At 63.3% G+C, this 113,032-nt stretch carries 102 protein-coding genes and 1 tRNA gene (1 of these 103 only partly in view); 60 read left to right on the top strand and 43 right to left on the bottom strand.

Annotated elements, in window-relative coordinates:
* Positions 1 to 48: 48 nt before the first annotated feature.
* The 6 genes from hemC to NKH90_RS03615 all read left to right on the top strand — a co-directional run bounded on the left by hemC (position 49) and on the right by NKH90_RS03615 (position 6,369).
* Positions 49 to 975: a hydroxymethylbilane synthase gene (gene hemC, locus NKH90_RS03590; protein ID WP_352817356.1), complete on the top strand. Its 927-nt coding sequence runs from the start codon at positions 49 to 51 to the stop codon at positions 973 to 975.
* Between the two features lies 1 nt (position 976).
* Positions 977 to 1,684 (top strand): uroporphyrinogen-III synthase, encoded by a 708-nt coding sequence (locus NKH90_RS03595; RefSeq protein ID WP_352817359.1) that lies wholly within the window; start codon positions 977 to 979, stop codon positions 1,682 to 1,684.
* 324 nt (positions 1,685 to 2,008) lie between these two features.
* A complete protein-coding gene (locus NKH90_RS03600) occupies positions 2,009 to 3,499 on the top strand; it encodes a COG4223 family protein (protein WP_352817362.1) in 1,491 nt (496 codons plus the stop codon).
* 8 nt (positions 3,500 to 3,507) lie between these two features.
* Complete coding sequence (locus tag NKH90_RS03605) at positions 3,508 to 5,115, top strand: heme biosynthesis protein HemY (protein ID WP_352817366.1); 1,608 nt, start codon at positions 3,508 to 3,510, stop codon at positions 5,113 to 5,115.
* Positions 5,116 to 5,154: 39 nt separating this feature from the next.
* Complete coding sequence (locus tag NKH90_RS03610; protein WP_352470762.1) at positions 5,155 to 5,634, top strand: tellurite resistance TerB family protein; 480 nt, start codon at positions 5,155 to 5,157, stop codon at positions 5,632 to 5,634.
* 18 nt (positions 5,635 to 5,652) lie between these two features.
* The gene (locus tag NKH90_RS03615) at positions 5,653 to 6,369 is read left to right on the top strand and encodes a glutamine amidotransferase (protein WP_292657163.1); all 717 of its coding nucleotides are present in this window, start codon (positions 5,653 to 5,655) and stop codon (positions 6,367 to 6,369) included.
* On the opposite strand, the gene NKH90_RS03620 is transcribed toward NKH90_RS03615, so the two are convergent.
* The 6 genes from NKH90_RS03620 to NKH90_RS03645 all read right to left on the bottom strand — a co-directional run bounded on the left by NKH90_RS03620 (position 6,370) and on the right by NKH90_RS03645 (position 14,352).
* Positions 6,370 to 7,611: an MFS transporter gene (locus NKH90_RS03620; RefSeq protein ID WP_352683747.1), complete on the bottom strand. Its 1,242-nt coding sequence runs from the start codon at positions 7,609 to 7,611 to the stop codon at positions 6,370 to 6,372.
* Between the two features lie 457 nt (positions 7,612 to 8,068).
* On the bottom strand, positions 8,069 to 8,536 hold the full coding sequence (locus tag NKH90_RS03625) for a Ros/MucR family transcriptional regulator (protein WP_352470759.1): 468 nt from the start codon (positions 8,534 to 8,536) through the stop codon (positions 8,069 to 8,071).
* Positions 8,537 to 8,700: 164 nt separating this feature from the next.
* Complete coding sequence (locus NKH90_RS03630) at positions 8,701 to 9,405, bottom strand: ROK family protein (RefSeq protein WP_352470758.1); 705 nt, start codon at positions 9,403 to 9,405, stop codon at positions 8,701 to 8,703.
* A gap of 19 nt (positions 9,406 to 9,424) precedes the next feature.
* A complete protein-coding gene (zwf, locus tag NKH90_RS03635; RefSeq protein ID WP_352470757.1) occupies positions 9,425 to 10,801 on the bottom strand; it encodes a glucose-6-phosphate dehydrogenase in 1,377 nt (458 codons plus the stop codon).
* Between the two features lie 22 nt (positions 10,802 to 10,823).
* Complete coding sequence (gnd, locus tag NKH90_RS03640) at positions 10,824 to 11,840, bottom strand: phosphogluconate dehydrogenase (NAD(+)-dependent, decarboxylating) (RefSeq protein WP_352817372.1); 1,017 nt, start codon at positions 11,838 to 11,840, stop codon at positions 10,824 to 10,826.
* 100 nt (positions 11,841 to 11,940) lie between these two features.
* Entirely contained in the window at positions 11,941 to 14,352 is a 2,412-nt protein-coding gene (locus NKH90_RS03645; protein ID WP_352817375.1) for a glucan 1,4-alpha-glucosidase, read from the bottom strand.
* Positions 14,353 to 14,570: 218 nt separating this feature from the next.
* On the opposite strand from NKH90_RS03645, the gene NKH90_RS03650 reads away from it, so the two are divergent.
* From NKH90_RS03650 to NKH90_RS03670, 5 genes are all read left to right on the top strand, one after another.
* The gene (locus NKH90_RS03650) at positions 14,571 to 15,584 is read left to right on the top strand and encodes an ABC transporter substrate-binding protein (protein WP_352817377.1); all 1,014 of its coding nucleotides are present in this window, start codon (positions 14,571 to 14,573) and stop codon (positions 15,582 to 15,584) included.
* A 74-nt stretch (positions 15,585 to 15,658) separates the two neighbouring features.
* Entirely contained in the window at positions 15,659 to 17,152 is a 1,494-nt protein-coding gene (locus NKH90_RS03655; protein WP_352470908.1) for a sugar ABC transporter ATP-binding protein, read from the top strand.
* 1 nt (position 17,153) lies between these two features.
* Positions 17,154 to 18,128: an ABC transporter permease gene (locus NKH90_RS03660; RefSeq protein WP_023678190.1), complete on the top strand. Its 975-nt coding sequence runs from the start codon at positions 17,154 to 17,156 to the stop codon at positions 18,126 to 18,128.
* 2 nt (positions 18,129 to 18,130) lie between these two features.
* Positions 18,131 to 19,078: an ABC transporter permease gene (locus tag NKH90_RS03665; protein ID WP_352817379.1), complete on the top strand. Its 948-nt coding sequence runs from the start codon at positions 18,131 to 18,133 to the stop codon at positions 19,076 to 19,078.
* 121 nt (positions 19,079 to 19,199) lie between these two features.
* Entirely contained in the window at positions 19,200 to 21,269 is a 2,070-nt protein-coding gene (locus NKH90_RS03670; protein WP_352817381.1) for a 3-hydroxyacyl-CoA dehydrogenase NAD-binding domain-containing protein, read from the top strand.
* 8 nt (positions 21,270 to 21,277) lie between these two features.
* Here the strand turns inward: NKH90_RS03670 and NKH90_RS03675 are convergent, their stop codons facing one another.
* A complete protein-coding gene (locus NKH90_RS03675; protein ID WP_352470752.1) occupies positions 21,278 to 22,090 on the bottom strand; it encodes a response regulator transcription factor in 813 nt (270 codons plus the stop codon).
* Positions 22,091 to 22,213: 123 nt separating this feature from the next.
* Here NKH90_RS03675 and NKH90_RS03680 point away from each other — a divergent pair, with 123 nt between their 5' ends.
* The 10 genes from NKH90_RS03680 to NKH90_RS03725 all read left to right on the top strand — a co-directional run bounded on the left by NKH90_RS03680 (position 22,214) and on the right by NKH90_RS03725 (position 33,299).
* Positions 22,214 to 23,335: an ABC transporter ATP-binding protein gene (locus NKH90_RS03680; protein ID WP_352817783.1), complete on the top strand. Its 1,122-nt coding sequence runs from the start codon at positions 22,214 to 22,216 to the stop codon at positions 23,333 to 23,335.
* Positions 23,316 to 24,479 carry an ABC transporter substrate-binding protein gene (locus tag NKH90_RS03685; RefSeq protein ID WP_352817383.1) on the top strand — a complete coding sequence of 388 codons (1,164 nt, stop codon included), beginning with the start codon at positions 23,316 to 23,318 and terminating at the stop codon, positions 24,477 to 24,479. Before NKH90_RS03680 ends, NKH90_RS03685 begins: the two co-directional genes overlap by 20 nt.
* Before the next feature lie 76 nt (positions 24,480 to 24,555).
* Positions 24,556 to 25,419, top strand: a complete 864-nt coding sequence (locus NKH90_RS03690) for an ABC transporter permease (protein ID WP_352817386.1) — start codon at positions 24,556 to 24,558, stop codon at positions 25,417 to 25,419.
* Positions 25,419 to 26,231 (top strand): ABC transporter permease, encoded by an 813-nt coding sequence (locus tag NKH90_RS03695; RefSeq protein ID WP_352594120.1) that lies wholly within the window; start codon positions 25,419 to 25,421, stop codon positions 26,229 to 26,231. The genes NKH90_RS03690 and NKH90_RS03695 overlap by 1 nt, the downstream gene beginning before the upstream one ends.
* 11 nt (positions 26,232 to 26,242) lie before the next feature.
* Complete coding sequence (locus NKH90_RS03700; protein WP_352817389.1) at positions 26,243 to 27,004, top strand: SDR family NAD(P)-dependent oxidoreductase; 762 nt, start codon at positions 26,243 to 26,245, stop codon at positions 27,002 to 27,004.
* Positions 27,005 to 27,146: 142 nt separating this feature from the next.
* On the top strand, positions 27,147 to 28,352 hold the full coding sequence (gene pcaF, locus NKH90_RS03705) for a 3-oxoadipyl-CoA thiolase (protein WP_352817392.1): 1,206 nt from the start codon (positions 27,147 to 27,149) through the stop codon (positions 28,350 to 28,352).
* A gap of 152 nt (positions 28,353 to 28,504) precedes the next feature.
* A complete protein-coding gene (locus tag NKH90_RS03710; RefSeq protein WP_352817394.1) occupies positions 28,505 to 29,536 on the top strand; it encodes a BMP family protein in 1,032 nt (343 codons plus the stop codon).
* A gap of 276 nt (positions 29,537 to 29,812) precedes the next feature.
* On the top strand, positions 29,813 to 31,303 hold the full coding sequence (locus tag NKH90_RS03715; protein WP_502898802.1) for an ABC transporter ATP-binding protein: 1,491 nt from the start codon (positions 29,813 to 29,815) through the stop codon (positions 31,301 to 31,303).
* The gene (locus tag NKH90_RS03720; protein WP_352470745.1) at positions 31,303 to 32,358 is read left to right on the top strand and encodes an ABC transporter permease; all 1,056 of its coding nucleotides are present in this window, start codon (positions 31,303 to 31,305) and stop codon (positions 32,356 to 32,358) included. The genes NKH90_RS03715 and NKH90_RS03720 overlap by 1 nt, the downstream gene beginning before the upstream one ends.
* Positions 32,355 to 33,299: an ABC transporter permease gene (locus tag NKH90_RS03725; protein ID WP_352817396.1), complete on the top strand. Its 945-nt coding sequence runs from the start codon at positions 32,355 to 32,357 to the stop codon at positions 33,297 to 33,299. The genes NKH90_RS03720 and NKH90_RS03725 overlap by 4 nt, the downstream gene beginning before the upstream one ends.
* A gap of 14 nt (positions 33,300 to 33,313) precedes the next feature.
* Here NKH90_RS03725 and NKH90_RS03730 read toward each other — a convergent pair whose 3' ends face one another.
* Positions 33,314 to 34,081 carry an SDR family NAD(P)-dependent oxidoreductase gene (locus NKH90_RS03730; protein ID WP_352470743.1) on the bottom strand — a complete coding sequence of 256 codons (768 nt, stop codon included), beginning with the start codon at positions 34,079 to 34,081 and terminating at the stop codon, positions 33,314 to 33,316.
* A gap of 264 nt (positions 34,082 to 34,345) precedes the next feature.
* Here NKH90_RS03730 and NKH90_RS03735 point away from each other — a divergent pair, with 264 nt between their 5' ends.
* Together NKH90_RS03735 and NKH90_RS03740 are read left to right on the top strand one after the other, a co-directional pair.
* Entirely contained in the window at positions 34,346 to 34,501 is a 156-nt protein-coding gene (locus NKH90_RS03735; RefSeq protein WP_352817399.1) for a hypothetical protein, read from the top strand.
* A 130-nt stretch (positions 34,502 to 34,631) separates the two neighbouring features.
* Entirely contained in the window at positions 34,632 to 35,579 is a 948-nt protein-coding gene (locus NKH90_RS03740) for an LLM class flavin-dependent oxidoreductase (RefSeq protein WP_352817401.1), read from the top strand.
* 28 nt (positions 35,580 to 35,607) lie between these two features.
* Here the strand turns inward: NKH90_RS03740 and NKH90_RS03745 are convergent, their stop codons facing one another.
* Together NKH90_RS03745 and NKH90_RS03750 are read right to left on the bottom strand one after the other, a co-directional pair.
* On the bottom strand, positions 35,608 to 36,486 hold the full coding sequence (locus tag NKH90_RS03745) for a dihydrodipicolinate synthase family protein (RefSeq protein WP_352817786.1): 879 nt from the start codon (positions 36,484 to 36,486) through the stop codon (positions 35,608 to 35,610).
* Complete coding sequence (locus tag NKH90_RS03750) at positions 36,486 to 37,376, bottom strand: Gfo/Idh/MocA family protein (RefSeq protein WP_352817789.1); 891 nt, start codon at positions 37,374 to 37,376, stop codon at positions 36,486 to 36,488. Before NKH90_RS03750 ends, NKH90_RS03745 begins: the two co-directional genes overlap by 1 nt.
* On the opposite strand from NKH90_RS03750, the gene NKH90_RS03755 reads away from it, so the two are divergent.
* Positions 37,281 to 37,559: a hypothetical protein gene (locus tag NKH90_RS03755; protein ID WP_352817404.1), complete on the top strand. Its 279-nt coding sequence runs from the start codon at positions 37,281 to 37,283 to the stop codon at positions 37,557 to 37,559. The genes NKH90_RS03750 and NKH90_RS03755 overlap by 96 nt on opposite strands.
* Here NKH90_RS03755 and NKH90_RS03760 read toward each other — a convergent pair.
* The gene (locus NKH90_RS03760; RefSeq protein ID WP_352767453.1) at positions 37,541 to 38,512 is read right to left on the bottom strand and encodes a Gfo/Idh/MocA family protein; all 972 of its coding nucleotides are present in this window, start codon (positions 38,510 to 38,512) and stop codon (positions 37,541 to 37,543) included. The two genes, NKH90_RS03755 and NKH90_RS03760, sit on opposite strands and share 19 nt — an antisense overlap.
* A 97-nt stretch (positions 38,513 to 38,609) precedes the next feature.
* On the opposite strand from NKH90_RS03760, the gene NKH90_RS03765 reads away from it, so the two are divergent.
* From NKH90_RS03765 to NKH90_RS03795, 7 genes are all read left to right on the top strand, one after another.
* Positions 38,610 to 39,323, top strand: coding sequence for a FadR/GntR family transcriptional regulator (locus tag NKH90_RS03765; protein WP_352767455.1), 714 nt, complete (start codon positions 38,610 to 38,612; stop codon positions 39,321 to 39,323).
* A gap of 32 nt (positions 39,324 to 39,355) precedes the next feature.
* Entirely contained in the window at positions 39,356 to 40,936 is a 1,581-nt protein-coding gene (locus NKH90_RS03770) for an ABC transporter substrate-binding protein (protein ID WP_352817406.1), read from the top strand.
* A gap of 66 nt (positions 40,937 to 41,002) precedes the next feature.
* Complete coding sequence (locus NKH90_RS03775; protein WP_023678169.1) at positions 41,003 to 41,962, top strand: ABC transporter permease; 960 nt, start codon at positions 41,003 to 41,005, stop codon at positions 41,960 to 41,962.
* The gene (locus tag NKH90_RS03780; protein ID WP_502898799.1) at positions 41,959 to 42,864 is read left to right on the top strand and encodes an ABC transporter permease; all 906 of its coding nucleotides are present in this window, start codon (positions 41,959 to 41,961) and stop codon (positions 42,862 to 42,864) included. The genes NKH90_RS03775 and NKH90_RS03780 overlap by 4 nt, the downstream gene beginning before the upstream one ends.
* An 18-nt stretch (positions 42,865 to 42,882) precedes the next feature.
* A complete protein-coding gene (locus NKH90_RS03785) occupies positions 42,883 to 43,800 on the top strand; it encodes a dihydrodipicolinate synthase family protein (protein WP_352817410.1) in 918 nt (305 codons plus the stop codon).
* Positions 43,797 to 44,807 (top strand): ABC transporter ATP-binding protein, encoded by a 1,011-nt coding sequence (locus NKH90_RS03790; RefSeq protein ID WP_352817792.1) that lies wholly within the window; start codon positions 43,797 to 43,799, stop codon positions 44,805 to 44,807. Before NKH90_RS03785 ends, NKH90_RS03790 begins: the two co-directional genes overlap by 4 nt.
* On the top strand, positions 44,807 to 45,775 hold the full coding sequence (locus NKH90_RS03795) for an ABC transporter ATP-binding protein (protein WP_352817413.1): 969 nt from the start codon (positions 44,807 to 44,809) through the stop codon (positions 45,773 to 45,775). Before NKH90_RS03790 ends, NKH90_RS03795 begins: the two co-directional genes overlap by 1 nt.
* Positions 45,776 to 45,791: 16 nt before the next feature.
* Here NKH90_RS03795 and NKH90_RS03800 read toward each other — a convergent pair whose 3' ends face one another.
* The 3 genes from NKH90_RS03800 to NKH90_RS03810 form a co-directional block, all read right to left on the bottom strand.
* Complete coding sequence (locus NKH90_RS03800) at positions 45,792 to 46,505, bottom strand: haloacid dehalogenase type II (RefSeq protein WP_352817416.1); 714 nt, start codon at positions 46,503 to 46,505, stop codon at positions 45,792 to 45,794.
* Positions 46,506 to 46,677: 172 nt separating this feature from the next.
* A complete protein-coding gene (locus NKH90_RS03805; protein WP_352470731.1) occupies positions 46,678 to 46,998 on the bottom strand; it encodes a DUF167 family protein in 321 nt (106 codons plus the stop codon).
* Between the two features lie 13 nt (positions 46,999 to 47,011).
* The gene (locus NKH90_RS03810; protein ID WP_023678162.1) at positions 47,012 to 47,302 is read right to left on the bottom strand and encodes a YggT family protein; all 291 of its coding nucleotides are present in this window, start codon (positions 47,300 to 47,302) and stop codon (positions 47,012 to 47,014) included.
* 165 nt (positions 47,303 to 47,467) lie between these two features.
* Here NKH90_RS03810 and NKH90_RS03815 point away from each other — a divergent pair.
* The 4 genes from NKH90_RS03815 (at position 47,468) to NKH90_RS03830 (ending at position 53,154) form a co-directional block, all read left to right on the top strand.
* Positions 47,468 to 47,543: transfer RNA gene (locus NKH90_RS03815), tRNA-Ala, on the top strand.
* A 242-nt stretch (positions 47,544 to 47,785) separates the two neighbouring features.
* Positions 47,786 to 48,244 (top strand): hypothetical protein, encoded by a 459-nt coding sequence (locus NKH90_RS03820; RefSeq protein WP_352817419.1) that lies wholly within the window; start codon positions 47,786 to 47,788, stop codon positions 48,242 to 48,244.
* A gap of 120 nt (positions 48,245 to 48,364) precedes the next feature.
* Complete coding sequence (locus tag NKH90_RS03825; RefSeq protein ID WP_352817422.1) at positions 48,365 to 51,592, top strand: AfsR/SARP family transcriptional regulator; 3,228 nt, start codon at positions 48,365 to 48,367, stop codon at positions 51,590 to 51,592.
* 224 nt (positions 51,593 to 51,816) lie between these two features.
* Complete coding sequence (locus NKH90_RS03830; protein WP_352817425.1) at positions 51,817 to 53,154, top strand: LGFP repeat-containing protein; 1,338 nt, start codon at positions 51,817 to 51,819, stop codon at positions 53,152 to 53,154.
* A 380-nt stretch (positions 53,155 to 53,534) separates the two neighbouring features.
* On the opposite strand, the gene NKH90_RS03835 is transcribed toward NKH90_RS03830, so the two are convergent.
* The 5 genes from NKH90_RS03835 to NKH90_RS03855 form a co-directional block, all read right to left on the bottom strand.
* Positions 53,535 to 55,589: a M3 family metallopeptidase gene (locus NKH90_RS03835; RefSeq protein ID WP_352817795.1), complete on the bottom strand. Its 2,055-nt coding sequence runs from the start codon at positions 55,587 to 55,589 to the stop codon at positions 53,535 to 53,537.
* A gap of 171 nt (positions 55,590 to 55,760) precedes the next feature.
* Complete coding sequence (locus tag NKH90_RS03840; RefSeq protein ID WP_352817428.1) at positions 55,761 to 56,270, bottom strand: hypothetical protein; 510 nt, start codon at positions 56,268 to 56,270, stop codon at positions 55,761 to 55,763.
* Positions 56,271 to 56,468: 198 nt separating this feature from the next.
* Positions 56,469 to 56,879 (bottom strand): nuclear transport factor 2 family protein, encoded by a 411-nt coding sequence (locus NKH90_RS03845; protein ID WP_352470724.1) that lies wholly within the window; start codon positions 56,877 to 56,879, stop codon positions 56,469 to 56,471.
* Positions 56,880 to 56,889: 10 nt separating this feature from the next.
* Positions 56,890 to 57,534, bottom strand: coding sequence for a carbonic anhydrase (locus NKH90_RS03850; protein WP_023678156.1), 645 nt, complete (start codon positions 57,532 to 57,534; stop codon positions 56,890 to 56,892).
* Between the two features lie 194 nt (positions 57,535 to 57,728).
* The gene (locus tag NKH90_RS03855; protein WP_352470723.1) at positions 57,729 to 58,265 is read right to left on the bottom strand and encodes a TetR/AcrR family transcriptional regulator; all 537 of its coding nucleotides are present in this window, start codon (positions 58,263 to 58,265) and stop codon (positions 57,729 to 57,731) included.
* Between the two features lie 149 nt (positions 58,266 to 58,414).
* On the opposite strand from NKH90_RS03855, the gene NKH90_RS03860 reads away from it, so the two are divergent.
* Positions 58,415 to 59,692: an efflux RND transporter periplasmic adaptor subunit gene (locus NKH90_RS03860; RefSeq protein WP_502898800.1), complete on the top strand. Its 1,278-nt coding sequence runs from the start codon at positions 58,415 to 58,417 to the stop codon at positions 59,690 to 59,692.
* Positions 59,689 to 62,775: an efflux RND transporter permease subunit gene (locus NKH90_RS03865; RefSeq protein WP_352817433.1), complete on the top strand. Its 3,087-nt coding sequence runs from the start codon at positions 59,689 to 59,691 to the stop codon at positions 62,773 to 62,775. The genes NKH90_RS03860 and NKH90_RS03865 overlap by 4 nt, the downstream gene beginning before the upstream one ends.
* Before the next feature lie 68 nt (positions 62,776 to 62,843).
* On the opposite strand, the gene NKH90_RS03870 is transcribed toward NKH90_RS03865, so the two are convergent.
* The 3 genes from NKH90_RS03870 to NKH90_RS03880 form a co-directional block, all read right to left on the bottom strand.
* The gene (locus NKH90_RS03870; RefSeq protein ID WP_352817436.1) at positions 62,844 to 63,443 is read right to left on the bottom strand and encodes a hypothetical protein; all 600 of its coding nucleotides are present in this window, start codon (positions 63,441 to 63,443) and stop codon (positions 62,844 to 62,846) included.
* Positions 63,443 to 64,525 (bottom strand): J domain-containing protein, encoded by a 1,083-nt coding sequence (locus NKH90_RS03875; protein WP_352817439.1) that lies wholly within the window; start codon positions 64,523 to 64,525, stop codon positions 63,443 to 63,445. Before NKH90_RS03875 ends, NKH90_RS03870 begins: the two co-directional genes overlap by 1 nt.
* Before the next feature lie 838 nt (positions 64,526 to 65,363).
* A complete protein-coding gene (locus NKH90_RS03880; RefSeq protein ID WP_352817442.1) occupies positions 65,364 to 65,828 on the bottom strand; it encodes a L,D-transpeptidase in 465 nt (154 codons plus the stop codon).
* Positions 65,829 to 66,451: 623 nt separating this feature from the next.
* Here NKH90_RS03880 and NKH90_RS03885 point away from each other — a divergent pair.
* Complete coding sequence (locus NKH90_RS03885; RefSeq protein WP_352817445.1) at positions 66,452 to 66,595, top strand: hypothetical protein; 144 nt, start codon at positions 66,452 to 66,454, stop codon at positions 66,593 to 66,595.
* Positions 66,596 to 66,671: 76 nt separating this feature from the next.
* Here NKH90_RS03885 and NKH90_RS03890 read toward each other — a convergent pair whose 3' ends face one another.
* Positions 66,672 to 67,358 (bottom strand): winged helix-turn-helix domain-containing protein, encoded by a 687-nt coding sequence (locus NKH90_RS03890; protein ID WP_352817447.1) that lies wholly within the window; start codon positions 67,356 to 67,358, stop codon positions 66,672 to 66,674.
* 46 nt (positions 67,359 to 67,404) lie between these two features.
* On the opposite strand from NKH90_RS03890, the gene NKH90_RS03895 reads away from it, so the two are divergent.
* Positions 67,405 to 68,184, top strand: a complete 780-nt coding sequence (locus tag NKH90_RS03895) for a response regulator (RefSeq protein ID WP_352492215.1) — start codon at positions 67,405 to 67,407, stop codon at positions 68,182 to 68,184.
* 39 nt (positions 68,185 to 68,223) lie between these two features.
* Positions 68,224 to 70,311, top strand: a complete 2,088-nt coding sequence (locus NKH90_RS03900; RefSeq protein ID WP_352817450.1) for a PAS domain S-box protein — start codon at positions 68,224 to 68,226, stop codon at positions 70,309 to 70,311.
* A gap of 88 nt (positions 70,312 to 70,399) precedes the next feature.
* Here the strand turns inward: NKH90_RS03900 and NKH90_RS03905 are convergent, their stop codons facing one another.
* Positions 70,400 to 70,804 (bottom strand): hypothetical protein, encoded by a 405-nt coding sequence (locus NKH90_RS03905; RefSeq protein WP_352817453.1) that lies wholly within the window; start codon positions 70,802 to 70,804, stop codon positions 70,400 to 70,402.
* Positions 70,805 to 71,223: 419 nt separating this feature from the next.
* Here NKH90_RS03905 and NKH90_RS03910 point away from each other — a divergent pair, with 419 nt between their 5' ends.
* Positions 71,224 to 72,426 carry an aromatic ring-hydroxylating oxygenase subunit alpha gene (locus NKH90_RS03910; RefSeq protein ID WP_352470716.1) on the top strand — a complete coding sequence of 401 codons (1,203 nt, stop codon included), beginning with the start codon at positions 71,224 to 71,226 and terminating at the stop codon, positions 72,424 to 72,426.
* Between the two features lie 11 nt (positions 72,427 to 72,437).
* Here the strand turns inward: NKH90_RS03910 and NKH90_RS03915 are convergent, their stop codons facing one another.
* The 3 genes from NKH90_RS03915 to NKH90_RS03925 all read right to left on the bottom strand — a co-directional run bounded on the left by NKH90_RS03915 (position 72,438) and on the right by NKH90_RS03925 (position 74,428).
* Positions 72,438 to 73,205, bottom strand: coding sequence for a DUF429 domain-containing protein (locus NKH90_RS03915; RefSeq protein ID WP_352817803.1), 768 nt, complete (start codon positions 73,203 to 73,205; stop codon positions 72,438 to 72,440).
* A 77-nt stretch (positions 73,206 to 73,282) separates the two neighbouring features.
* Positions 73,283 to 74,167, bottom strand: a complete 885-nt coding sequence (pdxY, locus tag NKH90_RS03920; protein WP_352470715.1) for a pyridoxal kinase PdxY — start codon at positions 74,165 to 74,167, stop codon at positions 73,283 to 73,285.
* Positions 74,168 to 74,176: 9 nt separating this feature from the next.
* On the bottom strand, positions 74,177 to 74,428 hold the full coding sequence (locus NKH90_RS03925) for a hypothetical protein (RefSeq protein ID WP_352817457.1): 252 nt from the start codon (positions 74,426 to 74,428) through the stop codon (positions 74,177 to 74,179).
* A 161-nt stretch (positions 74,429 to 74,589) separates the two neighbouring features.
* On the opposite strand from NKH90_RS03925, the gene NKH90_RS03930 reads away from it, so the two are divergent.
* From NKH90_RS03930 to ppa, 6 genes are all read left to right on the top strand, one after another.
* Positions 74,590 to 75,234 carry a LemA family protein gene (locus tag NKH90_RS03930; protein ID WP_352470713.1) on the top strand — a complete coding sequence of 215 codons (645 nt, stop codon included), beginning with the start codon at positions 74,590 to 74,592 and terminating at the stop codon, positions 75,232 to 75,234.
* Between the two features lie 217 nt (positions 75,235 to 75,451).
* On the top strand, positions 75,452 to 76,255 hold the full coding sequence (locus tag NKH90_RS03935; RefSeq protein WP_352701426.1) for a TPM domain-containing protein: 804 nt from the start codon (positions 75,452 to 75,454) through the stop codon (positions 76,253 to 76,255).
* A 4-nt stretch (positions 76,256 to 76,259) separates the two neighbouring features.
* Positions 76,260 to 77,150: a TPM domain-containing protein gene (locus tag NKH90_RS03940; protein ID WP_502898801.1), complete on the top strand. Its 891-nt coding sequence runs from the start codon at positions 76,260 to 76,262 to the stop codon at positions 77,148 to 77,150.
* 10 nt (positions 77,151 to 77,160) lie between these two features.
* On the top strand, positions 77,161 to 77,799 hold the full coding sequence (locus NKH90_RS03945) for a TPM domain-containing protein (protein WP_352701297.1): 639 nt from the start codon (positions 77,161 to 77,163) through the stop codon (positions 77,797 to 77,799).
* 117 nt (positions 77,800 to 77,916) lie between these two features.
* Positions 77,917 to 78,423, top strand: coding sequence for a GNAT family N-acetyltransferase (locus tag NKH90_RS03950; protein ID WP_023678138.1), 507 nt, complete (start codon positions 77,917 to 77,919; stop codon positions 78,421 to 78,423).
* Positions 78,424 to 78,539: 116 nt separating this feature from the next.
* Positions 78,540 to 79,070: an inorganic diphosphatase gene (ppa, locus tag NKH90_RS03955; protein ID WP_352451245.1), complete on the top strand. Its 531-nt coding sequence runs from the start codon at positions 78,540 to 78,542 to the stop codon at positions 79,068 to 79,070.
* Between the two features lie 17 nt (positions 79,071 to 79,087).
* On the opposite strand, the gene NKH90_RS03960 is transcribed toward ppa, so the two are convergent.
* Both NKH90_RS03960 and NKH90_RS03965 read right to left on the bottom strand, forming a co-directional pair.
* Complete coding sequence (locus NKH90_RS03960) at positions 79,088 to 79,678, bottom strand: hypothetical protein (RefSeq protein ID WP_352767490.1); 591 nt, start codon at positions 79,676 to 79,678, stop codon at positions 79,088 to 79,090.
* 98 nt (positions 79,679 to 79,776) lie between these two features.
* Positions 79,777 to 80,382 (bottom strand): TetR/AcrR family transcriptional regulator, encoded by a 606-nt coding sequence (locus NKH90_RS03965; RefSeq protein WP_352540898.1) that lies wholly within the window; start codon positions 80,380 to 80,382, stop codon positions 79,777 to 79,779.
* A gap of 82 nt (positions 80,383 to 80,464) precedes the next feature.
* Between NKH90_RS03965 and NKH90_RS03970 the strand changes: the two genes are divergently transcribed.
* Together NKH90_RS03970 and NKH90_RS03975 are read left to right on the top strand one after the other, a co-directional pair.
* Positions 80,465 to 81,748, top strand: coding sequence for an MFS transporter (locus NKH90_RS03970; RefSeq protein WP_352817462.1), 1,284 nt, complete (start codon positions 80,465 to 80,467; stop codon positions 81,746 to 81,748).
* A 279-nt stretch (positions 81,749 to 82,027) separates the two neighbouring features.
* Positions 82,028 to 83,602, top strand: coding sequence for an alkaline phosphatase D family protein (locus NKH90_RS03975; RefSeq protein WP_352817465.1), 1,575 nt, complete (start codon positions 82,028 to 82,030; stop codon positions 83,600 to 83,602).
* Positions 83,603 to 83,649: 47 nt separating this feature from the next.
* Here NKH90_RS03975 and NKH90_RS03980 read toward each other — a convergent pair whose 3' ends face one another.
* Positions 83,650 to 83,931: a hypothetical protein gene (locus NKH90_RS03980; RefSeq protein WP_352451242.1), complete on the bottom strand. Its 282-nt coding sequence runs from the start codon at positions 83,929 to 83,931 to the stop codon at positions 83,650 to 83,652.
* Positions 83,932 to 84,129: 198 nt separating this feature from the next.
* Here NKH90_RS03980 and typA point away from each other — a divergent pair, with 198 nt between their 5' ends.
* On the top strand, positions 84,130 to 85,959 hold the full coding sequence (gene typA, locus NKH90_RS03985) for a translational GTPase TypA (protein ID WP_352451241.1): 1,830 nt from the start codon (positions 84,130 to 84,132) through the stop codon (positions 85,957 to 85,959).
* Between the two features lie 16 nt (positions 85,960 to 85,975).
* Positions 85,976 to 86,185: a hypothetical protein gene (locus NKH90_RS03990; protein ID WP_352451240.1), complete on the top strand. Its 210-nt coding sequence runs from the start codon at positions 85,976 to 85,978 to the stop codon at positions 86,183 to 86,185.
* A gap of 46 nt (positions 86,186 to 86,231) precedes the next feature.
* On the opposite strand, the gene NKH90_RS03995 is transcribed toward NKH90_RS03990, so the two are convergent.
* Positions 86,232 to 86,858 (bottom strand): DUF1062 domain-containing protein, encoded by a 627-nt coding sequence (locus NKH90_RS03995; RefSeq protein ID WP_352817469.1) that lies wholly within the window; start codon positions 86,856 to 86,858, stop codon positions 86,232 to 86,234.
* Positions 86,859 to 87,250: 392 nt separating this feature from the next.
* Here NKH90_RS03995 and NKH90_RS04000 point away from each other — a divergent pair, with 392 nt between their 5' ends.
* Positions 87,251 to 87,865, top strand: coding sequence for a LysE family translocator (locus NKH90_RS04000; protein WP_352817473.1), 615 nt, complete (start codon positions 87,251 to 87,253; stop codon positions 87,863 to 87,865).
* A 7-nt stretch (positions 87,866 to 87,872) separates the two neighbouring features.
* Here the strand turns inward: NKH90_RS04000 and NKH90_RS04005 are convergent, their stop codons facing one another.
* Positions 87,873 to 88,196, bottom strand: coding sequence for a YciI family protein (locus NKH90_RS04005; protein WP_023678126.1), 324 nt, complete (start codon positions 88,194 to 88,196; stop codon positions 87,873 to 87,875).
* A gap of 137 nt (positions 88,197 to 88,333) precedes the next feature.
* Positions 88,334 to 88,897: a peroxidase-related enzyme gene (locus NKH90_RS04010; protein ID WP_352683681.1), complete on the bottom strand. Its 564-nt coding sequence runs from the start codon at positions 88,895 to 88,897 to the stop codon at positions 88,334 to 88,336.
* A gap of 130 nt (positions 88,898 to 89,027) precedes the next feature.
* Here NKH90_RS04010 and NKH90_RS04015 point away from each other — a divergent pair, with 130 nt between their 5' ends.
* Positions 89,028 to 93,848 carry an NAD-glutamate dehydrogenase gene (locus NKH90_RS04015; RefSeq protein ID WP_352817477.1) on the top strand — a complete coding sequence of 1,607 codons (4,821 nt, stop codon included), beginning with the start codon at positions 89,028 to 89,030 and terminating at the stop codon, positions 93,846 to 93,848.
* A 189-nt stretch (positions 93,849 to 94,037) separates the two neighbouring features.
* On the top strand, positions 94,038 to 95,417 hold the full coding sequence (locus tag NKH90_RS04020) for an MFS transporter (RefSeq protein WP_352817480.1): 1,380 nt from the start codon (positions 94,038 to 94,040) through the stop codon (positions 95,415 to 95,417).
* A 37-nt stretch (positions 95,418 to 95,454) separates the two neighbouring features.
* On the opposite strand, the gene purH is transcribed toward NKH90_RS04020, so the two are convergent.
* The 5 genes from purH to htpX all read right to left on the bottom strand — a co-directional run bounded on the left by purH (position 95,455) and on the right by htpX (position 101,733).
* Positions 95,455 to 97,071 (bottom strand): bifunctional phosphoribosylaminoimidazolecarboxamide formyltransferase/IMP cyclohydrolase, encoded by a 1,617-nt coding sequence (gene purH / locus NKH90_RS04025; protein WP_352540907.1) that lies wholly within the window; start codon positions 97,069 to 97,071, stop codon positions 95,455 to 95,457.
* A gap of 84 nt (positions 97,072 to 97,155) precedes the next feature.
* Positions 97,156 to 98,904: a heparinase II/III family protein gene (locus NKH90_RS04030; RefSeq protein ID WP_352817483.1), complete on the bottom strand. Its 1,749-nt coding sequence runs from the start codon at positions 98,902 to 98,904 to the stop codon at positions 97,156 to 97,158.
* A 146-nt stretch (positions 98,905 to 99,050) separates the two neighbouring features.
* On the bottom strand, positions 99,051 to 100,397 hold the full coding sequence (locus NKH90_RS04035; RefSeq protein WP_352817486.1) for an RsmB/NOP family class I SAM-dependent RNA methyltransferase: 1,347 nt from the start codon (positions 100,395 to 100,397) through the stop codon (positions 99,051 to 99,053).
* A complete protein-coding gene (locus NKH90_RS04040) occupies positions 100,394 to 100,720 on the bottom strand; it encodes a hypothetical protein (RefSeq protein WP_352451231.1) in 327 nt (108 codons plus the stop codon). Before NKH90_RS04040 ends, NKH90_RS04035 begins: the two co-directional genes overlap by 4 nt.
* Positions 100,717 to 101,733 (bottom strand): zinc metalloprotease HtpX, encoded by a 1,017-nt coding sequence (gene htpX, locus NKH90_RS04045; protein ID WP_352817489.1) that lies wholly within the window; start codon positions 101,731 to 101,733, stop codon positions 100,717 to 100,719. Before htpX ends, NKH90_RS04040 begins: the two co-directional genes overlap by 4 nt.
* A gap of 115 nt (positions 101,734 to 101,848) precedes the next feature.
* Here htpX and NKH90_RS04050 point away from each other — a divergent pair, with 115 nt between their 5' ends.
* Positions 101,849 to 102,061, top strand: coding sequence for a DUF1674 domain-containing protein (locus tag NKH90_RS04050; protein ID WP_352451229.1), 213 nt, complete (start codon positions 101,849 to 101,851; stop codon positions 102,059 to 102,061).
* Between the two features lie 17 nt (positions 102,062 to 102,078).
* Here the strand turns inward: NKH90_RS04050 and NKH90_RS04055 are convergent, their stop codons facing one another.
* Positions 102,079 to 102,750 carry an HAD-IA family hydrolase gene (locus tag NKH90_RS04055; protein ID WP_352817493.1) on the bottom strand — a complete coding sequence of 224 codons (672 nt, stop codon included), beginning with the start codon at positions 102,748 to 102,750 and terminating at the stop codon, positions 102,079 to 102,081.
* Positions 102,751 to 102,928: 178 nt separating this feature from the next.
* Here NKH90_RS04055 and NKH90_RS04060 point away from each other — a divergent pair, with 178 nt between their 5' ends.
* The 3 genes from NKH90_RS04060 (at position 102,929) to NKH90_RS04070 (ending at position 107,144) form a co-directional block, all read left to right on the top strand.
* Entirely contained in the window at positions 102,929 to 103,798 is an 870-nt protein-coding gene (locus NKH90_RS04060; RefSeq protein ID WP_352814792.1) for a transglutaminase-like domain-containing protein, read from the top strand.
* A 328-nt stretch (positions 103,799 to 104,126) separates the two neighbouring features.
* Positions 104,127 to 105,488, top strand: coding sequence for a pilus assembly protein TadG-related protein (locus tag NKH90_RS04065; protein ID WP_352817497.1), 1,362 nt, complete (start codon positions 104,127 to 104,129; stop codon positions 105,486 to 105,488).
* Positions 105,489 to 105,875: 387 nt separating this feature from the next.
* A complete protein-coding gene (locus NKH90_RS04070; protein ID WP_352817501.1) occupies positions 105,876 to 107,144 on the top strand; it encodes a class I SAM-dependent methyltransferase in 1,269 nt (422 codons plus the stop codon).
* Here NKH90_RS04070 and NKH90_RS04075 read toward each other — a convergent pair whose 3' ends face one another.
* Together NKH90_RS04075 and acs are read right to left on the bottom strand one after the other, a co-directional pair.
* Positions 107,145 to 107,888 (bottom strand): MOSC domain-containing protein, encoded by a 744-nt coding sequence (locus NKH90_RS04075; protein ID WP_352817503.1) that lies wholly within the window; start codon positions 107,886 to 107,888, stop codon positions 107,145 to 107,147.
* Entirely contained in the window at positions 107,888 to 109,843 is a 1,956-nt protein-coding gene (gene acs / locus NKH90_RS04080; RefSeq protein ID WP_352817506.1) for an acetate--CoA ligase, read from the bottom strand. Before acs ends, NKH90_RS04075 begins: the two co-directional genes overlap by 1 nt.
* Positions 109,844 to 110,149: 306 nt before the next feature.
* Here acs and NKH90_RS04085 point away from each other — a divergent pair, with 306 nt between their 5' ends.
* The gene (locus NKH90_RS04085) at positions 110,150 to 110,422 is read left to right on the top strand and encodes an usg protein (protein WP_352540915.1); all 273 of its coding nucleotides are present in this window, start codon (positions 110,150 to 110,152) and stop codon (positions 110,420 to 110,422) included.
* Positions 110,423 to 110,467: 45 nt separating this feature from the next.
* Here the strand turns inward: NKH90_RS04085 and NKH90_RS04090 are convergent, their stop codons facing one another.
* Together NKH90_RS04090 and NKH90_RS04095 are read right to left on the bottom strand one after the other, a co-directional pair.
* On the bottom strand, positions 110,468 to 111,502 hold the full coding sequence (locus NKH90_RS04090; RefSeq protein ID WP_352817511.1) for an aldo/keto reductase: 1,035 nt from the start codon (positions 111,500 to 111,502) through the stop codon (positions 110,468 to 110,470).
* 55 nt (positions 111,503 to 111,557) lie between these two features.
* Positions 111,558 to 112,739, bottom strand: a complete 1,182-nt coding sequence (locus tag NKH90_RS04095; RefSeq protein ID WP_352817513.1) for an MFS transporter — start codon at positions 112,737 to 112,739, stop codon at positions 111,558 to 111,560.
* Positions 112,740 to 112,876: 137 nt separating this feature from the next.
* Between NKH90_RS04095 and NKH90_RS04100 the strand changes: the two genes are divergently transcribed.
* Positions 112,877 to 113,032, top strand: the start of a protein-coding gene (locus NKH90_RS04100; RefSeq protein WP_352817516.1) for a LysR family transcriptional regulator. It continues 753 nt past the right edge of the window; only the first 156 of its 909 coding nucleotides appear in the window; it begins with the start codon at positions 112,877 to 112,879; the stop codon falls past the right edge of the window.

Consider the following 113,032-nt stretch of genomic DNA (forward strand, 5'->3'; position numbering starts at 1 on the left):
TAGGAGAAAGCCCGAAAACCTGCCGGGGGTTATCACGGACGACGCGTCATGCAAACAACCTTGAGAATCGGAACACGCGGCAGCCCGCTGGCGCTGGCGCAGGCGCATGAAACGCAGGCGCGGCTGATGGCGGCGCACGGCATGCCGGCGGAAGCTTTCGAGGTGGTTGTCATCTCGACCACCGGCGACCGCATCCAGGACCGGCCGCTGTCGGAAGCCGGCGGCAAGGGCCTGTTCACCAAGGAGATCGAGGAGGCGCTGCTGGCGCGCCGCATCGACATCGCCGTGCATTCGTCGAAGGACATGCCGACGCTGTTGCCCGAGGGGCTCGAACTGTCCGCGTTCCTGCCGCGCGAGGACGCGCGCGATGCCTTCATCGGCAAGGCGGCGCGAACGATTGCCGGCCTGCCGCAAGGCGCCAGGGTCGGTTCGTCGTCGCTGCGGCGCCAGGCGCTGATCCGGCGGATGCGGCCGGACGTCGAAGTGGTGATGTTTCGCGGCAATGTGCAGACGCGGCTGCGCAAGCTCGACGACGGCATCGCCGACGGCACCATCCTCGCCTATGCCGGGCTGAAGCGGCTCGGGCTCGAAGACGTCGTCACCGACCTGATGCCGCTCGAGGTCTTTCCGCCGGCGCCGGGGCAAGGCGCGATCTGCATCGAAAGCCGCATCGGAGACCGCGACGTGGAACAGATGCTGGCAGCGATCCACGACGGGCCGACCGGCGAGGCGCTGGCCTGCGAGCGCGCCTTCCTGGCGGCGCTCGACGGGTCCTGCCGCACGCCGATCGCCGGACATGCGACGATATCGGGCGGAACGGTTTCCTTTGCCGGGCTGATCATCTCGCCCGATGGCACGCAGTCGCATGAAGTCAGGCTGCAAGGGCCGGCGCAGGAGGCGGCGCGCATTGGCGCGGAAGCCGCGGCGACCGTTCGGGCCAAGGCCGGCGAAACATTCTTCGATGGCTGGACCTGACATGCTCCGCGTCCTGGTGACGAGGCCCGAACCGGGCGCGTCGCGCACGGGGCGCCGGCTTGCGGATGCCGGCTTTCAGCCGATCCTGCTGCCATTGACCGGAACCGTGACGCTGCCGGTCGATGCCGGCGCGCTCGCTGACGCCGCGGCGGTCGCGGTCACCAGCGCCAATGCCGTTCGCCATGCGCCGAAAGAGGTCATCGCGGCGCTCGCCGGCTTGCCGTGCCACGCCGTCGGCAGGAAGACGGCGGAAGCCGCCCGCGCTGCCGGGTTTCTGTCGGTCAGCGAAGGCCCGGGCAATGCCGAGGCGCTGGCCGATGCGCTTGCTGGCGCTTACGCGGGGCAGACGATCGTCTATCTCTGCGGGCGGGTAAGATTTCCCGGCTTCGAGGAAGGGCTGTTGGCGTCGGGCGTTCAGATCCGCGCCGTCGAGACCTACGACACCGTTGTCCTGGATTACTCCGACGAGGCCGTTCTTGCGCGCCTGTCCGCCCGGCCGGTCGAGGCGGTGCTGCTCTACTCGGCCAAGGCGGCCACCGCTATGCAGGCCCTGGCTAGCCGGCCGGTGCTGCGCGGTGTTTTTGAAAAAACGCGCTTTTTCGGATTATCGGGGCGCATCGCCGCGGCCTTGGGCGATGTAGCCGAGATCCGGATTGCGCCTGAGCCCAGCGAGGACGCGCTGCTGGGACTTTTGCAGGCGCCGCGCTGATGGCATTAGCGGCGGCTCTGTGCCGTCCTCGAGGGGCGGCGCCAAACTCAGGCGATTGTTCTCGGGCACATTTTGTTCTTGCTTTGTGCCGGCAGCTATGCTACTAATTTGGCTATGGTGCCAATTGGCTCCAACGACCCGCCCGCCGAGGCGGGTTTTTTGTGTGCCGAGCATGGGCCTTGGCTTGAAACGTGGATTCGGCCCTGCGGCGTTTTGCCAAAACTGAACTCCAAGCCGTGGCGTCATCACGCCGCCCCTTTTCACCGCTTGGTGATGTGCTAGACCCTTTCAACCATCCCGAAGCGAATTTTGCGGAGCCCGAGCATGGTCAAGACGCCGAAGATGCGGCATTCCAAGAGCCGCCGTGAGCCGGTGACCATCGAGATTGAGCCTGGCGCCGTCTCGCGAGTCGCCGACAAACAGGATGCCGTGACCTCGCAGACCGACGAGGCGCGGGCCGAGGAAGCGGCGAACGCCTCGCAGCCCGAGCCACCTGAAGAGCCGGTGCATGCGGACCAGACCGATCTCGAGCCATGGGAACATGCCGACGCAGCCGCGCCGGCCGGCACGCAAGAGCCGGCGGACGCCGGCGACGATTCTGCCAGGGAAGCGGAAACCCCTTATCCCGCCGGTTCGGATGCGCCGGCCGGGCGCTCCGCGGTTTCCGATTACAGCTTCGAAGATGCATCCAGCGGAACCGGGGCCAACGAACCGAGGATCCCAGGTTCCGGCGAGAAGACAGCTGAGACGAGGGACGACCATATGGCAGCGCAGCCGAAGCGAAGCGGCATCAACGGCATCGCCGCCGGTATTATCGGCGGCGTCATCGCCCTCGCCGCGGCCGGCGGGCTGCAATTTGCCGGCCTGCTCGGTGCGCCGGGGACGGGCGGCGTGTCGCTCGACGCGATCAATGGTGAGATCGTTTCGCTGAAACGCGAGGTCGCGGACCTCAGACAGGCCGGCGCCAACAATGACGCATCGGCCAAGGTGGACGGGCTGTCGTCGGCGCTGGATCAGGTCAGGGCGGACGTCGCGACGTTGAAGTCGGCGGTCGAGCAAGGCGGTGCCGGCGACAATGCCGGCCTGGCGGCACTTGGCGACAAGGTAAGGCAGATCGAGACGGCGGTTGCGGCCCTCGGCAAAGCCGGCGGTACGGCGCCGGTCGATCTCGGCCCGCTCAACGACAGGCTGGCCGCGCTCGATGCGCTGGTGAAATCGGCCGGCGAGACGACAAAGGCGCAGGACAGCCGGCTTGCGGCCCTGGAACAGTCGGTTTCACAGATCTCGAGCAAGGTCGATGCACAGGCTTCGCAGCCGAAGATCGCACTGGCCATTGCCGCTTCGGCGCTCAAGGCAGCGCTCGACCGTGGTGCACCGTTCGCCGCCGAGCTCGAAACCTTTGCCGCGATCTCACCCGATGCACCCGAGATCGCGACGTTGCGCACCTATGCCGAAAAGGGCGTCCCGATGCGCTCCGAGATCGCCGCCGAAGCGGACGCCGCCGCCAACGCGATGGTCGCTGCCGCGACGCCCATCGACCAGAATGCCGGCATCCTGCAGAAGCTGCTGTCCAGCGCCGAATCGCTGGTCAAGGTCAGGCCGATCGGCGCCGTCGAAGGCACCGGCGTTCCGGAAACCGTCGCGCGCATGGAGGTCGCGGTCAACCAGGGCGACTACGCCAAGGCGCTCAGCGAATACGAAACCCTGCCTGAGGCGGCCAAGGCCGCCGGCGCCGACTTTGCCGGCAAGCTGAAAGCGCGGATGGAGGTCGAGACGCAGATCGATTCGCTCATCGCCGGCGCAATGAAGGCGTGAGGAACCCAATGATCCGCATCCTCGCCTTCCTTGCCGTCGTCTTTGCGCTCGGGCTCGGCTTCGCCTGGCTGGCCGACCGGCCGGGCGAAATGCTCGTCACCTTCAACGGCTATCAATACCAGGTCAGCCTGATGGTCGCGGCGGTGGCGGTCGTTGCCGTGGTTGCCGCGGTGATGATCGTCTGGTGGGTGATCAAGGCGCTGTGGAACAGCCCCTATACGATCTCGCGCTATTTCCGCGTGCGTCGCCGCGACCGCGGCTACCAGGCGCTGTCGACCGGGATGATCGCCGCCGGGGCCGGTGACGGCGCGCTCGCCCGCAAGAAGACCAAGGAAGCGGCAAAGCTGATCCGCTCCGATCAGGAGCCACTGATCCAGCTGCTCGACGCGCAGGCCTCGCTGCTCGAAGGCGACCATGAAGGCGCCCGCGAAAAGTTCGAGACCATGCTCGATGATCCCGAAATGCGGCTGCTCGGCCTGCGCGGGCTTTATCTCGAGGCCGAGCGGCTCGGCGACCGCAACGCAGCCCGCCACTATGCCGGCCGTGCCGCGGCGGTGGCGCCGCAACTGGCCTGGGCGGCCGAATCGACGCTGGAAGACCTGACTGGACGCGGCGACTGGGATGGCGCGCTGAAACTGGTCGACGCCCAGAAGTCGACCCGGCAGATCGAGCGTGACGCCGCCAACCGCCGCCGCGCCGTGCTGCTGACCGCCAAGGCGCAGGCGCTGATCGACAGCGATGCCAATGCCGCAAGGGCGGCGGCGCTCGAAGCCAACCGGCTGCGGCCGGATTTTGCACCGGCGGCGGTCGTCGCGGCGAAATTGCTGTTTAGACAGAACGACGTGCGCAAAGGCTCGAAAATCCTCGAGGCGGGGTGGAAGGCCGAGCCGCATCCCGAGATCGCCGAGCTCTACACCCATGCCAGGCCGGGCGATGCCGTGCTCGACCGGCTGAACCGGGCAAAGAAGCTGCAGGAGCTGAAGAAGAACCATGCCGAGTCCTCGCTTGCCGTGGCGCGCGCCGCGCTGGATGCGCAGGATTTTTCAACCGCCCGCCGCGAGGCGGAAGCCGCGATCCGCATGGATCGCCGCGAAGGCGCCTATCTGCTGCTGGCCGATATCGAGGAGGCCGAGACCGGCGACCAGGGCAAGGTGCGGCAGTTGCTGTCGAAGGCGGTGAGAGCGCCGCGCGACCCGGCCTGGGTTGCCGATGGTGTCGTCTCCGAACGCTGGGCTCCGGTATCGCCGATCACCGGCAGGCTCGATGCATTCGAATGGCGGGCGCCGATGGAGCGGCTCGGGCAGTTGATCGACGGTCATGAGGATACGCCGGAGGCGCCGGTGCCGGCCATCGCGGCTCCAGCCGGGCCGGTACAGGAAAGAGCCGGGACGATCGAGCACACGGCGGAGACACCGGGCACAGCGACCGAGGAAAAGACGGACGACCGTGCCGGCGAGGATCATGTGACACCAATCACCGCGGCGGCGTTTGCCCAAGTGCCGGAAGATGCCGAGGCCGTCGAGCCGGCGCAGGAGCTGACGCGGCTGCCCGACGACCCCGGCGTCGATCCAGACGACGCGGCGGATAAATCGACGCGCCGGTTTCGTTTGTTCTGATCAGGGTCGAGTGGACCCGGGCTTATTGGGAATGATTTGATGTTCGAACGCGTTTTGTCGTTTCTAAGGGATCTGCCGTCCGGTGGTGGCGCCAGCCCCAGCGCCGACGATCCGCGCATTGCCGCGTCCGCCCTGCTTTTCCACGTGATGAACGCCGACGGGGTGCGCCAGGATAGCGAATGGGAACGGTTCAAGAAGGTGCTGGCGGAAAGCTACTCGATCAGCGGTGACGAACTCGACGCGTTGGCGGCTGCCGGCGAGCGGGCCGACAATGAGGCGATCGACCTCTACGCCTTCACCAGCGTGCTCAAGCGCCATCTCGACGCCGAGGCGCGAAAGGCCTTCATCGGCCTGATGTGGGAGATCGTCTATGCCGATGGCGAGCTGCACGAGCTCGAGGACAATACCGTGTGGCGGGTCGCCGAGCTGATCGGCGTCGAACGTCGCGACCGTGTCGAGGCGCGCCTCAAGGCGGCCGCCGCGGCTCCTGGTGCTGCCGGAACCTCAAGCGACGAATAGACAGGATCCCGCCTTCCAATGCCGCCCAAGCCAAGTCCGAGACCAAAGATCCTGATCGTGCTGCATCAGGAGCATTCGAGCCCCGGACGGGTCGGCCATATGCTTATCGAGGAAGGCTTCGACCTCGACATCCGCCGACCGCCGCTCGGCGAGGCCTTGCCGCAGACGCTGGATGGCCATGCCGGCGCCGTGGTGTTCGGCGGGCCGATGAGCGCCAATGACGGCGACGAGTTCGTCCGCCGCGAGACCGACTGGCTCAAAATTCCGCTCAACGAGAACCGGCCGCTGCTTGGCATCTGCCTCGGCGCGCAAATGCTGGTCAAGCATCTTGGCGGCAGGGTCGAGGGCCACGGCGAAGGCCTCGTCGAAATCGGCTGGTATCCGCTGAAGGCGACCGAAGCGGGCAGCAGGCTGATGCATTGGCCGGAGATGGTCTATCAGTTCCATCGCGAAGGGTTTTCGCTGCCGAAGGACGCGACGCTATTAGCGACGGCCGAAACCTATCCCAACCAGGCCTTCCGCTATGGCGACAATGCCTGGGGCATCCAGTTCCATGGCGAATTGACCCGGGCGATGATGCAGCGCTGGGTGGTGCGCGGCGCGCACCGCTTCGAACTGCCCGGCGCGCAGCCCGGCCGCGACCATCTCGGCGGCCGGCTGATCTGGGACATGCACCTCAAGCGCTGGCTCGGCGAGTTCCTGCCGATGATTTTCGGCAAGCCGGCGCTGCGGTAATCAGTTTCGCCCCCTGAGATGACGCACCTTGCGCAGCTGCGGGAACAGCACCGCCCATAGGCCGGCAACGGCGATCGCCCCGACACCCCCGACCACCACGGCCGGAACCGTGCCGATCAACGCCGCCATCGTACCGGCGCGGAATTCGCCGAGCTCATTGGAAGCGCCGACAAACACCTGGTTGACAGCGTTGACGCGGCCGCGAACGTCGTCCGGCGTCCACAGCTGGATCAGCGTCTCGCGGATATAGACGCTGAACATGTCGGTGGCGCCGAGCAGCGCAAGGGCCGCAATCGACAGCCAGGTGATGGTCGAGAGGCCGAACAGAACCGTGAATGCGCCGAACAGCGCGACGAAGGCGAGCATGACAAGGCCGGCATGGTTGCGGATCGGGTGTCCGGCCAGCCAGATGGCGACGCAGATGGCGCCGACGCCGGGCGCCGAGCGCAACAGGCCGAGCCCCCATGGGCCGAGTTCGAGGATATCGCGCGCGTAGACCGGCAGCAGCGCCGAGGCGCCGGACAGGAGCACCGCAAACAGATCGAGCGAAATCGCGCCGAGCACGATCTTTTCGCTCCAGATATAGCCGAAGCCGGCGAACAGGGTCTGTACCGTCGGCCTGTCGGTCCGGCTGCGCTGGGCAGGCTTCGGGATGGTGAAGATCAGCACGGCGGCAACCAGCATCAGCACGGCGGCGGTGGTGTAGGCGGCTTCGGCTGAAAGCCCGTAGAGCAGGCCGCCGGCGACCGGCCCGACGATGGTTGCCGTCTGCCAGGCGGACGAGTTCCAGGCGATGGCGTTGGCGAAATCCTCGGGCGGCACCAGATTGGCGAACAGCGATGAGGAGGCCGGCCCGAAGAAGGCGCGCGCGATGCCGAACATGGCGAGCACGATGAAGACCGGCATCGGCCCGGAGAGGCCGCGTAGCGTCAGCAGCAGCAGGGCCAAGGCGCAGCCCGCCTCGACCAGCACCGCCAGCGCCATGATCAGACGGCGCCCGAAACGATCGGCAACGTCGCCGGTGACCAGCACCAGCAGCAGCGAAGGCAGGAACTGGACGATGCCGACAAGGCCGAGGTCGAACGGGTCGCGGGTCAGATCGTAGATCTGCCAGCCGACGGCGACCGACACGATCTGGGTGGAGAATGTCGAAAGGAAGCGCGCCGCCCAGTAGCTCAGGAACGGCCGATGGCGAAAGGCGGCATAGCGCTGGTCGGATGGTACTTGGGATTCTGTGGTCATGGAATAAGGCCCCGTGGCGGCTATGTCGGCCGGCGGGGCACTTCCTCGATGGGCGCTGGTCCGGCCAAAAAAGCCTTTAGCGCAGTTCGGCGCAGGGCGCGCGCAAAAATCCGGCGTGGCTCCAGCTTTTTTCAGGCTGCCATACCAATTGCAGGCGGCAACCACGCTCGGCGGAGATGGAGAGGGTTATTTGGCGCGCAGGTCGAGTTCCTTCGCGCCCCCCTCTGTCCTGCCGGACATCTCCCCCTCAAGGGGGGAGATTGGACGTCGCGACGTCCTTCGCCAGTCTCCGGCTTCGAAGGCAATTTGTACGTTCAAAGATTTGTACGTTTAAAGCGTAGCGCCATCGGCGAGGCAGCTGATCTCCCCCCTTGAGGGGGAGATGTCCGGCAGGACAGAGGGGGGCGCTGTCCCGCCAATCTTCGAGGCTTGCGTTTGCAGGGCTTCGAACGATGCTTTAGGCCGTCGCCTTGGCCTTCCTGCCCCTACCCTTGACGGGCGTGGGCGCGGGCGGGGCTTTGCGGCCGAGGCCGATCGCCTTGGCAAGCTGCGAACGCGAGGCCGCGTAGTTGGGGGCGACCATCGGGTAGTCCGACGGCAGGCCCCATTTGGCGCGATAGGCGTCGGGCGTCAGCCCGAAATGAACGCCGATATGGCGCTTCAAGGATTTGAACTTCTTGCCGTCCTCGAGACAGATGATGTAGTCCGGCGTCACCGATTTCTTGGGATTGACGGCAGGCGTCAGCGGCGCGGCGACCGGCACAGCCGGTTGCCCGAGGCCGCCTATGGCAGCGCTGACGCTGGCGATGAGATCGCCGAGGCCGGAAGCCGGCAAGCGGTTCTTCTCGACATAGGCGGACACGATATGGGCGGTCAGCTCGAGCAGGTCGATATTTTTGCGAGCGTTGTTGTTGTCGTCGGTCAATCTATCTCTCCGTCCATGGGGGTCGCAGAAATTCCTAGTCGGCAAATCTGCGCAATGCAATGACGCCGCACCACGTCACACATTATTTTGAATAATAATACTAACGGCAGCGCGGGATTAACAACCCTGAGCCGGTGCTCGATAATATCAGACAATCAGCAATATCAAATAATCAGGGATTTGTCGCGCCATAGTCGAAATCCGCCCTCGAAGGCGCGTGTGTTGTCGCCGCGTCTGCAATCGGCGGGCAAGTCGGTGAGTTCGTCGACATTGCCGCCGCCGATGACCACGTAGTCCGGCTGCATGGCGGCGCGAAGCCGGTCGACCATGTCGAAGACGTGTTTGCGCCATTTCTTCTTGCCGCGCTTTTGCAGGCCGCGTTCGCCGACATAGTCTTCGAAACTGCCGCGCTTCTTGTAGGGAAGATGGGCAAGCTCCATCGGCTGGGCAACGTTATCGACGATCATCGCGGCCCCAAGGCCGGTGCCGAGGCCAAGGAACAGCATGCGGCCGCCCTCATAACTGCCGATGGCCTGCATGAGCGCATCGTTAACGACCTTGACCGGTTTGCCGAACTCGGCGGCGAAATCGCAGCCGACCCAGCCCTTGCCGAGATTGGCGGGTTCGGTCAGCGGCAGGTTGTGGTGCACCGGGCCCGGATAGCCCATCGAGACAACATCGTAGTGCAGCCCTTCGGCGAGCGTCTTCACCGCCGCGACCATCTGCTGCGGCGTAAGCTCCGGTCCGGAAGCGGTCTTGCGCTCGTCGCCGCCGGCACTGGTGCGGATCTTGACGTGCGAGCCGCCGATATCGATCGCAAGCACGATCTTTTCTTCCTCCGATGCCGGGTGCCTCACCGCCTTGGCCATCGCCTTCGCCTCCCAGAAATCATTTCGCCGGATTGATCCAGCCGTTCGGCGGCCCGAATCCAGCCATGGCTTCGGCCGGCCCCCATGTCTTTGGCGCGTAGACAGGGGGCGGCGTGGTGTCGCCGAGCACCGGGCCGACGATGCGCCAGGCGAGCTCGCTGGCGTCCTGGCGGGTGAACAGCTGGCCGTTGCCGTTCATGGCGTCGCCGATCAACCGCTCGTAAGGCGGCATGTCGCCCTTCGAATCGTCCAGCGCGGTGAGCTCGACCTGCTCACCGACCATGTCATCGCCGGGCGCCTTGCGCCGGGCTCCGATCGAGATCGCCACCTGAGGATCGATGCGGAAGCGCACGTGATTGCAGTCGCCGGGCTTGATCGGATCGAAGACGTCGAGCGGCGGCCGCTTCAGTTGCACGATGACCTCGGTGGCGTGCACCGGCAGGGATTTGCCGGCGCGAATGAAGAACGGCACATCCTGCCAGCGCCAGGTATCGACGAAAAAGCGCACCGCCGCGAAGGTCTCGACCGGCGAGTTCGGCGCCACGCCCGGCTCGCTGAGATAGCCGTCGAACTGGCCGCGCACCACATCGTCCCTGGTCAGCGTCCGGATCGCCCGCAGGACCTGCACCTTCTCGTCGATGAGATCGTCGGCCGAGCGGCCGACCGGCGGTTCCATGGCGAGCAGCAAGAGGATATTGAGCAGATGGTTTTCGATGACGTCGCGAATGCAGCCGACCTCGTCATAGAAGCGGCCGCGGCCCTCGACGCCGAAATCCTCGGCCATGGTGATCTGCACGCTCTCGACGTAATTGCGGTTCCAGATCGGCTCGAGGAAGGAATTGGCGAAACGGAAATAGAGCAGGTTCTGGATCGCCTCCTTGCCGAGATAATGGTCGATGCGGAAGATCGACTTTTCGTCGAAAACCAGATGCAGCACCCGGTTAAGCCAGCGCGCCGATTGCAGATCGTGGCCGAACGGCTTTTCCACCATCAGGCGCGCGCCCTGGGCGGCGCCCGACTGCTCCAGCCCCTGGACGACCACCTCGAACATCGCCGGCGGCACCGCCAGATAGTGCAGCGGCCGCTCAGCGCCGCCGAGCGCGGTCTTCAGCTTCTCGAAGGTCGCAGGCGCCCGATAGTCGCCACTGACATAGCGCAGCAACGATGCAAGCCTGGCAAAGATCTTGTCGTCGATGCTGCCCAAGGCGTTGACGATGCCGTCGCGGGCGCGCGCCTGCAGCTTGGCGAGGTCCCACGGATCGAAGGCGACGCCGATCACCGGCTCGTTCAGCGTCCCTTTGGCCACCATGGCGTAAAGGGCGGGGAAGATCTTCTTGTGGGCGAGATCGCCGGTGGCGCCGAAAAGCACCAGCGTGTCCGATCGTTCCTGGCTCATGGGCGTGCCTCCCTGTCGCCCGTCACGAGCCGGCCTTGGGTTTTTCGACATGGCCGCCAAAGGCATAGCGCATGGCGGACAGAAGCTTGTCGGCGAATTCGGATTCGCCTTGCGAGGAGAACCTGTCGAACAGCGCCGAGGACAGCACCGGCGCCGGCACGCCGGTGTCGATCGCCGCCTTCAGCGTCCAGCGGCCTTCGCCGGAATCCGAGACCCGCCCGCCGAACTGCGTCAACGACGAATCGGCCTTCAGTACGCCGGCCGTCAGGTCGAGCAGCCACGAGCCGATGACGCTGCCGTGCCGCCAGACCTCGGCCACTTCAGCGATGTCGATGTCGAACTGGTAATATTGCGGGTTTTCCAGCGGGCTGGTTTCGGCATCGGCGGTGCGCTGCCGTTTGCCGGCATTCGCCGACTTCAGGATGTTCATGCCTTCGGCATAGGCGGCCATAACGCCATATTCGATACCGTTATGGACCATCTTGACGAAATGGCCGGCGCCGCTTGGTCCGCAGTGAAGATAGCCGAAGGGCGAGGTTCCGGCATCCTTGGCAGGAGCGGGCGAAGCGGCGTCGGCGCCCGGCGCCAGCGTTGCGAAGACCGGATCGAGATGCTGCACCGCGCTGTCGGGGCCGCCGATCATCAGGCAGTAGCCGCGCTCGAGGCCCCAGACGCCGCCGCTGGTGCCGACATCGACATAGCTCAAGCCTTTCAAGGCGAGGCGCGCGGCGTGGTCGACGGCCTCGTGATAATAGGAATTGCCGCCGTCTATGATGATGTCGCCCGGCTCCATCAGGGCAGCCACCTGGTCGACGATCTTGCCGGTGATCGCCGCAGGCAGCATCAGCCAGGCGCTGCGCGGCTTCGCCAGCTTGCCGACGAACTCCTCCATCGAGGCGGCTCCGACCGCGCCGGCGCTCACAAGCGCGGCGACGCTCGCCGGGTTAATATCGTAGACGACGCATTCGTGGCCATCGCGCAGCAGGCGCCGAACCATGTTGGCGCCCATCCGGCCCAGTCCCATCATTCCTATCTGCATGGTCTCGTCCTGCCTTACTTGAGGGATCGATGATCTAGTGGCGCCGTGATTGAAGCATGATCTTGTCCGAAAACCGGTCTCCACTTTGCGGGGTCATGCTCTATCCTGTATCGCCGATGCCGACAGAAAAGTCAGCATTCTCCCAATGGCCGCTATCGGGCCAGAAGAAAGTGAAGACAATGCTATTGCCCGGGCTATTGCCTGGAGCAATCTCGGCAACCTGCAATTCCGCAAGATGGATGCCGAAAGCATTCGCGGTGGTCTCGGTGTCATGGACGGTTGCCCAATTGTCGCTGCTCCAATGAACCACCGCCCGGGCCAGAAGTTCGATGCGCAGCGCCTTGCCTGCCGGGATGGTACGGATCTTGTGGTTGAAGCGCCATGCCCTGAAGCGCGACACCGTCCTGCCCTCGATATAGCGCTTGACGCCTTGCGGCGGCATGTCGAACACCGTGCCGTCGCGCAGCGACCGCAGCAGCTTGATGTGCTCGGAATGCGCCCAGACCAGCGGCTTGGCGCTGCCGGAGGGCCCGCCATGCCGCAATTCGCGCTCCGGCATGTCGGGACCGTCCCAGACCTGCTCCGGCAGCAGGCCGCCCGGTCCGGCAGAGTTCTCGAACGTCCTGAGCAGGCTTGCCGCACTATCCCTGCGGCCTGCCGCCAGCTCGTAATGAGCACGCTCGCCGACCAGCAGCGGCCAGGGCCGGCCCCGGCCGGTTCCATCGAAGGGCGCGCCGTCGGCATGCTCGCCATAGCCATCGCCATTGTAGCGGTACCAGAGCGGGCCCTGCGGCAGTTCGCAGCGCAATTGCGCGTCGATGACCTTGACCGTGTCGAGGATGCGCGGATCGTCGGCCGCCCTGAGGCCGAAGCGGACCAGCGCCAGCGCATCCGGGCTGACGATCGCCTTGGCCGGCCGGTCCGTATCGGCCGGCGGGCGGTTCTTGATCGGGACGTAGCCGTCTTTCGGCGATGCCGCGCCGGCTTTGTCGGGCGGCGCGATGCGGACATAGTAGCCTTCGACGCTGGCTTGCTCGCATGCGGCGGTGCCGGCCACGTAGGTCCAGCGCTCGATCTGATCGTTCCAGACATCGGCGGTTTCGCGCAGATAGTTTGCCGGCTCTGTTTTGCCGGCGGCATCGAAGATGTCCGCAGCCGCAAGCAATGCGGCGATCTCGACCGCAAGTGTGAACGGGCTGTAGCCGGCGTCTTCTTCCCAGCGGTCCTCGCCGGTGACCGGGCCGTTGCGCACGACATAGGCGGCAGCGCGCTCGATCATCGGCATGAAGGAGGAGAGTGCGGCAGGCGGCAAATGGCCGGCGCGGCGCAGTGCGTCGGCAAGCAGCAGCGGGAAGGCGCATTCGTCCATCTGGATGCCCGGCCAATAGGCCGATCCGTCGAGCCAGGCGTTCTGCGGCCAATGGCCGTCCGGCTGCTGGATCGAGCGCAGATAGCCAAGGATGCGCAAGGCTTCCGCCGGGTCGCCGGCAGCGAGGAAGCCGCCGGCGGTTTCGACCAGATCGCGCGGCCAGACCAGGTGATAGCCGCCGAGATCGTCGTCGCCCTTGTTGAAGCCCCACGGGATCGACAGGCTGGCAACGGCTGCTCCGGCGGACGACCGGTGTGTCGCCAGCACCGCCGTGCTGAGGCGGTAGCTGTTGAGGCCGGACGCCGCATGCCGGTCCAGCGGCAGCAATCCGGCCTGCCATTTGCGCCATTTGTCGACGTAGGATCCGGCTGCGGGCTCAAAACCTTGCCTCAGGCTGGCGAAAGCGGTTTCCGCCGCCTGTTGCGGCGTCGTGCCGAAGCCGAGCGCCAGCAATATTTTTGGGTTTGCGGCCGAAAAGGCGATCTCGCCGGTCAGCGCGACATTGCCGTCCTCGGCCCTGCGGCAGGCCGGATCGAGCCGGCCGCCTTGACGAAGCTGCTGCCAGCCGTCGGAGACGCCGACATAGCCGGCCGAGCACGCCTTCCACGGCAGCGACGAGGCGAGCGCCAGGCAGGTGCCGCGTCCCGATGCAAACAGGACAGGCTGTCCTTCATGGTCGTCGATCCAGGCGGTGTTGCCAATGCCGGCGTTGACGAGGTGCGGTGCCAGCAGCGCGTAGACGCGGTAGTCGGCGGCCGCGCCTTTGAGCGGCGTGAACATGATCTCCTGCAGCAAGACGGGACGTTCCGGATCCGTCAGGATGCGCTTTTCGATCCTGTAGGTTCCATCGCTTGCGGTGTTGACCAGCCGGTAGGCAGGCACCCCGTCCGCCAGGGGTTCGATACTGTGTTCGGCGTCGCGTTTTTCTTCCGAGAAATAGCCGTCGGGTCCGGTGACGATCAGCCCCAGATCGCGGGTGCATGCGCTATCGAGGCGCGGGTAGTAGATCTCGTTGAGGATACCGTGGCTGATGGTGAACCAGATCGGGCAGGCCGGCGAGAGCGCGGTGCCGACGCCGCTCTTGGCGCTCGAGGTCCAGCGTGCCGGAATGCCGGGTGCACCCGGGGCAAGGTTCGTCGCCATTCAATCGGTCTCCAGTGCCATCCCTAGACCAGGAGTCGAACCGGTTTCAATGATTGCACCGCAAGTTGATCGCCGGCCATGGTTTGATGTTGACAGCTTGCCGCCTATCTGCATTTGTCTGATAATAGATAAAAAACAAGATTGTGAGCGTATCAGCCAATACCCACCAGCCAGCCATTAACCACCAGTAAGACAGCAACTCACGGGAGGAGTATGACATGAGGAAAATATTCGCTTTGGGGGCTCTTGCGGCGATGCTCGCCGCAGGTACCGCGCTTGCCGACACCAGCGGCAAGAAAATCGCCTTCTCCAACAATTACGCCGGCAATTCCTGGCGGCAGGCGATGCTGGACAGCTACGCCATCGTTACCAAGAAGGCGGTTGCCGACAAGGTGGTCGGCGCCGCGGACGTCTTCACGACGGCCGACAAGGAAGTGCCGACGCAGGCAGCCCAGGTGCAGAACCTGATCCTGCAGGGCTATGACGCGATCGTCATCAACGCGGCGTCTCCGGATGCGCTCAACGGCGCCATCAAGCAGGCCTGCGACGCCGGCATCGTCGTCGTTTCCTTCGACGGTATCGTCACCGAACCCTGCGCCTACCGCGTCGTCGTCGACTTCAAGGACATGGGCAAGCAGGAAGTCGAGCAGATGGCCAAGTTCCAGCCCAAGGGCGGCAACCTGCTGGAAATCCGCGGCCTCGCCGGCACTTCGATCGACGATGCCATCCATGCCGGCATCCTCGAAGGCGTCGCTGCCCATCCCGAGTTCAAGATCGTCGGCTCGGTGACCGGCGACTGGGACCAGACCACGGCACAGAAAGCCGTAGCGACGATCCTGCCTTCGCTGCCGGATGTTATCGGGGTCGTCGACCAGGGCGGTGACGGCTACGGCGCGGCGCAGGCTTTCGCCGCCGCCGGCAAGCCACGCCCGACCATCATCATGGGCAATCGCCAGGACGAGTTGCAGTGGTGGAAGGAGCAGAAGGAAAAGGACGGTTACCAGACCTGGTCGGCATCGATCGCACCGGGCGTATCGACGCTTGCCTTCTGGGTGGCGCAGCAGGTGCTCGACGGCCGCACCGACGTGCCGCACGACCTGCTGGTGCCCTATCTTGCCTTCACCCAGGACGATTTCGAGGCCGCGCTGCCGAAGATTCCGAAGGGCGGCGTCGCCAGCCACGAATACACGCAGGAAGACGCCATCGCGGCGATCAAGGCCAACATCAAGTGAGCATGGCACTATTGTTGCCGCCACGGATAACCGGGTATCGTTGAGGGATGCCCGAGGCCAATGCAGACATCATCATGCCGGACGGCGCCGAAAAGCTTTTCGGCGCCGTCAGTTTGGACATCATAAGACTGGACGGAGCCGAAAAACATTTCGGCGCCGTCCGGGCGCTCGCCGGTGTCGATTTCAGCGTTCGTGCCGGAGAATGCGTCGGCCTCGTCGGCCATAACGGCGCCGGAAAATCGACGCTCATGCATATGGTGGCGGGCACGCTTGCCCCCGACAGCGGGCAGATCGCGGTCCGCGGCGGTGTCGAGGCAAGTTATTCGGTGCCGCGCGCGCAGCAGCTCGGCATACGCTGTGTGTTCCAGGAGCTGTCGCTCTGCCCGAACCTCAGCGTCGCCGAGAACACGCGGATCAACCACGCGTCGCTGCATGGCTTCGGCTGGCGGCGCAAGGCGGCCGATTTGATCGCCGCCAAGCTCGACGAGATCTTCCCCGGCCACAGCATCTCGGCATCCGACATCGTCGGTGATCTTTCCATCACCAGCCGGCAGATGGTGGAGGTGGCGCGCGCCTTCACGGTCACGCAGGAGCCGCTTGAGCTGGTTATCCTCGACGAGCCGACATCCTCGCTCGACGCGCATACCGCCGGCCAGCTGCTGGCGTTCGTGCGCCGCTTCATCGCCGCCGGCAAGAGCTGCATCCTGATCTCGCATGTGTTGGGCGAAGTGCTCGGAAATGCCGACCGGATCGTGGTGATGCGCGACGGCAAGGTGGTCGCCGCCGGGCAGGCCGACGCCTTCGACCGCGACAGGCTGGTGACGGCGATGGGCGGAGCGGAGGCGCGCGAGAAGACCGCCGCAGAGATTGCGAGCGGCAAGCCGGAGCCCGGTCCGCTGCGGGTCCGGGCGCGCCCGGCGCGACAGCAGGACGGCAACGAGCTCGTCGCCCGTGCCGGTGAGATCATCGGCCTTGCCGGACTTGCCGGGCATGGGCAGACCGATCTTTTGCTGGCTATCTTTGCTGCGGCTTCCCGTGCCAAGACCGGCATCGAGGTCACCGCGCCGGTGGCGCTGGTGGCCGGCGACCGCCAGTCGGACGGGATTTTTCCGCAATGGTCGATCGCCGAGAACATCGGCATCCGTTCGCTGGCGCGATTGCGCAACGGCCTCTTGATCTCGCCGCAGCGCGAAGCCGAGCTCGCCGAGTTGTGGCAGCGGAAAATCGGCATCCGTACGCCCGACATGAACAACAACATCTTCTCGCTGTCCGGCGGCAACCAGCAGAAGGCGCTGTTCGCGCGGGCGCTCGGCTCCGACGCCAAGATCGTGCTGATGGACGATCCGATGCGCGGCGTCGACATTGGCACCAAGCTCGAAGTCTACGACCTGGTGCGCGAGGAGGCTCGCCATGGCCGCACTTTCCTATGGTACACCACCGAAACCGAAGAGCTCGACAATTGCGACCACATCTATGTGTTCAAGAACGGCCGGATCGTCGCCAACCTTCGTCGCGACGAACTGACGGAGGAAAAGATCATCCAGTCGTCGTTCGGCGATGCGGCCTGAGATGACAGCGGTATCCGTCGAGAATGGGCTAAAATCTTCGGCTCGCGCCACCAGGCGGGCGCGGATGCTGCGCAGCCTGCTGCCGGCACTGTCGCTGGCGCTGGTGCTCATCGCCATCGCCTGGCTCAACCCGCGCGCCATCAGCTATTTCGGTTTCAGCCTGATGCTCAATCTGGCGATCCCGATCGCTCTGGCGACGATCGCGCAGATGTTCGTCATCGCCGGCAACGAGCTCGATCTGTCGATCGGCACCTTTGTCGGCTTCGTCGGCTGCGTGACGGCGACATGGCTGAAGGACGCGCCGCTGCTCGGCGTCGTGATCCTGCTCGGGTCGATCGGCGTCTACGCGCTGCTCGGCGCGCTGATCCATCTGCGCAACCTGCCCTCTATCGTGGTGACGCTCGGCATGAGTTTTGTCTGGCAGGGCATGGCCATCCTGATCCTGCCCAAGCCCGGCGGCAAGGCGCCGGACTGGCTGCTGGCGCTGATGGCCTTCAAGCCACCCTTCATTCCGTTCCCGATCATCGCGGCATTGCTGATCGCAGCCGTCGTCCATTTTGGCCTGATGCGCACCTCCTACGGCGTCATCCTGCGTGGATCGGGCGGCAATTCAGCCGCACTCAAGCGCGCCGGCTGGTCGCTCCTGCGCACCAAAATCGCGCTGTTTGCGCTGACCGGCCTGTTCGGCGTTTTGTCCGGCATGGCGCTGATCGGCATCACCACCTCGGCCGATGCCAATATCGGCAATGGCTACACGCTGCTTTCGATCGCCGGCGTCATCCTCGGCGGCGGCGAGTTCGTCGGCGGCCGGGTGTCGCCGATCGGCGCCGTCATCGGCGCGCTGACGCTGGCGCTGGCGGCATCGCCCCTCTTGACGTTCATGCACATTCCGCCCGACTGGCAGGTCGCCGCCAACGGCGCCATCCTGATCATCGTGCTGGCGGCGCGGGTGCTGATCAGCCGCAGGGAGAGGTGAGCATGGCATCGCTGCGGGCACTGCTCGCCAGACCCTGGATCTGGTCGTTCTTCGGGGCGCTGCTGGTGTGGCTGGCAACCATCGCCTTCACCGGCGGCTATGGCGGCGGCGGCATGATCACGGCGGCGCTGTCGCTCGCCGTCTTCACCGTCATCGTCGGCGTCGGGCAGATGTTCGTCATCACGCTCGGGCCGGGCAATGTCGACCTGTCGCTGCCGGCCAATATCGGCCTTGCCAGCGCCGTCGCCATGAAGGTCATGGACGGCAATGATGCGATGATCGCGGTCGGCCTGCTGGCAGCGCTTGCCTGCGGCATGGCGATCGGCGCCGTCAACTATCTGCTGATCTGGGCGCTGCGCATTCCGCCGATCATCGCGACGCTGTCGGCCAGCTTCGTCATCCAGTCGGTCGATATCAGCTATGGGCGGGGCCTGCAGATCAAGCCGCCGCCGGGCTTTGCCGACTTCACCAACTGGCAGGTGATCGGCATCCCGGTGCTGGCGATCCTCACCGTTCTGTTCACCATCGGCGCCGGCATCGTTTTGCAGCGCATGATCTACGGCCGCTCGGTGCTGGCGATCGGCCAGAACATCCGCGCTGCCTGGCTGGCCGGCGTCAATGTCGGCCGCACCCGTTTCCTCACCTACACGCTGTCGGGCGCGCTCGGCGGCCTCGACGGCGCACTGCTCGCCGGCTATTTCCGCGGCGCCAATGTCGATATCGGCAATGAGTATCTGCTGGCCTCGATCGCCGTCGTCGTCATCGGCGGCACGTCGGTGGCGGGCGGCAAGGCCAATGTGCCGGGGGTCTGGGGCGCGGCGCTGTTCCTGGTGCTGCTGTTGACCATGCTCAACACGTTCGGCGTCAGCGTCGGCGTCCGCCTGGTGCTGACAGGGCTGATCATCGTCGGCGTCATCACCGCCGCGGGCGGGCAGAAGGCGCTGCGCTAAAGCAAGGCCACCCGGCGGCGAAGGGATATCGATCCGGCCTGCAAAACACGTGGTTCCCATCCGCATGCCAGCGCTGTAAATCCCGTCGCGCTATTGGCCAACATCATTGCGTGAGGTTTGCGTGTCCGATTTCGTCAGCACTACAAGGCACGGCAACGTCGCGGTGGTGAGCATCGACAATCCGCCGGTCAACGCGCTGAGCTTCCATGTACGCGAGCCGCTGATGCAGGCGCTCGTTTCCCTGCGCGACGAGCCGTCGGTCGGAGCAATCGTGATAGCATGCGCCGGGCGGACCTTCGTCGCCGGCGCCGACATCACCGAATTCGGCAAGCCGGCGCGGCAACCGGACCTGGGCGCCCTAGTCGCGATGCTGGAAACCATCGCCAAGCCGACGGTCGCGGCCATTCACGGCACTGCGCTCGGCGGCGGCCTGGAACTGGCGCTCGGCTGCCATTTCCGTGTTGCCGACCGAACGGCAAGGCTCGGCCTGCCGGAAGTCAAGCTCGGCCTGCTGCCGGGCGGCGGCGGCACGGTTCGCCTGCCGCGCCTGGTTGGTCCGCTGAAGGCACTCAGCATGATCGTTTCGGGAACGCCGATCGGTGCGGCCGAGGCGCTCGCCGCCGGCCTGGTGGATGCCGTCTTCGATGGCGACCTGACCGCGCAAGCGGTGAGTTTCGCCAACGAAACGGCCGCGAAAGGCGGTCCGTTCACGCCAGTGCGCGACCGCAATGATCGCCTCGACCAGGCCGACTTGCCGGCGTTCGACAAGGAAGCGGCAGTGCTTGCCGGCAAAGCACGCGGCCTCGAGGCGCCGATCGCCTGTGCGCAGTCGGTCCGCAACGCCCTGACGCTGCCCTGCGACGAAGCGCTGGCGGCGGAGCGCGACCTGTTCGTCAAGCTTGTCGCCGGGGGCCAATCACGCGCGCAGCGGCATTTGTTCTTCGCTGAACGTGAGGCGGCAAAGATTGCCGGCAAGGACGTCGTCAGGCGCAAGATCGCCCGGGTCGGCGTCATCGGCGCCGGCACGATGGGCGGCGGCATCGCCATGGCGTTCGCCAACGGCGGCGTCCCCGTGACCTTGCTGGAAGCGACACACGAGGCCTTGCAGCGCGGGCTGGCGACGATCAACAAGAATTATGCCGTTTCCGTCATCCGCGGCTCGCTGAGCGAAGACGCCAAGCGCCAACGGCTTGGGTTGTTCAAGGGTTCCACCGACTATGCCGATCTTGCCGATTGCGACCTGATCGTCGAGGCCGTGTTCGAGGAGATGGCGGTCAAGAAGGATGTTTTCGGCAGGCTCGATGCCGTGGCCAAGCCGGGCACGATCCTCGCCACCAACACCTCCTATCTCGACGTCAACGAAATCGCCGCGTCGACGTCGCGGCCGCAAGATCTCCTCGGCATGCATTTCTTTTCGCCGGCTAACGTCATGAAGCTTTTGGAAATCGTCCGCGCCGAAAAGACTTCGCCCGACGTGCTGGCGACCATCGTCGATCTGGCACGGCGGATCGGCAAGGTGCCGGTCGTCGTCGGCGTCTGCCACGGCTTCGTCGGCAACCGCATGCTGGCGGCGCGCGGTGCGGAACTGGAGACGCTTCTGCTGGAAGGCGCAATGCCGCGCCAGGTCGACCAGGTGTTCACCGATTTCGGCTGGCCGATGGGGCCGTTCGAGATGAGCGATCTCGCCGGCCTCGACATAGGCTGGCGCAACCGCAAGGCGCGTGGCCAGACGGCCGTGATCGCCGATGCGTTGTGCGAACAGGGACATTTCGGCCAGAAGACCGGCAGTGGCTTCTATCGCTACGAAGGCGGTTCGCGCACGCCGCTGCCCGATCCCGATGTCGAGGCGCTGATCCGCAACAAGGCTGCCGAGCGCGGTGTTGCACCGCGCGCGATCGGCGCCGAGGAGATCATCGAGCGGACGCTCTATCCGATGATCAACGAGGGCGCCAAAATCCTCAAGGAAAAGATTGCCGCCCGCGCCTCCGATATCGACGTCGTCTGGGTCAACGGCTACGGCTTCCCGGTCGGCAAGGGCGGGCCGATGTTCTGGGCGAGCCTCGAAGGCGTGGACAAGATCATCCGGCGGCTGGATCACTGGCACCAGCAGACCGGCAAGGATGTCTTTCGAGTGGCACCCCGGCTCAGGCAAATGGCCGAAACCGGTTCCTGGGACGGCGCTGCCGGCTGAACTTGGGACTACCGAATCCGTGCGTCCATGATCTCGACAAAACGCGCGAACAGACCCGCCTGCGACTTTATCTTGAGCTTGCGGTAAATGTTGCGGCGATGAACTTTTACGGTTCCCGGCACGATGCGCATCGCCCTGGCAATCGATTCCGTGGAATGGCCCTGAAGCACCAGATCGACGACATGCTGTTCGCGCGGCGTGAGCGAAAGGCTCTTCCAGATGTGAGCACGTTCGAACTCACTGACCGGAGTAATCGCCTCGTCTTGCTTCGTCCCAACCGGTCCGTCAGCCGGAAGGGTAGGCCAGCGTAGCCTGACGAGGCTGATCACCGCAGGCGCCATGTCGCGCAGCAACCTGGCATCGGCGGTTCCGAACGGCCCCGAAGCGCGCAATCGCATTAGCGAGACCACCAGCGCGTCCTTTCCCGGCAGCGGCACGAAAAAGCCGACCTCCTCCGCAAGCCTGGTCTGGCTGTAATAGGAGCGGTAATATTCGCTGGCATAGAAGCGATCCGGCGCCAATTCGCGCATGCGCCAAAAGCCTTCCTTGCGCTCGACTGCCGCATGGTGGAACGGATCGAGCAGATAAGGCCCTTCCTGATAGAGCGCGACGAAGACGTGGCTTTCGGCCGGCGAGAATGTCTCGAACAGCAGCGGCGGGCGTGAGGCGCCGCGATAGCCGAAGATCACGCAATGATCGAAGCTGACATGCTGGCGGAGCCAGGCGACCATCGCCTTGCCGAAAAGCTCGCCGCTCGTCTCCCGCGTCGCTGCGATGAGCGCAGCGAGCCGGCTGTATTCATCGCTGCGTGAAACGCCCAATTCATACCCCTCCAGACGAGAAAATAGACGAAATATACCACCTGGGAGGTATATACTAGCCGCCATTGGCTCTGATAGCGTTTCGAGACCAACTAGCCGCTGGAGGCCGCAGCTTTGACCGCAATGCCCGACATCGAGTTTCGCGGGGTCACCAAACGCTACGGCAGCGTGATCGCGGTCAGCGGCATCGATCTTGCCATCCCGCCGTCTGCCTTTGTCGCGTTGCTCGGGCCGTCCGGCTGCGGCAAGACAACCTGTTTGCGCATGATCGGCGGTTTCGAACAGCCAAGCGAAGGTGTGGTATTCATCCGTGGCCGCGACATGGCCGGCACGCCGCCCTATCGGCGGCCGGTCAACATGGTGTTCCAGCAATATGCGTTGTTTCCGCATCTGGATGTGGCGGACAACGTCGCCTATGGCCTACGCCAGGCGCGGCCGCGCCTGTCGTCGCGGGAGATCAGCCTGAAGGCAGGCGAGGCGCTCGCCATGGTTCGGCTTGCCGGCTATGGACGCCGCAAGATCCATGAGCTTTCCGGCGGCCAGCAACAGCGTGTCGCCCTGGCGCGGGCGCTGGTCAACAAGCCGGCGGTGCTGCTGCTCGACGAGCCCCTGGCGGCCCTCGACAAGAAGCTGCGCACCGACATGCAGATAGAGCTGCAGAACCTGCAGCGCGAGATCGGCATCACCTTCGTCCTGGTCACCCACGATCAGGAAGAGGCACTGTCGATGAGCGATTTCGTCTGCGTCATGAATGGCGGGCGCATCGTCCAGCTTGGGCAGCCGAGCGAAATCTACGACGAACCCGCCGACCTCTTCGTCGCCGATTTCGTCGGCAAGACCAATCTCTTGAGCGGCAAGGTCGTCGGGCTCTCGGGCAAGCTCGTCGAGATAGCGCTTGCCGACGGCACCGTCATCGCCGCGCGCAAGCGCACTTCGCTAGCCCAGGGCGAAGCCGTCTCGGTCAGCCTGCGTCCTGAATCCTTAAGTCTCGGCGCGCCCGGAAGCGGCCGGCTGAACGGGCTTGTCCGCAACCGGATCTTTCTCGGTTCCACCGCGGAATATGCAATCGAGGTCCAAGGCATCGGGACACTGCTCGCCAAGGCCGATCATCTGGTTGGCGGTGGAAATCTCTTCAAGCCGGGTGAACCCGTCGCCGTCGGCTTTACAGCCGGAACGCCGCTGGCGTTTCCGGAGAATAACGGGACCAACCAGAGGGAAAACAAAAATGTCGAAATCGTATCGTGACGGACTGCCGATAAGCCCTGAAAAATTCGTCGACCAGTTGATGCGCCTCAAGCGCGGTTCCATCGGCCGCCGCGAGTTCCTTGGCCTCACCGGCCTAGGCATCGCAACGGCAGTAATGGCCCGCGAACTCGGCATCATGCCGTCGCCAGCCTTCGCCCAGGAGGGGCTTGGCGACCGCATGTCGATTGCCACCTGGCCCAATTATCACGACCCGGCGACGTTCGAGAATTTCAAGGCCGAAACCGGCGTTGCCGTCGAGGTGAACGTGTTCGGGTCAAACGAGGAGATGCTGGCCAAGCTGCAGGCCGGCGCCTCGGGCTGGAGCCTTTTCGTTCCGACCAACTACACGATCTCGACTTACAAGAAGCTTGGCATCATCGAGGCGCTGGATATGGCCAAGCTTGCCAATTATGACGGCTCGCAAGAAGACCCGCGCTTCACTGGGGAAGGCACGATCGATGGCGTGACCTACGCGGTGCCGAAGAATTGGGGCACCACCGGCTTTGCCGTCAACACCAAGAAACTGACCAAGCCGATGACAAGCTGGAAGGAATTCTGGGACACGGCCATGGCGGAGGGCGACGGCCGGACCATGGTTCATGATTACCAGCTGACCACGATCGGCAACGCGCTGAAATATTTCGGCTTCTCGTTCAACTCGCTGAAGCCGGACGAACTCGCCAAGGCGGAGGAATTGCTGCTGAAGGTCAAGCCGCATCTGTTCGCGGTCTCTAGCGACTACCAGCCGTCGATGCGTGCCGGCGACGCCTGGATGACGATGTGCTGGACCAATGACGGGGCGCAGCTCCACCGCGACATCCCCGAAATCGCCTACGTGCTTGGCAAGGAAGGCGGCGAGATCTGGACCGACTTCTACGCAGTACCCAAGGATGCGCCGAACAAGCCTGCCGGCTATGCCTTGCTCAACTATTTGATGAACCCGAAAGTCGCGGTCAAGGAGCACCTGGCCAACGGCGCGCCTTCCACCGATGCGCGGGTCAATGCGCTGCTGCCCAAGGAGGTGCTGGACAATCCGATCCTCTATCCGGCGGCGGATCTGCTGAAGCCGCTCGAATTCGGTGCGGCCGCAACGCTAACCGATCCGGGCCGGGCCGAATTGATGGCACGCTTCAAGTCGGCTTGAACCTGGCAGGCTACAGGCTCGATGCAGGCAACTCCCCGGCGGACAGATGTCCGCCGGCACCGGGGCGGTTTTTTCAATGCGCAGCAATGTCCTTCGTCACAATCTCCTGACCGCCCTGCTGCTCGGTCCAGCAACTGCGTGGCTGGTGGTGTTTTTAGTTTTGCCGTTCGTGGCGATTGCCGTTTTCAGCGTCGGCGAGCGGGCGCCGGAAGGCGGCTATCAGGCCGCTTTCACCTTGGCGCAGTTTGCCAATCTTCCGGCGCGGGCGACCGCCTTCTGGAACACCATGGTGCTGGCGCCGGCGGGCGCACTGGCCTGTCTTCTCGTTGCCTATCCGGTCGCCTATTACCTCGCTTTGCGCGCGCCGGAACGGTGGCGGCTGATCCTGCTGGCGCTTGTCGTCATCCCGTTCTGGACCAGCCTGCTGATGCGAACCTATGCCTGGATGTATGTGCTTGGCGGGCGCGGCATCCCAGCTCTCCTGGCCTATGTCGGGCTGGAGGACGTGCGGCTGATCAACACGCCGGGAGCGGTTCTGCTCGGCATCGTCTATGGTTATCTGCCGCTGATGATCCTGCCGATCTATGTCAGCCTCGAGCGGCTCGACCGCCGGCTGCTGGAGGCCTCCGCCGATCTCGGCGCGACGCCGATCTCGACATTCCTAGGCGTGACGCTGCGGCTGTCGCTGCCAGGTGTGATGACCGGCTTCTCGCTGGTCATGATCCTGCTGCTCGGCGAATATCTGATCCCGACGCTACTCGGCGGCGGCAAGGTCTTCTTCATCGGCAACGCGCTGGTCGATCTGTTCCTGCAATCGCGCAACTGGCCATTTGGATCGGCAATCGCCATCACACTTGTGGCGGTTTCAGTGGTCGTGCTGCTTGCCGCGAACCGCATTTCGACCCGGCTTTCGGGTGCCCGCCGGGTGGACCTGATCTGATGCGTGCCTTCGTCGTTGCGGTCTTTGCCTTTCTCTACCTGCCGATCGCGCTGGTGGTGCTGTTTTCGTTCAATGCCGGCCACCACGCCAGCGAGTTCACTGGCTTCTCGGTGCAATGGTACGGCAAGGCCCTGGCAAACCCGTTCCTGGTCGAAGCGCTGAAGAACAGCCTGTTCATCGCCACGACCAGCGCCTTGCTGGCGGCGCTGTGCGGCACGGCGGCCGCGCTTGGCCTGGCTCGTGTCGGCGCGCAGACGCGAGCCGTCTTCGATGCGCTTTTGGGTGCTGCGATCGTCGTTCCTGGCGTCGTCATCGGCATCTCGACGCTGGTCGCGCTGGTCCAGCTATTCGGGGTGGTCAACCCGTTTGTCGCTTCGCTGTGGCCGAACGACCAGCCACCGCGCCTGGCGCTCGGCTATGGCTCGATCATCGCCGCGCACGGGCTGTTTTCGATGGCGCTGGTGGCGATGATTGTCGGCACGCGCCTCGGCAGCCTCGACCGAAATCTGGTCGAGGCCTCGAGCGATCTTTACGCCACCCCGCTGACGACGTTCCGCAGCATCGTGTTGCCGCAGATCATGCCGGCGGTGATCGCCGGCTTCCTGCTCGCCTTCACATTCTCCTTCGACGATTTCATCGTCGCCTTCTTCGTCGCCGGCGCACAGACAACATTGCCGATCTATGTCTTCGCCTCGATCCGGCGCGGGGTCACGCCGGAGATAAATGCCATCGCGACGATCGTGCTCGTCGCCTCCGTTCTGCTCGTGGTGCTTGCCCAATGGCAACTGCGGCAACGAAAACCATCACACTGAAAGACAAAAACATGATTCTGAGAGATCGCATCGCCGTGGTGACGGGTGCCGGGTCGGGGATCGGGCGTGCCGGCGCCATGATGATGGCCAGGGAAGGCGCACTCGTGGTGATCGCCGACAGGGACCAGGCGGCGGGGGAAGCAACCGCTTCCGACATTCGTGCGGCCGGCGGTCGGGCCGAGGCCGTCGCCACCGACGTCGGCGAGGATGCGGCGGTCGAGCAGCTCATTGCGGGAACGCTGGGCCGGCATCGGCGGATCGACATCCTGCACAATCATGCCGGGATCCAGGTCGGCGGCACGCTGACCGAAGTCGGCGCCGACGGCATGGATGCCTCCTGGCGGATCAATGTGCGGGCGCAGTTCCTGGCGGCCAGGCTGGTCATGCCGTCGATGATCGCGCAAGGCGGCGGGGTGATCCTGAATACCGCCTCGAATTCGGGTGTGTTCTACGACCGCGAAATGATCGCCTACGCAACGTCAAAACATGCAGTGGTGGCGATGACCCGGCAGATGTCGCTCGACTATGCCAAACACAATGTCCGCATCAACGCGCTGTGCCCCGGCTGGGTCGATACGCCCTTCAACGACCCGTTCATCGCGCAGATGGGCGGGCGGGCAGCGATCGAGAACTATGTCCGCACGAAAATTCCCATGCAGCGCTGGGCCAGCGCGGAGGAAATCGCCGAAGCGATCCTGTTCCTCGTCTCCGACCGCTCGTCCTTCATGACCGGTCAGGCGCTGGTGATCGACGGTGGAGAAAGCATCGGCTGATCCGCCGCTCCCGGCGGGCGGCAGCTGAAATTCTCTTTGGCCTAACGGCCGGCGGCGAGATGTGCTTTCGTCTCAAGGAGAATGCGGCCAACATGGCTGGGTCGGGAGCAGAAATCATCAGCGCAAACGGGAAGGCTGCATAATGGCCGAGGCCTATATCTGCGACTACATCCGCACGCCGATCGGACGCTTCGGCGGTTCGTTGTCGGCGGTCCGTGCCGACGATCTCGGCGCTATCCCTCTGAAGGCGCTGGTCGAGCGCAATCCAAACATCGACTGGGCTGCCATCGACGACATCGTCTATGGCTGCGCCAACCAGGCCGGCGAGGACAACCGCAATGTGGCGCGCATGGCGCTGCTGCTGGCCGGCCTGCCGAATGAGGTTTCGGGCTCGACCGTCAACCGTCTCTGCGGTTCGGGCATGGATGCGGTGATGATTGCTGCCCGCGCCATCAAGGCCGGCGAGGCGGAGCTGATGATATCGGGCGGCGTCGAATCGATGAGCCGCGCTCCGTTCGTGCTGCCGAAGGCAGAGACCGCCTTTTCGCGCAATGCCGAGATTTACGACACCACGATCGGCTGGCGCTTCATCAATCCGCTGATGAAGAAGCAATACGGCGTCGATTCGATGCCGGAGACCGGCGAGAACGTGGCGGAAGAGTTCGCTGTCTCCCGCGCCGACCAGGACGCATTTGCCGTGCGCAGCCAGGACAAGGCTGTAGCCGCACAAGCCAATGGCCGGCTGGCAAAGGAAATCACGCCGGTGACGATCGCGCAGTGCAAGGGCGATCCGGTCGTTGTCGACAGAGATGAGCATCCCCGCGGCGGCACGTCGATCGAAGCGTTGGCCAAGTTGCCGACGCCGTTCCGGCAAGGCGGCACGGTTACGGCCGGCAATGCCTCGGGCGTCAATGACGGCGCCGCGGCGCTGATCGTCGCCTCGGAAGCAGCCGCGAAAAGATACGGGTTGACGCCGATCGCCCGTATCCTCGGCGGTGCCACCGCCGGCGTCGCTCCGCGCATCATGGGCATCGGTCCGGTGCCGGCCACGCAGAAGCTGTGTGCCCGGCTCGGCCTGAAGCCACAACAGTTCGATGTCGTCGAGCTCAACGAGGCCTTCGCCTCGCAAGGCATCGCCGTGCTGCGCCAGCTCGGCATTGCCGAGGATGCGGAGCACGTCAACCCGAATGGCGGTGCCATCGCGCTCGGCCATCCGCTCGGCATGTCCGGCGCGCGCATATCAGGCACGGCGGCGCTGGAGCTGCGCGAACGTAGCGCCCGCTATGCACTTGCCACCATGTGCATCGGGGTCGGCCAGGGGATCGCGGTGGCGCTGGAGAGATTGTGAGCAAGCGTCGATTTGCCGGACCATTTAATGGCGCGTTCCGCCCACTCAAATTTGACCATGTGGACAAAAGCCGGGCACCGTTCCATAGTTCCTTCGCTGATATTCCAGAGAAGAGAGCCGGCTCGACACGGCGCCAATCAGAGGGGCATGCAATGGACAACGGGAAGAGCAGAATCCAATCGAAACGCGAAGAGCTTTCGCGCCGCAACGTGCTGGAGCTGGGCGCGCTCGGCCTGGCGGCGGCGATGCTGCCGGGCAGCGCCTTTGCCAAGACCAAGAAGCTGAAAGTGGCGGCGATCTTCGCCACGCCGATCGAGGAGCCGTGGGACAACCAGATCCATGTTGCTCTGCAGAAGGCCGAGAAGGAACTCGGCATCGAATACAAATGGTCGGAGAAGGTGCAGACCGCCGATTTCAGCCGCGTCATGCGCGAATATGCGCAGGGCGGCTATGAGCTGGTGCTGGGCGATGCCTTCGCCGCCGAGCGCGAATCGCGCAGGACCGCCAAGCAGTTCCCGAAGACCGCCTTCCTGTTCGGCTCCGGCGCCGGGCCGGCCGAGCCGAATTTCGGCGTTTTCGACAACTGGATCCACGAGCCGGCCTATCTGTCCGGCATGATCGCCGGAAAAATGTCGAAGTCAGGCACGGTCGGCGCCGTCGCGGCGATGGGCATTCCGGAAGTGAACCGGCTGGTCAACGCTTTCTTTGCCGGCGCCAGGGAGGTCAATCCCAACATCAAGAAGAAGGTCGCCTTCATCGGCTCGTTCTTCGATCCCCCGAAGGCAAAGGAAGCGGCGGTCGCCCAGATCGACGCCGGCGTCGACGTCATCTATGCCGAGCGCTTCGGCGTCATCGAAGCGGCGGCGGAGAAGAAGATCCTCGCCATCTCCAACATGTCGGACCAGTCGAGCCTCGGCCCCGACACCGTGATCACCGGGCCGGTCTGGGACATGTATCCGACCGTCGAGCAGGCGATCAAGCTGGTCAAGGCCGGCGTCTTCACCGCGCAGGATTACGGCGATTTCTCGCGCATGGCCAAGGGCGGCTCCTACCTCGCGCCCTACCACAAGTTCGACAAGACGCTGCCGGCCGAGGTCAAGGAACTGGTCGAGAAGAAGAAGGCAGAGATCCTCGACGGCAATTTCCGCGTCGACGTCGATGAGAATACGCCGGTCTCGGACTGAGCGATGTTTTTTGGGGGTCTGGCGCTTGTCGCACCCCCCCTCTGGCCTGCCGGCCATCTCCCCCCTCAAGGGGGGAGATTAGCAGCTTCGCCGACAGCACCTCTTCTTCAGCGCTGACGATTTGCGAAAGCCGAAGTGACATCCGATCTCCCCCCTTGAGGGGGAGATGGCCGGCAGGCCAGAGGGGGGTGCAGCGCATTCCCGTCGATCAAAGCTGAACCGTAAAGCCAATTCCGATCGGGAGCACCCTTGTCAACGCCTGCCCCTCTCATCGAAATGCGCGGCATCTCCAAGAACTTTGGCGCCGTCAAGGCGAACGAGGCCGTCGATCTCAGCGTGGCGCCGGGCGAAATCCTCGGGCTGCTCGGCGAAAACGGCGCCGGCAAGACGACGCTGATGAACGTGCTGTTCGGCGCCTATGCGCCCGATGCCGGCGAGATCCTGGTGCAGGGCCGGTCGGTGGCGATCAACAGTTCGGCCGATGCGCTGGCCGCCGGCATCGGCATGGTGCACCAGCATTTTCATCTCGCACCGCGGCTTTCGGTGCTGGAGAACCTCTTGATCGGCATTCCCGGCAGATCGGGCCGGATCGACCGCGCCGGCGGGCTGGCGCGGCTCGCCGAGATCGGCCGCCAGCACGGGCTGACGCTCGACCCGGACCTCCCCGTCTCGGCGCTGTCGGTCGGCGAGCAACAGCGGCTCGAAATCGTCAAGGCGCTGTTTCGCGGCGCAAGGCTGCTGATCCTCGACGAGCCGACGGCGGTGTTGGCGCCAACCGAGGTCGACGGGCTGTTTTCGGCGCTGCGCTCGATGGCGGCACAAGGGCTCGGCATCATCTTCATCTCGCATAAGCTCAACGAGGCGCGGGCGCTGACGCATCGCTGCGTTGTGCTCCGGCATGGGCGCGTTGCCGGCCGCGTCGATGCGCCGGCCAGCACCACGTCCTCGGAGATGGCGCGGCTGATGTGCGGCCACGAGATCGTGCCTCCGGCCAGAGGACCGTCGATGCCCGGTGCGGCCGTGCTGACCCTCGACGGTATCTCGACATCGCATCATTCCGGCATGGCGCTGCGCGATGTTTCGCTGTCGGTTCGTGGCGGCGAGATCCTTGGCATCGCCGGCGTCTCCGGCAATGGCCAGCGCGCGCTTGCCGAGGTCATCTCCGGCGTGCGTGCGCCCGATGCCGGGAAGATGACCATAGCCGGCAAAACGGTTTCGCGGTTCTCGCCGAGCACAGTCCAGGCGCTCGGCCTCGGCCGCATCCCGGAAGACCGCATGACGACAGGGCTGGTCACCAATCTGCCGCTTGCCGATTCGATGGTGCTGCCGCGCATCGGCATGGCGGCGTTCAGCCGCAACGGCCTGCTCAAGCCGGATGCGATCCGCGCCTTCGCCGAGGCGCAGATCAAAGCCTACGATATACGTTGCCCCGGGCCGATGACGCGCGCCGGGGCGCTTTCCGGCGGCAATCTGCAGAAGGCGCTTTTGGCGCGCGAACTCGCCTTCGATCCGAAGGTGCTGATCGTTTCGCAGCCGACTCGCGGCCTCGACATCGGCGCCGCGCGCTTCATCCACGAAAAATTCCTCGACATGCGCGCCAAGGGCTGCGGCATCGTCGTCATCGGCGAGGATCTGGAAGAGTTGCTGATGCTCTCGGATCGTATCGCGGTGATGTATGAGGGCCGCATCGTCGGCACGCTGAACAGCGCCGACGCCAGCATCGCCAGACTCGGGTTGATGATGACCGGAGCGGAGAGCCATGCCTGATGTTCCGTCTCGAGGCCCGCACCTCAACGCCCGCCTGGTTCAATCTGGCGCTGCCGCTGCTCGCCATCGGCGCGACGCTGATCCTGTGCAGCGGCCTCATTGCACTGGCTGGCGCCGGCGTCGTCGAGGCTTATGGCGTTATGTTTTCGGCGTCGCTGGGCGACAGCTACGCCGTCACCGAAACGCTGGTCCGTGCCGCGCCGATGATCTTCACCGGACTGGCCGTGGCAGTCGCCTTCCGCGCCAAATTCTGGAATATCGGCGCCGAAGGGCAATTGCTGGCTGGTGCGGTGGCGAGCTGTGCCGTCGGTGCAATCCCGATGCCGGGGCCGCTCGCCATGCTGCTGATGGCGCTGGCGGGTGCCGCCGCCGGCGCGGCCGTCGCACTGATCCCCGCCACGCTGCGGGTAAAATTCAGGGTCGATGACGTGGTCAGCTCGCTGCTGCTCAACTCGGTCATTTTCTACGCACTGATGGCGCTGATCGAGGGGCCATGGAAGGACAGTTTCAGCGGCTACCCGATCTCGCCGCCGATCGAGGATACGGCCAATTTTCCGGTGCTGCTCGAAGGCACGCGGCTGCATCTCGGGGTCGTCGCGGCGCTGGTCGCCGCACCGGTCATCTGGTTCGTGGTCGCGCGCACCACGCTCGGCTTCCGCATCAGGGTCACCGGCGAAAACCCGGAAGCCGCACGCTATGGCGGCATCAATGTCGAGCGGGTGCTGATTTCGACGGCGCTGCTGTCTGGCGCATTGGCCGGCCTTGCGGGCGTCGGCGAGGTCGGCGGCGTGCATTTCCAGGTGATGAGCGACATCTCGCCGGGCTATGGCTATTCCGGCATCGTCGTCGCCATGCTGGCGAGGCTCAATCCGCTCGGCGTCGTGCCGGCGGCGATCTTCCTTGCCGCGGTGATGACCGGCGCCGAGGCGATGTCGCGGGCGACCGGCGTTCCGGCCTTCCTCAGCGATGTCATCCAGGGAACGGCGCTGCTCGCCATGCTGGTGGCGCTGCTGTTCACCGCCTATCGCATCCGTCGCGTGGGAATAGCCAAATGAGCGTGGTGCTGGAACAGATCTTCCAGGTCGGCTTCCTCGCCGCGATCATCCGCATCGCCACGCCGCTGGCCTTCGCGACGCTGGGCGAGATGTTCTCCGAGCGCGCCGGGGTGCTCAATCTCGGCATCGAAGGCATCATGCTTTTGTCGGCGATGACCGGCTTCACCGCGGCGAGCCTCAGCGGCAGCCTCTGGCTTGGCGTGCTAGCGGCGGTGCTGACCGGGGCGCTGATGGGCGCCGTGCACGCGCTGTTCACTGTAGCGCTCGGCCTCAGCCAGCATGTCTGCGGCATCGGCGTGACGCTGTTCTCGTCGGGCCTTGCCTATTTCCTCTACCGGCTGATCTTCGGACAGCAATCGGTGCCACCGAACATCAAGGGGTTCGAGACGCTGCCGATCCCGATCCTGTCCGACATACCGGTGCTTGGGCCGGCGGTGTTCAACCAGTTTTCGCTGATCTACATGGCGACGCTGGCCATACCGCTGACCGCCTTCGTGCTCTACCGCACGCCTTGGGGCCTAGCGGTGCGCATGGTCGGCGAAAACCCGCGTGCCGCCGATTCTGCCGGCGTCAGCGTCATTGCAACACGCTTCCAGGCGGTGATCCTCGGCGGTGCCTTGATGGGACTGGCCGGTGCCTTCCTGTCGATGGCGCAATTCAACGCCTTCACCTTCGGCGTGGTTTCGGGGCGTGGCTGGGTGGCAATCGCGCTCGTCGTTTTCGGCCGCTGGGATCCGTGGCGATCGGCAGGCGCGGCACTGCTGTTTGCCTTCGTTGACGCCTTGCAGTTGCGCATGCAGGCGAGCGGGCTTGGCCATATCCCCTACGAGGCCTTCCTGATGCTGCCGTTCATCTTCACCATCGTCGCTATGGCGGTGATGTCGCGCAATGCGGTGGCCCCGTCGGCGCTGCTCAAGCCGTTCCGGCGCGAAGAGCGGTAGCGGCGCTTCGCCTTTCACATCGCGGTGAAGCCGTTATCGACGAACAGATGGGCGCCGTTGACGAAGCTGGCCTCGTCGCTGGCCAGGAACAGGGCTGCCTTCGCGACCTCTTCCGGCTCGCCGATCCGCCCTTGCTGCGCCGCCATTGCCGCGTCGGAGACATCGACGCCGAGTTTGTCGAGATCGGCGACCTCGCGCAGGCCATGCGGTGTCCTGATGAAGCCTGGACAGACCGCATTGCAGCGGATGTTGCGGTCGCGGAACTCGACGGCGATGGCACGCGCGAACATATGGCAGGCGCCCTTGGTGGTGTCGTAAAGCACCTCCATCGGCGTCGCCGCCACCGCCGAGATCGACGAGGTGCAGACGATGGAACCGCCGCCGGCGGCGATCATGCCGGGCAGCACAGCACGCGTCATCAGGAACATCGAACGCACATTGACGGCATGCAGCCAGTCCCATTCCTGCAGCGTGGTCTCCAGGAAGGGTTTGATGACGAGGGTGCCGGCGTGGTTGAACAGAACCGTAACCGGGCCGAATTTTTCCGTCGCGCCCTTCACCGCCGCTTCGACCTGCGCCTCATCCGATACGTCGGCGACCCAGTGCTCGGCGACATGGCCGCGTTGCCTGATTGCCGCTGCGGTAGCCGCCGCCGCTTCGCCGTTGCGGTCGACGATCGCCACCTTGGCGCCCTCGGCCGCGAAAAGCTCCGAGGCCGCACCGCCCATTCCCGTCGCGCCGCCCGAAATGATGGCGACCTTGCCGGCCAGTCTTGTCCCCATGGTTTGCTCCCTGCTGCCTTGCCGTGACGTCGCGGCTTTCCGCTGAAGCGATGCTATCCCTCATCCATTGGATGGCCAAGGAGCCACAGACACATGGACCTGACGTTTCCTGCCGTCACCCCGGCATGCCGCAAAAGGCAGTGCTAAGCAGTAAAAGCACTAACTTGTCCGCCGTTTGAAGAAAATTGTTCTAAGGATCGCGCGAAAATAGCACTCGACAAAGTCTACTGATTTTATAGATTAAGCGCCGAGACGGAGGTCGATATGTCCTATAGCCAGAACGCTCAGACTGCCCGCAAAGGCCAAAGGCTGGGTTCCGGCCAGGTGTGGCGGCCGGCCTATGCCGGTGCTTTCGCCTATCTCGTCTTTGCCCTTGCGTTTGTATTCACCGGGGCAGTGGTACTGGGGCTGATCCCCTGATTGTCAAGGCTCTGATCATCGAGGCTACCTCGGGATAGCGGCCTGCCGTTTGCAGAAATTCCGGAGTTGATGAACCGAATGCCGGTGCGCATTTGCGCGCCCTGATTCCAACGTGATGGAGGAGATGGCAATGCCGATCGAGTTCACGCATGTTCCCGGTAAGATCCACGCTGCCGACGCCAGCTTTTTCTATGACTTTGTCGAGACCGCGACGAAGCTGTCACTGATCGAGGATGCCGGATTCCAGAGGATCGTCATCGACGACCAGGCCGGGCTGCTGACCAATATGGATCTTGCCGCCCAGACGCTGGACCGGACCTCGTCCCTGGAGGTCGTGCTCACGCATTGGGCAGGCGTGATCGAACCAACCGTGGCGGCGCGACAACTCGCTGCCCTCGACGCGAGAAGCGGTGGCCGGCTGTCGCTCAGGATGCTCAGCGAGCCGCTGAGCGACGACGATGCCGAGGCACGTCCGGCCGGCCACACAGTGGTCTGGCAACGCATTGATGAATATTTGGTGCTGCTGAAGCGATTGTGGTCGAACGACAGGCCGTTCGACCATGAAGGCACCTTTTACAGCATCAAAGGCGGCTATGTGCCGCGCAAGGGGCCGCATGGTGCCGATGTGACCATCCGCATGGGCGGGCAGTCGGGCACTGCGCTCAGGGTCGCGGGCAGGCATGCGGACGTGTTCGAGCTGGCGCCTGGCTCGCTTGCAGAAATTCACCAGTCAATGGAGCGCGTACGCGGCGCTGCTGCCGAACACGGCCGGGCCGGCAAGCTGCGTTTCGCGCTTCCCGTCCGAATCCGTTCGGAAGACAAACCGGCCGCTTCCTGCCAGAAGGCGCTCGAACTTGCCGGGCCGCCGGCGCAGATCGCGCTGTCGCTGCTTTCCTACGCCGCTTTGGGGATCAAGGAGTTCATGATCGTCGGCGTCGACAGGCCACGCGAGATTGCGACCGCCGGCCGCGAGGCGATTGCGCTCTTGCGCAATTCACTGGCACGGCGCGAGGCCGATGTCCCTCAGCCGGGGGCGTTTGTGTCACGCGCAACGCAGGGCGCGCGAGCCGGCTGCTGAACCGTCGTCCCGCGCCTTGGTGACGGGTCTACCACCATTCCGGGAAAGCCGCGTGAGCCGCCCTGGCCAGCGTCGGTATTTCCTGATCGGGAACGGAGCTGTAGGGCCAGAGCAATCGCGGCCCGAGCGGCGCCCAGCCGCCAGCCGCCGCCATCGCCTTATCGAGTGCTGCATCACCGACATTGTAACGGGTGCGAAACGGTAGGACATGTACGGCCAGGAAGGCCTGTATGCGGGCCTCGAGTTCGGCAGCTGCGGCCATGTCGGTGCGGATCATCTGCCACCACTGCACCGCGCCCTTCGGGTTGAGGCAGGCAACGTTGGAGTAGCTGCCATGGGCTCCCCCGGCATAGCCTGTTGCCAGCGTGTGGCCGGGGACGAAGACGGAAAATCCGTCCAGTCTGCGGCGCGTGTCGGCATACCAGCCGGCGTCGCCGCCCGGCAGCTTGGCGCCGACCAGCGATGGCACGGCCGCACGCAGACTGGCGATGCCGTCGAGCGTCAGGCGGCGCTTGGCGTGCGGCGGGTTGTAGAGCACCAGCGGCGTTTCGGGCGCGGCCTCGCAGAGGCCGCCGGCAAAACGCATGATCTCGTCGTCACTGGGCGGCCACCAGTCGGGCAAGGTGAATTGAGCCGCCGTCGGGCGAAGTCCGGCGACCCGCGTCAGTCGCTCCAGCGCGACGCGCGGATTGGACTGGCTGATGCCGATCTGGAAAGGAAGGCGCGCGCGGCCGGCTATGGTTGCGACCAACTCACAAAGCCGGTCGAATTCGGGCTCGGTCTGGCAATGGAATTCGCAGGCCGTGCCATTGGAATAGACGCCGTCGACGCCTGAGGCGCAGAGCCGGGCGATCGTCTCTTCCGTCGCCTGCCAGTCGATCGCTCCGCGATCGTCGATGGCCAGCATCACCGCGCCCCAGATGCCGCGCGGTGCGTGTGCGGGCAAGCGGGCCAGATGGTCGTCGAGGTCAGCGTCCACCGGCGATCTCGTGTTCGCGGCGGGTTTCGTTCGACGCGAAGGCAGCCTCGATAATGGCGATGATCTTGCGCGCATAGATGCCGTCGACCGGCACTCGGCGTGTCATCGGCAATGGCATCGCGCATTGCGCTCCATTCGCGCACCAGCGCGTTATGCATCCAGTTCGGCTCAAAGGACCCGGGCAGCTCGGTCCAGACCGTCTCGCGGCCAAGCATGGTGCCGCGGTCCATGTCGATGCGCAGCGTTCCCCGCTCGCAGACCAGATCCATGGCATAGGTGGTGGCGCCGGTGCGATAGCCGACGCTCTGCACCTGGCCGATGCCGCCGCCGGCGAAGCGCAATCCGAGCAGAGCGCTGTCGTCTGCTTCCTGGTCATGGAACTTGGCGCCGAGCATGCCGCTCACCGACACGACATCGTCATCCATCAGCCAGACCAGGCGATCGACCGCGTGGATGCCGGCCGTCAACAGCATGCCGCCGCCGGTCGCCTTGCGCAGATGCCAGTCGCGGCGATTGTGCTCCATCCACAGCTTGATGATCCAGCTCGATCCGGCGAGCGGCCGGCCGAGCTCGCCTTCCTCCAGAATTTGCCTGGCCGCCATGCAGGGCGGGGCGAAATGCATGAGGTGGGCGACCATCAGCTTGACGCCACCCTTGGCCACGGCGGCGTTGATCGCATCGCAGGCAGCCACCGTCGGCGCCATCGGTTTTTCGAGCAGGATATGCTTGCCGGCCTTTGCCGCGCCGATGGCCATTTCGGCATGGAGATGGTGCGGGCTGGCAATGAGGACCGCATCGACCTCCTTGTCGTCCAGCAGCCTTCGCTAGTCCGCGTAGCCGCGGCCGCCATGTTCAGCGGTGAATTGCTGCAGTGCGTCGGCATTTCCTCGAGAGGCGGCGACGAGGCGAATGCCGCCAGCCTCAGGGATTGCCCGCGCATGGGCTGCGCCGAAATCGCCGGCGCCGATAATTCCTATTCCAATCATGGTCCTGCCTTTTGATAGGCGGCGTCGATCAGCGACATCGCCGCAACATAATCTTCGATGGACACCGGCGGAGGCGCCTTTCTGGCCAGCCGGTCAAGCGTATCGCGCATGAACAGACGATAGCGCGTCGCCGGCAGTTCGACCGGCAAGTCGACGATTGCCGCGTCGTCGAGCGTTGCGCAGATAACATGGTCGCCATGATCGATGAGGGTGGCATTGGCACTGACGATGCGCCACTCGAAGTCACCGCCGGGGCGCATCGAAGCAAAGGTGTAACCGGCCTCGACGATGAACAGCGCGCCGGCCTCGTCTTCCAGCACCAGAAGTGCGTGATCCTCGACCGGGCCGGGATGGATGCGGTTCGCGATCGAAACGCTTTTCAGGCCGAGCTTGCCGGTTGCGAGGCTGAGTGCCGCGTCGACGCCGTGTATGCCGAGATTCCTCAACGCACCCCCGCCACCAACCGCCGGGTCGAGCACCCAGGCGACACCGTCGGCGATGTAGCGTTGCGGCGGGCCGTTGACCAGCCGGAACTGGCAATGCGCCACGGGGCCGGCGCGACCTTGCCGGCGCAGCCGTTCAAGGCCGGCAACGGCCGGCCCGAAACGGTTGGGCAGGGGAACAGCGACAAAAGCCTGGTACTGCCTGGCGAGGTCGCGCAGCGCCATCAGTTCCCTCGTATGGCTGGCCGCCGGCTTCTCCAGGATCAGCGGTACCCTTGCCGCGATGATCGCACGTGCCCGCGCCGGCACCATCGAAGGGTGCCCCATCAACAGGATCACATCCGGCGGGCTGGAGAGTATCTCCTTGAAATCTTCGATAAACGGCAGGTCGTGGTGCGCGGCGAACGCATGCGCTTGGCCAGGATTCTCGTCCCAGATACCGGCGATCTCCGCACCGTGAAAGCGTGCGGCGTCGAGGTGCATTTCGGCGTGCCAGTGGCTCGAGCCGGCGAGGATAATCTTCATTCGGAGGCAGCACGTTTGCTATGGGCTTGCAGGATATCCTACAAGTGGCTATACGACAAGCGGCGGGCAAGCTTCAGCGGATGATGAAAGCAGTGGGATGGCGGAACTGAAGTCGATCGAACCGTTGAGCAGACCACCGCTGCTGCACGTCACCGTGCAGGAAAGCCTCAGGGCCTATATCGAAAGCAACCAGCTCAAGGCCGGCGATCCCTTGCCGCCGGAGACGTTTCTGGCGCAGCGGCTCGGCGTCGGCCGCAACTCCGTGCGGGAGGCCATCAAGGCGCTGGAATCGATCGGCATCCTGGAGACACGGCGCGGCATCGGCGTGTTCGTCAAGGAGTTCTCGTTCAAGCCGCTGCTGGACAACCTGGCCTACGGTTTGCAGGATTCGCTGCGCGACGTCGAAGAGCTGCGCGAAATCCGTCGCGTGCTGGAAACCGGCCTCATCGCCAAGACGATCGAGATGATCAGCGCCGAACATATCGAAGCGCTGCGCCAGTTGACCGAGCGCATGCGGCAACGTGCCGAGCGCCATGAGAGCTTCGCCGAAGAGGACCAGCAATTCCATCAGCTGCTGTTCCGCTGCCAGAACAATCGCATGCTGAGCGCGCTGATCGACATCTTCTGGATGGCGTTCAACAAGGCCTCGAATTTCACCAATCTCGACAATCCGACGCCGCTGGCGACATGGCGCGACCATCACGAGATCGTCGAGGCTGTCGCCGCCAAGGATGTCGACCAGGCGCGTCGGCGGCTCGACGACCATTACCGGGGGATCCAGCAGGTTATCGCCAAAAACCGAACAAGCTGAAGAACAACCTGACTATGCCAAGGGAGGAAACCATGCGCATCAGGACCATCGCATTCTCAGTCGCCGGGCTACTGCTCGCCAGCATTGCCCCATTGACCAGTGTCCAGGCACAAAGCGCCAAGACCATTGCGGGCGGCTTCGACGTCGGCCCGGGCGGTTTTCCCAAGAACTTCAACCCGCTGGTCGCGACCGGCGGCTACACCTGGCTCAGCACCTATTTTGAACCGCTGGTCATCTACAATGCCGGACTGACCGAGATCGAAGGCGACCTCGCCAAGGACTACAAGATCAGCGACGACCAGCTGAGCTATACGTTCAACCTGGTCAACGAGACTTGGCACGACGGCAAGCCGTTCACCTCGAAGGACGTCAAGTTCACCCTCGAGCTTGCCAGGAACAAGGCGTCCGGCAGCCTGTTTGCCGCCCGCCTCGCCAACATCGCCTCGGTCGATGCGCCGGATGACCACACCGCAGTGGTGAAGCTATCGAAACCGAACGGCTCGTTTCTATCCATCCTCTCGCAGCTGATGATCCTGCCGGAGCATGCCCTGGCCGCCCTGCCGCCGGAATCGCTGGCGACAAGCACCTGGTGGTCGACCACTCCGATCGGCACCGGCCCGTTCAAGTTCAAGCGCTACGTGAGCGACCAATATGTCGAGCTGGCAGCCGATGACGATTATCGCGGCGGCAAGCCGAAGGTAGACGTGCTCATCAACCGCTATTTCGAGTCGCCGGCGGCGGCCGTTGCCGCGCTCCGTGCCGGCGAAATCCAGTTCACTTATGTCGAGCCCGACGATGCGGCATCGTTCAAGAGCGACAGCAATTTCAAGGTGATCGAAGGTGCCTCGTACGTGGTCAACTATATCGGCCTGAACCAGAAGGTCGATCTGTTTAGGGATATCCGTGTCCGCCAGGCGATCATGTACGCGATCGATCGCAACGCCATCATCGACAGCCTCTACGGCGGTGCCGCCGAGCCAGCCAATTGCGGCTATGTCGCGCCGCATCTCGTTCCCGCAGGCCTCGAACCCTATGCCTACGATCCGGCAAAGGCCAAGGCGCTGCTGAGCGAGGCCGGCTGGGACAAGATCAACGGCGACAAGCCGATCACCTTGCTGACCTATTACGGCTCGCCGCAAGCGGCCAATGTGATGGCCGCTGTCCAGTCGATGCTGGCCGAGGTCGGCATCAATGTGGTGCCGCGGGTCGTCGATACGCCGACCTACAACGGCATCGTCTACAAGCAAGGCACGCCGGACTGGAACGCCTTTCCGATGGTCTATGCCGGCCTGCAGAACGGCCCCAACCCGGCCGGCCTCAATCCCGGCCTCAACAAGTCGCAGATCCCGCCGGTAGGCTTCAACACCATGCGCATCGAGTTCGACGATCTGAGCACCGCATTGGACGCCGCGCTCGGCCAAACCGATCCGGCCAAGCTCGATCAATCCTGGCAGGGGGTCTGCAAGGTCATGAACAAGGACCTGCCCTGGGCGACGTTGTGGGTGGCCAACCGCTATGGCGTGGCGTCGACCAAGCTGCATGACTTCGTCTGGACGCCGGCGCCGGGCGGCGGCCCCTACGCAGCTCACCCGGGGCGCTGGGACATCCAGTAAGAAACCCGCAAGCAAGCGAGCAGGCGGGACCACTTTGGCGCCGCCTGCCACCGCCACGGAAAGCCCATGCTGAGCTTCATCGCCCGCCGCAGCGCCACAGGATTGCTGATGCTGGTCGCGCTCAGCGTCCTCATCTTCATCCTGTTGCGGCTGGCGCCGGGCGATCCGATCGACGCCTATATCAACCCATCGGTCCCCATGTCGGCTTCCGACCTCGAGGGCCTGCGCGAACGGCTCGGACTCGATCGGCCGCTTCCCGTGCAATATCTCGCCTGGCTGCGCGCGGCGCTGAGCGGTGACTTCGGCTATTCGATCCAGCGCAGCGGCGTTGCCGTGCTGCCACTGGTCATGGAACGCATCGGCCCGACGGCGCTGCTGATGGGTACGGGCCTGGCGATCGCCATCGTGCTCGGCATTTCCGCCGGCATTTTCAGCGCGGTGCGCCGTAACGAACCATCCGACATCGCGCTGTCGGTGCTGTCGTTTATCGGTATCTCCAGCCCGGCTTTTCTGACAGCGCTGCTCGGTCTCTATTTCTTCTCGGTGCTGCTGCGCTGGGCGCCGTCCGGCGGCATGCAGACCGCGGGTGCGCCGTTCTCGGCGACGGATGTGCTTGCGCACCTCGTCCTGCCCGCCTGCCTGCTGTCCGTCGGCCATGCCGCGCTGATCATGCGTTACATGCGCGCCTCGCTGCTTGAAGTGCTCAACCAGGATTACGTGCGGACGGCGCGTGCCAAGGGCGTGCGCGAGTTCTGGGTTATCATCAAGCATGCAACCCGCAACGCGCTCTTGCCGGTCATTACCTTGATCGGCTCGACTGTCGGCATCGCCATCGGCGGCGCCATCTTCCTGGAAAGCGTGTTCAACTGGCCGGGCATGGGACTGCTTCTGGTCAACGCCGTCGGCACCCGCGATTACCCGGTGATCATGGGCGCTACCCTGGTGATCGGCGTTTGCGTCATCCTGGTCAACCTCTTGACCGACGTCGTTTATGCCGTCGTCGACCCGCGCATTCAGGTGGCATGATGGCAATCACGGCGCCAGATCCTACAGTTGACCCGACAGCCGTGCCGCAAACCAAAGGCCCGCTTCGCCGCGCGCTCGACCGCTTTTTTGAAAACCGCGCGGCGCGTGCCGGGCTTTTGATCGTCATCCCGATCCTGCTGGCGGTTTCGACGTATCCTTTGTGGTGGCCGTTCGGTCCTAACACCATCGACCTCCGAGCAATGAACAAGGCGCCGTCGGCCATTCATTGGCTGGGCAGCGACGGCGTCGGGCGCGACGTCATGGCCCGGCTGCTGCAAGGCGGACGGATCTCACTGCTGGTCGCCGTCTGCTCGGTCGCCATATCGACCGTCATCGGCTTCCTGGTCGGCGCCGTCGCCAGCTTTGGCGGGCGTCTTGTCGACGGCACGGTGATGCGCCTGGTCGACCTGGCGATGACGCTGCCGCCGGTGATCTTCCTGCTGGTGCTGGCTTCGATTGCCGGCACCGGCATCGCCCCGACCATACTGGTGATCTCGCTGCTCTCCTGGCCGGTGCTGTCGCGCATGGTGCGCGCCCGGCTGCTCGAACTGCGCGAGCGCGATTTCGTCGTTGCCGCCCGCGGCATGGGCGCGAGGCTGCCGCATCTGCTGTTCCGGCATGGCCTGCCCAATTGCATCGATATCCTGGTCGTCTACGCCACCTTGCAGATCGCCAACGCCATCCTGCTCGAGGCCGGCCTGTCCTTCCTCGGCCTCGGCATCGCACCGCCCGAAGCCAGCTGGGGCAACATGCTCAATCTCGCCCGCTCCACCGTGGTGCTTGAAAATTACCCTTGGCAATGGATGTTCCCGGGCGCCGCACTGGTGCTCACCGTGCTCGCCATCAATTTCATCGGCGACGGCCTGCGCGACGCATTCGACCCCCGCTCCGATCTCAACTGACCTCAAAGGTTTATCAAAATGCCCCTGTTTACCGGCGTCGTGCCACCTGTCGTCACCCCGCTCAATGCCGATTTCAGCATCGACTTTCCGTCGTTCACCCGCACCATCGAGAACCTGCTCGACGGCGGCGTTCACGGGCTGTTCGTGCTCGGCTCGACCAGCGAGGTGGTCTTCCACGACGAGGCGGGCCGCAGGGCCGTCCTCGAGCACGCGGTCAAGGTCAATAACGGCCGGGTTCCGATCTTCGCCGGGGTCATCGACCCGACGACCGACCGCGTCATCAACCACGCCCGGATCGCCAGATCGGCCGGCGCCGACGCCATCGTCGTCACCGCGCCGTTTTATACCCGCACCAGCCAGCCGGAGATCGGCGACCACTTCCGCTATATCAAGGATGCGATCGACATTCCGGTCATCGCCTACGACATCCCGGTCTGCGTCCACGTCAAGCTGGAGCGCAAGACCACGGTCGGCCTCGCCAGGGAAGGCGCCATCGCGGGCATCAAGGATTCCAGCGGCGACGACGGCAATCTGCGTTACGTGCTCAAGGACATGGCCGACGCCCCCGGCTTCTTCGGCATGACCGGCTCCGAGATCCTGGTCGACAGCGTGCTGGCGATGGGTGCGCATGGCGTCGTGCCGGGGCTCGCCAATGTCGACCCGCATGGTTATGTCAGGCTGTGGAAGCTGACGCAGGCGGGCCAGCATGCCGAAGCCCGCGTGGAGCAGGAGCGGTTGCTGAAACTGTTCGAGATCGTCTGGATCTCGCTCGGCAGGACCAGCGCCGGCTCGGCCGGCGTCGGCGCCTTCAAGGCGGCGATGAAGAGCCTCGGCATCATCGCGTCGAACACCATGGCGCGGCCGCAGCGCAGCCTGAACGACGAGGAAACCGCAAAGATCGACATGATCCTTCGCGATGTGGGGCTGCTCCGCTGAGCGCCATGCCGATCCTCTCGATTTCCGGCCTGCGCGCGGTGTTCCGCATCGCGGGGCGCGACATCGCGGCGGTAAGGGATGTCGACCTGACGATCGGCTCCGGCGAGACGGTGGCGCTTGTCGGCGAATCCGGGTCCGGCAAATCTGTCACCAGCCTGTCGATCATCGGCCTGTTGCCAAAGAGGGTCGGACATATCGCCGAGGGGTCGATCGCGCTGCGGCGCAAGAACGGCACGGTTACCGAGCTGACCAGCCTCGATGCCGAGTCGCTGCGCAAGATACGCGGCAATGAGATCGGCATGGTGTTCCAGGAGCCGATGACCAGCCTCAACCCGGTCTACACGATCGGCGAGCAGATCGCCGAACCGATCCGCATCCATCTCGGCAAATCGCACCGCGAGGCAGAAGCAGACGCGGTGCGGCTGCTGGAACAGGTCGGCATTCCCGATCCGAAGCGGCGGGCGCGGCAGTATCCGCACGAACTTTCGGGCGGGATGCGCCAGCGCGCTACCATAGCCATGGCCCTGTCCTGCAATCCAGGCTTGCTGATCGCCGACGAGCCGACGACTGCGCTGGACGTCACCATACAGGCCCAGATCATCGATCTTTTGGCCGAACTGCAGGCGCAGCGCGGCATGGGCATCCTGTTCGTCACCCACAATCTCGGCGTCGTCGCCGAAATCGCCGACCGGGTAGCGGTGATGTATGCCGGGCGTATCGTCGAAACAGGTCCGGTGAGCGAAGTGTTCACCCGTCCGCGTCATCCTTATACGGCAGGGTTGATGCGCTCGGTGCCGAGGCTCGGCCAGGCCACGGCGCTGAAGGCGGCGGGAACGCCGCTGCCGACCATTGCCGGAAATGTTCCGTCGCTCGCCTTGCTGCCCAAGGGCTGTTCCTTCGCGCCGCGTTGCCCGATGGCTATCGCTGCCTGCCGCGCTGCGGTCCCTCCATTGTTTGGGGCGACGCCGACCCAGCAAAGCCGCTGCCTGCGCTGGGAGGAACTCTGATGGCCGACGCCCCTTTCCTCGCTGTCAAAAACCTGACCAAGCATTTTGCGCCGACAGCGTTCTCGCGCGGACCCGTCGTAAGGGCGTTGGAGGATATTTCTTTCGATATCGGGCGTGGCGAGGTGGTCGGCCTGGTCGGCGAATCCGGCTCCGGCAAGACGACGATCGGCCGCTCGGTGCTGCGTCTGATCGAGCCGACATCCGGCCAAATCAAATATGACGGCACCGACATCACCAGGCTGGGTGCCGCCCAGTTGCGCCGCCAGCGCCGCAAGATGCAGTATATTTTCCAGGATCCCTTCGCCAGCCTGTCGCCGCGCATGACGATCGGGCAGATCCTCACCGAAGGCCTGGACATTCAAGGCATCGGCAAGAAGTCCGAGCGGCGGGCGAAGGCCGAGAAGGCACTTGCCGCGGTCGAATTGCCGGTCGACGCCTATGACCGTTACGCCCATGAATTTTCGGGCGGCCAGCGCCAGCGCATCGGCATCGCCCGGGCACTGACGCTCGAGCCGGAATTCATCGTTGCCGACGAGCCGGTCTCGGCACTCGACGTCTCGATCCAGGCGCAAATCATCAATCTGTTGCGCGACCTGCAGCTCCGGCTCGGCCTGACCATGCTGTTCATTTCGCACGATCTGGCTGTCGTCGAGTACATCTGCGACATGGTCATCGTGCTCTATCTCGGGCGCATCATGGAGGTTGCGCCGGCGGCCGAGCTTTATGCCCGGCCGCAGCATCCCTACACGCGCGCGCTGCTGTCAGCCATTCCGTCGCTCGATCCGCTGGCCAGGCAAAGCCGGCAGGTGCTCAAAGGCGATATTCCAAGCCCGGCAAACCCGCCGTCGGGCTGCGTTTTCCGAACCCGTTGCCCGTTCGCGCTGGAAGCTTGCGCCGGGGCTGTACCGCCGCTGAGGGCGACAGCCGAGGGCCATCTGAAGGCCTGCATTCGCGACGACATCGCTTAGGTTTTCTGCCCTCGGCCTACGGGAGAACTTGGGCGAGATGGACAAGGTCGTCGGCCACAAAGTCCCAGCTCTCAAGAGGCGAGAGATCGGTCGTCTCCGCCGGGCCATGCTCTTTTGGCCGAGCAACAAAGGCGGTTCCGATACCGCACCTTCGTGCCGCGGCCAGGTCGTCATTGTGCGCGGCGACTAACACGGCCTCCGCAGGTCGCACCCCCAGGATCTCCACTGCGCGGAGATAAGCCTGCGGCGCAGGCTTGTAGGTGCCGAACACATCCGAGCCAAGGACGGTGTCCCAAGGCAGGCCGGCGCGCTTGGCCATATCCAGCAACAGCCGGGTATTGGCCCCTGATAAGGGCACGATGATGAAGCGTTCCTTTAGCCTCGCAAGGCCTTTTAGCGGATCGGGCCACGGCTCCAGCCGGTGCCAGGCGAGGTTGAGTTCCTCAAGTTCGGCGGTCGGCAGCTCGGACGGGGCCAGCCCGAACTGGACGAGGGTGGCGTCCAGATTCTCCCTGTTGATCACGTCAAGTGACACGAAAGGCCGGTGCCCCGTCCGCACCGCCTCGGTCGAGGCGTCATAGCGCGACGCCCACGCATCGGCGAATTCACCGGGATCGACCTGCTCTGCACCAACTCGCGCGAGGAAGGCGCCGGCCTCTCTTGCGATACCGCTGCGCCAGTCAACGACGGTTCCCAGAACATCGAAGAATAGAACTCGAGTAGTGGTCATTGAGCTTTCCTCCGACCTCATTGAAACGTCGCCGACGCCAACCCATATGCAATGCGCGTCGGATGTTTCCTCCCATTCGTCCGGCGCGTTCCCCTCTGAAGGTTTTCGACCTTCACATCTGGCCGGGCTTTGCAGCCCGGCCTTTTTTTGCGGGTAAGTGAGCCAGCCGAGATCATGGCGCAGGTGTGCCCAGCGTATCGATGCGTTTCGCCAGCGCCGCGGGATCGCCAAGCACGCGCAGCGTCTTCAGCCGAGCTGTGCCGCCGGCAGCGATCGAGACGCCCGATGCCGGCACGCCAAGCGCCTTGGCTACCAGCCTTTCCAGCGCTCGATTGGCGGCTCCGTTTTCCGGCACGGCGCGGACGCGAGCCTTCAGATGGCTTCGTCCATCCGCCGATGTTTCGATGCCTTCCAGCCTGTCCATCGCTGATTTCGGCGTCAGCCGGACAAACAGGTCGATGCCGTCGGCGCGCGTGCGGAACGGCGCACTCATCGACGCCCTGGGCTCAGACGACCAGCGAAAGCACGGTGGTGAGCAGGAACTGCCGGATGAAGAACAGGATCAGCAGCAGGATGATCGGCGAGATGTCGATGCCGCCGAGGTCGGGCATGAAGCGGCGGATCGGCCGCAGCGCCGGCTCGGTCAGCCGATAGAGCATGTTGCTGATGGTGTCGACGAACTGGTTGCGGGAGTTGACGACGTTGAAGGCGTAGAGCCAGGAAAATATCGCCGAGGCGATGATGATCCACCAGTAAAGGTCAAGCGCCATGACAATGGTCTGAATGAGGGCGATCATGCCGGTCTCCGATTGTTGCCGACATGTAGCCACTGTAGGTGAAAGCGGCAAGAGCCGCCTTCTGCCGCATGGGCGAGGGCGCACGAACGGCCGAGCGGCATTTCGGCAGCAAGCGCAGCCTTGACAGGAAACCGCAGCGGCCGATAAAAGCCCCATCCGCTGGACGGGGCTGTAGCTCAGCTGGGAGAGCGCGTCGTTCGCAATGACGAGGTCAGGAGTTCGATCCTCCTCAGCTCCACCAGCGGATTTTTTCGGACCCTTTGCCTGGATGAATTCCAAGGAAATCCTCCTTGGATTCGCGGCGTCTCTCAGACGAAGCTCGCGAACGCATTGCAGGCCTCTGCCGGCTTGGCACTATCGTTGCCGGGTGGATTCACATCGGCGACGTAAAGACCCTCTACACCAGTAGCGTATGCGGCCTATTGCCACTGCGCCTCGTCCTTGCCAGACTTGGTCCGTCTTCAAAACCGAGGGGAATTCACCATGACCAGCACGACAAGGCGTGATTTTGTAGGTCTTACAGGAATGGCAGCGACTGCCCTGGCCGGTGCTGTTGCAACACGAGCTACCGCTGGGGAAAGCGACGTATCGCCATCGTTCGATGAGGTTCTTCAAGAGTACAATCAAAACAACACAGAAAGGACTAGATCAAAGCTGGCGATCTATGTGGTCCTTTCTCACCTGCACGCCAGTCTCGAGGAGGAATTTAGCGACCTTGGGCTAGAGCTGCCTTTAGGGAAAAAGGCCTTGCCATCGAACCTGCCGGCCAATTTCGCCGACGCGCAGGTTGCACCCCTTCCTTGGCTCTTCAAGCCCTCGGAAGTTACCGACCACGAACGAAACGGCTATGCGACGATTGCAATGCGAATGAACGCAGTGATGGCAAGACACACCGCCGACGTGAGTGTCGGGGTTTCGCATATCATGTCGCACAAGGGATAGGCGCGACCTTGCCGGCGAGAACGGCACGTCAGGCGAGCACAACGCCGGCCGGCGATTTGTTGTTGCGGGCGAACCGATTACCTGTTTTGGCGAGGCGACTGCGCTGCGAGAGTCCTCACAATGGATAAATCCCTCCGGGACGCGCCGCGCGAGATAGCAAAGCTCTCGGCACCACGGCCAGTGGGAATTGTCAGCCGTCCGCGCGTAGTGGCGCTGCTGTCGCAGGCCCTCGACAGCGGTGCATGCTGGCTGGCTGCGCCTGGTGGATACGGCAAGACCACCGCGGTGATCGACTTTCTGGAACACGGCGGGCTGGAACAAGGCGGGCTGAAGCAAGGCGGGCTGAAGCAAGGCGAATCGGCGTACAACTGGTATCGGGTCGACACCGAGGACCAGGACGTTGCGCGCCTTTTCCACTATCTGACGCTGTCGCTCGACGGCAGGTATGCCGGCATGCCGGTCTTTGGTCCGGAATATGCCGACAATTCCGACGATTTCGCGCGGCTGTTCTTCCGCACCTATTTCTCGCGGCTTGATCCGGGCACGATCCTGGTCCTCGACGATCTGCATCGTGCCGATGCGCCAGGCTTTCGCCGGACGCTGGCGATCCTGTTGCGCGAACGCCCCAACACTGTCCGCTGCATCTGCACATCGCGGATGCTGCCTGAGGGCGACGTCGCCGACCTCGTGCTGTCGGGACAGTTGCCGGTGCTCAACCAAACGCTGCTGGAGTTTTCGCCTGGGGAGGCTCGCAACCTCGTCACCGCCCGCTCGCAATCGCCGTCCGAGGTCGGCGACATTTCGGAGGCGCGCGGCTGGGCGGTGGGCCTTCTCCTGCTGGCCAACGCCGGAATGTACTACCCGCTTTCGCAGACCGGCCCCGCCGGAGGCGCCGGCCTTCGGGAGATTGTCGGACGTTATTTCCTGCGCGACATCGCGCCGGAGGACCAGGATCTGCTTATCAGGCTCAACGTTCTGCCGGAGATCAGCACGGAGCTTGCCGATGCGTTCCTGGGCTCGCCGCAGGCTGCTCGCCTGCTGGTGCGGCTGCAGCATCGCCAGCTGCTGATCACCCGCGACGGTCCGGGCGGCGCCGCCTTCCAGCTGCATGACTTGTTGCGCGAATACCTTGCCGGCCTACTGGACCGGCGCGTGACGGAAGCGGACCGTTCCAGGCTACGCGAGCAGGCAGCAAAGGTCCTGCACGAGGCAGACAAAACCGACGCGGCAATCGTGCTGGCGTTGCAGGCGGGCGCCTGGCCGCTGGCACGCCAGCTCATTCTGGAGTGCGCTAACGGCGTTCTCTCGCAAGGGCGCAGGGCCAGCTTGGTCGAATGGTGCAACAGGCTGCCCCCCGACCAGATGGACGGGTGGGTCCATTATTGGCTGGGCGTCGCCTTCGCATCGGACGATGCGAAGGCCGAACCGCACTTCTCCAAGGCATGGCAAGCATTCGAGAACACCGACATGCGCGGCCAATGCCTGACGGTCGCGCGGGCGGTCGTAGTCAAGACCGCCAGCTGGCGTACGCATGAGGGGCTGGCGGATTGGACGCGCCGAGCCTCACAGCTTCTTGCCAGGGGATTGCCGGAGTTGGATCCGGAGGAACTCATGATGGTCAGGCTCGGCATCCTGCGGGCCGTCGATTTCGCCGAACCTGGCGAATTCGACGCCCATGACGCGAAGCGCCTCGTGAATGATATCCAGCAGCGCCTGACACATCTGCCGATCGAGGATTCGGTCGAGTTGCGCCTGCTGGCAAGCGAAGCGCTCATCGACTACGCGACCTCGTCGGGGCAGCGCGACATTTTTGCCAATGCCGTGGACAGCGTTGCCGCCGATCTCGAACATCCGGATATCCCGCCGTTGGTGCTCGGCATGTGGCTGGTGTCCTTTGGCTCGGCCAGCGGCCGTTACTTCCCCTATTCGCGGCGCGGTTTTGTCTATGCCTCGGCCGAGGATGCGTTGCGACGCGCAACGGCGATAGGCGAGCAGCACGCCTTACGGGGCGTCGAGTTCAGCGCGCTCTATCAGCTTCAATTGCTGATGAAGCTTCACAACAGGTTCTCGGAATTCAATGCGCTCGTCTCCCGGCTGGGCGAGATCGCGGACAGCAGGTTCACAACCCAGGTCGCTGTAGTCGCCGACTGCCACGCGGCGATGCACACGCGCAACGGCGACTTCGTCAAGGCTTATCTCGACTGCGATGCCTTCATGGATGCGATCGAGCGGGCGAATGAGCCGATGATCGAACGCTGGCCGCATTACGTCACCAAATACCAGGTCCTGCTGGCCGATCGGCGTCCAGCGGAGGCCATTGCGCTACTCCAGGAGATCGTCGAAAGGCTGAGCGGCGGCCCTCGCCAGCGCGTCGAACTCAACATTCTGGCCGCTCGGGCCCTGGAGCAGAAGTGGAACGGCGGCGCGTCCTATGGCAGTCGTCTGGCTGAATTCATGGAGGCGTTGCGCCAGGTCAACCCCTCCGCAATCCTGCTCAACCTGCCGGACCTATTGGCCGATCTTGTCGCCGATGCGCTGGAGCGAAAGATCGACGTCGATCTCTGCCGCCGTGTCGTTCGGGCGCGATATCTGGTCCCGCCCGCTGGCCGACCCGTCCAGTGGCCTTGGCCGCTCAGGATCCACTTGATGGGAGGCTTCCGCCTCGAAATCGATGGTGCCGAGGTCGCGCCCGGTGCCAAACCTACCCGCGCGCTCGACATATTGCGCATTATCTGCCTGTCGAGGGACCAGGTCTGTTCGGTGGAAACCCTGCAGGATTGGCTCTGGCCCGACCTCGACGGCGACCAGGCCAAAGCGGCCTTGGAGCAGGCGCTGCATCGTCTGCGCAAATTGCTCGGGCAAGGCGAACTCGTAACGCTGAGAGAAGGCCGTTTGCGGCTCGCTGCCGACAAGGTCTGGATCGATCTGCAGGATTGGGAAGACCGGCTGAAACCCGTTCTGTCGGGCCAAAGAGACTGCGCAATCGAGGAGCAGGAGATGCTGCTGGAAGGCTTTGTCGGCCCGCTTTTCTCGAATGCCCCGATGCCCGCCTGGTCGAATGCCGCGGCCGACCGGGTGCGGGATGGGTTTGTGGAGCTTGCCGTGCGGATCGCCAAACACTGGCAGAGTCAAGGCAATGCGGATCGGGCACGCCAGGCGTGCCGGCGTGCGCTCGATTTCTACCCGGAATCGGCCAAACTCCATGGCACGCTCATCCAGGAGAGCCTCTCCAGGAACGATCATGCCGGCGCCATCGAGGATTACCGGCGCTATGAACGCGCGCTCGCTTCGACCGGCGATGACGAGCCCTCGCCTTTGCTGCGTTCGCTCGTGCGCCCGTTTCTCTAGACCGGTTCATCGTTTCACGGAAACGCCGAACCGCTCTATCTCTTTATTTTTGCGCAATTCCGGACGGAAAACCGTTCCACACTTTTCCTGGAATTACTCTGGCGCAGCTCGGAACTCTGTAAGCCGTCCGTAAGTCGCGGTCTGGGAACCTCGGCTCGTCGATCAAAACCGATCGCCGGAGGCCTGAAGCCCCCGATACCAACACTCACAGGAAGGAAAAGGTCATGCCGTATACTGCCAGAGCAACTTCGAGAGTGCGTGCCGGCACCATCCGCGCTGGAGCCACAAGACTTTCCGACCAGCTCAGGATCGGGCCTTGGTCGCTCCTCTCGCCCGAAGCTGTCATACAGCAAAAGTACAACTCCCTTGGAGGCGCCGGCTTCGCCGAGATCGACAGGAAGGACACTGGAAAAGCCTGGTATCTCAAGAACGGCTCATGCATTTGTTACAACGATGCCATGCACGACGCCTTTGAGATCCATGGCGAAATCTACAGGAAGTGGATTGCGCTTGGCGGTCTCGCGTGGGGCATTCCCTGCACCGACGAAACCGGAACTCCCGACGGCGTCGGCCGATACAATCACTTCAACAACAATACCGCTTCGATCTACTGGACACCGAACACCGGTGCTCAAGCGATTTGGGGGGCAATTCGCGGCAAATGGGCAGCAATGGGCTGGGAGCGCTCGGTTCTCGGCTATCCGGTCACCGACGAAACCGGAACTCCCGACGGCGTCGGGCGCTACAACCATTTTGCCAATGCCGGCTCGATCTACTGGACACCGAACACAGGAGCCAACGTGGTGTACGGTGACATCCGCAAGAAGTGGGAGAGCCTGGGCTGGGAACAGTCTAATCTGGGATATCCCACGACCGACGAGACCGAATTTGCCGATGGTGGCCGTGCCAATCTGTTTGAAAACGGCGGCATATACTGGTGGCCCGACACCGGCGCGATCGACCTTCGAGACGTCGTCGTCCACTATACCGGCCTCCATTGCTTCGGCGAGACCGACTGGGATCAGGGATCGAGTGCGGACGAACCCTATGTCATCGTCAGCGTGACAACGCCGCAGATCGCCGACACCAGGCGCAGCCAGGTCTATGGCGACGTCGATGCCGGAGATACGAGACCCGACCTTATGGAAATCTATCGAGGCAAGCCCTACGGCATCAATATCGGCACGGTGCTGATGGAAAACGATTTTGGCGACCCCAACAAATACAAGGACGAGGTGCAGAAGATCGTCATGGGCGTCCATACGGCGGGCACGCTGGCTTTGGGCCTCATTCCGGTGGCAGGACCTATCATTGCCGCGATAGCCGGCCCCGCCCTGGGATCCTTGATGCCATCGATCGGCGGCGCCATCAGCGATCTCTTCGATTGGGGCGATGACAGGATCGGGAGCGCGACAGTGACCATCTCCGCAAAGCAGATGGTGTTGCTCGCGGCACGTACGAACAATACCACCTTCAGCGGGATTGGGTTCAAAGTGGAAACGCCCCTGATTTCCGGCGAGGGGGCTTCCTACAAAGCCTATTTTGGCTTTGTGCCTGCCTAGGCCAATCGCCTCGGCAAAAACCTTCGCCGAGACAATCAAACTTACCAGCCCCGCCTTCCATTGGCGGGGCTGCCACTTCGCGACTGAGAGTTTCCGTAGCGGTCGTCGCAAGGCGCGGTCCGGATGCGGCAGCGGCCGATCAGCATAGCGGGCAAGCTGTCGTTGCCTAACCCCGCACAGCCCGTAGCGCCGCCATGAACGCGGCTCCTTCGGCCGGAACGATGGAGACCGCATTAAGTGCGGTCACCTCAACGACGCGGCCGCAGCCAACGAGGCCGAACGGGACCGGCGGAAACCGGATCAGGCGGTGCGCAACCCGCCGCCATGACAGCCGAGATCAATCAGGATGGAAAGAGAACGGTGACAAGAGCGGGCATGCATCACACCAGCCCGCGCTTGGCCATCATCGCTTCCGGGGAAGGCATCTTGCCGCGGAAGGCGGTGTAGAGTTCTTCCGGGTCCTTTGAACCGCCGGCGGCGTAGATGTTCTTGCGCAGCCGCTCGGCCAGCGCCGGATTGAAGGGATCGCCTGTTTCCTCGAAGGCGGCGAACGCGTCGGCGTCGAGCACTTCCGACCACATGTAGGAGTAATAGCCGGCAGAATAGCCATCGCCGGCGAAGATATGGCCGAAATGCGGGGTGCGGTGACGCATGGCAATGGTGTCAGGCATGTCGAGCTTTTCGAGCGTCTCGGCTTCGAAACGAAGCGCCTGTTCCGGTGCATCCGGCCGGGCGTGGTAGGCCATGTCGACCAAGGCCGAGGCGGTGAACTCGACGGTGGCGAAGCCGGCGCCGAAGGTGCGCGCCGCCAGCATCTTGTCGACCAGCGCCTTTGGCATCGGCTTGCCGGTCTTAATATGCAGCGCATGCTTTTCCAGTACCGCCGGCACCGTCAGCCAGTGTTCGTAGAGCTGCGAGGGCAGCTCGACGAAATCGCGGCTGACCGAGGTGCCAGCGACCGATGGCCAGGTAACGTCGGTCAGCATGCCGTGCAGCGCGTGACCGAATTCGTGGAACAGGGTCTTGGCCTCGTCGACCGACAGCAAGGCTGCCTCGCCGGCCGGCGGCTTGGCGAAATTCATGATGTTGTAGATGACCGGCTTGGAGCCATCGCCAAGCTTGTAGCCGGATTTCAGCGCGCTCATCCAGGCGCCGGAGCGCTTCGAAGGCCGCGCGAAATAGTCGGCGAGGAACAGGCCGCGCTCGCTGCCGTCGGCATTCTTCACGACGAAAACGCGAGCGTCCGGATGCCAGGTGGCAATGCCCTTCTTTTCTTCGAAAGAGATGCCGAACAATCGTGTTGCCACGTCGAAACAGGCGTCGATGATGCGGTCTAGCTGCAGATACGGCTTCAGCTCGGCCTCGTCGAAGGCGAATTTCTCTGCACGCAGCTTCTCCTGATAGAAGCGCCAGTCCCAGGCAGCGAATTTCTCGTTGCTGCCGGCCTCGACCGCCAGCCGCTGCAATTCGGCCTGGTCGCTTGCGGCCTTTTCCACCGCCTTTTCCCAGACCGGATCGAGCAGCGCGTGCACCGCCTCCGGCGTCTTGGCCATGGTGTCGTCGAGCTTCAATGCGGCGTAGGAAGCATAGCCGAGCAGCTTCGCCTTCTCGGCGCGCAGGCGCAGCATGTCGCGCACCACTTCCGTGTTGTCGGTAGCGCCGCCATTCTGACCACGCATGATGAAGGCGCGGAACGCCGTCTCGCGCAGGTCGCGGCGTTCTGAGAAGGTCGAGAACGGCTCGTAGATCGAACGCGACAAAGTGACGGCGTAGCGGCCCTTCTGGCCGCGCATCTCGGCGGCTTCCGCCATCGAGCTTTTCAGGAATTCCGGCAGGCCGGCCAGGTCGGCCTCGTCGAGGAACAACGCCCAGTCGCGCTCGTCGGCAAGCACGTTCTGGCCGAAATTGGTGCCGAGCGACGACAATTCCTCGTTGATCGAGGCCAGCCGCTTCTTGCCTTCGGCGTCGAGCCTGGCGCCGGAGCGGACGAAGTTTTTCCAGGTCTTTTCCAGCACCCGCAGCGTTTCGGCATCGAGCTTCAAAGCCTCGCGGCGCTGATAGAGATCGTCGATGCGGGCAAACAGTCGCTCGTTCATCGAAATCGCCGAGTAATGCCGCGACATCTTTGGCGAGATGTCGCGCTCCAGCGCCTGGATCGCCTCATTGGTGTGGGCGCCGGCGCGGCACCAGAAGATCGAGGAGACATGGTCGAGCGCCTCGCCGGCAAGCTCGAGCGAGGCAAGCGTGTTTTCGATCGTCGGCGTCCCGGTGTTGCCGGCAATCGCCTCGATCTCGGCCTCATGCGCCTTCAGGGCCGCGTCGAAGACCGGAGAAAAATCGCCGTCGCCGATGCGCGTGAAATCCGGCAGGCCGAACGGCCCTTGCCATGCGGTCAGCGGATGGGCGGCGAGGTCGACGGTTGACGGCATGGGCAAACTTTCGCTGGGTGGGCGGGAGAAGCGGATCGTCACCGATGTAAGGCGCCGGCCCGTTGCGCGCAACAGCACGCCTGGTTAACGCCGATGCGTGCCCACGACTCGTATGCGAACCAGGATGCCCACTCGCGCGCAGTGCAGCAAAAAGTGCACTGTAACGGTAATTCCCATCTATAATAATCTAAAATCCATGGTCTCGTTGTAAAATTCAGGCATCATTTCGTTTCCGAGATAGATGACGCTTCCGTGACTATTTCTAATTTTATTTAGGTTAGATTTAGACAACTTGAAAACACGACTAAAGTATGCGTCGTATGCTTTCCTCATATCGCCTTCCGCCCAGTCTAAACTATAGTACATTCTGCCAGGCAACATTACATCGCCGCGCCACAGATTTATATCATATTCAAGTACCGGAGATAATCTTGAACTAACTTGCAAACATCTATTTTCAGCGTCACGCTCAAGGACTATGTTGTTTAAAAAATCCTTTAACGATATCAGAACTCTTCTGTTTTTAAAAGACCGTTCTTCTTCTCGGATGGGCTCCCAAAAAATGGGGGTATCGCCATCTTCGATGGACGGCTTGACGAATACTATATTCTCAACACCCTTGGACAAGGCATGGTTGAAAACGATTTCATCTCTGTGCGACAGGAAAAGATTGAATTGCTTGCCCATCATTGCCCTCCAACACATAAGATTTCGAATTCCGATAATAGTGCACTTTTGCAGGGCGCGACCGTCGTTGTGAGTGGATTGACCGCATGGCTTGTCGCATTGGCGTTCCCACCTGCGTAACCACGTGACGTGGACAGGTCCGAATTGACGCCGGCAATTCCAGCGCCTATCCCCCGAGAAGCTCAAGACCAAATTTCGTCAGTAGCCGTCGCAGTTTTCGGCGATCGCGGCTTGCGAACTGGCGGTGATCTGGTCGTTGGCGACTGCAAAGGTCTCCTGCATCAGCATGTCGTTGCTGGGAAAATCATAGCAGGCGATCACAGTGGTGACGCCGCCCTCCGTCTTCTCGATCCGGTGGCGGATTTCGGCCCCGGCGACGGCGCCCTGCCACTCGGCGATCGAGGCGATGAATTCCTGCTTGCTTTGCACGACGCCGAGGTCGTCGAGCTTGATGCGGACGTTGTCGGCGAGCAGGTCCGACAATTCGGTGCGGTCGGCGATCAGTAGTGCCGAATACCAGCGGTCGATGATCGCGCTATCATCGGCGCGGGCGACAGTTATCGGGCACAGCAGTGCCGCCGCCGCGAACGCGATCCGAGCTCGCACCATGCCTCGTCTCCTACTCCGTCTCCGGCCGCTCGAAATCGCCGGTTTCCTTGTTCATCACCCAAAGCTCGCCGGTCGAAATATCGAACCAGGCACCGTGCAGCGACAGTCGCCCCTTGCCTTCGAGGATCGAAACACAAGGGAAGGTACGCAGATTGGCGATGGAATAGCGGATCGAGATGCGCTCCAGCGCCGTCTGGCGCTCGGTCGCGGTCATGAAGGTGCTGGACGATACGGTCTCGGCCGCGGGCGCGATCAGGCTCATCCACCTGCCGATGAAATCGCCCGGCGACAAGGGTGCGGCCGTGGTGTCGAGTGCCGCGCGGATGCCGCCGCAGCGGCCGTGGCCCATCACCACGATGTTCTTGACCTTGAGGCTCTGCACGGCAAATTCGAGCGCCGCCGATGTCGAGTGGAACTGATCGTCTGGCGCATAGGGTGGCACCAGATTGCCGACATTGCGCAGCACGAACAGCTCGCCCGGCCCGGCATCGAAGATCGCTTCGGGCGCGGCCCGCGAATCGCAGCAGGCGACGATCATCGTTTCCGGTGCCTGGCCCTCTCGCGCCAGCGAGCGATAACGGCCGCTTTCGGTGAGATAGCGGCCGCTCATGAAACTGCGGTAGCCGGTGAGAAGATGCTCGGGAAGATGGGGCATGGGCAGCGGTGGGAGCCTTTCCGGGTTGAAGGCAGCTCGGTTCAATCCCGAAAGGCTCTAGCGCATCGGCCCGAAAATCGGAACCGATTTTCGGAAAGCGGAATGGCGTGGTTTCGACGTACCAGCCCGTGTTTTGACACGGGTGAACGAACGCCGCCATTAATCGGCCTCAGAACCGCAGATTGGCGGTTCGACTATTCCGCGATGTCCAGCAGGGTCGATATCAGCAGCCGGCGCTCTTCGGAGGAGAGAATGTCCGAATCGAACAGGTTCATGCTGCGCAGCCCTTCGATGGCGAGATAGCAGACCAGCAGCGCCTTGAGGTTCGGCGTCTCCTGCTTCAGCCGCTCGAATAGCTGCCGCCTGAACGATTTTATCGGCGTCAGGAAATCGGGATCCTCGGCAATCGCCGAAAATATCCAGGATGCCGACGGTTTCGATTCCTCGGCATGCTCGGCCGACAGCTTGATGTAAGTTGCAAGCGGGCTTTCGCCGTTGACGCCGGCCGTGCGGGCGGACTCCAGGGCCTGCTCGAAGGCGCGCAGGTAATCCTCCACCAGCGCCTGCATCAATTTCGCCTTGGTCGGGAAATTGTAGAGAAGACCGCCCTTCGACACGCCGGCACGGCTGGCGACCGCATCCAGCGACAGGCTGCCAGGACCCGTCTCGCGCGCCACGGCGGCGGCGGCGGCGAGGATCTTCTCGCGCGAATTTGCTCTGCGGGCCTTCATCAAGCGTTCCCCATTCATTAGCTTAGGCGGAATTGACAAGACCGTCCAGACGGTACAGTAAGATCGCCGTCATTTGAAATTGGGACCAGGCACAGGTATGTGTTCCGGTCATCCGACCGTTATGCTGGGCAGTGGCCGAGGGACTGTTCGTGATCAAGCGCTTCATCATCGCCTTCATTCTGCTCGTGCTGGTGTGCGGCGGCATCGTCGGCTTCAACCTGTTTCGCGACAATGCGATCAAACAGTTCTTCGCCACCATGAAGCCGCCGGCCGCGACCGTGTCGACGGTCATCGTCAAACCGATGTCATGGACGCCCGGCATCGAGGCGATCGGCACTGTCAGTGCCGTACGCGGTGTCGACCTCACCGTCGAAACCGCGGGCATCGTCAAGGACATCCTGTTCCATGCCAATCAAAAGGTCGCCGCCAACGCCGTGCTGCTGCAGCTCGACGATGAAGTCGAGCGAGCCGACCTCGTGGCGTCGAAGGCGCAAGCCACATCCGACCAGACCACGCTGATGCGCGCTCTTGAGCTGCAGAAACGCGGGGTCGGCACCGACGCTACGCTCGACACGGCGCAGGCAGCAGCATCGGTCTCCGCCGCGCAGGTGAACAAGCTACAAGCGGTGCTCGACCAAAAGCAGTTGACGGCCCCTTTCAAGGGTACCGTCGGCATTCCGAAAATCGACCTTGGCCAGTATCTCACACCCGGCACCGCCGTGGTGACCTTGCAGGACATGGATACGATGCGTGTCGATTTCACCGTGCCGGAGCAGCAGCTTCCGCAGCTGAAGATCGGACAGACGGTGCGGTTGGGCGTCGGCGGCGGCGACATGCCGTTCACCGGCAGCATCCGCGGCATCGATCCGAAGATCGACCCGACCAGCCGGCTGGTGACCGTGAGGGCGGAGGTCGGCAATCCCGAAGGCAAGCTGACGCCCGGCCAGTTCGTCCAGGTGCGCGTCGAACTGCCCGCGGAGAACGACGTGCTGGCGCTGCCGCAGACGGCGCTGACTTCCAGCCTGTACGGCGACTTCGTCTTCGTGGTGCGCCCGGCCAAATCCGCCGAAGCCAACGGCGCGGCGCCCGAGGCAAAGCCGGAAGAAAAGCCGGCTGCAGATGCTGCCAAGCCCGCGGCCGAAGCACCCGCGGCAAAACCCGACGAAAAGCCGGCTGCTACCCCAGCCAAGCCGGCAGCGGAAGCCAAGCCGGCAGCGGAAGAACAGAAGCCGCAGCTCGTGCTCGCCCAGGTGTTCGTCAAGCCCGGCCGCCGCAACGCCGGCCTGGTTGAGATTCTGGAGGGCATCGCGCCCGGCGACGAAGTCGTTACCGCCGGCCAGAACCGGCTCTCCAACGGCATGTCCGTTGCCGTCGACAACACGATCGATCCGAGCAAGCCAGGGAACCAGCAGGCAGCCCAGCAATGAGCTTTTCCGACCTCTTCATCCGCCGCCCGGTCCTTTCGACCGTGCTTGCCTGCATGATCCTGCTTCTGGGTTTTCAGGGAATCTTCAACCTTTCGATCCGGCAGTATCCAGAGGTTGAAGAAACGGCCATCACCATCACCACGGCCTATCCCGGCGCCAGTGCCGACCTGATCCAGGGGTTCATTTCCGCGCCGATCGCGCGTGCCGTCGCGTCGACCGAAAACATCGACTATGTCACGTCGGCGAGCCGGCCGTCATCCAGCACCGTGACGGTGCAGATGAAGCTCGGCTCCGACCCCGACGTCGCGCTGAACGAAGTCTTGTCGAAGGTCCAGAGCGTGCGCGGCGATCTGCCGGACGAAACCAAAGACCCGGTGATCGTCAAGGGCACCGGCCAGCAGTTCGCGATGATGTACATCTCGATGCAGAACCCGAACATGACGCCGGAACAACTCACCGAATATATCGAGCGCGTCGTGCGGCCGCGTATCTCGACGGTCGAAGGTGTTGCCGACGTGCAGATTTTCGGCGCCGCCGAATACTCGATGCGTGTCTGGATTGACCCGATCAAACTGGCGGCGCGCGGCGTGACCGCGGCGGAAGTGCTGGCCGCCATCAACGAATCGAATTTCCTTTCCGCGCCCGGCGACACCGAAAACGAATATGTGGTTTCTTCGATCACCGTTCGCTCTACGCTGCAGACCCCGGAGGCTTTCGCCGCCCTTCCACTCCGGTCGAAGGACGGCAATGTGGTGAGATTGCGCGACGTGGCCCGCGTCGAACTCGCCGCGGCGAACACCGACACCAGGGTCAGCTTCAACGGCAAGCCCGGCATCTTTCTCGCTATCTTTCCGACGCCGGCCGCCAATCCGCTGACCACCGCGGCGGCAATCCACAAGATTGTGCCGACCATCCAGGAGACGCTGCCGCTCGGCATGACGATGGAGATCGTCTACGATTCCACCGAGCAGATCAGTGCGTCGATCGAGGAGGTGTTCAAGACCATCGGCGAGGCGGTCGCCATCGTCATCGTCGTCATCCTGCTCTTCCTCGGCTCGTTCCGCTCGGTGCTGATGCCGATCGTGACCATTCCGCTGTCGCTGATCGGCGTCTGTTTCCTGCTGTTTTCGGTGGGCTATTCGATCAATCTTTTGTCGCTGCTGGCCATGGTGCTGGCGATCGGACTTGTCGTCGACGATGCCATCGTGGTGGTGGAAAACATCCACCGCCACATGGAGGAAGACGGCTTGTCGCCGATGCAGGCGGCGTTCAACGGCATGCGCGAGATCTCGTCCGCCGTCGTCGCCATGACGATAACATTGGCCGCCGTGTTCGCGCCGCTGGCCTTCACCGGCGGCCTGACAGGCGCACTATTTCGCGAATTCGCGGTGACGCTTGCCGGCTCGGTGGTGCTTTCGGGTGTCGTCGCCCTCACCATCACACCGATGATGTCGGCACGTATCCTGAGGTCCGGCTCGCACAGCCGCTTCCAGCGCATTGTCGACAATACGTTCGGGCGCGTCGAACACATCTATGAGCGGCTCGTCACCGGTTCGTTGAACTATCGCCCGGTGACGCTGATGATCGTCCTCGCGCTGGTCGCCACGACCGGTTTCATGTTCACCAAGACCGCGAGCGAACTGGCGCCGGAAGAGGACCAGGGTTTCCTGCTTTCGCTGGTGACCGCGCCGCGGTACGCGACGTCGGACTATACCGAAACCTACGTCAATCAGATACTCGGCCTGGTCAAGGATCTGCCTGAGACGCGGGCACAGTTCTCGGCGGTCGCCTTCGGTGGTGGCCAGACGAACAGCGCTTTCGTCGGCTTTGCGTTCAAGGACTGGGCTGACCGCACGCGCAACTCGAAGGAAATCCAGCAAGACATTACGGGCCGCCTGAGCAAGGTGGCGGGCGTCGAAGCTTTCGTCTTCGCGCCGCCGACGCTGCCCGGCTCCGGCGGCGGCCTGCCGATAACGATGGTCGTGCGCTCGACCGGCGACGCCTCGCAGGTGTACGAGGCGGCCGAAGACATCAAGAACAAGGCGCAGGCCTCCGGCCGCTTCATCGTCGTGCAGAATTCGATGACCTTCGACGCGCCGCAAGTGACGGTGACGATCGACCGCGACCGCGCCGCCGCGCTCAACCTGCCGATAGCCGACATCGGCCGGACGCTGACGCTCCTGGTCGGTGGCGCCGAAGTGGCGCAATTCGACCGCGAATCCAACAGCTACGACATCATCCCGCAGGTGCCGCAGAGCTTTCGCGACAACCCTGAAAAACTGGGCGAGTATTTCGTGCGCAGCGTATCGGGCGAGATGGTGCCGCTCTCGGCGGTGGTGAAGATCTCGACCAACGCGTCGCCGGCCGCCATCGAGCAGTTCAACCAGCTCAACTCGGCGACGATCTCTGCCTTGCCGCGGCCCGGCATCACCACCGGGGATGGGCTACAGGCGATCGAGGACATCGCCAAGCAAAGCCTGCCCGACACCTTCTTCATCGACTATACCGGTCAATCGCGCCAGGAGAAGGAACAGGGCTACACGATCATCATCGCGTTTGCGGCGGCGGTGCTCGTCATCTACCTGGTGCTGGCGGCGCAATTCGAGAGCTTCCGCGACCCGCTGATCATCATGATGGCGGTGCCGCTGTCGATCTTCGGCGCGATCGTGCCGCTTAATGTCGGGCTCGGCACGCTCAACATCTACACGCAGGTTGGCCTCATCACGCTGATCGGCCTGATCACCAAGCATGGCATCCTTCTGGTCGAGTTCGCCAACCAGCAGCGTGAAATGCACGGCATGCGGCGGCGCGATGCGATCATCGCGTCGGCCAGGGTGCGGCTGCGGCCGATCCTGATGACGACGGCGGCGATGGCGCTCGGCGTGGTGCCGCTGATCATCTCCAGCGGCGCTGGTGCCGCGGCACGCTATTCGATGGGCCTGGTGATCTTCACCGGCATCCTGGTCGGAACCATGTTCACGCTATTCGTGGTGCCGATGTTCTACACCTTTATCGCCAGCAAGGACCTGCCGCATCACGCCGAAAAGCCGGATCCGAAGCTGATGCCGGTAATGCCGGATTAGATTGTACTAGAGCTATCCGAGAGAGTGCGGACCACCGGCGATAGTGGTCAGCCGCCATTCCGAGTGCGCTAAACCTGTCGAAGGGTTCTGGCACGCGAGAGCAACTCCAGAAGGGTAGGTCTCCATCGAACCGAGGAGAACGCGGTCGAGGGGTGTTTCATACGCGCAGCAATCGCTGGCCCTATTTTCTGGAACGGCACGCTTGCTGGGTCGCCATTGAACCCTTCAGGCCTCCCCTTCAAAACCCACCACCAGAGCTCATATCCGCAGACCAGGATGGCCTCGGGGCGCAGCTGTTCAAGCAAAATCTCGAACGGAACCCGACCAAGTGCAAATTTGTCTCCTGGACGAATTCGCGGCTCCGTTCCCACATAAACGGGGACATAGTTATAGAACGCAATCGAATGCCAGCTTGCGGCAATATCGTCACGTGACATCTGCCACTTGGGTTTTCCGCTGATAACCTGCGTGATCCCCGTAAAGAATCGATGGGGTTCTTCAATTGCGTATCGCCGGACCACATAGCTTGTCACGTCCGGCTCACAAAGACCCACCATCTCCGGCTTTGCAGGATCGCAGTAGTGGGATTCTCCTAACACCACCAGGCGGGTGCCTTGAAGAGCGTTGTCTCGGTGGCCCCAATCATCTCCAACCCATGGCTTGAACATCAGAAGCCCTTCTGCGTCCGGGCCGCCTGATAAGCAGCGTTGAGACGCTTTGTTTCGTGCTCGGCGAGTTCCTGGAGTTTCGTCCCCAACCCGGAGACGCGGTCTGGGTGGTAGTTTTTCACAGCAACTCGATACGCGCTCTTAATTTCGTCAGGCGACGCCGAAGGGACGACATTCAACACCACATACCAGTCGACGGACTCATCCGCAGCGTGTTCGTTTTCCTCGGCACGGGTCTCGCCAAATCTTTCAACGAACAGACTTTCGAACTCAGGTTCAATCCATTTGAGAGACAGTTCGGACCATTGGGCGAGCGCCACTCTATCCAGCCGCCCGGAGACGGTCTGCCGATGGGTTTTGAGGCGAACAGGGAAGGCAATCGCGGCGACCAGCATCGAAACCAGCAACGGGCTCACCAGAACGCTCGGAAAAGGCTGCCAGGCAATCACCCCCTGTAAAGTCCAGAACTTGTCAGGGTAAACAAGGGCAATCCCGTAGCAAAGAACAACGGCGACCAGAAAAATGCGGACCGTCTCAATGAACGAGGCGCTGGCATCCTGCCAGGTCTTCCAGTCATAAAACGCTTGCTGCCAGAGTAAGAACGGGAATTGCTGACTCACCTGGTGCCTCTTGGAGTCAATCAAATCCGTCGTTGAAATTACCCGCTCTTCATTGGATTCAATTTTGCCGTTGAGTTCCCGCCCCAGTTTCGATCGAGTGTCAAACCGCTTCTCGCCGCTTCCTTTTGTTAAATAGAGGCCGTTCGTCGCGCCAATTGCATAGCTATTCCGGATATTGGCGATCAGGCGCGCCCGTTCGATAATGAGATGGCTGATCTGTTTTGAGATTTCAGCTGGATCGTAATCCGCAGCGTTGGGGGTTTCCGGATACTCAACGTTATGCTTCCGTATGTATAAATAGGTTACCAGCGCAATTAGCGGGAATAGATAAAATACGGCCGTTATCGCGCCGGTTATCATCACGGACAAAGCGTGCATGATGAACCCGAATGCCGAGAAGACCGCCACGACGACTAAGGTGACAGCCCCACCCCCGTCATTATTCTTCCTCTTTTTGCCCATTTATCGGGCAATAAATAAGTTAACAAGGTAACCAGCGACAAACAGGTAGAATGCCGCGCTGAATGCATAGGTCATCACTGGACTTCGGGCATGCCGGGTCGTCCGGACTATCGACCCATAGTTTCCGGAAGGGAACATATAAATGAACCATTGAAAAAAGAAGCCAGGTGCCAGAAGCCACTTCCAGCGGCGATCAAATTTCAGATCGGGGATGTTTTCCCGTTGCCAGCCCATTCGACCCCCCAAGACATCCCGATGGGCATGATCACTTTTCGATTCCCGGTGTCAACACAAACAGCGCGCCGAGTGCGTCATCGACAGAAAACTCCTGACAAATACTTGGAGGCGTAGCATATCTTGAAAATGCTGCTACAGCAGCCAGAGCTTGATCAGATAGCCTGAAACGTCGGCTAGGGGGAACTAGGTCCGCCGAAGGAGGGGATGTCGCTGATTTTCTAGCACGGCGTGACCACGTAAGCACATGCCTCACCCGCTTCCGTCCGTTTCGCATTCCTCATCGATTGTCCGGACTCACAAGTAGGCGTTGGTTTCCGGCCACTGGCGTCAAGTTATCGGCTCTGCACACGAATACGGACATCGTGGATTTGCCGTTTGGCTTTCTCCAGAGCCGACCATGAGTAGGTGATCGCAATTCCGTCGCGGTCACGGCAGACGACTCGTGGCTCTTCTGATCCTCGTGGATCCGCCGATGCGGATGACAAGCCATGCGCAAGGCTGTTTCGTACAGCTGCCGCCGCGATGATGTTCACCTAACTGACATTGTACAATAAAAGGCCGGATTTCCGGCCTTTTTTGAGAGACACAAGAGCAGCATCGCTCACTTGACGATGACGATGCTGGTGTTGGCTGGGCCGAAGACGTCGACGAGCTGGTAGAAATCGGCGGCGTTGTCCGGATGCAGACGCACGCAGCCATGCGAGGCTGGCTGGCCGAGGTGCTTGATGGCGCTTGTCGCATGTACGGCGTAGCCGCCGCTGAAGAACACCGAATGCGGCATCGGGGCGTTGTCGTATTTCTTCGAATACCAAATTTCATGCATGCGGGTCGGCTTGAACGAACCGGTCGGCGTGACGTGCGTCCTGTCGCCGGTCGAGACCTTCCAGGCGAATGTCGGCCGGCCGTCGACCAGGATTTCCATGGTCTGCTGTGACAGTGATACACGCGCGACGATCTTGTTGGCGGCGGCGTGGGCTGCGCCGTTGCCGGCACTGACAAGCAAGGCAGTACCGGTGATGACGGCGGCGGCGATGTTGATGAGCTTGGCGGAAATGGCAGTCCACATGATGTCTCCCCTATTCTGCCGGTCGGGACCGGCTCAATTCGATGACCGGCTTATCGGGGCGTCATGTTTCAAGCCGATTTCGCTAGATGCTCGTTTGTGTTTCGATTCTGTTTCCCCTGGTTAACAGAAAAGGTCCGCGCAAAGCAGCTTGCAGTTGCACGACGTCGTCATGACGGTGGCGTGTTTGCCTAGGCGGATCGGCCAAACCGCGGCGCGAATACGCGATTGCCTTTCGTTTGATAGGAAGTCACCTGACTCCGAAACCGAGCTGCAACAAAGCGCAGCCTCGGCGGCATGATCCGGATACAGCGAACAGGCAAAGTTGACCTAACGAAAACAGCGGTCAACGAACGATCGGAAGCCAACACTGTTTTCGCTACGGTCTGGATTGTCTGGACAGTTTCCAGCCTGCGCGTCGACCGGCTCAAGCCCCTCTGGCGGGGGCGGCTTAGGGCCGTTGAGGATGCGCGGCGCCTCCGGCAACTTGCAGCCGAGAGGACCGAAGGCCCGCGCCGCAACGGGGGGCTCCGCTGGCGGCGCGGGCGCTTCGGGGGTTCCCCTGAGGTGCCCGCAAATTCCAATTTTGAGGAACGAACAGGATTAAAACGAAATTCGCCGCTTCCGTGCTTTCCGCCCTGCTCTACGTCCAGGGGCTGCTCGGCATTGCCGGCCTCGCCACCGTGCTGCTGAAGGAACGTGCCCATGCCGGCGAGGTCAGCACGAACAGTGACATGCCGTCCGGCCCGTCGCTTCTCGTGGTGCGCTGAAGAGCATCGGACCCCAAAGTGGAAACCGGTTTTGGGAAAATCCGATGCTCAAGACAAAAGGGTGGCCGTCCTGCCTTCAATCGGCGAATTGCGTCGGCGGATCGAACCGGTAGCCCGCACCCCGTATGGTGGTGATGGTTTCGGTATCGAGCTTGCGGCGCAGCCGCACGATGCGCGAATCGATCGACCGATCGAAGGCTTCGGCATTTTCGGCGGGCGCGGCGGCGATGATGTCGTCCCGCGTCAGCACCTTGCGCGGGCTGGCCAGGAACAGCCTGAGCAGCGCCACCTGCCCGGGGGACAGCTGTTCTTCCGTGCCCGAGCGGTGCATGACGATGGCCGATCGGAGATCGACGGTCGCGTTCTCCAGCACGATCAGTTCCCCGGCGCTCCTGCCGCGCCGAGCCAGAAGGCCGCCTACGCGAGCGGCAAGCTCCCTGACATTGAGCGGGCTTTCGACGACGTCGGCGGCGCCGAGTTCGAGCGCCAGAACCTTGTCGACCAGATCGGCCGGGCGGCAGATCAGGATGAAATCCGGTCCACCTTCGCCGCCATGTCGCCTGAGCAGGTCGCGCCCCTCTGCCTGGCTGACGCTGTCGCCGACAACCACGACATCGATACCCTTTGCCGAAAGCAGCGATTCGGCCTCCCACGGCTGTCGCGCCGCGCGGACGTCATGACCGCGCCGCTCGAGATGATCGGCGAGATCGGTCGCAATTACTTCAGCGACGGAAACAAGCGCGATAACGGATCGTGCAGCCATGTTTTTCTACCCCGCATACGGCAACCCAAGAAGAGTGCTGGACATCATGTTTATACCCAATCTACTTTCCGCTGAAAGCGGGAGCGAAAGCATCGTGCGGGCACGAATTGTCATTGTCGAGGACGAGCCCGACCTGAGGGATGCGGTCGCCGAGTATCTCGGCGCCAGCGGCTATGATGTGGCCACGGCCGAAAGTGCGGCGGCGGCGCGCGACCTTTTGGAAACCCAGTCCTTCCATCTGGCCATTCTCGACATCGCCATGCCGGGCGAGGACGGCCTGTCGCTCGGCCGCTGGATGCGGTCGAAAATGCCGATCGGCATCATCTATGCGACGGCCGCCGGTACCGCGCTCGACCGCATCGTCGGACTGGAGCTCGGCGCTGACGATTACATCGTCAAGCCTTACGAATTGCGCGAAGTGCTGGCCAGGGTGCGCAGCGTGCTGCGTCGCGTTCCTGAGCCGACCGAGCCACAAAAGGCCAAGGCTGAAACATCCGGCGGCCGCCGGTCCGTGAGCTTCGGACCCTTTCACGCAGATCTCGACGGCAGGCTCGTCACCGGCGCCAACGGCGCGGTCATCGACATGGCCAAGAGCGAGTTCGACGTGCTGGAGGTGTTCCTGACGCGCGCCAACCGGCTGTTGACGCGGGCGGCGATCTCCGAGGCGATCGGTTTCGTCGAGGACCCGGAATCGTCCCGCGCGGTCGACATCCGCATCATGCGGCTGAGAAAGAAGATCGAAGCGGACCCGGCCAACCCGAAATTCCTGCGCACGGTGCGCGGCGAAGGCTATATCTTCTCGCTGCCGGCCGGTGAAAATAACTGAGGCCTGGCGGCTTGAGCAAGCCAAGGCCAGGAAATGACCATGACGGCTGAAACAGCACGCGCGGACACGCAGGGCGCCAGGCAGGGCGCGGCGATGGTGGCCGTGCATGTGGTTCGCCGGCTGCGCGAAGCCGGCGATTGGCAGCGCGAGATGGAAGGTATCCTCCAGACGCTTTGCGAAGCCATGGATTGTCACCGCGGCATCCTGTTTCGCCTGCGCGAACTGCCCGGCCAGGGTTTCGCCCAGTCGGTCGCCGCTTATTGGATCGCCCCCCGGTTTGGCGGTGAGCTGGCGTCACCTACCGTCATCGTGCAGTCGGTCGTCGATTCGGACCCATTGCTGGAACGGCTGGCAGAGGACGAGCGTCAAGGCAAGATCTTCGCCGGGCACACACGCGATCTCGAAGGCTTTCTGCGGACCGATTTCGAAAAGCAGAACATCAAGTCGTTTCTGTCGGTGTCGGTCTTTTCGCACGGCAATTTGTGGGGCACGCTGGCGGTCAACGACTGCGTCAACGAACGCGAATGGACCGACCAGGAAGAGGCGGCGCTGCACATGGTGGCACTCGCGATCGGCGATGCCATCGAACGATCTCCCTCCGACGCGCATGCCAGTGACGTCATTCGCCGCACCATGCTGCAGGCCTCGCTCGACGCCATCATCGTCATCGACGAGACCGGCTCGATCATCGAATTCAATCCGGCCGCCGAGAAGATGTTCGGCTATCGGCGCAGCGATATCCTCGGCAAGGACCTGCTCGACACGGTCGTGCCGGAATATTACCGCAAGGGCTATGCGTCCGGCGCCGAATACATGTCGGGCCGCGGCGCGCCGATGGTCGGCCAGCGGCTCGAAACGGTCACCCAGAACGCCGCCGGCGAGGTTTTTCCGATCGAGCTGACGGCAACCGAGATGCGGGTCGCCGATCGCCATCTGATCTTCGGCTCTATCCGCGACCTGCGCGACAGATTGCGCGCCGAGGAGGAAATCAACCGCCAGCGCGAAAAACTGCACCAGAACGAGAAGATGGCGGCGATGGGCTCGCTGCTTGCCGGCGTTTCGCACGAGCTCAACAACCCGCTGGCCGTGGTCGTCGCCCAGTCGACGCTGCTGCATGAATTTGCCGCCGATCCGCAGACCAAGGTGCGCGCCGAAAAGGTGCGTGCCGCTGCCGAGCGCTGCGGCCGTATCGTCAAGAGCTTCCTGTCGATGGTCCGCCTGCACCCGGCCGCACAGGCCGAAACCGACCTCAACCAGGTGATCCGCGCCGCACTCGAAGTGACCGCCTATGGCGCACGGTCGAGCGGCATCATCATCGACACCGATTTCGCCAGCGGCCCGCTGCTGGCCATGGCCGATGCCGACCACGTGACGCAGGTGGCCGCCAACTTCCTCATCAACAGCCAGCACGCCTTGGCCGGCGTTGCCGGCGACCGCCGGATCAAGGTCCGGACGTTTCGCAGCGACCGCGGCAATCCCGGATTCTCGGTCGAGGACAACGGACCAGGCGTTCCGGAAGCGATACGTTCACGCATATTCGAATCCTATTTCACCACCAAGCCGGTCGGTGTCGGTACCGGCATCGGTCTGTCGATCTCGAAATCGATCATCGAGCGGCACAATGGCAATATCTGGTTCGAGGAGGTTTCGCCGAGAGGTGTGCGTTTTGTCGTGCAGCTGCCGGCGATCGCGGCCGGCGCGGCCGCCGCCGGCGAAGCTCCGTCGCGGTCGAGCGGCTTGCGTCACGCGCTGATCATAGACGATGAGCCGGATGTCGCCGCGTCGCTGTCCGACATTCTGGAGTTGATGGGCATCAAGTCGCGGATCGTGCCGGCCTGGGTCTCGGCCGCCGCGACGCTGAGTGGCCATGTCCCGCCGGACATCGTGTTTTCCGATTTGCGCATGCCCGGTACCAGCGGCATAGCCGCCTATCGCGAGCTACTCGCCGAATTGCCGGGTCTGGCGCAGCGCTTCGTGCTTGTCACCGGCGATCTGATCGGCGCGAAAGGCGAGATCGAGGCGCTGCCGGCGCCGCAGCGGCCGCCAATCCTCGAAAAGCCGTTCAGCACGCTGGATGTGCGCGGCGTGCTCTCGGCCATTGCCGAGCAGGCGGCTCTGGGCGGCTAGACTCCGCGATCTCTCCCGGAAGAAAAAGGCTCCCGGCCGACATTGCGGCGGGAGCCTGACTGGAGTGCTGGAGGGCGCTCGCAAAAAATCAAAAAACGTTCGGCGTATCGGCCAGTGGTGCGGCGTTGGCGATCATGCGGACCGGCCGTGCCTTGCCCGACTGGGCGGCGATGACGCGCAGGCAGTCCAGGCTCTCGGCGCCCCAGGCCTGCCCCTTGCAGGCAAAATCGATCTCCGGAATCGGCAGGCGCGCCGTCTTGGTGGTGGTCGTCGCGCCATCGATGAGGTTGGCCGGCGGGTTCAGTGAGGCGAAGGCCGGACCGACGGTCGGCGTCAACGCCATGCCGGCAAATGCGGCAGCCGCCAGCAGCATGAACATCGCCATTGGATGATCACTGGCGCGCTGGCGCAGCGCCAGCTTCGGGCGCCGGTGGTTACGCTGGGAACCCTGCTGGCGAAGGTCGGTATCGGTGATCTGGATTTTCGTACGCATCGTCGTTTCCTTCGGTCTTCTTCTTTTCTCTGTTGAAACGAACCTAATCGCACCTTGTAACCGGCCAACGATGATGAATTAACGATTGTGTAACCGGCATGAAACCAAGCCCGCGGCCATTCCTGGGCAAACCGATCCGGCGTAGCTGGCAGCACCGGTGGCATTCTCTGCTCGTTTTCCGCTACCCACGGCACCAGATCCACGTCGCCTTTCCAGGCCCACGGAGCGTCGGGCGCTCAACAAGTGTAAGGGGATTAACGTCTGGAATTCCCGGGATTTTCCCGGCTTCGATCGTTCGGACTGGGCTCTCGAATCCCGTTCGATTTCCCGTCAAGACTTCGCCCCATTTTTCCAAGCCATTGCATTTCAATGGAAAATATGCTTTTATTGAACGACCATTCAATAAATAAAGAGCCTTTATGAACCCGCATCTGCGTGACGTGGCAATCCCCAACGATTGGGATCGGCGGGGGCTGCCGGGCTGGAGCTATCATTCCGACGCCTTGCTCGAACTCGAGAAAGAGCACGTCTTCCGCAACCATTGGCAGATCGCCGGCCATGTCTGCGACGTGCCGAACGCCGGCGACTATCTGACGATGGATGTGGTCGGCGAGCGGGCGCTGATCGTGCGCGGCAAGGATGGTGTTGTGCGCGCCTTCAACAATATGTGCCGCCACCGCGGCAGTCGCGTCGTTGCCGACAGCCAGGGCACTTGCAAGAATGCGCTGGTCTGCCCCTTTCATGGCTGGGTCTACAATCTCGACGGCACGCTGCGCGGTGCTGCCCGCCCCCGTTCATTCCCCGACCTCGACAAGACCGATTTCGGCCTGATGCCGCTCGAGCTCGAAATCTGGATGGGCTTCATCTTCATCCGTTTCCGCAAGGGTGGGCCGCAGCCATCGGTGGCCGAGCTGTTGAAGCCGATCGAAGCCGAGATTGCCCATTACGGCGTCGCCGAGATGGTGCCATCCTGGGGCATCTGGACCCAAAGGACGCCGGTCAACTGGAAGTCGGTGCGCGATGTCGACAATGAAGGCTACCACGTCGCCATGGCGCATCCGGCGCTGCAGGACCTTTACGGTGCGACATATTTCGACGAGCCGTTCGTCAACGGCGTGTCGCGCTCGTTCGCCACCTACAATCCGCATGCCGGACGGCGCTGGAGCGTCGCGCAGTACATCAAGCTCGCACCCGAGGCGAAGCACCTGCCGGAACACCTGCGCAAGGCCTGGATCTACTACGGCATCTTCCCGAACAACGTGCTGTCGATCATGCCGGAATCGGTGCAGTTCTATCAGGAATTTCCGCTGTCGACGGGTGAGACGCTGCTGCGCGGCGCCATCTACCGCTATCGCGACGAGACCAGGGAACAGGCGGCAGCCCGCTACCTATCCTACCGCATCGACCGCGACACGCTGGCCGAGGACGTGCAGCTTTCGATATGGTCCAACGAATCCATGCTGTCCGAAGCCTTCGGAGGTTTTTACCTCTCCGATCTCGAATATGGCGTGCGCACCCACCACGACCATTTGCGTAAGCAAGTTCCCGTGCTCGGATTGGAGACCGCGCCCGAGGAGAAGGATATGTGGGCACTCAACGAGGCGCTCAGATCACGCTCCTGACGCCCCGGTCCTCAGGCCCAAATGGCGACCGGAATGCCGAAACGATCGGCGAGCGGCGGATCCGGAAACGGCATTGCCTCGCCTCTGACGATGCGTCCGGCAACCACCATCATCGCCGCGGCGTCGAGGAAATCGTCGGCGGCCGCGCCGCGCGGCGGCGTCTGGTCGAGAAAATCCTGGCTATAACCATGCTGGGCAAGCAGCGCCTTGCGTTCGGCCATGCCGGCCGGATTGATGTTGCCCCTGATCTTCTTCGGCAGGCGCATAGCGCGGTCGCCGTTCAGTTTGCAGAAGGCAACTTCCGGATGCGATTCGAAGACGCGGCTGCGCAGTTCGGGCCGCGCGATCAGCAGCGAATCGATCTCGCGGACCTTGGCGAAGATGCCGAAGGCCTGGATCGAGACGCCGCGCGGCGGATCTGATGTCGTCCTGGCCACCTCGCTTGCCTTGCGATGTGCGGCGTACCAGGCATCGACCGTGGTGAAGGCTTCGACCTCAGCGTAAAGCGCGGCGCGGGAGGGGATGGCAAAGACACTGGACTGCCGGGCCCCGAGCAGCGGCCGCACCAGCGCCTCCGGGCCGCGACCGCCTCGTTGCGAGAAATCGGGCAGGCCGATTGGCATATCGACCGCTACCAACGAGTCGGCGGGCAGTCGGTCGAGCAACGCCGCGAAGCTCGGGAAAACGGCTGTCGACGGTGCCGCACCGGGATCGCGGCGGACGGCTATCCAGCCGGCCTTGCAACCGTCGACGCCGACAAGCACAACGTTCTCGGGCACAACATGGTCGGGCGCAACATTCTCGGGCGCAACATGCTTGGGCTCATCATCCTGCGGCACGGCGTCTTCGGCCTGCGTCACGCCCGGCGGTCCCGTTCCGGATGCAGAAGATGGCGAAGTTGCACCATCGCCATCGGGTGCGACAGGCTCTGGGCATCGGTCTCGAGCTGCAACTCGTCGCCGCCGCGCTTGGCGGTCCGCGCCAGGATCTCGTAGACCGCCGCCGTGGTCGATTGCAGCGCCTTGGCGGCCGGCTGGCCGGACAGGATCCGCGCTAGGTAGACGGCAGCCGTCAGGTCGCCGAGCCCATTCGGCGGCTTGTCGATGAGCCGGTGTTCGGCAAGCAGTGCCTCCCTGCCGGCGAGCAGCAAATTGCCGGTGCCGCCGGCCATCATCGCCGGCGCCGATGTGACCAGCATGGCCGGTGGGCCGGCCTGCAGGGCTGCAGCCATTGCCGATTTCAAGTCGGGCAGCGGCGCTCCGGCCATCCATTCCAGCTCGTAGCGGTTGGGCGTGGCGATATCGGCGATCGGCATCAGCCGGTCGCGCATGGCGATTGCGGTCGGCTCAGGTACGTAGAGCCCGCCCGAATCGCCCATCACCGGATCGCAGATATAGAGGGCGTCCGGCGTCTTCGCCTTGACCGCGCCGACCAGCGAAGCGACGGCTTCGGCCTGGCCAGCCTCGCCGAGATAGCCGGACAGCACGGCGCCGACCTCGCCCAGCCACGGCGCGCGCTCGAGGTCGGCCATCAGCGCCTTGAACTGGTCCAGCGGCGGCACAATGCGGGTGGCCCGGCCATGGCCCGGATGCCAGGGCAGGATGACGGTCGGTACCGCCCAAACCGGAAAGCCGAGCGTCTCCAGCGCAAAGACAGCGGCACGGTTGCCGACCGAGCCACGGGCGACATGACTGGAGACGACGATGACCGCGCGCGGCGCGTCGGTTTTTTCGGCACTCATTGATTTTTCCTAACTGCCCCTGGTGACGAAAAGCACGAGCCAGATCAACAGGCCAATGGCAATAAGCAAGCCCGCTGCCCGACCGATGCGGGTGCCCCAATATTCGATCGGGTCCGGCCGGTCGGCATCGGCCGCAGTGACGTGGTCGCGCGCGCCTTTAGTCGTTCGTGCAAGGAACGAGGTGCCCCCCGGGTCGGTCTCGCGCGCCACCCGTTCGATGAGGCGGCGCGATTCCGCGTCGCTGTCGTGGCGTTTCGCCATGGTGATGTCCCGTTTTATGCCGAGCTTAACCCGTTCGCCTCGTCTGTCACAGGGCCCGACGGCGAATGGCAGAAACCAGTAACACTTCTCGGCCGAAGTCATTTTCTTACGCAAGGATTGTGCTAATGCTTCGCCTGCCAATGCTATCGAGGGGACTTATCATGCTTGCCCAGCGCCTTTCTTCGCCGCCAATCTTCCGTAATTTAGCTGCGTTCCTGGTTATGGCCGTCATGCTGCCGCTGCTTGCCGGCTGCGGCTACAACACCATTCCAACAGCTGAGGAAAACGCCAAGGCCGCATGGAGCGAGGTGTTGAATCAATACCAGCGCCGCGCCGATCTCATCCCCAATCTGGTCAACACGGTCAAGGGCTACGCCGCGCACGAGAAGGACACGCTCGATGCCGTGGTCGAAGCGCGCGCCAAGGCGACGCAGGTGACCGTGACGCCGGAAACGCTGAACAATCCGGAAGCCTTCAAGAAATTCCAGGACAGCCAGGCCGGCCTGACCAGCGCGCTGTCGCGCCTGCTGGCGGTGGTGGAGAACTATCCCGATCTCAAGGCCAACCAGAACTTTCTGGCGCTGCAAGCACAACTCGAAGGCACCGAGAACCGGATCACGGTCGCCCGCCGCGACTATATCCAGGCAGTGAGAGAGTACAATCTGACGCTGAGGACCTTCCCGTCGGTGATCTGGGCGACCTTGTGGTTCCGCGGCAACCAGCCGTTTGCGAATTTCACCATCGAGGAGGACAAGATGCAGCCGCCGAAGGTCGATTTCGGCACCAACACCACGCAAGGCGGGTGAACGGCGCCTGTTGAGCCTGGGCCTGTTGGCCTTGTATTCCGTCGCGCCCCCCTCTGTCCTGCCGGACATCTCCCCCACTTGGGGGGAGATTGGCAGCTCTTGCCAAGGCGGCCAATCACCGACCTTGGGAGTTGGCGAAAGCGGTCGCGATAGTCGATCTTCCCCCAAGTGGGGGAGATGTCCGGGAGGACAGAGGGGGGCGCGACGAAGTGCAAACCTGACGCTTCTGAGCGTCACTTTGCTTCTTCTTTGCCTTGGTCTGTTCCTCCCGCTCACCGCCCTTGCCGCCGCACTGCCGGCACTGACCGGACGGGTCGTCGACAATGCCGGCATCATCGATGCCGCGACCGAGGCGGCGCTGACGCGGAAGCTTGCCGAGTTCGAGACCAAAGGGTCCGACCAGATCGTCGTCGCGACCATCCCCAGCCTCGACGGCGAGGAGATCGAGCCTTACGCCAACCGGCTGTTCCGCGCCTGGAAACTGGGCCAGGCGAAGGAGAACAACGGCGTCCTGCTTCTGGTGGCGCCGAACGACCGCAAGATGCGCATCGAAGTCGGCTATGGGCTGGAAGGCACGCTGACCGACCTGCACACCAAGCTGATCATCGAAAACGACATGGTGCCGGCCTTCCGTGCCGGCGATTTCTCAGGCGGCATCAGCAAGGCCGTCGACGACATGATCATGGTGCTGGAAGGCAATCCCGAAGAGCTGGAGGCGCGCGGCGAACGCAACCAGCAGCCGCCGTTCAACAGCGACGATCTGTTCTTCACGATCTTCATAGCCATCTGGGCAATCATCTTTTTCGGCGGCCTCGCAGCCTCCATCCTGCCGCCGATCTTCGGCCGGAAGATCGGTCCCGGCCGCTATCGCTGGCTGGGCATGACCTTCGAGCCAAACCGGCGGTCGTCCGGCGGCTGGTCGGGAGGTTCCGGCGGGGGATGGTCGTCGGGTTCAAGCGGTGGCGGGTTTTCCGGCGGCGGCGGTTCGTCCGGCGGCGGCGGCTCCTCGGGAAGTTGGTGACGAGATGACAAGACACGCCGTCAGCCCGGTGGAATCCGGCCGTTTCACCAAAACGATCGGCACCGCGCTGTTGGCCATGGCGGTGCTGCTGGTCGGCTTCGCGGCCTTCGCCGCCGCACTGCCGGCGCTGACCGGACGGGTCGTCGACAATGCCGGCATCATCGATGCCGCAACCGAGGCGGCGCTGACGCAGAAGCTTGCCGAGTTCGAGACCAAAGGGTCCGACCAGATCGTCGTCGCGACCATCCCCAGCCTCGACGGCGAGGAGATCGAGCCTTACGCCAACCGGCTGTTCCGCGCCTGGAAACTGGGCCAGGCGAAGGAGAACAACGGCGTCCTGCTTCTGGTGGCGCCGAACGACCGCAAGATGCGCATCGAAGTCGGCTATGGGCTGGAAGGCACGCTGACCGACCTGCACACCAAGCTGATCATCGAAAACGACATGGTGCCGGCCTTCCGTGCCGGCGATTTCTCAGGCGGCATCAGCAAGGCCGTCGACGACATGATCATGGTGCTGGAAGGCAATCCCGAAGAACTGGAGGCGCGCGGCAAGCGCAATCCGGCGAATGACAATCCTGTCGATCCCATCTTCATGCTGTTCATCGTCCTGTGGGCGACGATGTTCTTCGGCGGCTTGGCAATGGCGTTCCTGCCGCCGATCTTCGGCACGAAACTGTCGCCGGGCGTGTACAAGTGGCTGGGCATGACGTTCCGCTACGGCCGCGGGCCAGCTTCGTCATCCTCCGGTGGCGGTGCCTGGACGTCGGGGACCTCGTCCGGCAGTGGCTGGTCGTCTGGAAGTTCCGGCAGCGGTTGGTCGTCCGGAAGTTCGGGCGGCGGGTTTTCAGGCGGCGGCGGCTCGTCCGGCGGCGGCGGTTCTTCAGGAAGCTGGTGAGACATCAATCATGGCAACACGACCGATCAGTCCCGAGGATCATGAGCGCATCGCCGATGCGATCCGCGCTGCCGAATCAAAGACCGACGGCGAGATCTACTGCGTCGTGGCGCATGCCAGCGACGGCTATTTCTTCCCGGCCGCTTTCATGGCGATGCTCGGCATGCTCGTCGTCAGCCTCGCCGTCGGTTATGGGCTGGAAGCCTGGTGGCTGTCGATCCGCTTGCCGCATTTCGTCATCGCCGAGCTTCTGGCGCTTGCCAGTGTGCTCATCCTGTTGTGGGCATTGCCGGCATTGCGCATCCATTTGGTGCCGAGGCGGCTGCGCTACCAGGCCGCCCACGTCAATGCGATGAAGCAGTTCCTCGCCCGCAACGTCCACCGCACCACGGCGCGCACCGGCGTGCTGGTGTTCGTCTCGATTGCCGAGCGCTATGCCGAGGTGGTCGCCGACAGCGGCATCGATTCTCGTGTCGGCCAGCATGTCTGGGACGGTGTCGTCCGCGACCTTACGGCGCATGCCGGCGACGATCGGCTTGCCGACGGGTTCGTCAAGGCGATCGAAGCAGTCGGTGCGGTACTGGCCGAGCATTTTCCGGTCTCGACTGGCGACAGCAACGAACTGGACGACCATCTGGTCGAGATTTGATCTCGCCAAAAGCGGTTTCGCAGCGTCTCAAGGACGCACCGTCCGGCTGTGTGAAAGCATCGCGGCGGCTGACCGGACTCTTGCAATCGGGCGCGGCGGGTTTATGGTTAACCAATCATGAATACGCTGAGCATCGACATCAGGAAAGCCGAACCGCGCGATGCAGCCGCCATCGCCGACGTGCATCTCGAGGCCTGGCGCGGCGCCTATTCGGGCATCATCCCGCACCGCACGCTGACATCGATGATCAACCGCCGCGGCGCCGACTGGTGGGCGAATGCCATTCGCCGCGCTGCCACCGTCCTGGTCGTCGAAATCGGCGGCAAAATTGCCGGCTATGCGACGATCGGCAAGAACCGCGCCCGCGAACTCAGGCAGCAGGGCGAGATCTACGAACTTTACCTGCGGCCGGAATATCAAGGCATCGGGCTCGGCAGCCGGCTGTTCTCGGCCGCGCGGGCACGGCTGGCCGACCATGGCCTGAAAGGCATGGTGGTCTGGGCGCTGGAAGACAATCAGAACGCACTTGCCTTCTATGCCGGCGCCGGTGGCCGCGATGTTGCCGAAGGCGTCGAGATCTTCGAGCAGAAGGCGCTGAAGAAGGTCGCTTTCGTCTGGGAATGACGGCCAGCGCATGATCCGGCCGGTTTTCGGTTAGGACGGTCTCCCCGTACCATTCGCCGCATTGCACCATTCGCCGTCGCCCGCTATCGATCTGCAATCGAGAGAGGGATAAAGCGATGCGTATCGAAGCGATTGCCAGCGGAAAGAACCCGCCCGAGGACGTCAACGTCATAATCGAGGTGCCGATCGGCGGCGAGCCGATCAAGTACGAGATGGACAAGGAGGCCGGCACGCTGTTCGTCGACCGCTTCCTGCACACTTCGATGCGCTATCCCGGCAATTACGGTTTCGTACCACACACGCTGTCGGGCGACGGTGACCCGATCGACGTATTGGTCTGCAACACGCGCGCGCTGGTGCCAGGCTGCGTCATCAATGTGCGGCCGATCGGCGTGCTGGTGATGGAGGACAATGCGGGCCAGGACGAGAAGGTCATCGCTGTGCCTTCGCCCAAGCTGACCTTGCGCTACGAGGACGTCCACGAATACACGCAATTGCCCGACATCACCCGCCAGCAAGTGCAGCACTTTTTCGAGCACTACAAGGATCTCGAACCCGGCAAATGGGTCAAGATCGAAGGCTGGTACGATGCGGCCTATGCCAAGAAGATGATCGTCGAGGCAATCGAGCGGGCCAGGCGCAAGTAATTATCGGGCGCAAATAATCAGTTGTCGACGCGGCCGAAAGCGGGCGCGTCGCCCAGCACCTCACGCTTGTCCTTGCCGCAGGCGAAGGTGCGTGCCTTCTCGTCGGCAAGCTTGCGCGCCTGATCGTTGGCGGCGGGATTGCCGGTGGCGAGCACAAGGCCGATCGTGCAGCCTTCGTGGGCGTCAGGCTGGGCAACCTTGGCCACAATCAGCACTTCCGTCGACTTGTTCTCGCCCTCGGTATCGCTGATCGAGCGACGATGAATGACGGCGAACGGAATGGCAGTTTTGCCGTTGGTTTCGATCCGCCACTCGACCTTGGGTCCAGCCGAATTGAGGCCGGAAAAGCTTTCCCAGACCGTGGTCATATCGCCAGGTGGAAAGCCGTAGAACAGCGATTCCCGCGCATCGTCGTAGGAAACCAGCACCGGGTAGCCGCGGTAGCCCGAACAGGCGAGATCGGCCCAGTCGCCGTTGCCTTCTTCCGCTTGGGCATAGGTGACGCAGTCCTTCTCCCAATCGAGATCGGTATAGACGCTGGATATGTCGCCGGCCCGGGCCGCCTGGCAGAAACCGGCGAGGGCAAGCGGGATCAAGAGAGCGCGCATGGCGGAACAACTCAGTTCGGGGGGCGCAGCGTACCGTCAAATTTAGCAGCAGCCTAGAGGAAGTCAGGCTGCGCACAGTGGTCTGGCAAAACGGAACACTATTTCTTCAAACTTGCCTCTATCAGAAGATCGGCGTTGCGGGCCACCGACTGCGCCGGTCCGCCGGCACCGAACAGCTGGCCGCTAATATAGGCGCCCTCGATCAGCAGCAGCAGCCCGTCGCCCAGCGTCTCGGCGTCGCCGGCGCCCATCGCCGCCGCCATGGCGCGCAGGCGGCGGCGCAGTTCCTGCTTATTGGCCTCACTCACGACGCGGGCCGGATGGCCATGTTCGGGATATTCGACCGCGGCATTGGTCATGCCGCAGCCGCGATAGTCGGGCCTTTGCGTACGCTTGCCGACACGCGTCAGGAAGGCGACGATCTGCGCGCGCGGATCGCCGGGATGGGCATCCACCGCCTCGTCGAAACGCTCCCAGAATTCGAGGTCATAGTGCCGGAGGTAGGATGCGGCCAGCTCGTCCTTGGACGGAAAGCTGCGGTAGAGGCTGGGCTTGGTGACGCCGGCACGCCGCACGATCTCGTCGACGCCGATCGCCCTGATGCCTTGCCGGTAGAACAGATCGCGCGCCACCTGGAGAATCCGTTCGGCGGCGCGAGGCGGCGGTGCGTCATTCGCCTTGATCGTTGGTTCAATGCTTTTCATGCCTGGTCTGCCGATTAGCTGGTTGACAATGTTACCGGTCGGTACGTATGTTTCGCGCTCCTGCAACGTACCGGTCAGTAACATGATAGCTCAATCCCGCCCGTTTGGCCAGCGCTACGCTTTCGTCGTGGTCGCCGTCATCTTCCTTTGCCTGCTGATCGCAGCGGGCCTGCGTTCGGCGCCGGCAGTCATGATGCTGCCGCTGGAGAACAGTTTCGGCTGGCGGCGCGACGTGGTGTCGCTGGCGGCGGCCACCGGCATCTTCCTCTATGGCCTGACCGGGCCGTTTGCCGCGGCGCTGATGGAGCGGATCGGGCTGCGCCGCACCTTGCTTGCCGCGCTGCTGTTGATGTCGGGATCGACCGCGCTCAGCCTGTTGATGACCAAACCGTGGCATCTGCTCCTCACCTGGGGCGTGTTTTCCGGCGTCAGCTCGGGCGCCGTCGCCACCGTGCTCGGCGCGACCATCGTCAACCGCTGGTTCAAGACCAATCGCGGCTTGGTGATGGGACTGATGTCGGCGTCCAGTGCCACCGGGCTGCTGGTCTTCCTGCCGCTGCTCGCCTCGCTCGCCCAGTCGGGCGGCTGGAAGCCGGTCGCCATCGCCATTGCCGTGGCCACCGCCTGCCTGGTGCCGCTGGTCTATATGCTGGTGCCGGAGCGCCCGGCGTCGATCGGCATGGTCCGCTATGGCGCCGATGCCGACGACGTGCCGCCGGTGCCGCCAGCCTCGCAAGGCAATTTCCTTTCGCATACATTGAGCACGCTGCGCCGCGCCGCCGGCACGCGCGTGTTCTGGTATCTGTTCGCCACCTTCTTCGTTTGCGGCTTCACCACCAACGGGTTGGTCGGCACGCATCTGATCGCCTTTTGCGGCGATATGGGCATCGGCGAAGTGCAGGCCGCAGGCCTGCTCTCGATGATGGGCATCTTCGACCTTATCGGCACGACGCTGTCGGGCTGGCTCACCGACCGTTTCGACCCGCGCAAGCTGCTCGGCGTCTATTATGGCATTCGCGGCCTGTCGCTGATCTATCTGCCCTATTCCGGCTTCTCGGCGACCAGCCTGATCATCTTCGCGGTGCTTTACGGACTGGACTGGATCGCCACCGTGCCGCCGACGCTCAGGCTTTCCAACGAGGCGTTCGGCGACCGCAGCGGGCCGATCGTCTTCGGCTGGATCGTCGCCGGCCATCAGGTGGGTGCGGCAACGGCGGCCTTTTTCGGCGGCACCATGCGCGAGCTGCAAGGCAATTACGAGCTTGCCTTTCTGATTGCCGGCATGACGGCAATAGCCGCTGCCTGCATCTCGCTGCTGATCAACACCACCCGCCCGGCCTTTGATCCGGAACCGCAGGCGGCGTAGGGCGCAATCGGCCGTGCTAATCTCCCCCCTTGAGGGGGAGATGGCCGCGAAGCGGCCAGAGGGGGTCGGTCCAACCGGGCTCGGCCCCTTATCGCAGGCGCAAGAGGTCGGTGCTCCATCCGAGACGACCCCCTCTGTCGCCTTCGGCGACATCTCCCCCTCGAGGGGGGAGATTCGCCAGCCTGTTCACTGTTATCAAACCTTCATCGTTTCGAAATGTGCCTGAAACATTGAAGCTGGAGCTTGGCGGCTACGTTCAACGCCATCCAGGAGACAGCCATGAACAAGATTTCGATGACGCGGCGCGCTTTCGTCACGTCGGCCAGCGCCGTTGGCCTGGTCGGCGCCTCGGGCCTCGCCCTCCCCTATTACTCGCGCGCCAATCAGCGCCCGGCTTTCACCCATGGCATCCAGTCCGGCGACGTCGACGCCACCAGCGGCATGGTCTGGACACGCACCGACCGGCCGTCGCGCGTCATGTTCGAGGTGTCGCGGACCGAAAGCTTCACCAATGCCGTCCGCCTCGCGCCGCTCGATACCTCGCCGGCCAGCGATTATACGGTGAAGCGGCTGCTTACCGATCTCGCCTCCGACCAGGACATCTTCTACCGCATGGTCGCGGCCGATCTTGCCGACATCAACGCCGTTTCCGAGCCGGTCGTCGGCCGCTTCCGCACGGCACCTGCCTCGAAGCGCGACATTCGCTTTGCCTGGTCGGGCGACACCGCCGGCCAAGGTTGGGGCATCGACGAGACCGGCATGAAGACCTACGCCACCATTGCCAAGCACACGCCCGACTTCTTCCTGCATTCGGGCGATACGATCTATGCCGATGGTGCGATGAAGGACGAGGTCGACCTGCCCAACGGCGGCAAGTGGAAAAACAAAGTGCTGATCGACGAGAAGCGCAAGGTTGCCGAGACGCTGGACGAATACCGGGCGCAGTGGAAATACAACATGATGGACAGGCATGTGCTGGCGCTCAGCGCCATCTGTCCGACCTTCTATCAGTGGGATGACCACGAGGTGCTGAACAACTGGTCGGACTCGAAGGACCTGAGCGCCGACGATCGCTACACTGAAAAATCCATCCATGTGCTGGCGGCACGTGCGGCGCGCGCCTTCCACGAAATGACGACGATCCGTTACGAGCCGTCGGAGCCCGGCCGCGTCTACCGCAAGATCGCCTATGGTCCGCTGCTCGACGTGTTCTTCCTCGACATGCGTTCCTACCGCGGCCCCAACGGTCCGGATATGCAGGAGACGATGACGCCGCAATCGCGCATCCTCGGTGAACAGCAGATCAAGTGGCTGAAGCGTGAACTGGCGAATTCCAACGCAACCTGGAAAATCATCGCCGCCGACATGCCGCTCGGCCTCGTCGTCTGGAACGACGGCACCAAGAAGGTAGGGGCCGAGGCGGTCAGCAATGGCGACAATGGCCCGGCCAAAGGGCGTGAGCTGGAAATTGCCGACCTTCTTCGCTATATAAAGAATGCGGGTATCAGCAACACTGTCTGGCTCACCGCAGACGTGCATTACACAGCCGCGCATTACTACAATCCGGACAAGGCGCAGTTCCAGGACTTCGATCCGTTTTGGGAATTCGTTTCGGGTCCGATCCATTCCGGGACGTTCGGGCCTAATGGTTTCGATATGACATTCGGCCCGGAGCTGAAGTTCATAAAGGCACCAACTGCCGAACAGGGTCAAAACCTGGCGCCTTCGGCCGGCCTGCAGTTCTTCGGGCTCGTCGAGATCGATGGCGCCACCGAACAGTTGACGGTGCGGCTGATGGATCGCGACGACAGCGAACTCTACAAGGTCACGCTTGATCCGGTGCGGTCGGCGTGAGCGACGGCGCCACTACCCTCGGGCCAGCCCGAGGGTAGGAACGTATATCAATCGGGATAGCAGACGACGGGAATGTTGGGCCAGACGGCGCTGTCGCATCCGGCATTTTGCTGCCGCTGCTTGAAGGCGGCGCTGACCGGCCCGGTCACCACCGGATCGACGCCATCGGGAGCATCGGCAAAAAGCTGCTCCGCCGACGGCTTGTCGGACGGCAAAGCAGACCGCGTCTCCTTGAACGACGCCGCCGATTGCGCCGCGCCGGCCGCGAGGAGGACGGCGAGCGCGGTACATGCCAAAATCGGCCGGAGTTTGATGCCTATCTCGATCATGAAATTCGAACTGTCCGGACCATGAAAGGTTCCGCCTTGGTTAATAATTCCACTTCACACCAAGACATTTAAGATTTGGTGACTTTATTTGGTGGCTCGCCTCCTCTTTCGCAATTGCGAAAAACCCTGTATGAGCCGCCCAACCGAAAGAGGCAGCGCCTTTTGGCCTGCTGCCTGCAACGCTCCCGAGACCAAAACATGAAAATCCGCAATATCGCGATCATCGCGCACGTCGACCATGGAAAAACCACCCTCGTCGACCAGCTTCTGAAACAGTCCGGCTCGTTCCGCGACAACCAGCGCGTCGCCGAGCGCGCCATGGATTCGAACGACCTCGAAAAGGAACGCGGCATCACCATCCTGGCCAAGGCGACCTCGGTCGACTGGAAGGACACCCGCATCAACATCGTCGACACGCCCGGCCACGCCGACTTCGGCGGCGAGGTCGAGCGCATTCTGTCGATGGTGGATTCGGCCATCGTGCTGGTCGACGCCGCCGAGGGGCCGATGCCGCAGACCAAATTCGTGGTCGGCAAGGCACTCAAGGTTGGACTGAAGCCGATCGTCGTCATCAACAAGATCGACCGGCCAGATGCCCGCCACGTCGAAGTGGTGAACGAGGTGTTCGATCTTTTTGCAGCACTTGACGCTACCGACGAGCAGCTCGACTTCCCTATCCTTTACGGTTCAGGCCGCGACGGCTGGGTCTCGGAAAACCCCGAAGGTCCGAAGGACCAGGCTCTGGCGCCGCTGTTCGACCTCGTCATCAAGCACGTGCCGGCCCCGACCGTTCATCCCGGCCCATTCCGCATGATCGGCACCATCCTGGAAGCCAATCCTTTCCTCGGCCGCATCATCACCGGCCGTATCGAATCCGGCACGCTGAAATCCAACCAGGCGGTCAAGGTGCTGCACCATGACGGCACCCAGGTCGAAACCGGCCGAATCTCGAAAATCCTTGCTTTCCGCGGGCTCGAGCGCCAGCCCATTGACGAGGCGCAGGCGGGCGACATCGTCGCCATCGCCGGCCTGTCGAAAGGCACTGTCGCCGACACCTTCTGCGACCTGTCGGTGACCGAGCCGCTGCACGCGCAGCCGATCGATCCGCCGACTGTGACGATGTCTTTCCTCGTCAACGATTCGCCGCTGGCCGGTACCGAAGGCGACAAGGTGACCAGCCGCGTCATCCGCGACCGCCTGCTGCGCGAGGCCGAAGGCAATGTCGCGCTGAAGATCGAGGAATCACCTGACAAGGATTCGTTCTTCGTTTCCGGCCGCGGCGAATTGCAGCTGGCCGTGCTGATCGAGACGATGCGCCGCGAAGGTTTTGAGATCGCCGTGTCGCGGCCGCGCGTCGTCATGCAGAAGGGCGATAGCGGCGAATTGCTGGAGCCGGTCGAGGAAGTCGTCATCGACGTCGACGAGGAGCATGCCGGCGTCGTCGTGCAGAAGATGTCGGAGCGCAAGGCCGAGATGGTCGAGCTTCGCCCTTCGGGCGGCAATCGCCAGCGCATCGTCTTCCACGCGCCGACGCGCGGGTTGATCGGCTACCAGTCGGAACTGTTGACCGACACGCGCGGCACCGCTGTGATGAACCGGCTGTTCCATGCCTATGAACCTTACAAGGGTGAGCTGCCGGGCCGTACCAACGGCGTGCTGATCTCCAACGAACAGGGTGAATCGGTGGCGTACGCCATGTGGAACCTGGAAGACCGTGGCCCGATGGTCATCGACCCGGGCGTCAAGGTCTATCAGGGCATGATCATCGGCATCCATTCCAGGGACAACGACCTCGAAGTCAACGTGCTCAAGGGCAAGAAGCTGACCAACATCCGCGCCGCCGGCAAGGACGAGGCGGTAAAGCTGACACCGCCGATCCGCATGACGCTGGAACGCGCGCTGGCCTGGATCCAGGACGACGAGCTGGTCGAAGTGACGCCGAAGACCATCCGTCTGCGCAAGCTCTATCTCGATCCAAACGAGCGCAAGCGTTTTGAGAAGTCGGCGAAAGTGGTCGGCGCGGCATAAAGGGCAATACCGCGCAATGAGCGGTAAACTCGTCACGGCTGTCATATACGACAATCGACCCGAGGCCGAAGTTTGCGTGTCGATGCTCGACGCGTATGGAATTTATGCTCTCGCGAATTATCTTCTCGACACGGGCAGGCTTGGCTTGATCCATGTGCAAGTCGCCGACAGCGATCTCGATACGGCCAAAGGTTTGATTGGCTCGGCCTCCAAAGAGGGCGACTGACCCCTGGCCGTAACTGTCTCTGATTACGGATTCCCTTGCCGTCGCCTCATCCACCTGCAGCCGAAATGATTTCGTCCCGGTCTGGTTCGCCAGACAGGTGGATCCGGATCGCCGTTCCCGCCCGCGCCGGCCGGCGCAAGGCTTTGGCCCCGTCCGGACCAACCACCTGCAATCGCTTCTCTTCCCAAACCTGAAGCCGCGATCGCGAGACACCGAGTTCGTTGGCGAGCAACCGGTCGAGCCGCAGCGCTGTCGGCATTTCGAGCCAGAGCTGAAGTTCGAGCGCGCTGGTATTTTCCGGTCTATCCCCGAGCGCCTGCTTATGAACGACGGCTTCGGGAAACTCCTCGACGCGCCCGATACTGCTTCGCAATGCGGCAACATCGAAGGCATGGCGCCGCGCCAGGACCGGATCGTTGCTTTCGAGCGCCTGCAATATTGTCGGTTCGATATCGCGGCGGCTGCAGCGCTCCAGAATGCCGAAATTCCAGGAATTGTCGCAGTCGATGCAGCGGTAGATCAACCAGGCGTCAATGCGCTTGCCGTTGGCATTGACCCGGAATTTGCCGCTGCAGCGATAGGCTTTCAGGCCGCCGCAGCGATTGCAGTTGAGGTGAGGTCGAGGTGCGGTCTTGGGTGTGATCGTCCAGCGGATACGCAGTATCGAAGGCATGCCGAAAAGCCCTTCCCGTCGGGAAGTTCGTCAGATCGGCGATATCGAGAACCCATGCGGGGACGGCGTGGCGAGAGACTGCGGCAGTTGGAAATCAGGTGTCGCGGGTGGTTATGCGCGACAGCGGTTCAGCAGTGCCAAACCGGTCTCGAACCGCCACCCGAGGAACACATGATGTGAAATAGGCATCGCGACTGCGACGCCCTGCTCTGTGTTGGGGGAGTTGACGAGACCGGCGGTTACGAAGGCAAAGTGAAGCTCGAAATGATGTCGGGACGACATTTCTAGCCGCGAGGTGCCTGGCCGACAAGCCTTCTTTCGGTGGACGCTACTGTCGTCGGACCAGTTGGGTTATCTTGAACGACCCAAACATTTCAAACGGGATCCGCGTCATGCATTTCACATCGCTTCTGATTTTTGCCGGCGCCCTGCTTGTTGCCGCCGGCTCGCCCGGCCCATCGATCGCCGCTCTTGTGGCGCGGGTCATCGCAAAAGGGTTTCGCGACGTGTTCCCGTTCCTGCTTGCGATGTGGATCGGCGAAGCGATCTGGCTGTCGCTGGCGGTGTTTGGCCTCGCCGTGGTGGCGCAGACGTTCCACTTTGCCTTTGTCGTCGTGAAGTCGGTCGGCGTCGCCTATCTCGGCTGGCTTGCCTGGAAGATGTGGACGGCACCGGTCGAGGCCAAGGAAGGCGCGCTGCCGCGCGAAGATTCGCCCGTCAGACTGTTCTTTGCCGGCATGGCGGTGACACTCGGCAACCCCAAGATCATGATGTTCTATCTGGCGCTGCTGCCCACCATCATCGACCTCGGTTCGGTCAGCATGGTGGGCTGGATCGAATTGACGGCGACCATGGCAGTGGTCCTGGTCGCCATCGATTTGACATGGGTGCTCGCCGCATCGCAGGCGCGCAAGCTCTTGAGGAGCAAGCGGGCGATGAAAATCGCCAACCGCATCAGCGCCGGTACCATGGCCGGCGCTGCGGCGGCGATCGCCGCGCGGTCTTGAGCCGGCGTCAACCCATTTCGATTATCGGTGCGATCTCGACGCTGAAACCCGGGTCCGTCAAGATAGGACAATCTTTGGCTTTGCCGACGGCATCGTCGATGTCCTTTGCTTCGATGATGGTGTAACCGGCGGTCGGATTGCTGCCGCCATTGTTCTCGACCTTGCCGCCAGGCAGCAGGGTCTTCGACATGCCGACTGGATTGCCACCGTCGACCACCGCTGAACCAAGCTTGCCGTACCAGCCGTTCCAGGCATCCATCGCTGCCTTCCGTTCGGCCTCCTCGGTCGGCATCTTGCCCGAGCCGTGATAGACGTAGAGAAATTTCGCCATGTTCTCCTCCTCTGATCGGCGGCATCGAACCGGCATGCGGTCATGCCGCATGCCGATCATCGGACCAAACCGGCAAACAAGCAACGAGAATGCGAAGTAGCTAATATAATATGCCGTTGGCTCGCAACGGCGGTGCCCTATCGCGCCATCGCATGGTATTCATCGTTCGGCCGCATATCGATTGCCGATGCCAGCCGGTTCGACATGTTGAAGAACGCCGCGGTCGAGGCGACGTCCCAGATGTCGCGGTCGGAAAAGCCGACTTGCCGCAACGCCGCCCGGTCCGCTTCGACGATCTTTGCCGGCTGCCCGGTCAGCTTCACCGCGAATTCGAGCATGGCGCGTTGCCTGTCCGACAGCTTGGCGGCGCGAAAATTCATCACCATCATCTCGCCGAAGGCTGGGTCGCCGGAAAGCTGGCGCACCGCCGCGCCATGCGCGGCCAGGCAATAGTAGCAATGGTTGACCGATGAGACGGCCACCGCGATCATCTCGCGCTCGAGTTTCGACAGGCCGGATTCACCCAGCATCAAATCATTGTACATGTCGGTGAAAGCGCGCAGCTTCTTCTCGTCGAAGGCATAGGCGAGCAGCACGTTGGGAACGAGGCCGAGCTTCTCCCGGCACTTGGTGAAATAGGCCTTGGTCGCGTCGCTCAGCTCCGCCGGTGCCAGGTCAAGCGCGGTGATTTTGTCCGTCATGGCGGATCTCTCCTCTTTTTCGCCAGGCTGCCGGTGAATTCCGACATTTCGTCGCAAGCCGTCAAACCTTTGTCGCCAAATACCCGTCATCTGTTAGCATAGCCGCAAAAACATGTGACGGGAGGGACTCATGGCCAGCGTAAAGTCAGCGAGCCGGTTGAAAAAAGCCGGCCTGACGAGGGGTGAAGCCGCGGGTGGTGAAAAGCCCGGCAGGCTTGCCGACTACCTGCTGGCCCGAGCTCCGGCCGAAGATGTCGCCGCCTACGACGTCATCGATCTCGAACGCGCTGCCGAACTCGCCGGCCGCGCAGTGGCCAGGCACAAGAAGGACGACTGCGTCGTTGCCATAGACGTCGATTCCGGTGTCGTCCGCCAGGGCCGGCCGATGACGGTGATCACTGTCGTCAACGACAACATGCCGTTCCTGTTCGATTCCGTCCTCGGCGAGATTACAGAAAGCGCCGGCGAGCCGCTGCTGGTTACCCATCCAGTCATAGTCGTCAGGCACGGCAAGAACGGCGTCGAGGAAATCCTCGGCGATGGCGGTTATGCCAAGGGCGACCACAGCCATGACCGACTGAGCGTCATCCATGTCCATATCGGCCGCCTTTCGGCCGAGCAGGCCGAAGGCCTGGCCGCACGCCTGACGAAACTGCTCGGCCAGGTGCGAGCCGCCGTCACCGACTGGAAGCCGATGCTTGCCCGCCTCGACCAGGCGATCTCGGAATTCCGCTACTCGCCAGTGCCGCTCGACAAGGCCCATGTCACCGAGGCGATCGCCTTCCTCGAATGGCTGCGCGACGACAACTTCACCTTTCTCGGCATGCGCGAATTCAACTATACCGGCGGCGAGACGAGCGGCATGCTCGAGCGCGCCGAAAAGCCCGGCCTCGGCATCCTTTCCGATCCCGACGTGCTGGTGCTCAGACGCGGCACCGAAGCGGTGAGCACGACGCCGGAAATCCGCGCCTTCCTGCATGGGCCGGAACCGCTGATCGTCACCAAGGCCAACGCCAAGTCGTCGGTGCACCGCCGCATCTACCTCGACTACATCGGCGTCAAGACCTACACCGGCAAAGGCGTGCTTTCAGGCGAGCTCCGTATCGTCGGCCTGTTCACCTCGACTGCCTATACGCGCTCGGTGATGAAAATCCCCTATCTGCGCTCGAAGGCGGAAACCGTCATCGCCAAATCCGGCTTCAATCCAAGCGACCATTCCGGCAAGGCATTGATCAACGTGCTGGAGAGCTATCCGCGCGACGAGCTGTTCCAGGTTCCGGTGCCGATCCTGCGCAAGCATGCCGAAGCCATACTGGGCTTGATCGAGCGGCCGCGCGTCAGGGCATTGGTGCGTGTCGACCAGTTCGACCGCTTCGTCTCCGTGCTCGTCTTCGTGCCGCGCGACCGCTACGACAGCGTCGTGCGCGAGAAGATCGGCACCTATCTGAAGACCGTCTTCGAAGGCCGGCTGTCCGCCTATTACCCGGCCTTCCCGGAAGGCGGGCTGGCGCGCGTCCATTTCATCATCGGCCGCTCCGGCGGCAAGACGCCGAAGGTCGAGCAGGCAACGATCGAGGCGGCGATCCGCGACATCGTACGGACTTGGGACGATGCCCTGCGCGAGACCGCGACCGAGACCGGCGCCGATGCGAGACTCACGGCCATCGCCTCGCGTTTTTCGGAAAGCTATCGCGACAGTTTTCGGCCGGGCGTGGCGCTGGCCGATGCCGGGCGCATCGCCAAGCTCGATGCGTCAAATCCGATCGCCATCGACTATTACCGTCACGCCGACCAGAAGCCGCATCAGGCGGCACTGAAGATCTATCACCATGGCAGCCCGGTGGCGCTGTCGCGGCGCGTGCCCGTGCTGGAAAACATTGGTTTCCGCGTCATCAGCGAGCGCACTTTCGAGGTCGGCGACAATCAATCCGGCACGATCAATAGTGATCAGCCCGGCATGGTCTTCATCCACGACATGGAACTCGAGAACAGCTACGGCAGGCCGATCGACCTCGGCAATGGCGGCGCGCTGTTCGAGGATGCGTTCCTTTCCGTCTGGCGCGGTGATGTCGACAATGACGGCTATAACGGCCTTGCCCAGACCGCCGGCCTGTGGTCGGGCGAGATCACCGTCCTGCGCGCCTATGGCCGCTATCTCCAGCAGGCCGGCATCCCGCAGAGCCAGGATTTCATCGCCGCCGCGCTCAACCGTTATCCCGAGATCGCCCGCGGCCTGCATGCGCTGTTTGTCGCCCGCCTCGGCACGACGGCCGAGACGGAAGGCGTCGTTCAGGCCAAACATCTGAAAGCCAAGATCACGGATGCGCTGGAAGACGTTCCCAACATTGACGACGACACCATCATCCGCCGTTATCTGAACCTGATCGAAGCCTCGCTGCGCACCAATCATTTCGTTGCCGATACGAAACAGAAAGGCCAATCGCTGGCGATCAAGCTCGATTCGCAATCGGTCGACGGGCTGCCGGCGCCGCGGCCATGGCGGGAGATCTTCGTCTACGGCTCCGAGGTCGAGGGTGTGCATCTGCGCTTCGGCCCGGTCGCGCGCGGCGGCCTGCGCTGGTCGGACCGTGCGCAGGACTATCGCACCGAGGTGCTCGGCCTGGTCAAGGCACAGCAGGTCAAGAATGCGGTGATCGTGCCGGTTGGCGCCAAGGGCGGCTTCTACCCGAAAAAGCTGCCGATGAGCGCCGGGCGCGACGCAATTTTCGAGGCCGGCACGGCCGCCTACAAGAATTACGTTTCCAGCCTGTTGTCGATCACCGACAATATCGGGCTGGATGGCGTCATCCCGCCAGCCGGCGTCGTGCGGCGCGATCAGGATGATCCGTATTTCGTCGTCGCCGCGGACAAGGGCACGGCGACCTTCTCGGACATCGCCAACGCCATCAGCGAAAGGCACGGCTTCTGGCTCGACGACGCTTTCGCCAGCGGCGGTTCGGCCGGCTACGACCACAAGAAGATGGGCATCACCGCCAAGGGCGCCTGGGAAGCGGTCAAGCGGCATTTCCGCGAGATGAACCGCGACATCCAAACCACGCCGTTCACCGTCGTCGGCGTTGGCGACATGTCGGGCGACGTGTTCGGCAACGGCATGCTGCTGTCGGAGCAGACCCGGCTGATCGCCGCCTTCGATCATCGCGACATCTTCATCGATCCCGATCCCGACATGGCCGCTTCGATGGCCGAGCGCCGGCGTATGTTCGCTCTCGCCCGCTCAAGCTGGCAGGATTACGACAAGACGAAGCTGTCCGAAGGCGGCATCATCGTCTCGCGCAGCCAGAAGTCGATCACCTTGCCGGCTGCCGCGGCTGCAGCTATCGGCCTCGGCAAGACAACGGCCACGCCGGTCGAGATCATGAGTGCCATCCTCAAGGCGCCGGCAGATCTTTTGTGGTTCGGCGGCATCGGCACCTATGTCAGGGCATCGGGCGAGACCAACCAGGACGTCGGCGACCGTGCCAATGACGCGATCCGCATCACCGCGCTCGACCTGCGTGCCAAGGTCATCGGTGAAGGCGCCAATCTCGGCGTCACACAGCGGGCGCGCATCGAATTCGGATTGAATGGCGGCCGCTGCAACTCAGATGCGATCGACAATTCGGGCGGCGTGAACTGCTCAGACGTCGAGGTCAACATCAAGATCGCGCTGGCTTCCGCCATGCGGAAGGGATCGCTGACGCGGCCGTCGCGCAACAAATTGCTGGCCGAGATGACCGACGAGGTCAGCGCCCTGGTGCTGTCCAACAATTACCAGCAGACGCTGGCGCTGTCCCTTGCTCGCAAGCGCGGCCTTGCCGACATTGCCCATCAGAGCCGCTTCATGGAGGCGCTCGAGGCGCGCGGGCTGCTCGACCGTGCCGTCGAGACGCTGCCGTCGCCGGCGGCTCTTGCCTCGGGCCATGCGCGCGGCGAGCCGCTCACCCGGGCCGAGCTCGGCGTGCTGCTTGCCTATGCCAAGATCGTGCTGTTTTCCGATATCGTCGCCAGCGACGTGCCGGACGATCCGCATTTCGACCGCGACCTGATGGGTTATTTTCCCGACCGCATGGCGAAGAAATATGCGGCGGAAATCCACGGCCATCGCCTGCGCCGCGAGATCATCGCCCGTGCCGTCGCCAATGACCTGGTCAATCGCGGCGGCCCGTCCTTCGTCAACAGGCTGCAGGAAGCGACCGGGCGCAGTGCCGCCGATGTCGTGCGCACCTTCGCCGTGGTGCGGGATGGCTTTGCGCTGCCGGCGCTCTATCGCCAGATCGACGCGCTCGACAACCTGATCGACGGACAGATCCAGCTCGACCTCTATCAGGCGGTCAGCCGGCTGATCTATGTGACCAGCGGCTGGTACCTGAAGAACGATGCCGGCACCGCACCGCTCGGGCAGCGGATCACCGAGTTGCAGGATGCGCGCAAGGCGCTGGAGCCGAAGCTCGTTGCGCTGTTGCCGGCCTTCTCGCGCGAGCGGATCGAGGAGCGGCGGCACAGCCTGTCGAAGGGCGGCGCGCCCGAGAGCCTGGCCGAGCAACTGGCGTTGACCGATGTGGCGGAACTCATCCCCGACATTGCGCTGACGGCGCGGACGGCAACTGCCGGCATCGTCGCTGCCGCCAAGGCGTTTTTTGCAGTCAGCGATGTCTTCCGCATACCGCGCGTCGAAGATGCGGCGCGGTCGATCACGCCCTCGGATTATTACGATCAACTGGCGCTTTCGCGCGCCACCGACACAATCGGCGCGGCCAGGCGCGGCATCGCGGTGGCGGCACTCACCAGTCATGCCGAGGCGGCGGATCCGGTGACAGCATGGTTGGAGGCGGGCGGCGAACGGGTCGGACGCATCCGCGAGCGGCTGCAGGCTCTGACCGAGGGCGGCGACATCACCGTGTCGCGGCTGTCGGTGGCGTCCGGCCTGATGAGCGATCTGACAGGGCTGTGAGACGTCTTCCACATCGCGCGGGATTGCCGGGAAGAACTGCGCTATTGAGCGAACGGCGCCCTGCGTTGGGGGGCGCCGGAGCATGATCCCAAAAAGTGACGATCGGCTTTTGGACAAGATCGTGCTCAACAACAAGACGGAGCATCATTCCGATTCGATCGGCATGGAGCAAGCTCCAGCGGAGGGGACATGGCTGAGATGGCAGTGCAGCGGGCATCGGGACGCGGCATCTGGGGATGGATGCTGTTCGACTGGGCGGCACAGCCGTTTTTCACGGTCGTTACCACCTTCATCTTCGGTCCTTATTTCGTCTCGCGCATGGCCAGCAATCCAGAGACCGGGCAAGCGGCCTGGGGCTACGGCATTGCCGCCGCCGGCGTCGTCATTGCCGTTTTGTCGCCGGTCCTCGGCTCGATCGCCGATCAGACTGGACCACGCAAACCGTGGATAGCCTTCTTCGCCGCGGTTAAAATCACCTGCCTCACCCTGCTGTGGTTCGCCGCGCCCGGCTCTAATCTTTTTCTGGTCGTGGCGTTGTTCTCGCTGGCGTCGGTCGCGGCGGAATTCTCGACTGTGTTCAACGATTCGATGATGCCCCGCCTGGTGCCGAAGAGCGACATCGGCAGGATCTCGAACATGGCCTGGGGACTCGGCTATCTCGGCGGCATGATCGCACTGATCTTCGTCGTTACCGTCATGGCCGGCTCGCCTGAAACCGGCAAGACCGTCGTTGGGCTCGACCCGATCTTCGGCCTCGACCCCAGGCTCGGCGAGGACGCGCGCGCCACCGGACCGTTGTCGGCGGCCTGGTATTTCCTGTTCATCCTGCCGATGTTCTTCTTCACGCCTGATGCGATCAAAGGCATTCCAATCGGGCCGGCGGTGCGCGAAGGCCTGTCGGAACTGAAGTCGACGCTGGCCGAAGTGCGCAAGCGCAGCGGCATTTTTCGCTTTCTCGTCGCCCGCATGATCTATCAGGACGGCGTCAATGCACTGCTGGCGCTGGGCGGAACGTTTGCGGCGGCAATGTTCCATTGGTCGATTACCGAGATCGGCCTGTTCGGCATCATCCTCAACGTCGTTGCCATCGTCGGCTGCCTGGTTGCCGCACGCCTCGACACAGCACTGGGTTCCAAGACCATAGTGATGATTTCGCTGGTCATGCTAAGCATCGCTACGCTCGGCATCGTCTCGACCGGCCCGGGCTATACGCTGTTCGGCGCCTGGATGATGATGCCCGGACTGGACGGCGGCGGATTGTTCGGCACGGCGGCGGAAAAAGCCTACATTTTCTACGGCCTGCTGATCGGGCTTGCTTTCGGGCCGGTGCAGGCATCGTCGCGCTCCTACATGGCGCGCAGCGTCTCCGCTGCCGAATCGGGCCGCTATTTCGGCATCTATGCGCTGGCCGGCCGGGCAACCAGTTTTGCCGCACCCTTCATGGTGGCCACGATCACCCTGGCCAGCGGCTCGGCGCGGCTCGGCATGGCGGCGATCGTGCTGTTCCTTGGCGCCGGCATGGCGATCCTGATCGGCACGCCCTATCCGGCGGATCGGCCGGCGGAGTGAGCTGCTCTTGCCTTCTCCCGCAGCGGGGGTAACGCGTTCAATGCCGGAAATGCCTCACTCCGGTGAAGACCATGGCAATGCCGTGAGCGTCGGCGGCGGCGATGACATCGTCGTCGCGCATCGAGCCGCCGGGCTGGATGACGGCTGTGGCGCCGGCTTCGATTGCCGACAAAAGCCCATCCGCGAACGGGAAAAAGGCATCCGAGGCGACGACCGAGCCCCCGGTCAAGGGCTCCGTCAGGCCGGCAGCCTCGGCGGCGTCGAGCGCCTTGCGCGCCGCGATGCGCGAGGAATCGACCCGGCTCATCTGGCCAGCGCCGATGCCGACTGTAGCGCCATCCCTGGCATAGACGATGGCGTTCGACTTGACGTGCTTTGCCACACGAAAAGCGAATTTCAGATCGGCCAATTCGGCCGGCGTCGGAGCGCGTCTGGTCACCACTTTCAGCTCGAGGTCATCCACCACCGCGTTGTCGCGGCCCTGGACCAGCAAACCGCCAGCAACCGATTTCAAGCCAAGGCCCGCCGCGCGCGGGTCGGGCAGGCCGCCGGTGACCAGCAGGCGTAGGTTCTTCTTGGCGGCAATGATGCGGACTGCTTCTTCGGACGCCTCCGGTGCGATGATCACCTCGGTAAAGGTCTTGACGATCTCTTCGGCGGTTCCGGCATCGAGGATGCGGTTCATGGCGACGATGCCGCCGAAGGCCGAGACCGGATCGCAGGCCAGCGCCTTGGCATAGGCCGCCTGCAGCGAAGCGTCCTCAGCGACGCCGCACGGGTTGGCGTGCTTGATGATGGCAATTGCTGCGGAGCGCGACGGGTCGAACTCGCCGACCAGCTCGAAGGCAGCGTCGGTGTCGTTGATGTTGTTGTAGGAAAGCTGCTTGCCCTGAAGCTGGCGCGCCGTGGCAACGCCCGGCCGCCTGTCGCCGTTGACATAGAAGCCGGCGCCCTGATGCGGGTTTTCGCCATAGCGCATCACCGACTGCAGCTTGCCGCCGAAGGCGCGCCATGTCGGATGCTCGATCTCAAGCGCCTCGGCGAACCATCCCGAGATCGCCGCATCGTAGGTGGCGGTGCGGGCAAAGGCCTTGGCTGCCAGCTTCTTGCGGAAATCCAGCGACAACGACCCGAAATTCATCTCCAGCGCGTTGAGCACCGAGGCATAGTCATCGGGATCGGTGACGATGCCGACATAGGCGTGGTTCTTGGCCGAGGCACGGATCATCGCCGGGCCGCCGATGTCGATGTTCTCGACGATCGCCGCGTAGTCGGCGCCGGAGCGACGCACCTCTTCGAACGGATAGAGATTGGAGACGACGAGATCGATCGGCTCGATGCCGTGGTCGCGCATCGCTGCGGCGTGCTCGGGATCGTCGCGCACGCCAAGCAGTGCGCCATGCACCGACGGGTGCAGCGTCTTGACGCGGCCGTCCATGATCTCGGGAAAGCCGGTGAGCTCGGACACGTCGCGCACCGCCATGCCTGCCTCGGCAAGCGCCCTTGCGGTGCCGCCGGTCGAGACTAGCTCGACGCCGGCCGAAGCCAGCGCCCTGGCGAAATCGATCAGGCCGGTCTTATCAAAGACGGAAAGGAGCGCGCGACGGATGGGTACAAGGTCGGGCGCGGGAATGTTCTTGGCGGCGACGGCCATGGGCTGGCGGCCTTTCCAGTTCTGGTTGGAGAGCGTCCGCGGGCCGTAGCATATGAGGCCCGGAAATCAAGCCGCAAGACTTGATCAGTGTCTGCCGTTGCCACCGGCTTCAGCTTTTTCCGGACGGCCGGCGATGATGGTGCGCGTCAATTGCCAGTGGACCTCCGAAATTTCCGAGGCCTTGAACGCAAGCACGATCTGGCGGCTGCGGCGCGGGCCGCCAAGCCCGGCGAAATAGATCGATTCCTCGACCTCGGGCACCACTTCGGTAGAGGTAAACACCCAGGTGTCGGCATGGTCGGCGGCCAGCACCAGACGGTCATGCTCATCCTGGAGCAGGCTAATATCGGGATGGACATGGAAACGCACCGTGACGAAGTCACGGCCATTGTTGCGGATAGAAGCGCCGCCCGGGCGCAGGAAACGGTCCCTGCCGGCAAACACATTGCCTTCGGTCGATAATTTCAGCTCGCGCTCATGCAGGAAGCCGAAGCGCGCTGCATAGCCGTCATGGCGGGCGATGAAGCCCTGGCTGCCCTTCTGGTCGGTGCGCTTGCAAGACACATGCTGCGGCCCGCCGATCAAAGGCGTGCCGAGCAGGTCGTTGACGCGCAAGGAGTGATTGAAGCGCGCCGACGACGTGTCGTTGATGGTGGCGGTCGAGTGGGCGGCGGTGGCGCGGGCAAGCGGCCGGAACTCGGCGGCGCCATAAGTGTCTATTCCGGCGTTGACGATATAGTGCTGGCGGCCCGACGACAATTCGAAGGCGAGGCATCCGGCGTGAGCGGCATTGGATACGTCGACAGGGGGCGGCGGGCCGGTATCGGCGATCACAGTGACACCGCCCATCGACAGGCGCTCATAACCCGAATGCGGCGCGTGCAGCAACGGTGCGCCGGCGGTGTCGTCGTGATGCAGGATGCTGGCGATACGGTCGTGAATGGTGGCGCCCATGCCGTTGAAGCGGGCAAGGCTGCCGTCCTGATGGCGAAAGAAGCGCAATGCCGGCAGCATCCGGTCGATGGCGCCGATCAGGGCGGCCGGCGGTGTCTCGGCCTGATTGGCGTATGTCTGGCGCAACGGCAGAAGGTCGGCGAGGATTTCAAGCACGGCCATCGGATTGCGCGAGATATGGCCGCCGTCAGGCAGGATCTGGCGGTCGAGCTCCTCGGCGAGATTGCGGGTAGCACCGCGTAGCGCCGAGGCCGGCGCCGGCAGCGACAAAGCGGCAAAGGCCAGCGCAATGCGGGCGCGCAGCCGGTCCTTGCCGTCCGGCATCTCGCGCACCATGGCGCGCAGATAGCGGATCTGGACGGCGAGCGATTTCAAGAACGCGCGGTAGAACGGAAATTCGGCACCCTGCAACACGATCGAGGAATGCTGCAGCCAGGCAATGACACGCTTGGCCGTCGTGCCGGGCTCCCAGGCGACGCCGGAAATATGGCTGCCATGGATTGCAATCCAGTCGGAAACCAACGCCCGCGCGTTGGCGGCGGCTAGCTCGGTGCCGGCGGCACGCATATGCCGCAGCCAGCGAAAGCCATGCAGCGTTTTTTGCCAGCCGGGATTGGGCACGTCGATCTGGAAGGGCGATTTGCCGCCGGTCTCGACCAGATGCCCCGAAAGCGGATAGCGGCCGTAATAGATCTCGAGCGCGATCTGAGGATCGGCGAGCCGCAGGTCCGGTGGGGCGATCAGGACGCGCTCCGGCGTGCGGCCTGAGTAGCGCCAGCGATAGAGTGGCCCGGCGCGCAAGCGCCGGCGCGTCTTGCGCCAGAACTCCCTCGCGACAAGCGTCCACAGACGCGTCGTGTTACCGGCAGCGATTGCCAAAACCCCTCCTGATCGTCCTCACCCAGGCACAAGTTTATATGATTCAAGAACTTGTGCGAAGGCGAATTCCGCGGCAGTGGGGCCGTTCAGCCTGTTTTCCATGCCTCCTCGCCCCAAGAAGCCGGACGGCGCTTCAAGATCGGCCCTTAGCCGGCTCTGCGCATGCGGGCGGCGAAGAAGCCGTCCAGCCCGGAGCGGCCCGGCGAGCCTAGCTCCAGATCGGCAGGCGTGGTGCGCAACGTGCCTTGCGGCGTCAGAAACGGGTCGATGCCGGCGATCTCACCCGGCCGAAGCGGGTCGTCGACAATCTCCGCATTGCCGGCGAGAAAGTCGCGATAGAGCTCTTCGCCTTCCAGTGGATCGAGCGAACAGTTGGAAAAGACGATGCGTCCACCAGGCTTGACCAGGGTGACGGCGCGGGCAAGCAGCCGGCGTTGCAGGTTGGCCAGTTTTTCGACGTCGGCCGCCGTCTTCGTCCAGGGGACGTCGGGATGCCGCCGCACCGTGCCGGTCGAAGAGCAAGGTGCGTCGAGGAGGACCGCATCGAAGAGGTCCTTCGGCTCGTATTTGAGCAGATCGGCCTGGACGATCTCGGCGGCCAGACCGAGCCGTTCGAGGTTCTGCGTCAGCCGTGCCAGCCGCGTTTTGGACATGTCGAGCGCGGTGACGTGGGCGTCGGCGAGGATCAGCTGGGCGGTCTTGCCGCCCGGCGCGGCACAGAGGTCGGCGATTCGCAAACCATTGATGTCGCCGAACAGCCGGGCCGGCAGGCTGGCCGCTGCATCCTGAACCCACCAGGCGCCTTCCCCAAAGCCGGGCAGTTCGGTCACGGAAGCGCTGAGCTTTTCCACCCGCACCGTGCCGGTCGGCAGGACAAAGCCGCCGAGCCGTTCGGCCCACAGCGCCGGGTCCGACTTGACCGAGAAATCGACCGGTGCCTCATGGCGATGGGCGAGCAGTATCTGCCTGGCCTTGTCGAGGCCGTAGACTGTTTTCAAACGGTCGGAAAACCATTTTGGCGCCTCGTCGGTAGCGGCAAGTGCTGCGGCGAGCTCGTCCTGCTTGGCCCGCGCCAGCGTGCGCAGCACGCCGTTGACGAGGCCGGAAAAGCGCGCCGTGCGCGGATCGGACTTGGCGTGTGTCACGGCGAGGTCGACGGCGGCGCGGTCGGGAACATCGAGGAACAGGATCTGCGCTGCCGCCACATGCAAAATGTGCGAAAGCGCCGTGGCGTTGGGCGGTAGCGGCTTTTCCAGGCGACGGGCCAAAAGGCCTGATATGGTCATGCGGTAGCGCAGGGCGGTGACCAGAATGGCGCGCACCAAAGCGCGGTCGCGCAGGTCGAGCGCCTTGTATTGTGGATGACCGTTCTCATGGTCGGTCAGCCCGTCGAGCGGCGTCCTCGCGTCGATGACAGCGGCAAGCAGCCGCGCGGCTGCCTTGCGCGCGGCGAGACCGCGAGCTTCTGAAGCCTCACTGTGAGTTGGCCTCATTGTGTCGGCGATCGGTTGACTAGTTTAAATATGGCGCTGACAAAATCTTCTTTACTTCCTAGGGGTGAGATCACCTGAATGTAGTCTTTCTCAACCGTGCCGACATAGTCCGCGACTTGCTTTGGAGATGCACCATCCCCGACAAGTCGGACGATGTGGCGGAGATAGGTGTCATATTCATCTTCAGGAAGTGGGCGAAAGCCCAGGTCACTTGATGTTGCTATGCTCGCCATCGGTATGCCGATAGGGTTCCAGTGCCTTGCACAAAGATCGCGCATTTCCGCCAGCGAGATCCCGCCTTTTTTGTCTGTCGCGCTCGTCACGACCACGGACCTTTGGGGCCGGTCGGATTGCGTCCCCAGGGATTGGGTCTCGGCTTGGCCGGCTCAGGCGGCCTCTCGGGCCGCGCGGCCCTGTCCCACGAACCAGACGGCTGCTGCCCGGTCGCTTCCGGCGCCGGCCTTGACGTCGCGGCCGCTTCGGGTGCGCCGGCCATTTCGCTCGCCATCCTCTGCAACGCGGCGATGCGGTTTTCTGTGCTCGGGTGAGTGGAAAACAAACTGTCCATGCGCTCGCCGGAAAGAGGATTGATGATGAAGAGATGGGCGGTTGCCGGATTGCGCTCGGCATCCGGGTTGCGGATGCGTTCGGCGCCCCGCGCGATCTTGTCAAGGGCCGAGGCGAGCCACAGCGGGTGTCCACAGATTTCGGCACCGCGCCGGTCGGCCTCATATTCGCGGGTGCGGCTCACCGCCATCTGCACGATCATGGCGGCCAAAGGCGCGACGATCATTGCCACCAGCACGCCGACGATGCCGAAGGAATTGTTGTTGTCGCGGTTGCCGCCGAAAAAGAAGGCGAAATTGCCGAGCATCGAAATTGCGCCGGCAAAGGTGGCGACGATCGTCATGGTCAGCGTGTCGCGGTGCTGCACATGGGCGAGCTCGTGCGCCATCACCGCCGCGACTTCTTCATGCGATAGCCGCTCGAGCAGGCCGGTGCTGGCGGCGACAGCGGCATTTTGCGGATTGCGGCCGGTGGCGAAGGCATTGGGCTGCGGATTGTCGATGAGATAGGTTCTCGGCATCGGCAGGCCGGCACGTTGGGCGAGACCCTGCACGATGGCGTAATATTCAGGCGCGTTGCGTTCGTCGACTTCGATCGCACGGTGCATCGACAGCACCATCTTGTCGGCGTTCCAATAGCTGAACAAATTGGTGCCGGCGGCAATCAGCAAGGCGATCATCATGCCGCCGGATCCGCCGACCAGATAGCCGACGCCCATGAACAGGGCCGTCATTGCGGCCAAAAGCATGGCGGTGCGAAGGGTGTTCATCGTCTGCTCCATTTGGGCCCAACAAAGGGGTCGATCCTTGTGGGCGCATCGCTATATGATGGGAAACAGCCGTTCCCGTTTCAATCGGGCCTGTTTCAATCTAGCGGAAGATCGCATGATCGACAAAACCAGCCAAACGCATGCTAACGGCTCGCCGCAAAAGCCGCTGACCCCGGCAGCCAGGCGCGCCTTGGTCGAGGCCGAGGCCCGGCGGGAGAAATATCGCGAGCAGGAAGCCACGCTGCCGAGGGAGATCGGCGGGCGCGGCGGCAAGGAGCCTGGCCGCTATGGCGACTGGGAGGTCAAGGGCCTGACCAGCGACTTTTAGCGCAAGCAGGATGCTAGTTAAGCAGGCTGTGCGGTCCGTTCCGCTTCGATGGCAATCCAGCCGTTGTCATCGACGGCGATGCCGATCGCGCCATAGCCGGTGATGGCGGCATGCGGCGTCTGCAACGGATGCCGGTGCGTGGCGCTGATCACCACGATTGCAGCGCCCGCGGCTTCGGCTGCCGCTATGCCGGCCGGCGCGTCCTCGAAGACGAGGCAGTCGCGCACATCGACGCCGAGCCGTGCGGCCGCCAGCCGGAAGCAGTCGGGCGCCGGCTTGCCGCGAGCCACGTCCTCCGCCGCGACGATCACGGCGGGAACCGGAATGCCGGCGGCCTGCAGGCGCAGCAAGGCAAGTTCGCGCGGTGCCGAAGTGGCGATCGCCCAGCTTCCAGGCGGCAGCGACGCCAAGAAGGCCGCGGCGCCGGCAATCGGGCGAATGCCCTCGACATCGGCCGCCTCGGCCTGCAAAAGCGATTCGGCTTCGCGGGCAGGATCGACGCCTGGGAGCGCCAGCCGGCCGATGGTCTCGATCGCCCGCACGCCGTGGATGGTCGGCAGGAATGCGGCGACGTCAAGACCTTGCCGATGCGCCCACGCTGCCCAGACCCTTTCCGCCGCGGCGATCGAATTGAGAATCGTGCCGTCCATATCGAACAGTAAGGCCGCGAATTTTCTGCCTGCGAACATCGGCTTTCCCGGGTCATCTTGGAGGGATTATGTCAAAAGACGCGTGTCGATCGACCGTAACGTTGCCGCGTCCGTATGGGAAGCCGCGAGGCGTCGTTTTCGACGTTTGCAAGGAACCGCCGCACACTCTCCTGCGTTGACCACCACTATCTTCCATGACGATCGTAGGGGGACGGCGATGCTGATCAGGCTCGGCTATGAAATTGCCATTGAATGCGCTGCAGCCACGCCGATTGTTTCGCTGCTCGAGATCCATCGGGATCGCCAGGCCGACATCAAGCGGCAGACGCGCGTGCTGACGTCGCCGTCGGTTCCGACCAGGGTCTACCACGATCTTTTCGGCAATAGCTGCCGCCGCTTCACGGCTCCGGCCGGAAGCTTTCGCATCCTTTATGACGCGGTGGTCGAGGACAGCGGCGAGATGGACGAAGTCAGCACGCTGGCCGGGGAAGTCCCGGTTGCCGAATTGCCGGACGAGGTGCTCGGCTATCTGCTCGGCAGCCGTTACTGCGAGACCGACCATCTCGGCGACCTGGCCTGGCAACTTTTCGGCCAGCTTCCGCCGGGCTGGGCGCGGGTGCAGGCGATCGTCGACTATGTCCACAACCGCCTGTCCTTCGGCTACGGCTATGCGCGCTCGACCCGCACGGCGGCGCAGGCGCATGAGGAGCGCGTCGGCGTCTGCCGCGACTTTGCCCATCTGGCGATCACGCTCTGCCGCTGCATGAACATCCCGGCCCGCTACGTGAACGGCTATCTCGGCGATATCGGCGTGCCCGCCGATCCGGCGCCGATGGATTTCTCGGCCTGGGTGGAAGTGTTCCTCGACGGCAGATGGTACACCTTCGATCCTCGCCACAATGTGCCGAGGATCGGCCGCGTCGTCATAGCCCGCGGCCGCGACGCCACCGACGTGCCGCTGCTGCACAGTTTCGGCCCGCATCGGCTCAGCCTGTTCAAGGTCTGGACCCACGAGCAGGAAGGCAATCTGTTCAAGCCGCCCTATCGCGGCGTCGACAAGACCGTCAGCGCACGGATGCTGGCCTGATCTTCGGACACATTCGCAGTCCGGATTTCCACCTGCCGCCACTGCGGCAGCACTGATCCTGTTCGATACATCTCGTCTGTACCGGATTGGGACGCAGTCCAGCCGTCTCGAATTGCGAGCCCGAATCTTGGTAAGCGCTTTTTGAACAAAGCCGTGCCGACGCGGCTTTCGTTTACCCGCTGTTTACCTTGTCGCCGCTCGAAACCGTTTGGAAACAATGGCCTGAGCGGGGGCCGCTCGCTTTCCCGCGCCCGGCGGCGCGATCCGGCCGGATTCCTGCAATGCGCGTTCGGACAGCTGCAGGCTGTAGCGAATGGAGGCGGAAAGAATGCGGCGTTTCGGGGGTCTTGTTCAGGCGATCGGCGGCTTTGCCGGGGATCGCAGCGGAAATTTCGCGGTCCTGTTTGGTATAATCGGCTCAGTACTGGCGCTGAGTGTCGGCTTTGCCGTCAACGTATCCCAACTCTACAATGTGAAATCGAGCCTGCAAGGCGTCGTCGACGCTGCGGTCACCTCGACGGCCCGCGACCTGACGACCGGCGTCATCAGCGAGGCCGAAGCCAGCAAATCGGTGCAGGCCTTTCTCGATGCCAACAGCACGGCGGGTATCCTGCAGGACAATCAGATCGTTCTCGACAAACTGACCGTCGACCAGACCGCCAGGACCGTTCAGGCGGACGTTCATGTCAATGTCAGCTATTATTTCCCGCTTTTCAGCACGGGTAGCATGCAGCGCGTTCCCGCATCGACGACGGCTCTCTATTCGGACAAGCAGATCGAAGTCGCGATGATGCTCGATGTGACCGGCTCGATGGCAGGCCAGAAAATCATCGATCTGCGGACGGCTGCGGCGAATGCCGTCGACAGTTTTCTGGGCGGTCAGGACACCTCCAAACCGCGCGTGCGGGTTGCCATCGTACCTTATGCCAATTCGGTGAATGCCGGTACACTTGCCGCCAGCAGCGTCTATGTGGAAACCACCGCCAGCCAACGCAAACAGGCGCCGGCCAATGACGCTGTGCAGTATGTCTCGGGGCTCATCCGTCCTGACAATTGCGCCACCGAACGCAAGGGGACCTACCAATATTCGGACGCAGGCCCCGACGCCAGCATGGTCAACCGCGACTACCTGCTGTCGTCCTTCGCCTGGCAAACCGGCACCGCCGCCTGCCCGGCCGCCACGCTGATGCCGCTGACGGCGGATGCGACGGCGCTCAAGACTGTCATCAAGAATTTCGTCGCCTCCGGCGGCACTGCCGGCCATATCGGCGTGCAGTGGACCTGGTACATGCTCTCGGAGAACTGGGGGGGCATCATGAGGACTTCGCAGCGGCCGGCCAAGATGGATCCAAGAAAGGTCGCCAAAATCGCGATCCTGATGACCGACGGCGAATTCAACCTGTCCTACTTCGATGCGAGCACGGTGAGCGACGTCTACAATGACGCCGGCAAGGAGCCGACCCGCACGGCCGCCAAGAAACTTTGCGCTGCCATGCGCGACAACGGCATCGAGATCTTCACTATTGGGTTTGACCTAAACGAAACGAATGCCAAGGCGACGCTCCAGGATTGCGCGAGCCCGGACACCGCCAAGATCAAGCACTTCTACCAAGCTGCCAATGGAACCGAACTCAACCAGGCTTTCCAGGACATAGCGCGCAACGTCGAGATGTTGACCGTAACCAAATAAGGGACAACAGCCCAAAAAGGAAAAGGCCGCCGCTTCTCGCGAAGTCGGCGGCCTTCCGTGTTTCCGTCCATGGCGCGGCTCCTGGCGGCGACGGTTGGTCGCCAGCCGCGCATCTCGCGCCTTAACGGGAAGACTGCTTCCCGAAAGTGCGATCCGCTGAGGCCACGTTCTGGAAAACGAAATCACTCGACATCGGATCACCTCCTTTCGATTTGTTGAACACTTCCTCATGATGGGGTGTCATCCGGCAAATGGCAAGGCGCGGCACTCGAAAATCCTGAACAAGCGTGCTTGTGCACTCGGGCGGCTTGCGGCCGGCCGATCGGGCAGGCAAGATCGAGCCGCGATTGTTCCGGGCCGTTATTTGCCGGGTAAGGGAGGACGGGGATGGAGGCAGCCGAGAGAGCGGCCCGGATTGTTCGGACGGTCATCGAGACGCTGAAGCCGGGTTTCGCGGTGAGGCTGTGGACAGGCGAGCGGATCGGCCCGGCTACCGGCCCGGTGCTCACTATCAACGACCAGGACATCGTCTGGCAGATCGTACGTCGGCCCTCTTTATCGACGCTGATCGAGATGTGGATTGCCAAGGCGGTCGACGTCGAAGACGGATCGCTGTTCGATTTCTACGCCTTGCCCACGCACGGCAAGCTCAGGACGAAGCTCAAGACATTGCCGAAGCTGGCGATCCTGCGCGACCTGCCGGCGGTGCTGTTTTCGCGAAGACAGATGACGACGCGAACCGATCTTTCCGGCCGCAATCCTTTCGTCAGCGGTTCGAGCAAGGAGGCGATCCAGCACCATTACGACATTTCCAACGCATTCTACCGGCTCTTCCTCGACGAGCGCATGGTCTATAGCTGCGGCTACTTCAAGGATTTCGCCAACGATATCGATCAGGCCCAGAGAGACAAGCTCGACCATATCTGCCGCAAGCTTCGCCTGAAGCCCGGCGACAGATTGCTCGACATCGGCTGCGGCTGGGGAGCGATGCTCATCCATGCGGTGAAGAATTATGGCGTCGTCGGCCACGGCGTTTCGCTATCGGAAGCACAGACCGAACTCGCCCGTGAACGCATCCGCGCCGCCGGGCTGGAGGACCGCATCACCATCGAGATCAAGTCCTATGCCGAGCTGTCCGGCTCCTTCGACAAGATCTCCTCGATCGGCATGTTCGAGCATCTGGGGCTTGCCAACCATGCGGCCTATTTCTCGAGGATCCATCGCCTGCTCAAGCCCGGCGGCATCTATCTGCACCACGCCATCACCCGGCGCGACAAGGGCAGCTTGAAGAAGACGCTGCGCAAGGGGCCGGAATTCAAGGCGCTGATCAAATACATTTTTCCGGGCGGCGAACTCGATACGATCGGCATGACGCTCGGCAATCTCGAGGCGCACGGCTTCCTCGTCTACGACGTCGAAAACTTGCGCGAGCACTATGCGCGCACCTGCAGGCTATGGGCAGAGCGTCTCCACGCACGCTTCGACGAAGCCATCGCCGAGGTCGGCGAAGCCAAGGCGCGGCTCTGGCTGCTTTATCTGACCGGTTGCTCGATCACCTTCGAACGCGCCTCGGCGCAGATCTTCCAGACCGTTGTCACTAGGCGCGCGCGCGGCCCGAGCGGCCTGCCGCCGACGCGGGCGGATTTGTATCGATAGCTACAGGAGGCGCATCGTGGCGCCGATCTCGACGCGGGCCGGTCGGTCGACGGTGCAGTAGACGCCGAGGTTATGGGCGTTGTGGCGGACCAGGCTGCGCAGGATTGCCGGGTCGTGGTCGAACCCGTTCTGGCCAATGATGGTGAAGCCGCAGCGGCGGCACGGCTCGGAGATGGTCAGGAGCAGGTCGCCGATTGCCAGCTTGCACCCGATCCATTCCGTCTCGGGAAACGACCCCTCGACCTCTGGCATATCGACGACGATGTTGGGGCGGAAGCGGCGCGCGTCGGCGGCGCCCTCTGGATGCAGCACTTTCAAACGCGCCAGTGAGGCGGTGGTCAGCAGATGAATAGGGGTTTTGACGTAGCGTTCCGTCAGCAGGGGGCCGAGGTAATCCGGAGCCGCATTTTCCCGGCGGAACGGCCGGATGGAAGCCGCAAAGCCGAGATACGCGGAAACCGCGCGATCACTTTGCGCGCCAGGTGCCGAAAGCCAGCGTCCGTCGGGGATGGCGACCTCCAGCCTGCCGGCCTGCGACAGCCGGGTGCGGATGCGGGGCACCTTGTGCCATTTCGCTTCGCGGTCGGGCCGCGCGATTTCATCGGTCGAGGTATCGACAAGACCAAACAGGCGGTCGCCTTCGACGGTATACCAGTCGACGGAGATCGCCTCCTGAAACTCGCCGGCGAGCGAGCTCGCGGGATAGCGCCAAAGCTCGGTGACGGCGCCCAATGCGGGTTGCATCAGCCCTTCTTGTTTTGCCGGTTGGCGATCAGGTCGTCGACGACTGCCGGGTCGGCGAGCGTCGAGGTGTCGCCGAGCGCGGCAAAATCATCCTCGGCGATCTTGCGCAGGATGCGCCGCATGATCTTGCCGGAACGGGTCTTCGGCAGGCCGGGCGCGAACTGGATCTTGTCGGGCGAAGCGATGGCGCCGATCTCCTTGCGGACATGGGCGACGAGCTCCTGGCGCAATTCCTCGCTTGGCGTCTCGCCGGCCATCAGCGTGACATAGCAGTAGATGCCCTGGCCCTTGATATCGTGCGGGTAGCCGACGACGGCGGCCTCCGAGACCTTCTCATGCGAAACCAGCGCCGATTCGACCTCGGCGGTGCCCATCCGGTGGCCGGAGACGTTGATGACGTCATCGACGCGGCCGGTGATCCAGTAGTAGCCGTCAGCATCGCGGCGGCAGCCGTCGCCGGTGAAGTACCTGCCCTTGTAGGTCGAGAAATAGGTCTGTACGAAGCGGTCGTGATCGCCATAGACGGTGCGCATCTGGCCCGGCCATGAGTCGGCAATGCAAAGGTTGCCGCTGGCTTCGCCTTCCAGTACCTTGCCGTCGGCGTCGACCAGCTGCGGCTTGACGCCAAAGAAGGGCCGCGTCGCCGAACCCGCCTTGAGGTGGGTGGCGCCCGGAACCGGCGTGATCATGATGCCGCCGGTCTCGGTCTGCCACCAGGTGTCGACGATCGGCACCTTGCCGTTGCCGACGACGTTGAAATACCACTCCCAGGCTTCCGGATTGATCGGCTCGCCGACGGTGCCGAGCACGCGCAGCGACTTGCGCGACGTTTTGGTGACATGGGCATCGCCGGCGCCCATCAGCGCGCGCAGCGCCGTCGGCGCCGTGTAGAAGATGTTGACCTTGTGCTTGTCGATCACGTCCCAGAAACGCGACTGCGACGGGTAGTTCGGCACGCCTTCGAACATCAGCGTGGTGGCGCCGTTGGCGAGCGGCCCGTAGACGATATAGCTGTGGCCGGTGACCCAGCCGACATCGGCGGTGCACCAGTAGATATCGCCCTCATGATAGTCGAAGACATATTGGTGGGTCATCGAGACATAGACGAGATAGCCGGCGGTGGTATGCAGCACGCCCTTCGGCTTGCCGGTCGAGCCGGATGTGTAGAGGATGAACAGCGGGTCCTCGGCGTTCATCTTCTCGGGCTTGCATTCGGCCTTAACCGTGGCGACCTCGTCATGGTACCAGACGTCGCGCCCGGCGGCCCAGCCGGTCTTGCCGCCGGTGCGGCGCACGACCAAGACCTTTTCGACTTTCGTTCCGGCCTTGGCGGCGATCTCGATCGCCTTGTCGGTGTTCTCCTTCAGCGGGATAGTCTTGCCGCCGCGCAGGCCTTCGTCGGCGGTGATGACGAAGGTCGACTTGCAGTCGTCGATGCGTCCGGCCAGCGCATCCGGCGAAAAGCCGCCGAAGACAACCGAATGAATGGCGCCGATGCGCGTGCAGGCGAGCATCGCATAAGCGGCCTCCGGGATCATCGGCATGTAGATGGTGACGCGGTCGCCCTTCTTGACGCCGTGCTTCTTCATCACATTGGCGAGGCGGCAGACATGTGCGTGAAGTTCGTTATAGGTGATCTTCCTGTCGTCGTAGGGATTGTCGCCTTCCCAGATGATGGCGGTCTGTTCGCCGCGCTTCTTCAGATGCCGGTCGATGCAGTTCCACGAAACGTTTGTCTGGCCATCCTCGAACCATTTGATCGAAACCTTGCCGTCGAAGGACGTGTTCTTGACCTTGCTGTAGGGCTTGAACCAGTCGATGCGCTTGCCGTGCTTGCCCCAGAACTTGTCCGGGTTGTTGACGCTGTCGGCGTACCATTTCAGGTAGGCGTCATTGTCAATCAGCGCGTTCTTCTTCCACGCCGGCTGGACGCGATGGACATGAACATCGGACATTTCTTCGCCTTCCTCCCCAAAACCAAACCGCCGGCTTGACCGCCGGCAGGATCGCGGCGATGCGGCCGCGAATTCGCGCGCATTATTAACAGTTCGGCGGTGACGGCAACATTAGACGTTGGATTCGCGCGGCGGGATGCCGCAGGTGCCTTGCCGGGCGGTGTCAGCACTCTCGTGGGGCGGCTGCTAAGCGCATGTTTTTGCGGGAGGAATCTGGTTTGATCGCAGAAATATCAATAGACGAATAAGCAAATGGGGTGCACAATTTCAGGCTGGGAGGAAGGAGAATCAACCAGGGGACCGGCAATGCGCGACCATTCAGAAATGGACCTGATGCTCAAGGGCTATGGCTTGACCACGGCCAAGATTTTTTATCACTTCCCAGATCATCCGCATCTGCTGCAGAGCTTCATCTGGCAGGATTACGACATCGCCCCGAAATTTCCCGTGCTGATCCGCTTCATCGAGTTCTGGAAGGCCAAGCTCGAAGGCCCGCTGCATTCGGTCAGCTACACGCACCAGAAGCTGATCGCGCCGAACGAATGGCGCAAGGTCGACGGCGAGTTCGTCCTGCATTAGCCGGGCGGGCGGCAGTCTGGGAGCCGCCGCCCAGCTTTTGGAGCGTCAGACTGCGGGCGGGTTCAGCCGGGCAAAACCCTCCTGCCGGCGATAGGGAAAATACGGATAGGGTGCGGTGACCTCACTTGCCGTGTCGAGCTTCTTCATCTGCTCGGCTGTCAAGGACCAGCCGACGGCGCCGAGATTCTGGCGCAACTGCTCCTCGTTGCGCGCGCCAATGATGACGGAGGCGACGGTCGGCCGCTGCAGCAGCCAATTGATGGCGATCTGCGGTATGGTCTTGCCGGTTTCCTCGGCGACAACATCAAGCGCGTCGACGACCCGATAGAGATGCTCATCCTCGACGGGCGGTCCGAAGCTTGCCGTGTCGTGCAGCCGGCTTTTCTCAGGCAGCTTCTGGCCACGGCGGATCTTGCCGGTCAGGCGGCCCCAGCCGAGTGGGCTCCACACCAGCGCACCGACGCCCTGGTCGAGGCCGAGCGGCATCAACTCCCATTCATAATCGCGTCCGACCAGCGAGTAATAGACCTGATGGGCGACGTATCGGGGATAGCCATGTCTATCCGCCAGGCCGAACGACTTCATCACTTGCCAGCCGGAAAAATTGGAGACGCCGACATAACGCAGCTTGCCGGCGCGCACGAGACTGTCCAGCGTCGACAGCACCTCCTCGATCGGTGTTGCGGCGTCGAAGGCGTGCAGTTGCAGCAGGTCGATGTAATCGGTGCCAAGACGCTTCAGCGCGTCTTCGACGGCCTTGATCAGGCGTGAACGTGACGAGCCGGCATCGTTGGGACCGTCGCCCATCGGCAGCGAGGTCTTGGTCGAGATCAGCACGGCGTCGCGGCGGCCCTTGATGGCAGCGCCGAGCACTTGTTCGGAAGCGCCATTCGAATAGACATCGGCGGTGTCGAACAGGTTGACGCCGGCCTCAAGGCAGATGTCGACCAGCCGCCGTGCTTCCGCCGCATCGCTGTTGCCCCAGGCACCGAACAGCGGGCCTGAACCGCCGAAGGTTCCAGCGCCGAACGAGAGCACCGGGACCTTCAGGCCTGATGCGCCAAGATTTCGATAATCCATGGGTTTGCTCCTTGTGGAAGGATGGCTGTTTCAAAGATTGGCTGAGGTTTGCGTTCTATGACCGCGCGATTTCCGGTGTAGCGAGGACAGGATCTCGGTCGAGACGCAGCGCAAACGCCGCCACGGCAAGCGCTGAAAGTGGCAACAGCGCCGCGACCCAGGTGACGGCACCGAGGCCGGGACCATGGGCGATGACCACGCCGCCGAGCCAGGCGCCGGCCGCATTGCCGAGGTTGAAGGCGGCGATGTTGAAGGATGAAGCTAGGCTCTGGCCGGCGCCTTGCGCCTTCTGCAACACCCATAACTGTAGCGGCGCGACGGTGGCGAAGGCGGCGGCGCCGAGCAGGCCGACATAGATAACGGCCATGACCTGGCTGTGTAGGGCGAAGGTCATGGTGCCGAGCACCAGCGCCAGCACGACGAGACTGCCGAGAACGGACGGTACCAGCCAGCGATCGGCGAACTTGCCGCCGGCGAGGTTGCCGGCGATGAGGCCGCCGCCGAAGACCAGCAGGATCGGCGACACCGCTGTCTCGTCAAAACCGGTGTTCTCGGTCAGCAACGGGGCGATGTAGGTGAAGACGGCGAAGACGCCGGCATAGCCAAGCACGGTGGTGGCAAAGCCAAGCAGGACCGGCGCGCGGCAGAGCAAGGCGAGATCGGCGCGCAAATTGCTCTTCTCAGGCTCTGTTCGGCTGCGCGGCACCAGCAGCAGAATGATGGTAAAGGCGGCGATGCCGACCAGGGTCACCGCCCAGAAGGTCGCGCGCCAGCCGAAGGCTTGGCCGAGCCATGTGCCGAAGGGCACGCCGAGGATGTTGGCGATGGTCAGGCCGGTGAACATCAGGGCGATCGCCGAGGCTTTCTTGTTGGGCGCCACCAGTCCGGTCGCCACGACCGAGCCGACGCCGAAGAAGGTACCGTGGGCGAAGGCGGTCAGTACGCGCGCACCCATCAGCGTCCAGTAGTCTGGGGCAAGCGCACAAGCGAGGTTGCCCAGCGTGAAGATCGCCATCAGCGCCAGAAGCACGGTCTTGCGCGGCCAACGGCCGGTCGCGATCGTCAGCAGCGGCGCGCCGATGACGACGCCCAGCGCATAGCCAGAAATCAGCTGGCCGGAAGCTGAGATCGAGACGCCGAGATCGGTGCTGACGTCGAGCAGCAGGCCCATGATGACGAATTCGGTGACGCCGATGCCAAAGGCACCGGCGGCAAGAGCGTAAAGAGCAAGGGGCATGGCGGTTCCCACTTCGATGACGACCAGTTTTGACGACGGGCGCCGTGTCCTCCCACGCCCCGATCCGGAAGATCGTGCCGCGATGTGCTGTGAACCAGCCTTGCATCGGGCACATCGTCTGTGAAATAGATTCACCAATGGCCAGGCCCGACATCAATCGCTCCGGCGAGATCGAAGTGTTCGTCCGCGTCGTCGAGGCGGGCAGCTTTTCAGCCGCTGCCCGCGCGTTGCGGATGACGCCGTCGGCGGTGAGCAAGCTGATCGCGCGGCTGGAGGCGCGGCTTGGTGCGCGG

Source organism: Mesorhizobium sp. M0898 (assembly GCF_040319695.1).
Taxonomy (GTDB): Bacteria; Pseudomonadota; Alphaproteobacteria; order Rhizobiales; family Rhizobiaceae; genus Mesorhizobium.

What these genes read in the sequence shown, in the direction of transcription:
- NKH90_RS03605 (WP_352817366.1), top strand. Translation starts at nt 3,508, where the DNA reads ATGATCCGCATCCTCGCCTTCCTTGCCGTCGTCTTTGCGCTCGGGCTC.
- hemC (WP_352817356.1), top strand. Translation starts at nt 49, where the DNA reads ATGCAAACAACCTTGAGAATCGGAACACGCGGCAGCCCGCTGGCGCTG.
- NKH90_RS03850 (WP_023678156.1), bottom strand. Translation starts at nt 57,534, where the DNA reads ATGCCCCATCTTCCCGAGCATCTTCTCACCGGCTACCGCAGTTTCATG.
- NKH90_RS03895 (WP_352492215.1), top strand. Translation starts at nt 67,405, where the DNA reads ATGTTTATACCCAATCTACTTTCCGCTGAAAGCGGGAGCGAAAGCATC.
- NKH90_RS04050 (WP_352451229.1), top strand. Translation starts at nt 101,849, where the DNA reads ATGATCGACAAAACCAGCCAAACGCATGCTAACGGCTCGCCGCAAAAG.
- zwf (WP_352470757.1), bottom strand. Translation starts at nt 10,801, where the DNA reads ATGAGCCAGGAACGATCGGACACGCTGGTGCTTTTCGGCGCCACCGGC.
- NKH90_RS03825 (WP_352817422.1), top strand. Translation starts at nt 48,365, where the DNA reads ATGGATAAATCCCTCCGGGACGCGCCGCGCGAGATAGCAAAGCTCTCG.
- NKH90_RS03865 (WP_352817433.1), top strand. Translation starts at nt 59,689, where the DNA reads ATGAGCTTTTCCGACCTCTTCATCCGCCGCCCGGTCCTTTCGACCGTG.
- NKH90_RS04005 (WP_023678126.1), bottom strand. Translation starts at nt 88,196, where the DNA reads ATGGCGAAATTTCTCTACGTCTATCACGGCTCGGGCAAGATGCCGACC.
- NKH90_RS03950 (WP_023678138.1), top strand. Translation starts at nt 77,917, where the DNA reads ATGAATACGCTGAGCATCGACATCAGGAAAGCCGAACCGCGCGATGCA.
- NKH90_RS03715 (WP_502898802.1), top strand. Translation starts at nt 29,813, where the DNA reads ATGCGCGGCATCTCCAAGAACTTTGGCGCCGTCAAGGCGAACGAGGCC.
- NKH90_RS04000 (WP_352817473.1), top strand. Translation starts at nt 87,251, where the DNA reads ATGCATTTCACATCGCTTCTGATTTTTGCCGGCGCCCTGCTTGTTGCC.
- NKH90_RS03780 (WP_502898799.1), top strand. Translation starts at nt 41,959, where the DNA reads ATGATGGCAATCACGGCGCCAGATCCTACAGTTGACCCGACAGCCGTG.
- NKH90_RS03785 (WP_352817410.1), top strand. Translation starts at nt 42,883, where the DNA reads ATGCCCCTGTTTACCGGCGTCGTGCCACCTGTCGTCACCCCGCTCAAT.
- NKH90_RS04015 (WP_352817477.1), top strand. Translation starts at nt 89,028, where the DNA reads ATGGCCAGCGTAAAGTCAGCGAGCCGGTTGAAAAAAGCCGGCCTGACG.
- NKH90_RS04065 (WP_352817497.1), top strand. Translation starts at nt 104,127, where the DNA reads ATGCGGCGTTTCGGGGGTCTTGTTCAGGCGATCGGCGGCTTTGCCGGG.
- NKH90_RS03760 (WP_352767453.1), bottom strand. Translation starts at nt 38,512, where the DNA reads ATGAAGATTATCCTCGCCGGCTCGAGCCACTGGCACGCCGAAATGCAC.
- NKH90_RS03770 (WP_352817406.1), top strand. Translation starts at nt 39,356, where the DNA reads ATGCGCATCAGGACCATCGCATTCTCAGTCGCCGGGCTACTGCTCGCC.
- NKH90_RS03995 (WP_352817469.1), bottom strand. Translation starts at nt 86,858, where the DNA reads ATGCCTTCGATACTGCGTATCCGCTGGACGATCACACCCAAGACCGCA.
- NKH90_RS03685 (WP_352817383.1), top strand. Translation starts at nt 23,316, where the DNA reads ATGTCGAAATCGTATCGTGACGGACTGCCGATAAGCCCTGAAAAATTC.
- ppa (WP_352451245.1), top strand. Translation starts at nt 78,540, where the DNA reads ATGCGTATCGAAGCGATTGCCAGCGGAAAGAACCCGCCCGAGGACGTC.
- NKH90_RS03665 (WP_352817379.1), top strand. Translation starts at nt 18,131, where the DNA reads ATGGCATCGCTGCGGGCACTGCTCGCCAGACCCTGGATCTGGTCGTTC.
- NKH90_RS03680 (WP_352817783.1), top strand. Translation starts at nt 22,214, where the DNA reads ATGCCCGACATCGAGTTTCGCGGGGTCACCAAACGCTACGGCAGCGTG.
- NKH90_RS03620 (WP_352683747.1), bottom strand. Translation starts at nt 7,611, where the DNA reads ATGACCACAGAATCCCAAGTACCATCCGACCAGCGCTATGCCGCCTTT.
- NKH90_RS03905 (WP_352817453.1), bottom strand. Translation starts at nt 70,804, where the DNA reads ATGCGTACGAAAATCCAGATCACCGATACCGACCTTCGCCAGCAGGGT.
- NKH90_RS03745 (WP_352817786.1), bottom strand. Translation starts at nt 36,486, where the DNA reads ATGCTGGCCATCGACGATCGCGGAGCGATCGACTGGCAGGCGACGGAA.
- NKH90_RS03710 (WP_352817394.1), top strand. Translation starts at nt 28,505, where the DNA reads ATGGACAACGGGAAGAGCAGAATCCAATCGAAACGCGAAGAGCTTTCG.
- purH (WP_352540907.1), bottom strand. Translation starts at nt 97,071, where the DNA reads ATGGCCGTCGCCGCCAAGAACATTCCCGCGCCCGACCTTGTACCCATC.
- NKH90_RS03975 (WP_352817465.1), top strand. Translation starts at nt 82,028, where the DNA reads ATGAACAAGATTTCGATGACGCGGCGCGCTTTCGTCACGTCGGCCAGC.
- NKH90_RS03930 (WP_352470713.1), top strand. Translation starts at nt 74,590, where the DNA reads ATGCTTGCCCAGCGCCTTTCTTCGCCGCCAATCTTCCGTAATTTAGCT.
- htpX (WP_352817489.1), bottom strand. Translation starts at nt 101,733, where the DNA reads ATGAACACCCTTCGCACCGCCATGCTTTTGGCCGCAATGACGGCCCTG.
- NKH90_RS04010 (WP_352683681.1), bottom strand. Translation starts at nt 88,897, where the DNA reads ATGACGGACAAAATCACCGCGCTTGACCTGGCACCGGCGGAGCTGAGC.
- NKH90_RS03890 (WP_352817447.1), bottom strand. Translation starts at nt 67,358, where the DNA reads ATGGCTGCACGATCCGTTATCGCGCTTGTTTCCGTCGCTGAAGTAATT.
- NKH90_RS03900 (WP_352817450.1), top strand. Translation starts at nt 68,224, where the DNA reads ATGACGGCTGAAACAGCACGCGCGGACACGCAGGGCGCCAGGCAGGGC.
- NKH90_RS04085 (WP_352540915.1), top strand. Translation starts at nt 110,150, where the DNA reads ATGCGCGACCATTCAGAAATGGACCTGATGCTCAAGGGCTATGGCTTG.
- pcaF (WP_352817392.1), top strand. Translation starts at nt 27,147, where the DNA reads ATGGCCGAGGCCTATATCTGCGACTACATCCGCACGCCGATCGGACGC.
- NKH90_RS03965 (WP_352540898.1), bottom strand. Translation starts at nt 80,382, where the DNA reads ATGAAAAGCATTGAACCAACGATCAAGGCGAATGACGCACCGCCGCCT.
- NKH90_RS03925 (WP_352817457.1), bottom strand. Translation starts at nt 74,428, where the DNA reads ATGGCGAAACGCCACGACAGCGACGCGGAATCGCGCCGCCTCATCGAA.
- NKH90_RS03740 (WP_352817401.1), top strand. Translation starts at nt 34,632, where the DNA reads ATGCCGATCGAGTTCACGCATGTTCCCGGTAAGATCCACGCTGCCGAC.
- NKH90_RS03730 (WP_352470743.1), bottom strand. Translation starts at nt 34,081, where the DNA reads ATGGGGACAAGACTGGCCGGCAAGGTCGCCATCATTTCGGGCGGCGCG.
- NKH90_RS03610 (WP_352470762.1), top strand. Translation starts at nt 5,155, where the DNA reads ATGTTCGAACGCGTTTTGTCGTTTCTAAGGGATCTGCCGTCCGGTGGT.
- typA (WP_352451241.1), top strand. Translation starts at nt 84,130, where the DNA reads ATGAAAATCCGCAATATCGCGATCATCGCGCACGTCGACCATGGAAAA.
- NKH90_RS04055 (WP_352817493.1), bottom strand. Translation starts at nt 102,750, where the DNA reads ATGTTCGCAGGCAGAAAATTCGCGGCCTTACTGTTCGATATGGACGGC.
- NKH90_RS04070 (WP_352817501.1), top strand. Translation starts at nt 105,876, where the DNA reads ATGGAGGCAGCCGAGAGAGCGGCCCGGATTGTTCGGACGGTCATCGAG.
- NKH90_RS03655 (WP_352470908.1), top strand. Translation starts at nt 15,659, where the DNA reads ATGCCGGACGGCGCCGAAAAGCTTTTCGGCGCCGTCAGTTTGGACATC.
- NKH90_RS03855 (WP_352470723.1), bottom strand. Translation starts at nt 58,265, where the DNA reads ATGAAGGCCCGCAGAGCAAATTCGCGCGAGAAGATCCTCGCCGCCGCC.
- NKH90_RS03800 (WP_352817416.1), bottom strand. Translation starts at nt 46,505, where the DNA reads ATGACCACTACTCGAGTTCTATTCTTCGATGTTCTGGGAACCGTCGTT.
- pdxY (WP_352470715.1), bottom strand. Translation starts at nt 74,167, where the DNA reads ATGAGTGCCGAAAAAACCGACGCGCCGCGCGCGGTCATCGTCGTCTCC.
- NKH90_RS03820 (WP_352817419.1), top strand. Translation starts at nt 47,786, where the DNA reads ATGACCAGCACGACAAGGCGTGATTTTGTAGGTCTTACAGGAATGGCA.
- NKH90_RS03765 (WP_352767455.1), top strand. Translation starts at nt 38,610, where the DNA reads ATGGCGGAACTGAAGTCGATCGAACCGTTGAGCAGACCACCGCTGCTG.
- NKH90_RS04060 (WP_352814792.1), top strand. Translation starts at nt 102,929, where the DNA reads ATGCTGATCAGGCTCGGCTATGAAATTGCCATTGAATGCGCTGCAGCC.
- NKH90_RS03660 (WP_023678190.1), top strand. Translation starts at nt 17,154, where the DNA reads ATGACAGCGGTATCCGTCGAGAATGGGCTAAAATCTTCGGCTCGCGCC.
- NKH90_RS03805 (WP_352470731.1), bottom strand. Translation starts at nt 46,998, where the DNA reads ATGAGTGCGCCGTTCCGCACGCGCGCCGACGGCATCGACCTGTTTGTC.
- NKH90_RS03880 (WP_352817442.1), bottom strand. Translation starts at nt 65,828, where the DNA reads ATGTGGACTGCCATTTCCGCCAAGCTCATCAACATCGCCGCCGCCGTC.
- NKH90_RS03700 (WP_352817389.1), top strand. Translation starts at nt 26,243, where the DNA reads ATGATTCTGAGAGATCGCATCGCCGTGGTGACGGGTGCCGGGTCGGGG.
- NKH90_RS03945 (WP_352701297.1), top strand. Translation starts at nt 77,161, where the DNA reads ATGGCAACACGACCGATCAGTCCCGAGGATCATGAGCGCATCGCCGAT.
- NKH90_RS03720 (WP_352470745.1), top strand. Translation starts at nt 31,303, where the DNA reads ATGTTCCGTCTCGAGGCCCGCACCTCAACGCCCGCCTGGTTCAATCTG.
- NKH90_RS03595 (WP_352817359.1), top strand. Translation starts at nt 977, where the DNA reads ATGCTCCGCGTCCTGGTGACGAGGCCCGAACCGGGCGCGTCGCGCACG.
- NKH90_RS04035 (WP_352817486.1), bottom strand. Translation starts at nt 100,397, where the DNA reads ATGAGGCCAACTCACAGTGAGGCTTCAGAAGCTCGCGGTCTCGCCGCG.
- NKH90_RS03840 (WP_352817428.1), bottom strand. Translation starts at nt 56,270, where the DNA reads ATGGGCAAGCAATTCAATCTTTTCCTGTCGCACAGAGATGAAATCGTT.
- acs (WP_352817506.1), bottom strand. Translation starts at nt 109,843, where the DNA reads ATGTCCGATGTTCATGTCCATCGCGTCCAGCCGGCGTGGAAGAAGAAC.
- NKH90_RS03990 (WP_352451240.1), top strand. Translation starts at nt 85,976, where the DNA reads ATGAGCGGTAAACTCGTCACGGCTGTCATATACGACAATCGACCCGAG.
- NKH90_RS03980 (WP_352451242.1), bottom strand. Translation starts at nt 83,931, where the DNA reads ATGATCGAGATAGGCATCAAACTCCGGCCGATTTTGGCATGTACCGCG.
- NKH90_RS03845 (WP_352470724.1), bottom strand. Translation starts at nt 56,879, where the DNA reads ATGGTGCGAGCTCGGATCGCGTTCGCGGCGGCGGCACTGCTGTGCCCG.
- NKH90_RS03690 (WP_352817386.1), top strand. Translation starts at nt 24,556, where the DNA reads ATGCGCAGCAATGTCCTTCGTCACAATCTCCTGACCGCCCTGCTGCTC.
- NKH90_RS04075 (WP_352817503.1), bottom strand. Translation starts at nt 107,888, where the DNA reads ATGCAACCCGCATTGGGCGCCGTCACCGAGCTTTGGCGCTATCCCGCG.
- NKH90_RS03725 (WP_352817396.1), top strand. Translation starts at nt 32,355, where the DNA reads ATGAGCGTGGTGCTGGAACAGATCTTCCAGGTCGGCTTCCTCGCCGCG.
- NKH90_RS03795 (WP_352817413.1), top strand. Translation starts at nt 44,807, where the DNA reads ATGGCCGACGCCCCTTTCCTCGCTGTCAAAAACCTGACCAAGCATTTT.
- NKH90_RS04090 (WP_352817511.1), bottom strand. Translation starts at nt 111,502, where the DNA reads ATGGATTATCGAAATCTTGGCGCATCAGGCCTGAAGGTCCCGGTGCTC.
- NKH90_RS03630 (WP_352470758.1), bottom strand. Translation starts at nt 9,405, where the DNA reads ATGGCCAAGGCGGTGAGGCACCCGGCATCGGAGGAAGAAAAGATCGTG.
- NKH90_RS04020 (WP_352817480.1), top strand. Translation starts at nt 94,038, where the DNA reads ATGGCTGAGATGGCAGTGCAGCGGGCATCGGGACGCGGCATCTGGGGA.
- NKH90_RS03830 (WP_352817425.1), top strand. Translation starts at nt 51,817, where the DNA reads ATGCCGTATACTGCCAGAGCAACTTCGAGAGTGCGTGCCGGCACCATC.
- NKH90_RS03970 (WP_352817462.1), top strand. Translation starts at nt 80,465, where the DNA reads ATGATAGCTCAATCCCGCCCGTTTGGCCAGCGCTACGCTTTCGTCGTG.
- NKH90_RS03940 (WP_502898801.1), top strand. Translation starts at nt 76,260, where the DNA reads ATGACAAGACACGCCGTCAGCCCGGTGGAATCCGGCCGTTTCACCAAA.
- NKH90_RS03600 (WP_352817362.1), top strand. Translation starts at nt 2,009, where the DNA reads ATGGTCAAGACGCCGAAGATGCGGCATTCCAAGAGCCGCCGTGAGCCG.
- NKH90_RS03875 (WP_352817439.1), bottom strand. Translation starts at nt 64,525, where the DNA reads ATGGGCAAAAAGAGGAAGAATAATGACGGGGGTGGGGCTGTCACCTTA.
- NKH90_RS03615 (WP_292657163.1), top strand. Translation starts at nt 5,653, where the DNA reads ATGCCGCCCAAGCCAAGTCCGAGACCAAAGATCCTGATCGTGCTGCAT.
- NKH90_RS04095 (WP_352817513.1), bottom strand. Translation starts at nt 112,739, where the DNA reads ATGCCCCTTGCTCTTTACGCTCTTGCCGCCGGTGCCTTTGGCATCGGC.
- NKH90_RS03645 (WP_352817375.1), bottom strand. Translation starts at nt 14,352, where the DNA reads ATGGCGACGAACCTTGCCCCGGGTGCACCCGGCATTCCGGCACGCTGG.
- NKH90_RS03735 (WP_352817399.1), top strand. Translation starts at nt 34,346, where the DNA reads ATGTCCTATAGCCAGAACGCTCAGACTGCCCGCAAAGGCCAAAGGCTG.
- NKH90_RS03910 (WP_352470716.1), top strand. Translation starts at nt 71,224, where the DNA reads ATGAACCCGCATCTGCGTGACGTGGCAATCCCCAACGATTGGGATCGG.
- gnd (WP_352817372.1), bottom strand. Translation starts at nt 11,840, where the DNA reads ATGCAGATAGGAATGATGGGACTGGGCCGGATGGGCGCCAACATGGTT.
- NKH90_RS03755 (WP_352817404.1), top strand. Translation starts at nt 37,281, where the DNA reads ATGCTTGCCGGCCTTTGCCGCGCCGATGGCCATTTCGGCATGGAGATG.
- NKH90_RS03695 (WP_352594120.1), top strand. Translation starts at nt 25,419, where the DNA reads ATGCGTGCCTTCGTCGTTGCGGTCTTTGCCTTTCTCTACCTGCCGATC.
- NKH90_RS03810 (WP_023678162.1), bottom strand. Translation starts at nt 47,302, where the DNA reads ATGATCGCCCTCATTCAGACCATTGTCATGGCGCTTGACCTTTACTGG.
- NKH90_RS03870 (WP_352817436.1), bottom strand. Translation starts at nt 63,443, where the DNA reads ATGTTCAAGCCATGGGTTGGAGATGATTGGGGCCACCGAGACAACGCT.
- NKH90_RS03650 (WP_352817377.1), top strand. Translation starts at nt 14,571, where the DNA reads ATGAGGAAAATATTCGCTTTGGGGGCTCTTGCGGCGATGCTCGCCGCA.
- NKH90_RS03775 (WP_023678169.1), top strand. Translation starts at nt 41,003, where the DNA reads ATGCTGAGCTTCATCGCCCGCCGCAGCGCCACAGGATTGCTGATGCTG.
- NKH90_RS03960 (WP_352767490.1), bottom strand. Translation starts at nt 79,678, where the DNA reads ATGCGCGCTCTCTTGATCCCGCTTGCCCTCGCCGGTTTCTGCCAGGCG.